We start from the raw sequence: 115,343 nt of genomic DNA, 5'->3' as shown, positions 1-115,343 counted from the left end.
CATGGTGGTTTGCCAAAATCTCAATGATAGCCGGTGTGATTACATCATCAGGTCCATCATCAAACGTTAGGGCCACCTGTTTTTTATCAGGGCCATTAATATAAACACTCTTTTGGTTTTTAGCAAAGAGGACGATATCTTTCCGCCATTTTTGCATCGAAGCCCAAGCTGATTCTGATAACTGATTGGAGCTTCCTTTTATATCAAGGATGTATTCGCTATTTGATGCTGTGATGGTAGATCTTTTTGGGTTAAAAACAGAAATATGATCTATCACATTACTACTTTTCGGAAAAATCAACTTAAGCTGAATTTCCTGCTTCAATTCATAAACATAAATATTTTCATTATTATTGTCTCGTATTTCCTTAGGCTGCCCGAATGATCTGACCACCATCTTGTCTGTAATTTCTTTGAGGTCCGCATCATAGGAACGAACGTCGAAAATTTCTCCTGCCTTGTTATAGCCTAAAACGATGTTTTTATTGTCATAGGTGGCATAGGTGCCAGAACCTGCCTGATCAACCTTGTCGGGTTCACCCCATTCAGAGTTAACTTGTTGGATTGTGCGATCAAGCGCATTAAATGGACAATCCTTCACCATTCCTTTTTGAGCCAAATCCTTAATATTATCAAGCTTTTTTAAATAGGATTGGTTTATTTCCTTAGGCTGTAGGCCATTTTGCTTTTGCTGTACATTATTACTTGGATGCAGCTGTTCCGAATCACAAGCAGTTAATAGGGTAGACAAAGAGAAAATGACCGTCAAGATAGGTGTTAACAACTTCATTAGGGGTTTCACCTCCCATAATTTATTTGATCTATACTTGATTTAATAATAGCAAAGACATTCAATTTTGGGAAAATTCAACTCATTCGCATGAAAAAAAAGACAAGCAATCAGCTTGTCCTAGATTTAACGTTTATTTTCAATTAAGCCTGTAGGAAAGATTGTAACATCCAGTTATGTTTATTGAGTTTGCCGATTAGGCCTAAAAACATATCACTGGTTACCTCGTCATTGTTTTGTTCAGCAACTTCCATCCCAGCTTTTAATTCATCAATGATTAAGGAAAAGTCATGGACGATTGTCTGAACCATTTCTTCAGCAGTTAATGTTTCAATGGTTTCTTCAATGGTTGCAAGTTGAAGATATTCTTTAAGGGTAGAAATGGGACTGCCGCCAATGGTTAATAATTGCTCAGCAAACTCATCAATTGTCGCTGCTGCTTCCTCATATAATTCTTCGAATTTGGCATGTAAGGTAAAGAAGTGAGGACCTTTCACATACCAGTGAAAACGATGTAATTTAGTATATAGTATATTCCAGTTTGCAATTTGTTGGTTGATTACTTGTTCAACGGTCATTTTAGCATTCCTCCTAATTTCTTATCTGAATTAATTATATCATATATTATTTAAAAGTAAATATTAAATAATAATAATTATAATTAAGGAAGGCGGAACATTTTATAAAAAATTAGTAACTAGGTAGAACTCTGGGTATCTTAATAATATTTACTTGCAAAGGATACCTTAATTTTAAGGGGGAACTGTCATGAGACTTACACACGAGCAGGCTATTGAGTTACACGGCTTTAATAACTTGACGAAATCGTTAAGCTTTAATATGTATGATATTTGTTTTACAAAAACGAGGGAAGAACGTGAAGCCTATCTGAAGTATATAGATGAACAATACAGTGCAGACAGGCTGCAAAAAATTTTAACCCATGTATCAGATATAATTGGTGCCCATGTGTTAAATGTGGCGAGTCAGGACTTTGAACCGGCCGGAGCAAGCGTGACTCTATTGGTATCTGAGGGTCCAGTTGCGAATGCGCCGTCTGAATCCTTTGAGGAATCTCCGGGACCGCTGCCGGAATCTGTGGTGATTCAGTTAGATAAGAGTCATATCACGGTTCATACATATCCGGAATTCCACCCTGATGAAGGAATAAGCACATTTCGGGCAGATATTGATGTTTCAACATGCGGGGAAATTTCGCCCCTTAAGGCCCTTCATTATTTAATCCGATCATTTGAAACAGATGTGATGACAATTGATTACCGGGTCCGCGGTTTTACAAGGGATAAGACAGGGCATAAGCTCTTTATTGACCATGAAATAAATTCAATTCAGAATTACATCCCTGATGATGTTGGCGAATTATTCGATATGATTGACGTTAATGTCTATCAGGAACATATTTTTCACACAAAATGCAAGCTGCGTGAATTCGACTTAAATAACTATTTGTTTGGATATACAAAAGATAAGCTTTCCCCTGATGAACATATTGAGATTACGGAGCGATTAAAGATTGAAATGGATGAAATCTTTTATGGGAAAAATATTATCCAATAGTAAATGAAGCCGAAGGAAAAGCCATTAAGGGATATACGTTACTGGAACAGAGTCATAATTATGAATAGGGTCACGTAGAAGGTGTCTACGTGCCCGAAACAGAGGTCTAACCAAGGATAGGGTAACGTAGGAAGTGTCTACGTGCCCGAAACAGGAGTCTAACCAAGGATAGGGTAACGTAGGAAGTGTCTACGTGCCCGAAACAGGGATCGAAGCAAGAATAGGGTCACGTAGAAGGTGTCAACGTGCTCGAAACAGGAGTCTAACCAAGGATAGGGTAACGTAGGAGGTATCAACGTGACTGGAACGAATGGTGATTGAGAAACCAGTCTTTCAAAGTCAAATTTTAATCATCTAACAGATGATGCAGCATTCTATTTTTATCATCAAAAAATTGTTTCATAATCCGATAATGATTCGTTTCCTCAAGTGTATTTTCAATAATTCCTTCTTCCGTAAATTCAAAGATTTTTGCATCAGGATAAGCCATGATGATTGGCGAATGGGTAGCAATAATAAATTGGGAGTTATCTTTCACCAAATCATGAATCCTTGTCAGCATCGACATCTGCCGCAGTGGGGAGAGGGCTGCTTCTGGTTCATCTAAAATGTATATCCCATTACCGCCAAACCGATGAAGAAACGTGGCAAAGAAGGCCTCACCATGCGACTGTTCATGCAGGGAAACACCTCCGAATGATTCAATGACCCTTCTCCCGCCGCCTCCTTTATCCAGTTCCTCAATATTAGAAGCAACATTATAAAAACTTTCAGCGCGCAGAAAAAATCCATCCTTAGGTTTTTCGATACCCTTTATTACTTTGAGATAGTCTGCAAGAGGAGAATGTGAATCATAGGTTGAAAAATTAAAATTAAAGGACCCTCCCTCTGGATTAAAACCAACTGCTACAGCAATCGCTTCAAGCAGGGTGGATTTACCCATGCCGTTTTCTCCAATCAGGAAAGTAACATTCGGATGAAAAGCTAGTTCGTCTAAGCCTCGCAAACTGGGCAGGTTAAAGGGATATTTATTAAAAGAAGGAATTTCATCTCTTTCCAGAATAATTCTTCGTAAATATTGAGTATTTATCATTTTTATTACCCCGATTTTTATTTTAATAGAGAAAGTTAGCAGACTGATTAATATTAAAAGTAGCATATTTTTACTGCTTATCCTATATATTGATTTTTAATAATTATGGGATGAAAGTATATTGAATGAAAATTACGGTGACTTTACTTAATGTGAAGTCACCGTTTTTCTTTAAAAAAAGAAATGCTTGACGTGCAACCAAATGGTGTTATATAGTCTTAATGTGAAACCAAATGGTTTCATAATGAAGTAATAATCGCAGCACAATTCGAGGAGGCAATTAAAATGGGAAATGAGTCACAGGCAACATTAGAAGATATAAAGTATACAGTCGTTTACAATGCTCCAATTGCTAAAGTATGGGATGCAGTAGCTACAGCAGAAGGTCTGGGTGCGTGGTTCATGCCTAATGACCTTCAACCAGTTGAAGGACATGAATTTCACTTAAATGCAGCGCAATTTGGCATGTCGCCATGTAAGGTAACACATGTCGATCCACCTAAAAAACTTTCATTTAATTGGGGAAAAGATTGGACACTAACATTTGAATTAAAGGAACTGGATGATAAAACAGAGTTAACTCTTATCCATGGTGGCTGGGACGCTAACAAAGTTACAGAATTCGGTGCTCCGCATACTCCGATCCGCGATAACATGAATCAGGGCTGGGCAGGTCTTGTGAAAAAATTGCAAGCATATGTTGAGGCATAAATGGCGGCTTCATCGGCAAAGCATGATGTTTTTCAAGCCATCGCTGATCCAACAAGGCGAAAGCTGTTAAAACTTCTTAGCAAGGAAGAGATGCCTGTCACGGCGATAAGTGAACACTTTCCGATAAGCCGAACCGCTGTGTCCAAGCATTTACGTGTATTAGCAGATGCCGGCCTAGTTAAGGAACGGAAAGCCGGCAGGGAAACAAGGTACAAGCTGGAGCCAGAGCCATTATATGAATTAAAAGATTGGCTCCAATATTTTGAGTTATTTTGGGAAAATAAGCTCTCAGCACTTCGGCTATTTGTTGAGTCGGATGTGAAGGAAATCAAACATCTCCATCCGGCAACTGAAAAGCCAGAAGACGAAAAAGATTAAAAAAGTGATACCCATGTAAATATTGGGTATCACTTCAGACTGTCGACAAATCCGAAAAACTTGGGTTTGCCGGCAGTCTTTTTTATGTCTTTGTTAAATTGTTTGTTGATTTGCGCTCCAGGCGCTTCGCTTTCCGCGGGCGTAGCGGGGAGCCTCCTCGGCGCTTAAGCGCCTGCGGGGTCTCCCCTGCTCCGTACTCCCGCAGGAGTCTTCGCGCCTTCCGCTCCAATCAACAAGTTTTAAAATCAATAATGACCTTTAAATCAGTCCTTTGTATAATTAAGATACAGACATATAGATGAGGTGGATGAAATGCTAACTAAAAATACACAGATGAATCGTGATCAAATAGAAATGATAGCTTTAGAACAAGTTGTACCCGCGAACCACTTGGTTCGTAAGATAGAAGCTGCTATTGATTTTTCATTTATCTATTCACTTGTTCAAGATATGTACTCATCTGAACGGGGACGTCCGAGTATTGACCCTGTGGTATTGATAAAGATGGCTTTCATTCAATATACCTTCGGTATTCGCTCTATGCGTCAAACCATTGCAGAAATCGAAACGAATATGGCATATCGTTGGTTTCTCGGCTTTGGTTTTTATGATAAGGTACCTCACTTTTCAACGTTTGGTAAAAACTACGAGCGACGCTTTAAGGATACTGATTTATTTGAACAGATATTCTATCGTATTTTAAAGGAAGCCTCAGAAAAGAAATTGATTAGTAGCGAGCACGTATTTATTGATTCTACACATGTTAAAGCTAGTGCAAATAAGCGTAAATTTGAAAAGAAAGTAGTTCGAAAGGAATCGAAGGTTTATGAAACACGTCTACAAGAAGAGATTAATAAAGACCGGGATGATCACGGAAAAAAGCCATTTCCTCCAGATAAATTTGAAAAAGAAGAATTAAAGGAAATTAAAGAAAGTACCACTGACCCAGAAAGTGGTTATTACGTAAAGGATGAGCGAACGAAACAGTTCGCATATTCATTTCATGCGGCTTCGGATCGAAATGGTTTTGTTTTGGGTGCAATTGTAACCCCGGGGAATATCCATGATAGCGTCATTTTCGAGCCACTACTTGAGAAGGTCATTGAAAAACACGGGAAACCTGAAGCTGTTGCTGCTGATGCTGGATACAAAACACCTGCTATTGCTCAATTCGTAATTGAAAATGATATGACTCCTGCATTACCATATACACGACCTCGTACGAAGGACGGTTATATGAAAAAACATGAGTATATTTATGATGAATACTACGATTGTTATATCTGTCCGCAAGGACAAATACTGAAATATGCAACGACGACGAAGAATGGAAAGCGTCAATACTTCTCTAATCCGTTTGAGTGCCAAAATTGTCCTTTACTTTCAGAATGCACGCAGAGTAAAGAACATAAAAAATTGATTGAGCGACATGTTTGGGAACATTACATAGAAGAAGCCGATCATCTTCGTCACACACAAGAAAATAAAAGCATTTACGCAAGACGTAAAGAAACGATTGAACGGGTCTTTGCGGATGCTAAGGAAAAGCATGGTATGCGTTGGACAACCTTAAGAGGCTTAAAAAAATTGTCCATGCAAGCGATGCTTACTTTTGCTGCCATGAACTTGAAAAAGATGGCCAGCTGGACGTGGAAAGGTCCAGAATTGGCGTAATAATAGTCAAAGGTAGGTCTAAATTTTGCTCTTATGAGCAAAAATCCAATAAAAAGGCATCCGAATGGGCTCATTCGAATGCCTTTTGTCTACAATCTGAAGTGATACCCATGTAAATATTGGGTATCACTTTTTTAGTTTTTAATGAGAGGTCTCCACGGCAGTCTTGGAATGTTGCAGATGACTTGTCACCCATCCAATTCCCCCCGATATTACTAGGTAGAAAAGTAAGATTAGTATTTGCTGTTGTAGTTGGGCCCAATCCCCTAGGGAGATAACATCTTGGAAGCTCCGTAATGAATGGGCCATTGGTAAAGCATTACCGATCTTGCTTAGGATAGGATTACTCAATTCACCCGGGAATGTTCCACCACATGTAGCTAATTGTAAAACCAATAGTGTGACAGCCATAAATTTCCCTGCAACACCAAACAATGTCACTAACATAAGGATGACCGTCATGAAGGTTAAGGAGACAATGACACTGGATACAATAAACAAGGGAACACTTACCACATGTACTTTGAATCCGAAAAGGACTACCAAATCAACAAATAACACTTGTATTAATGCGATTGAGTACTTAAGTCCGAGTTTATTAATAAAATGCTCTGTTCCATTAACCTTAAGATCTTGTCTGCGCCCTAATGGAAGGATGTTAGCTGCCATTATTCCACCTACATAAAATGCTAAAGATAGAAAATAGGGGGTAATTCCAGTCCCATAATTCGGAACCTCGGATAAATCCGATTCTACTAATTTGACTGGTTCTGAGAACATCGAGGTTAATTGGTTATTATTATGGATACTAGACGTTTGCATAGCAGCATCATTTAATTTTGTGGCTAACTCGTCTGAACCAACGCTCAATTGATCCAAACCATCTACTAACTGATTGGTGCCGTTATCTAAGTTACTTCCACCGTTTGCTAAATCAACTATTCCATTATTTAAAGAGGAAAAACCATTTTTCCATTGAACGAAACCATTGGAAAATTGTACGGTTCCCTCAGATAATTTGTTTGCCCCGGTGGCAGCATCATCCATTTTATCGCCAAGCTTTGTCATACCATCTTGGACTTTTGTTTGTCCTTGAACTAATTTGTTTGCCCCTTGAGCAAGTTGGACTTGACCACTTCTCAATGAATCAGCTGCTTTTGATAGGCCGGTTGACATGGCAGCAATTTGTTGGAAGGTAGGATCATTTTTCATATCAGGGTGATTTTGTAAAAATAGTTCTACTGCTTTCGATAATTCATCTGTCGTGTTTTTCACCCCTGCTTGACCTTGAGATAACCTTTCACTATTCAAAGCCAAAGATTGCATGCCTTCCGTTAATTGTTCCATCCCAACTTCTACACTTGCATGACCTTCAGAAAGCTTTTCCATGCCATTAGAAAGTGCTAGTGAGCCCTCTTTTAAACCGGCAAGCCCATGAGTCAATTTTTGTTGACCGTTTGAAAGCCGCTGACTCCCATCCTCTAACTTTTTTGCACCATCATTTAAGCGGTCGACACCATCTGACAGCTGGATCATTCCATTCTTAGCATCGATTGTTCCTTGATTAATTTTTGACGCACCATCGCCGGCATCACGTAAGCCGTCTGCTAATTCAACAAACTTTGAAAATACGCCATCTGCGTAGGATTTCGTGATGCTAGCTGCTATTTTTGTCTTCATTTCTTCCGTTGCGGTCGTACTAATTTGTGAGGCAACAAAGTTTTTTCCTGGATTTATTTCAAAATTTAGTTTTGCCTGCTCGGGATGTTCATCCATTAATGTACTAACTTTTTGTGAAAAATCTTTTGGAATCGTCAGAACCATATAATATTTCCCGTCTTTCAAACCTTGGTTTGCGGTCTTTGCAGAGAGGAAATAGAATTTGAGATCCTTGTTTTCTTTTAAGTTTTTGACAAATTCCTGACCAGCCTCAATCGACTTGTTATCCATTATCGATCCATGATCTAGATTGACGACAGCGACAGGAAGTTGATCTAACCGTCCATAGGGATTCCAGTAACCAGCAAGAAAGAAACCAGAATAAATTAACGGAACGATTAATAGGAACACTAAGGCGATCCTTCCGTGCTTATGATGCCACATCATCTTTAAATCCCTAAATACTAAGTGAATTCCTTTCATAATGACCCCTTTACATTTAAGTTTTTTACATAACCACAATGATAAATACTTTTACGTATATTGTATAATATATAATTAGTTATCATTTAGTAGCTTTCAAGCTATTGATAAGGGGGCATAATTGATGGAGTTTTTACAATTACAGTATTTTCAAACAGTTGCCAGACTTGAGCATATGACCAAAGCCGCAGAAGAACTTCAAATTGCCCAACCCTCTTTAAGTAAAACCATAGCACGATTAGAGGAAGATTTGGGTGTTCCATTATTTGATCGGAAAAATCGACAGCTCCGGTTAAACGACTACGGAAAACTGTTTTTAGATCGAGTGAATCGGATATTTTTAGAATTAAATGAAGGGAAAAGAGAAATTGCTGAAAGAGCTCATCAAAAGCAAACGCAAATTACTTTAGCGGTCAGTATTCCAAGGGTCCTTCCTGAGTTATTGAGTTCTTTTTTAAAGCTTTTTCCCGAAATTAAATTTCAACAAGTCCTAGAGTCAACCTCCTCAATGAAAAGCCGGCTGGAAAAGGCGGAGATTGATTTTGGTATTTCATCCGTGCCTATTGAGGGGACGGATATCGTCTGGGAACCGCTAATGACTGAAGAAATCTACTTAATTGTTCCCCCAGAACATCGTTTATCGAGGAGAGAAGAAATATTTCTTAATGAAGTAAAGGACGAGCCTATTATCGGTATGAATACTGGTTTCGGATTTAGAAACTTAACAGATGAATTTTGTCGTAAGGCAGGATTTGTTCCAAACATTGCTTTTGAAGGAGATGAGCCGGGGGTGATAGGGGATTTAGTTAAACAAGGTTTAGGGATTGCTTTTATTCCAGAAATTTCGTGGCTCCATCATACGAATCCCTTTCCAAACAAACTGAGAATCATTGAACCAAAATGCCAAAGGACCATTGGGTTAGGCTGGTCAAAGAGGCGTTATTTATCTGAGGCGGGACAAGAATTTCGTCAGTATGTGATCAAGTACTTTTCAAAGCCTTCTCTTTGAAATAGCAAAAAAGGCCAACAAGTAAATTGAGGGCCTTTTCTGTATCTATTAAGCGGTAATTTCATTCAAACCATTTTTTCTAACAAGAAATGAGAGGATGATTAACAAGCCAATCGTTACCAAGCTAACGGTTGTACCAATTAGATTATTTGGATTAAACACAAATCCAATAAAGATAATACTTAAAGATACAATGGCGAAGATGGTCGTATATGGAAACCATTTTACGTTAAATACCGGTTGACTTTTGTAAAGTGGTCTTAGTTTTAACTGTGCTGCACAAATACTAATCCAGAGTAGCATGACTGTAAACCCTGGAATGGTCATGAGATAGCCGATTACCTGACTAGGTGTTAGATAGGCTAGGTAAACACCTGCTAGTATACATATACTTGTAAGCATTATTCCTGTTATTGGAATTCCCTTTGCAGAGAGTTTTGCTAACCCCCTAGGTGCAACGCCACTTTGTGCCATGGAAAACAGCGTTCTGGATGTCGCATAAATACCTGAATTTGCAGCGGACAGCACGGCTGTCAGCAGGACAAAATTCATAATATGTGCTGCTCCAGGCAACCCTGTTGTACTGAAGACCTGAACGAAGGGACTGTCTGCGCCCGTAACCTTATCCCAAGGCATGAGTCCACAAATGATTAGTATTGGTAATATATAAAAAATAATAACACGCCAAACTGCCCCTTTAATAATCTTTGGTAATACTCGTTCAGCATCCTTTGTCTCGGTTACAGCGATCCCAATTAACTCCGCACCACCATACGAAAACATGACCACTAAAAAGGCGCTGAAAGTTCCACCTATTCCGTTCGGGAAAAATCCGCCGTGTGCTGTGTAGTTAGCGAGCGGATCCTGGATCGAGCTTGGAATAATTCCTAATAGGAGTGAAAAGCCTAAAATGATAAACGCTATCAGCGCTATGATTTTAATTCCAGCAAACCAAAATTCAAGTTCCCCATAATTTTTTACTTGAGTAAAATTAATTCCTACGATTATAACTGCGCAAAGGAAACTTAACACCCATAATGGTATTGTAGGAAACCAAAATTGTAGGAAACTTCCCGCTGCTAATAATTCAACAACCGTAACAAGAATCCAGTTGATCCAGTAAAGCCATCCCACGATATACGAAACTTGGAATCCAAATGCTTTGTTTACTAAATGCTGTACATTTAAATTTGGAAAAGCAAGCGCCATTTCCCCTAAGGCAGCCATTATGATAAATAGTAAAAGGCCGCCAATTAAATAGGCAATTACAACACTCGGTCCTGCAATCGCCAAGGTGTCGGAACTCCCTTTAAAAATCCCCGTACCAATCATACCAGCTAAGGCTATAAACTGGACATGCCTCGGTAATAATCCTTTTTGTAAGTTCTGATGATTATTTTTCATGTTATTCCTACCCACTTATCTTTTTTGCTTAGACGCTTTTAAGCGCTAAAGTATTTTTTGATATTAATATACTACCATACTATTGAAAACTGTCAATTAGTGTTGAAGATTTTAGATCAACCCATATTACTGTTTCCACACAAATATAGTGGCTCAGCTCCTTCCCAGCGTGTTCTTGCTATGGGGTTAAAATATTATCCATAAGAATTTTTTTTGGTTGAAGGAAACATTGTTTGAAATGGCGAATATAATTAATTAAGGCAGGAGATGATTAATATGTTCGTAACCCCTCGATTGCAACGGAGGATTTTCATTTATTCCTATGTTTTTAGAAAACTAGGGATCCTAAGTGAACAGGAATATCAAAAAATCACGAACCAAGTACATGAGCACCATTGATTTTAGACAAACAAAAAGCACGCGAGATGGGCTCGCGTGCTTTTTTATGAAATTATGCTAATTTATTTTTTTATTAAGAAGACATTTTTACTCTCTTTTGTGTTGTCGTCCATTTTCCGCGGCTTGGGCTAATTACCAAGTCATTATAGGCTAAGACATTTAAATCTCGTTGTATGGTGCGAGGAGTGATACCAAATTCCTCTACAAGTTCTTGCGTAGAAACAGTGCCGTTATTGCGGATAAACATGTAGATACATTTGATGCGGTTTAACATCCGGTTAGTTGAAGGTTTCAAAGAACCACTCCCTATCCTTTTTTCAAACCCATGGCAATACCCTGCTACCGACAGCCTATTTGAAGATTCCTCTTCAAGAATATGTAGTTTTCTTTTCCGCGCAGACATCTCCTTTTCGTGGATGATTACTGTGGATACTTAGATGTCTTACATCTAACTTTATTGTACCCACAAAATCAGAAAATTTCCACCAATATACTTAAATTTACAAAATAAACATCTAAAATTTACAAAAATTGTTCGGATTTTCGCCCTCCCTTACCATACTCTTACTATAGGTTATGGGCGATAATGTATGGATTATGACTAATTATTTGAATTTTTAGTTAAATTGGTTGATTTATTTTTTGCATAATAAAAAAACAACGTTTATTGAAGCAAAATTGATAAAATATTTACAATAATGATATTGTTATGGTGGAAGTGAATTCATCAACGATAGGGGGATTTACATCTGACGAAGATTGATTGGATGAGTGAAGTTGAAAAAAGAAAACAGTCCCTGATTACGGACACACAGGATTTACTTTGAATTGGCCATGAATGAATAATAAATAAAAAGGGGATATAGGAGAATGAAATTTGCAATCTTGAATGGGGAAATTATTGAGCGTTCAGAAGCAAAGGTTGATGTGGAAGATCGCGGCTATCAATTTGGTGATGGTGTATACGAAGTTATCCGTGTCTACAACGGAAAAATGTTCACAGGAACGGAACACATGAATCGTTTTGTGAAAAGCTTGGGTAGTATTGGGATTGAACTCCCGTATACTATGGAGCATTTAATGAATTTGCTAGAAGAGCTTGTTGCAAAAAATAATCTTCAGTTAGGGACCATTTATATGCAAATTACGAGAGGAGTCGCCCCCCGTAATCATGCGTTTCCGGCGGAAAATATACCTCCCAGCCTTGTAGCTTATACAAAGGAAGCGCTCAGACCTTTGGAAAGTTTGAGGGATGGAGTAAAAACAATCGTAACAGAAGATATTCGTTGGCTGCGTTGTGACATAAAAAGTTTGAATTTGCTAGGCAATCTATTAGCGAAACAAAAAGCGGCTGTTGAAGGTTGCTTTGAGGCGATCCAACATCGCAGCAGCAATGTTACCGAAGGAAGTTCGTCGAATATTTATATTGTCAAAAATGGTGTTGTTATCACGCATCCGTCGGATAACTTAATTTTAAAAGGGATTACAAAGGATGTAATATTGCAGATTTGTACTAGCAATAATATTGTGGTGGAAGAACGAATATTTACACTTGATGAATTGGCCTCTGCTGATGAAGTGTTCCTATCAAGTACTACTTCAGAGGTAATGCCGATTATTGAAGTGGATGGGAAAGAAGTTGCTGAGGGTATACCAGGCCCTGTTACACGAAGGCTGCAAGAAGCATTTGAGCAAGAAATTGAAAAACAATGCGGGGCACTTAAAGATAAAACCCTTAATTAATTAAAAAAGACGTGAACACAAGTAAAGTGTCCACGTCTTTTTTAATTAATATTGAAACAGATCACTGGATAAATATCGTTCCCCCGTATCACAAGCAATACAAACGACCACATCATCTGGAGTTAATCGTTTGGCAACTTCTAATGCGGCGAAGCAAGCACCGCCAGAGGATGGTCCGACTAGAATTCCTTCTTCGACAGCCAACCGACGTGCGATATCATAGGCATCTTCATCATTAATTTGATGAATTTCATCATAGACATCTTGATTAAGAATAACTGGGATAAAACCTGGGCTTGTCCCAACTAGCTTGTGTTTACCTGGTTTTCCGCCGGATAAAACAGGTGAGCCTTTCGGTTCGACAACATGGACGGTTAAATTTTCATAATGCTCTTTTAATGTTTCCCCTGTGCCAGTGATGGTTCCTCCAGTTCCAGCTGTTGCGACAAAAGCTGCCAGCGGTTTACCGATTTCCTTCATCGCTTTGATAATTTCAACAGCAGTAGTGAATCGGTGCGCATCTGAATTTGCGGGATTTTCAAATTGCATGGGGACAAAACTATTTGGAATCTCACTTGCTAATTCAAGTGCTTTTTGGATAGCTCCGGGCATTTTTTCAGCCCCAGGTGTAAGGACAACCTCAGCCCCGTATGCCCTTAGGATGCTGATTCGTTCTTGTGTCATCGTATCGGGCATCACGATAATCGATTTATAGCCGCGAGCAGCAGCATTCATGGCAAGGCCAATCCCTGTATTTCCACTGGTCGGCTCAATAATCGTTGAACCTGCTATTAATTTTCCAGCCTTTTCTGCTTCGATAATCATATTAAAAGCTGCCCGGTCTTTAACGCTCTTGCTGGGATTAAAGTACTCCAGTTTTAAATAAACCGAGGCCCCGTCCTTTGGTGCTAAGCGATTTAGTTTCACTAATGGTGTATCTCCGATTAATTCAGCGATATTGTTGACTACTTTCATAGGGACCTTCCTTTCAATACCTTGAAGTAAGTTCTTAATTTATAGTTTCCTATCTAATAATAAATAAATTTATGCTCTATGTAAAAAATATCGGGTAATTGTCTGTTTGCTAATAGATACATTTAGGACAAAATAGACTAAAATTAACTAAAGAAAGGAAGATAACAATGGAACATCGATCCCATTTTTTCTTTGCCGTAAGAATACCAGAACAAACAAAGTTTACGATGCAAGAACATATGGAAAAAATAAAGGAACGAATACCATTTAGCCGCTGGGTTCATTATCAAGATTTGCATATAACCCTAGCATTTCTAGGCAGTGCTCCACCTGATAAACTTACACTTGCAGAAAATAATGTTAAGGATGCCCTTAAAGATGAGGCATTCAACCTGAAAATCAACAAACTTGGATTTTTCGGAAGTGCTGATTCTCCTCGTGTTTTTTGGGCCGATACCGAGGAAAGCAAACATTTACAAACCATCAGAAAAAAGGTGTTTTCTGCTTGTGAGAATGCAGGGTTTCAACTTGAAACCAGACCCTTTCGACCTCATATAACACTTGCTAGAAAGTGGGGCGGAGTCCATCCTTTCCAAAAGGAAATGCTTGATTTATGGGAAGAACTTCAGCCTAACCCTCTTTCATTTGAAGCAAGTGAAGTAGTATTATATCGGACAAACCTTAACAAAAAAATACCCAAGTATGAAGCCCTAAAAATATATCCTTTAAATTACACAAAAACATAAACTTAAAATAAAGGTTGGTAATATGAAACAAATTTACTTTATTATTAATCCAAAAGCTGGAAATGGCCACTGCTTTAAGATTTGGGAACGGGTGGAACAGCAACTCAAAGGTGAACAGGTGTCCTACCTTGCATTCTTTACCGAATATCCAGGCCATGCCGATATCCTTGCCAGCCAAATTGCGTTAAAGAACCCTGAGCAAAAGATGATCATCGCTGTTGGCGGAGATGGAACGATGCATGAAGTGGTAAATGGAGCAGTGAAGGATAATAATATTACACTGGGATTTATCCCTGGTGGGTCTGGAAATGATTTTTCCAGAGGATTTCAAATTCCTGTCGACCCCGTGGAAGCAATAGCAGTGATTCTCCGCCTCGCGAAACATAAGGGTCTGCCTATTGATATTGGGAAAATTACCATGGATGATTCGAATCAGCACTATTTTATTAACAATATGGGTGCTGGCTTTGATGCAATCATTTCTTATGAAGTTAATCACTCCCGGATGAAGGCTTTACTCAATAAACTTTCGTTGGGCAGGTTGGTTTATGTTTATTTTCTATTAAAAAAATTATTTACTTATAAAACCTCAACAATTGATTTATCAATTGACGGAGAAAAGCATATATTTGAACAAACATGGTTTGTAACGGTTTCCAATCAACCATATTATGGCGGTGGAATGAAAATTGCCCCTGTGGCCGAGCCTGATGATGGAATTTTTGATATAACCGTTGTTCAACGATTATCAAGGTGGAAGCTGTTACTCGTTTTTATCAGTGTGTTTTGGGGGAAGCACATCCATTTTAAAGAAGTGAAAACTTATAAAGGAAAGGATGTTTCTATCCAATCCCCTTCAGCCCTTTTTGTTCACGCAGATGGGGAGCATATTGGATTTACTCCTTTGAATATACATCTTCAAGCAAGAGCTTTGGAAGTGTTGTCGAGAATAAAACGTCCGGAAGAAGTGGAGTTGAAAGAGAGGGACTCGAATGATTGCTACTGACCGAAATTTCTTTGCCTATCTAGATGAGATGAAGATCATTACGATTCTTCTACCACTTTCCTATCATCACGGTTTGTCATCCTCTTTCTTGATTTCTAGTGATTTTCAAGAACATCCCTTGAAAATCATCGAGAAAAGACAAATAGATAATAATATGAAATATATTTGTGAATTTTCAAAAGATTATTCCTTTGAAAAACAATATGTGATTATTGATGAACATGGCGGGAAAACAGACCTGCATATTGGTGCAGTGATTCGAACGGACGCCTTTGACGAGAAATTCTATTATGACGGTAATGACCTTGGTGTTACCTTTCATGCTGGCCAAACCTGTTTTAAGCTATGGGCCCCAACCGCCACACAAGTTAAATTAAAGTTACGTCCTGCTAATAGCAGTTTTTCAGAAATTGTAAAAATGAAACGAGAGGATCGCGGCATATGGTCTGTTACTGTCAACCGTGAATTAGAATACTATCAATATAGTTTCCTCATCCTAGTTAATCAAGAATGGCGAGAGGCTACAGATCCTTATGCTAAGGCTGTGTCGGTCAATGGCGAGTTTGGAGTGATTGTGAGGCTTGAGAAAACACATAGGCCGCGTCCTAACTTACCCGCTATTGAAAATGCCGTAGATGCAATCATTTATGAAACACATATCAGAGACTTAACGATTCACCCTAAAAGTGGTGTAAAGAATAAAGGACTTTATCTAGGTGCGGGCGAGCTAAATACAAAAGGGATAGACGATGAACCTACAGGATTATCTTATATAAAAGACCTTGGTATTACCCATATAGAATTCCTCCCCTTCCATGATTTTGCTGGCGTCGATGAACTGCAACCAAATAATGAATATAATTGGGGATATAATCCTCTCCATTTCAATGCTCCCGAAGGAAGCTATTCAACGAATCCTGCCGATCCATATTCAAGAATCATGGAGTTAAAACAGTTAATTGATCAAGTTCATAGTCTTGGACTACGAGTGATTATGGATGTGGTTTATAATCATGTTTACATCCGTGAGAATTCCTCCTTTGAAAAGGTGGTCCCGGGTTATTATTTCCGTCATAACGAAATTGGACTCCCCTCCAATGGTACTGGGGTTGGGAATGACATTGCATCAGAACGAAAAATGGTCAGAAAATATATTGTTGATTCGATTCGTTATTGGCTGGAGGAATATCATATCGATGGTTTTCGCTTTGATTTGATGGGGATATTGGATGTAGAGACCATGAACGAGGTAAGGAAAGTGTGCGACAGCCTGTCAAAAGGAACAATCATCATCGGTGAAGGCTGGAGTCTCAACACACCTCTTCCAGTTGAGCAGAAAGCAACAATAGCAAATCAGGCAAAAATGCCACAAATAGCTCAATTCAATGATAAATATCGTGATTGTATAAAAGGTAGTTCATTTAACTTGTTTGATAAAGGCTTTGTCTTAGGAAATGAGCACTATGTTGAGGCCGCTAATGAGGTTATAACGGGCAGTATCGGTTTTACGAAACAGGGGTTGGCCCTTTTTAATGAACCTTTTCAATCTGTGAACTATGTGGAGTGCCATGATAATCATACAATGTGGGATAAACTTATTGCCTGTCTCCCCGATGCAGAGGATTCGTTACGAATGAAATATCATCGTCTCGCAACGAGTATTGTCTTATTATCACAAGGAATTCCATTTCTCCACGGCGGCCAAGAGTTTTTTCGAACAAAAAAGGGCGATGGAAATAGTTATCGTTCTCCTGATCCAATCAATCAACTGGATTGGGATAGAAAGATTATATATAAAGAAAACGTAAAATATATTAAAGGACTTATTCAAATCCGTAAATCTCTTTCTTTTTTCCGAATGAGAACTTCTGCTGAAATCCGTGCAAATATACGCCAATTACCATTAGCAGCACCGATGTTGGGGTATTTGTTTAATAGGGAAAATGATGTAATCTTATTAATTAATCCTTCGTTAAAGAAGCAAGCGATTTCGATACCAGAAGGGGACTGGGCTGTTTTAGCTGACCATGAACAAGCTGAAATTTCCTCCAAAAAGATTTTGCAAGGTGGCGAAGTTTTGATAGAGCCAGTTTCCATAAATGTTTTGCTGAAAAAATAGTTTCTTCAGATTTACTTGACGAAAAAAGGTAATCCGAGATAAAATTTATTAAGATGGCTATTGTGTGCAATGGTTTCAATAGCTTTTTTTTATTTCTTAAAAATAAAAAGCTGTTAATGAAACTGTGGTAATATAGGACCTTCCGGCAGCGCAGGTTTTACCTCTTAGAAATAAGGGGAATGAGCCCATTAGAACGGCATAAATTGAAGGTGAGCAATTTTGGATCATATACTAGGACAAGAATGGGAAATTACCCCTGCTGGAGGCAAAACAGGTGAAGCCTTTTATGCGAAACATAAAGACCAAAGGCTTTTTTTAAAGCGGAATTCTTCTCCGTTCCTTGCTGTACTCTCAGCAGAAGGCATCGTCCCAAAGCTTGTTTGGACAAAACGGTTGGAAAGTGGAGACGTCATAACTGCACAGCAGTGGCTTCCCGGCAGAGAGTTAAAGCCGTCTGAAATGAACCAAGAACTCGTGGCGAGACTGCTTAAGAAAATTCATTGCTCCGAGCCAATGCTAGGAATGTTAAGTCGATTAGAGAGCTCTCCAATGCATCCTGAACCGTTATTGCAAAGAGTTGCAAACGAGTTAGATGAAGAGGTACTCCTAATGCCTGAATCGCAAAAAGCAATGAACTTTTTAAAAAAAGAAGCTTTAAATGTTTATTGCGATGAAAAGGTGGTTTGTCATGGTGATGTCAACCATAACAACTGGCTGCTTGCAGAAGACAACCAGTTGTACTTGATTGATTGGGACGGGGCAATGATTGCCGATCCCGCCATTGACTTAGGGCTGCTCCTTTATTGGTATATTCCAGAAGAAAATTGGCAGGATTGGCTTAAGCTTTACGGAAAAAAGCTGACAGACAACCTAAGACTGCGCATGAAATGGTATGTGACCATTCAAACGCTTTCTTCTATCCAATGGTATAAAAATAAAAATCGCTTGGAAGAAATGAACATATGGATAAAGTTCTTAGATGGAATTCTCTAGTTAAGAAAACTGACCAATATCGCTAACCCAATTGGATAAATTTTCTTGGTTTGATAAGATGTGTTGATCTAAATCTGCTGTGCCAACCCCATGTTGGCTGTACTGATATACTTCCTGTAAGATATTTTTAACATTTTGATCAACCTGTGTATTAACCATTAGGGATTTCACTAAGCGTTCCAGTTGTTCACATTCTGAAACGGACCCGCAGCAATCTGTTTGATGATTGTTTAATATATCTTTTAATAATGTAACTTGGTCACCATGACTTAATGGCATGAATGTACACCCTCTCAAGTGTTATTTAAAAAAAAGAACTCACACTGTTAGGTTGTGAATTCTTTTTTTGTTTATGCATCATCTTATTTCCATATAGTTAAACTTGTAAGGACAAATGGTGCATGATATGTAGTAAACAATATTATTTTTAGGAGTGTCATAAATGAGAGTCAGACATAAACCTTGGGCAAAGGAAAAAATAGAGCAGCATCCCCAATATATAGTTGCCAATCCAGAACAATATAAAGGAAAATGGCATGAAGTATTTGAAAACGATCATCCACTTCATATTGAAGTGGGCACAGGAAAAGGTCAATTTATTACGGAAATGGCGAAAGCAAATCCGGGGATTAATTATATTGGGATTGAAATATACGACAGTGTCATCATTACAGCTTTGGACCGCTTAATTGAAGCCGATTTACCGAACCTCAGGCTTCTTAACGTAGATGCAAATGATTTAGCAAAATACTTTACAAAGAATGATGTGGACCAAGTCTATTTAAACTTTTCTGACCCATGGCCAAAATATCGTCATAGAAAAAGAAGATTAACATATAAGGATTTCTTGAAGCTTTATGAGGATATTATGGTTAATGGTGGAGAAATCCATTTCAAAACCGACAACCAAGGGTTATTTGAAAATTCTTTAATGAGCTTTTCGGAGTACGGTTTATTATTAAAGTACATTAGTCTAGATCTTCATAAAAGTGATTATGAAGGTAACATCATGACAGAGTATGAAGAGAAATTTTCAGAAAAAGGAAGTCGCATTTATCGTTGTGAAGTAAAGTATCAAAACTAAATTTTAGGGACAGTTCAATTTTGAACTGTCCTTTTTCGTTTCTCTAAATAGTTAGTCAATGTTAATATATAGAAAAAGGCACAAAGGGGGATGGAAAGTTGGAAACATTAAAAATAGGCGGCGTAACATTAACTTGGTTATCTGGAGGGGTAACCAATTTAGATGGTGGTGCCATGTTTGGGGTTGTTCCAAAAGGGTTATGGTCCAAGAAATATCCACCCAATGAGAAAAATCAAATTGAATTGCCAACAGATCCCATGTTACTTCAAATGGATGGAAAGAATTTCTTAGTAGAAACCGGTATCGGAAAAGGAAAGTTAACGGAAAAGCAATTAAGAAATTTTGGAGTCACCAAGGAATCGGAGCTTGATGAATCATTAATAAAATTAGGGTTAAAAGCAGAGGAGATCGATTACATCCTGATGACCCATATGCACTTTGACCATGCAGGCGGCCTAACCAAGTTTGAAAATGAACAATATGTTTCTGCATTTCCCAATGCACAAATTATTACCTCACAAGTAGAATGGGACGAAATGCGTAACCCCAACATTCGTTCGAAAAATACATACTGGACAGAAAACTGGGAAGCCATTGAATCACAGGTGGTTCCTTTCAAGGAAAACTGGAATTTAGGGGCGATTACAATGGTCCATACGGGCGGGCATAGTGATGGACATTCCATCCTTATCGTAGAGGACGAGGGAGAAATGTTAATTCATATGGCAGATCTGATGGCAACACATGCCCACCAACCAGTATTATGGGTAATGGCCTATGATGATTACCCTATGACCTCAATAACGGCAAAGGAAAAATGGTTGCCATACGGCTTTAAAAAAAATGCATGGTACAGCTTTTATCATGATGCCTATTACCGGGCAGTGAAATGGGACGCTGAAGGAACGCAAATAGTGGAGAGCTTAAAAAGGGAAAGATAAAGAAAAATAGCCGTATCCCTTTTAAGGAACGGCTATTTTGACTAAGAAACACTAGATAAATTACGCACGTCTAAAAGTGTTCCTGTTTGGGCATCAGCAATGAATTCAAATTGTTCGTTTGTGCCATTGTTGTTTTTAGAAATACCACCTTTGTAAACACGATAATTGATTTGCTGCTTTTCATACGGCTCTGCTTCCATATGTATCCATGACCCGCTAATCGGCCCATTCTGATTAAATTGTTTTTTGACTTGTTCTAATACTTTTTCAGGTGAAACATTGGTCTTACAGTTAATCATTTCTTTAGCAGCAAATCCACCGATAATACCAACTGCTGCACCGAGGAAAAACGACTTCCAATTCATAACAGGACCTCCAAAAAAATAAATTTGGAAAAGATTACTATCAAGAATTCTCTTCTTTAGTATATCGTATTTGCCATGTGGAACATAATATGACAAATATTAAATTCAATTGTTGGAAAGAGAAATCGAAGTTCTGTAATATAAAAATATCTACATAAACTACCAAAGAAATCCAAAGGAGCCTCAAAAAAAATGAATGAACAAACCTTAAAGCTTTTTCAAACGTTAACAGAGCTTCCAGGTGCCTCTGGAAATGAACACTTAGTAAGAAAATTCATGAGAGAACAACTGTCACAATACTCAGATGAAATTGTTCAAGACAATCTTGGCAGCATCTTTGGTGTGAAAAGAGGTACGGAGACTGGTCCAACCGTAATGGTAGCCGGTCATATGGATGAAGTGGGCTTCATGGTGACTGCAATAACGGATAATGGAATGCTTCGTTTTCAGCCGCTTGGCGGATGGTGGAGTCAGGTTATTCTTGCCCAGCGGGTTCAAGTAATGACAAATAATGGTCCTGTGATTGGTGTCGTTGGTTCCATTCCACCACATCTATTAGACGATGCAAGACGCAACAAACCAATGGAAATTAAAAACATGCTGATTGATATCGGCGCAGATGACCGTGAAGATGCAAAACGAATTGGGATTAAGCCAGGTCAGGCGATTTTGCCTATTTGTCCATTTACTCCAATGGCTAATCCGAAAAAAATATTAGCTAAAGCATGGGATAATCGCTACGGCTGTGGTTTAGCGATTGAATTGCTTCAAGAACTTAAAGATGAAACCTTGCCAAATACTCTCTATTCAGGTGCAACGGTGCAAGAAGAAGTAGGCTTACGTGGTGCCCAAACTGCCGCCAATATGATTAAACCTGACCTCTTTTTTGCACTGGATGCAAGTCCTGCCAACGATATGACAGGAGATAAACAAGAGTTTGGCCAATTAGGCAAAGGGGCCTTGCTCCGGATCCTTGACCGGTCAATGGTTACTCATCGCGGGATGAGAGAGTTTGTACTAGATACAGCGGAAACACATAATATCCGTTACCAATATTTTGTTTCACAGGGTGGAACAGATGCAGGTCGTGTCCATCAATCGAATGAGGGCGTTCCAAGTGCTGTCGTTGGTATTTGTTCTCGGTATATTCATACGCATGCCTCCATTGTTCATGTTGATGATTATGCAGCGGCTAAAGAGTTAATTGTTAAACTAGTCAAGGCTTGTGACCAAACAACGGTCGATTCCATTAAAGCCAACAGCTAATTTTAATGGGGGGCATTTTACATTATGCCTCCTTTTACTATGTCTAAAGGAGTTACTATAATGAAAATTATCATTGGATCAAAGAACCCTGCTAAAATTACTGCAGTAAAAAACTGCTTTTCTCATGAAGATGAGTTTGTTTCCTTAGATATCCCATCGGGTGTCAGCGAGCAGCCTTTTTCCGACGAAGAAACGATAAGAGGAGCCATTAATCGAGCAGCAACTGCCTTAAAGCAGGGAAATGGAGATATTGGGATTGGACTTGAGGGAGGCGTCCAGGAAACGAGTTACGGTTTGCTTATTTGTAACTGGGGGGCTCTTGTATCAATTGGGAGGGAGCCGATTATTGCAGGTGGAGCAAGACTCCCTCTGCCTGAAGAAATAGCCATTCGATTAAGGGCAGGTGAAGAACTCGGACCGGTTATGGAAGATTATGCGAAAAAGGAAAATGTAAGGAAACAAGAAGGAGCAGTCGGGATTTTTACAAATGGAATGGTGAATCGTTCTGAAATGTTTACTCATGTTATGAACCTTTTAGTGGGACAATATCAAAGGAGCAAATAATTGGACTGAAATGCAGCAGGGCTGATATGATTTGTGAAGATGTTAGGAAAAAGGTCATATATTCAAATGGAGGCGTTGAATTTGAAGAATTTAGAATCAGTAGAGCAATTTGAACAGCTGCGCGATCATGGGAAAACGATCTTCATGTTTTCTGCAGGCTGGTGCCCCGATTGTCGCGTGATCGAGCCGGTTCTACCAGAAGTAGAATCCAAATTTAATGAGTATACATTCGTTCATGTAGACCGTGATCAGTTTATTGAAATATGTCAGCAATTAGACGTCTTTGGGATCCCGAGCTTTATTGCCTTTGAAAATGGGAAAGAGCTGGGTCGATTCGTAAGTAAGGACCGAAAAACGCAAGAAGAAATTGAAGGTTTTATTTCGGGTTTGAAATAAAAAAGTCCGAAACCCTCCATCACCTTTTGAGATGGAGGGTTTTTATTGTAAAATAAGCAGTGTAGCTCCTAAAATGGAGGGATTAAAAGGTGAAAATGGATAGCAGAAAAATGAAAAGTGAATTAGAACAGCGCTTGGCAAGAAAAAATCGTTTAATAACTTATGACCGTGAGAAAGACCAACTTCGATTTGAAAGTAAAGAGACCGGTAAAGGTATAACAGTAGCATTACCTGGGATTATTGCCAAATGGCATAGTGAAAAGGAAAAAGCCATTGATGAAGTCGTTTATTATATCGAAGAAGGCCTCCGTGCCATGGAAGACGACATTCAATTAACCAATCATGAGAAAAAAATCTTTCCCGTTATCCGCTCCACTTCTTTCCCATCAGAAGCAGAAGAGGGTGTGCCATTCTTAATTGACGACCACACAGCGGAAACAAAAATTTATTATGCGTATGATCAAGGCAGTACGTATCGGCTAATTGACTCACGTATCATGGCTAAAGAGGGCTGGAAAGCTAAAAGGATTAAGGAAATTGCCTTATTTAATGTAAGATCCCTGTCGACTCCTTTAAAAGAAGACCAAGTGGCTGGCAATAGTTTTTACTTCCTCAATACCAATGATGGATACGATGCAAGCAGGATCTTAAATAAGGGATTCATAAATGAAATGGAGAAGCAATTTACTGGTACGATGGTACTTGCTGTTCCACATCAGGATGTATTAATTATCGCTGATATTCGTAATGACAGAGGCTATGATGTGCTAGCGCAAATGGCAATGAGCTTTTTCGCAAACGGTCATGTACCAATCACTGCCCTTTCATTTTTATATGAAAATGGTGAATTAGAACCTATTTTTATTTTAGGGAAAAATAAATAATCAAAATAGAAAAAGGATCACATCAAGAAAGGTGATCTTTTTTCATTGCACGATATTTAGTCTGCATGTATTTTGACTCATTTCAAAGAATTATGTCGAAAAAATATGAAAAACTGATAAAATAGAGTGATAGTGAAAGTTGAAAGTAGAAAGAGTGATAGTTTTGAGCTGGTTCCAAAACTTTTTTCAAAGATTAAAAAAAGAGGAAGATGATGAAGAATTTGACAGTTACATTTTACATAAACATGAAGGTCCGCCGTTACTAAACAAATATGAAAATCTAAAGGATTTGGATACAAAAATATCCTATCAATACCCAAAGGGAAGCAATCGTTCTTCTTATACACCCATTCCTAAGAAAACTCAGAAAGTGAAGGAAGAAACATTGCGTCAAAAACGAACAGAGCGGCTTCCGGAAAAAGTCAAAATGACGGAAAAGTCTGTGGTTCAAACAGTCAAAAAGGAAGTCCCTAAAAGCAAACAAGAGCCGCTGCCTAAAAAGAAGGGTCCCTTCCAACCAACAGAAATTCCTTCGCCTGTTTTTGGATTTAATCAGCGGCCTAAGAATACGGATATCATAGTCGAGCATGAATTAAGCCATTTCTTAAACGATGTTGTTGAAAATCGGTTTGATAGTTTAGTTGTTTCAAAAGAAACGATGACCGAAACGGAGAAAACTGTACCATTTGTTAACGATGAGGAACAGCTAGAGGTGGAAACAACTTGGTTAGAAATTAATCAAGAAGAACAAGTGGGCCTTATCGAAGAAAAGCCATCATCTGAACTGCTGGAACACACGATCGAAGAGATTGTTCCAATTCCAATGCCAGAAATTCAGATAGAATTGGTTGAAGTTGAAGAGGAAGTAACACAAGAAGAAGAAGCGACAGAGGAAGTAACACAGGAAGTAACACAGGAAGAAGATTCAATAGAGGAAGTAAAAGATTTAATTGCAGTTTCAACAGAATCCATCGAGGAAGCGGAAGTAGTTGAGGCTTTACCTGAACCGCCCGCACCGAAGCGATCTAATTTGCCATTTAATGTGATGATGTTAAAACAAGATAAACAGAAATGGGAAGAGCGAAAACGAAAAAGAGCGCTCGAACAGCCGTCTGAGGTCCCAACTGAGAATAAGCAGGCAGAGAAGGTTAGTCAAGTAATTGACCTGTTCCCAATCAAGGAAAAAGAGAGTCTGCCACCTACCGATGATGACTATTATGCATTCCCAACAGATAGTTTACTAAACCCTCCTGTTACTGTGGTGAATGATACCAAATGGTTACTAGAGCAAGAGGAGATTTTAAACGAAACCTTACAAAACTTTAATGTAGGTGCAAGTGTTGTTAATGTGACACAAGGTCCTTCCGTCACCCGCTTTGAGGTCCAACCAGAGCCAGGTGTGAAAGTAAATAAAATAACTAACTTAAGTGATGATATCAAGTTAAGTCTTGCCGCAAGAGATATTCGGATTGAAGCTCCTATTCCCGGAAAACATACCATTGGGATCGAAGTTCCAAACCAAAAGTCGCGACCTGTATTCATTAACGAAATTATTCAAAGCAGCATCTTTAAAGAATCTACGTCACCATTAACAGCGGTACTTGGCCTTGATATTGCCGGAAAACCGATTGTAACTGACTTAAAGAAGATGCCCCACGGCTTGATTGCAGGAGCGACCGGGTCAGGAAAGAGCGTTTGTATTAACACGATTTTAGTTAGCTTGCTATTTAAGGCTAGCCCAGAAGATTTAAAGCTATTGCTGATTGATCCAAAAATGGTGGAACTTGCTCCATACAACCGTATTCCACATCTTGTTAGTCCAGTTATAACGGATGTAAAGGCGGCAACAGCTGCATTAAAATGGGCTGTAGAGGAAATGGAAAGACGTTACGAATTATTCGCCCATACTGGCGTTCGTGACATTAACCGCTTTAATGAATTGGCTATAAAACATAAACAGTATTCAGATAAACTTCCATTCATTGTTATTGTCATTGATGAGTTAGCCGATTTAATGATGATGTCCCCAGCAGATGTGGAAGAAGCAATTTGCAGGATTGCTCAAAAGGCTAGAGCCTGTGGTATTCATCTCATCGTGGCAACACAAAGACCTTCGGTGGATGTGATAACTGGATTAATTAAAGCTAATATTCCGACACGAGTCGCCTTCTCCGTTTCTTCTCAGGTCGACTCGCGGACGATTATAGATATTAGCGGTGCAGAAAAGTTGCTAGGACGCGGCGATATGTTATTTTTAGAAAACGGCTCCTCTAAACCCGTTCGTCTTCAAGGAACGTTTGTATCGGATGAAGAGATTGATCTAGTGGTGGGTCATGTGAGGGAGCAGCGGGAGCCAGAGTACTTGTTCGAGCAAGAAGAACTATTAAAAAAAGCACAAGTAACCGAAAATGAAGATGAACTTTTTTATGAAGCCTGCGAATTTATTATTGACCAAGGCGGTGCTTCCACTTCAAGCCTGCAAAGGCGGTTTAAAATAGGATACAACCGAGCGGCAAGGTTAATGGATATGCTTGAGACCCATGGGTATATTACCAGCGCAAATGGAAGCAAGGCACGTGAAGTTTTAATTACCTTAGCCGATTTAGAGTCAATCCAAGATGCTAGTGCAAATAATTAATCTATAGTATTCTTTAATGACAGGAACAAATAATATATAGTGGACTGACTAGTGCGGCCGTAAAGATTTTAGATCCGCAAATAGTTTTTCAGGATGAATAATGTTATAATTATTAAATATGTTTTTACAAGTAAATGTTTTTTTAGGGTGCAATCGCACTCAGTTTTTCTTATTAGCAAATACAGACAGATGTCATATACTGTTATACAGATAGACGTTGTTGGAGGTTCTTCTATGACTATTTACCATTTTGTAGGTATAAAGGGGTCTGGAATGAGTGCACTCGCACAAGTTCTACATGATATGAAATTTAAAGTGCAAGGCTCCGATGTCGAAAAGCGCTTTTTTACACAACTGGCCCTTGAACAATCAGGGATAACGATCCTTCCCTTTCAAAAGGAGAATATCAAGCCAGGAATGACGATTATTGCAGGAAATGCTTTTCCAGATACCCATGAGGAAATTAAAGAGGCCATGAAGCTAGGTCTCCCTATTGTGCGATACCATCGGTTTTTGGGCGACTTTATGCAGAACTTTACTAGTGTTGCGGTCACCGGTGCGCACGGTAAGACGTCTACAACAGGTTTACTCGCCCATGTGATTGAAGGGGCTAAACCTACCTCGTTTTTAATTGGTGACGGAACAGGTAAAGGTAAAGAGGGCTCGGAATACTTTGTATTTGAAGCCTGTGAATACAGAAGGCACTTCTTGTCTTATTTTCCTGACTATGCGATTATGACAAATATCGATTTTGATCATCCCGATTACTTTGCGAATATTGATGATGTCTTTTCGGCATTTCAAGAGATGGCTATTCAGGTGAAAAAAGGAATCTTCGCTTATGGCGATGATGAACAGCTTCAAAAAATCCAAGCAAAGGTCCCTGTCTTGTTTTATGGTTTTGGCGAGGAGAATGACTATCAAGCCAAAAATATTGTGAAAACAACTAGTGGAACGAGCTTTGATGTATTTATTCGCAATACATTCTATGATACATTTTCCATCCCAACCTTTGGTGATCATAGTGTGTTAAACGCACTTGCCGTTATTGGATTGTGCCATTATGAAGAAACAAATGTAGAGATAGTCAAGGACCAATTAACTACCTTCCAAGGTGTAAAAAGAAGATTTTCCGAAAAAAGAATTGGGACACAGATTTTAATTGATGATTACGCCCATCACCCAACTGAAATTAAAGCAACTATCGATGCAGCTAAGCAAAAATATCCGGATCGGAAAATTGTGGCGGTCTTCCAGCCACATACTTTTTCACGCACTCAAGCGTTCTTAGAAGACTTTGCGAAAAGTTTACGTGAAGCGGACAAAGCCTATTTGTGTGAGATCTTCGGCTCTGCTCGTGAAAATCATGGGAAACTATCAATAAAGGATCTCCAGGACCGAATTGAAGGTTCTGAAATAATTACCGAAGAAAATACATCCGTACTAAATGAATACGAAAACAGCGTAATTATTTTCATGGGCGCTGGAGACATTCAAAAATTCCAAGAATCATACGAAAAACAACGTATAAAATAATGCTGTGATAAAGGTTATTTTTGATTTTATAGCCAAGTTGATTGGAGCGGAAGGCGCGAAGACTCCTGCGGGAGGACGGGGCCGAGGAGGCTCCCCGGACCGCCCGCGAACCGCACGCGCCTGGAGCGGAAATCAACAGCCAAGTTTAAAAAAGCCTAAATAAAAAGAAGGATGCCAGCGATTGTTGGCATCCTTCCTTTTATTTAAGGTTTTCAGGATTTAACACTTCTAATTCAGGAATAACGAACAGACCATCTTTGCGGATTAATACCTCATCAAAATACATCTCCCCACCGCCATACTCAGGACGTTGGATATTAACCATATCCCAGTGGATATTTGAATGGTTTCCATTAAAGGCATCATCATAGCATTGTCCAGGAGTAAAATGAAAGCTGCCAGCAATCTTTTCATCAAACAAGATATCTTGCATTGGATTGAGGATAAAAGGATTTACCCCAATAGCAAATTCCCCAATATAGCGGGCCCCTTCATCCGTATCAAAAATTTTATTGATCCGGCTAGAATCGTTAGACTCAGCTTCTACAATTTTCCCATCTTTAAAAGTCAGCTTCACATTTTCAAATGTAAAACCTTGATACGGAGATGGAGTGTTATAAGTGATAACCCCATTAACGGAGTCCTTAACAGGCGCAGTATAAACTTCACCATCAGGAATGTTTAACCGTCCTGCACATTTAATGGCTGGAATATCCTTAATGGAAAAGCTTAGATCCGTTCCTGGACCAGTAATTCGTACTTTGTCAGTACGATCCATAAGCTCTTTAAGACTATCCATTGCTTTATCCATTTTTCCATAATCAAGGTTACAAACATCAAAGTAAAAGTTTTCAAATGCTTCCGTACTCATCTTTGCTAATTGGGCCATGGACGAAGTTGGATATCTTAGAACAACCCATTTTGTCTTAGGAACACGGATGTCACGATGGACCTTTTTACCAATGGTATTTCCATGGACTTTCATTTTATCATCAGGAACATCTGATTGTTCACTGATGTTATCACCCGAACGAAGACCTATGTATGCATCCATTTTGCTCATCACATTTGCTTCAAATTCTGCCATCATGTTAAATTGCTCTTCCTGGGCACCTAATAAAAGAGAGCGATCCACTTGATGGTCCTTTAAGAGCACAAAAGGGTATCCCCCTGCTAGATAGGCTTCCTTCACGAGGGCAGTCACAAGTTCACGCTGAAGTCCAAAGTTTTCAATTAAAACTTTTTCTCCCTTTTGAAGCTGTACCGAGTAATTAATTAGATTTTTTGCCAGTTTCTCAATACGTGGATCTTTCATATTTTTACGCCTCCAACAGAATTAAGTAAGTACACACATATTGTAACCGAATAAAGGCGGAAAGTTGAAAAATAAAATTCTACTCCCAATCCGAGATGAAATTTTTATTAGAAGCGGCAGGAAATGAAGACAATTATATGGAAGTAGTATAAGATAATTAGCGAGGTTTATATCTATACTTGATGGGTAATACATATTGATAGGATTAAGGCGGAGGTGCACGATGCAAATTATTTTATACTTAAGCGTAGCCTTGATAGCGATTGCGTTTTTTGTACTTGTCATATTTTTATCGACAACACTTAAATCATTTCAGGTTACACTTACAAACGTTTCGAAGACATTATCTGGATTAGAAAAACAATTGGAGGGTGTTACAGCAGAAACCACGATTCTTTTACAAAAAACAAACGCTCTAGCTGACGATATTAAGCAGAAATCCGATAGTTTAAATAGTGTGGTTGGAGCCGTAAAAGACGTAGGTACAACCGTCACTAAATTCAATGGGACTTTACAAAACATTACTCAATCTGTAGATAAACAAGTAGAGGAAAGTAAAGAAAAAGTCTCGCAAATTGTTCAATGGAGTCATATCATTCTTGAATTAAAGGATAAGTGGCAAGCTAGGAAGCAACAAAAAAACAGGGTAAGCTTAGACGAGGGCAAGAAGGTTAGATCCCATTAGAATATAGAGGAGGAAATTAAATGCCTAATAAAGAATATGATTCAAGGGATACGAATCAAACTCGGATTGAGGAGTCTTCCAATAGCTTTTTGCTGGGAGCAATTATCGGAGGAGTGGTTGGTGCAGCTGCGGCACTGCTTTTGGCTCCCAAGTCCGGAAAAGATCTCCGCAATAAGTTTAATAACCAAGCTGGAACGATCCTCGATAAAACAGCTGCCATGCGTGAAAATGTAATGACAAAAAGCAATGAATTAGCGTCCAAAGGATCCAGCCTTTCCCAAGGAATTGTCCTACAATCCCAAGAACTATTGAACAAGGTAAAAGGAAAAATAACGAACCAAGACGAGTTGAAAGAAGAAGGAGAATTAAACTATATTCCTCTTCAAACTTCAAAAGAAAAGATAGAATCGAAGAGGTCAATCGAAATTGGACCCCTTGATAGCTCAGAAATAAGAAAAAAGCTGGAAGAAGCCGAAAAGGCCTTTGATGAGGAAGAAAATAAGGTTAAACTATAAAAATTAGTCGCAAGCTAAATCTGTTTATTTGTTATAAAAACGGTGGAGTGATAAAATTACTTCACCGTTTATTTATTTTCTGGAGGTATGTACCCATGTTAGAGAAAATTGATTCAATTGAACAATTTGATGAAGTATTAAAAAAGGAGAGTACGTTTTTTCTCTTAAAGCATAGCCTAACGTGTCCGATTAGCCATGCTGCATATAAGGAATATGAAAAATTTGCAAATGAAAATCAAGCTGTACCCACTTATTTCTTAGCTGTTCAGGATTCTCGTCCGTTGTCCAATGAAGTAGCAGAAAAATTTCAAATCAAACATGAATCGCCACAAACCATCTTGTTTTCAAACGGAGAGCCTTTATGGAATACTTCACACTGGAAAATAACAAGTCGTTCTTTGACAGGTGCTTTTGGTGAAAATCAAGCATAATATATCACAAACGCTTTAGTGCTTAAAAGCGTTTAATCATTAAAGAAAAAACAAGTGACAAACAAATATTTATCCGCTATAATAAGTCCTAATTATTAAATTGTTATAATATTTAAATTCTTAAACTTGAACCGATATTATAATGACAGATGAAAAAAAGGCATTCAGAGCTTTATTTTATAGAGTTCTGATTAGCAAAGGAAGGACGGGGACGAAGGATGGGCAAAAAAATTGAATTAGAACAATTGAGGTCGCGTGTCGATGAACTAAACTTAGAATTGTTGAGGTTAATTAATGAAAGAGCACAGCTCGTTCAGGATATAGGGCGGGTTAAAGAAAACCAAGGGGTATACCGTTACGATCCAGTCCGTGAAAGAAAAATGCTTGATATTATCAAAGAGCATAATGATGGGCCTTTTGAAGATTCGACCATTGATCATATTTTTAAAGAGATTTTTAAAGCTGGTCTTGACCTGCAACAGGATGACCATAGTAAAGCCTTACTTGTCTCAAGAAAAAAGCAGCCTGAAGACACGATTGTTACCTTAAAGGGTGAAAATATTGGCGATGGCAAACCACACTTCGTTTTTGGTCCATGTGCAGTCGAGTCATATGAGCAAGTGGCAACTGTAGCAAAAGCAATGAAAGAAAAAGGATTAAACCTATTACGTGGCGGAGCTTACAAACCTAGAACATCTCCTTACGATTTCCAAGGGCTAGGTGTTGAGGGATTAAAAATCTTGAAACGTGTTGCAACGGAATTTGATATGGCTGTTATTAGTGAAATTGTTAACCCTGCTGATCTTGAAATGGCTTGTGACTATATCGATGTCATTCAAATTGGGGCACGCAATATGCAGAACTTTGAACTGTTAAAAGCAGCAGGTTCCGTCAAAAAACCAGTTCTGTTAAAAAGAGGGATTGCGGCTACAATCGAAGAATTTATCAATGCTGCCGAGTACATTATGGCACAAGGGAATGGGCAAATCATCCTTTGTGAGCGTGGCATAAGGACTTACGAACGTGCTACAAGAAACACTCTAGATATTTCAGCAGTACCTATTTTAAAGCAAGAAACACATTTACCTGTATTAGTTGATGTAACGCATTCTACAGGTAGAAGAGATTTACTATTGCCATGTGCTAAGGCTGCGATTGCAATTGGTGCAGATGGTGTAATGGCTGAGGTTCATCCAGATCCAGCAGTGGCACTTTCGGATCAAAAGCAGCAAATGGATCTTAATCAATTTGATAAATTCTTCAATGAACTGCTTGCATCCAATTATGTTCGACTCTAATTTCAAGTAGATAGTTTTATGAAAAACCTTCTGCAACTCCTTTGCAGGAGGTTTTTTTGATAATATTTAGCTATTTAGCAAAAAATGTTGACAAATGCAATTGCGGCTTTAATCTTCTTGTCGTATCATTAAATACATATTAAAGATTGTTTACGTTCTCACAAACAAAAACAAAAACTAAATGTTTAAGTTTATACAAGCTGATGTAAAATAAAGAAAACGATGTTCGTTTTAGGAGAGTGTGTTAAGTGAATATTACTATTTATGATGTAGCAAGAGAAGCCAATGTTTCAATGGCAACCGTTTCCCGTGTGGTTAACGGAAATCCGAATGTAAAGCCAGTGACCCGCAAAAAGGTGTTAGAAGTTATTGACAGATTAGGCTACCGTCCAAATGCTGTCGCTAGAGGATTGGCAAGCAAAAAAACTACTACAGTTGGAGTTATTATTCCAGATATTTCAAATATCTTTTTTGCCGAATTAGCCCGTGGGATTGAAGATATTGCAACGATGTATAAGTACAATATCATTTTAAGTAATTCCGACCAAAACAAAGATAAAGAATTACATTTGCTTAATACGATGCTCGGTAAACAAGTGGATGGATTAGTCTTCATGGGTGGTAATATTACAGCCGAACATGTCGAGGAATTTGAAAAATCACCGGTACCGATTGTGTTGGCAGGATCGATTGAAGAATCAAACAAGATTCCATCTGTAAATATTGATTATGAAGAAGCGGTATATGACTCAATCAAGGAATTTATAGAAAAAGGTCATAAGAATATTGCCTTTGTAGTTGGACCACTTCATGAACCTAAAAATACGTTTAAGAAGTTGAGAGGGTATCAAAGGGCATTACAAGATTCCGGTATTCCTTATAATGAAGAACTTGTGGTTGAAGGAGATTATACGTACGATTCTGGGATTGAAGCGATAGAAAAATTACTTGAAGTGGCAGACCGACCTACAGCCATCTTAGTGGGTTCTGATGAGATGGCACTAGGCGTTGTCCATGGTGCAGAGGACAAAGGCTATAAGATCCCTGAAGATTTTGAGGTAATCACATCTGACAATACAAGGCTATCACTAATGGTGCGCCCGCAGCTAACAACCATTGTTCAGCCATTATATGATATTGGCGCGGTTGCAATGCGGCTCTTAACCAAATTAATGAACAAAGAACAGGTGTCAGATCAAATTGTGGTTCTCCCACATCGGATTGAACACCGACAATCAACAAAATAAAATAATGGGGTGGCCACATGTTGGCCACCCCACTTTTTTATACGGATTCGCTCTTTTGCTGACTTCGAATCGGATAAAGTGACTTTTCGAGGGTTAATAAATTCTTTTCGGTAATTTCTGCTTTTCTAGGGATGGGAGTATATAGGTTTTCTGGATCGTCCCATTCCGTTGGTAACGATACAGGAGATTCCTTCTGCCAGGAAGCTAACCACTCCTTAGGTAAACTGCCATAACAGTTTGAGTTTTCTGTCATTTCCAGCCAAATAAAGGACCATGCTCTTGGAACTACCCTCCAGATATCATAACCGCCGCCGCCGACAGCAATCCACTTCCCGTTACAATACTGATGGGCAATTTCATGTGCAAGCCTTGGTATCTCTCGATAGATTTTCATTGTTGAAGAAAGGTGTGTTAAAGGGTCCAAATAATGGGAGTCTGCACCATTTTGGGTTAGAATCACATCCGGTTTAAAAAACTCAGCCACTTCTCTAAACGCATGTGTGTAGGCCTGCAGCCACGATTCATCTTCGGTAAAGGCATCAACGGGGATGTTAAAGGAATAGCCATAGCCTAACCCTTGACCGCGCTCATTTACATTGCCTGTACCTGGAAATAAATATCTTCCTGTCTCATGGATCGACAGGGTACATACATTTGGATCATCATAAAAGGACCATTGAACCCCATCTCCATGATGTGCATCGGTGTCCACATATAAGACACGAGCATTATATTTTTCCTGAAGATATTTGATGGCGACCGAGCTATCATTATAAACACAAAATCCAGATGCTTTTCCTCTGAATCCGTGATGCAATCCTCCGCCAAGATGAAGAGCGTGAAGTGCCTTTCCAGTCATAACCTGATCGACGGCCGTTAATGTCCCCCCAACAAGTGAGGCGCTTGCTTCATGCATGTTAGGGAATATAGGAGTGTCTTCCGTCCCAAGACCATAGTTTTCTGCTATATCTTGTGACAATTGGCCATTTCCCGCCTTTTTCACTGCTTCTATGTAACTTAGGTCGTGTATTAAAGCTAACTCTTCCATGGATGCCATTCTGGGCGGGATGACATCGTCTGGATTAAGAGCATTAATCTTCTCTAATAGGTCTACTGTTAACTTAAGCCGGAATTGGTCAAAAGGATGCTGATTGCTAAATTTATATTTCAGCAGCTCGTCTGAAAAAATAAAGGAACACTTATCGCTCATATTGAAATCCCCGGAAGGTTTGGCCATAATACATGAAAGCCAGCCTGTTTAAGTTCTTGAATTAATATAGTGGGATTCATAGTTTGCAATCTTATCACAAGGATTTTATATTGCTCATCTGTTTTATCAGGGTAAACTAATACACTCAATATATTTGCTTTCCGGTTCTTAATAACAGCAGTGATTTCACTGAGTTTACCCGCAAGATTAGGGATCTTAATTTCAATTTGTGATCCTGGCTGATGGGCCCCTGTTAATTCAACCAATGTCCGCAGCAAATCTGTTTCGGTCAAAATTCCAACCAATTCCCGGTTATTTATGATCGGCAGACAACTGATTTTATGCTCATAGAAGAGACCTGCCACTTCCTCGACGAAATCAAGAGGATGGCCTGTAATGACATTCCGTTCCATAATCGCCTCAAGTGGCTTTTTCATATCCTCTGGATGCTCATTGGCATGAAAAATAGATGGAGTTGCCTCATGTATTTTCGAAACAGTGACAAGACCAACTAAATGTTTCTCATCATTAATTATAGGAATATGGCGGATTTTTCTTGACTCCATTAATTGGATTGCATCCGCAATGGTATCTGTTGGTAGAAGTACTGCAACATCTATTTTCATGATTTGTTCTACAATCATAAGAAAATCCTCCTTACCCAAATATCAGTAAAATGATTAATACATAAACCGGTTCATAAATCTGAGACGGTCAAATTTTTGGATGGTTTCCATATCGATTCTTTTTCCCATCCTAGCCATGAGACAATTAGCAGGGTGTGAACAAATTTCAGGATCATCGGTTGCATACCACTCAAGGCCGCCCGCATTCATCATTTTTTCCATGATCTTCCGATACTCCCACACATTTAGTTTGGTACCCTTTAAATCCCAGTGCCAATAGTACTCTGTTGTTATGGTAAGATAATCTTCCATCGCATCATCCATCATGGAGACAATTAATAGGCTTTTCCCGACTGCACATCCCCTAAATTGAGGAATCACCTCGATGGCACCTAATTCGATTAAATTATCCATTTTGCCTTCTGACCATCGTTCAAGCGGGTCAGGATATAGGAAAGTAACATATCCGACTATGGTGTTTCTGTCCCTTGCAATAATAATTCTACCTTCTGGAAGCTCTGCAATACCAATTAAAGCCTGATGCTGCTGTGCAGGAGGGCGGAAGGCAGTGAGGTCTTCGTGAAATTCATAGCCAGCAAGTTTATCTGAAGTAATAGGCCCTTCAACAATTATAGACCCGTGAGGTGTTTTTAATTGTTTGGCATTGTATGTCTTTTTGTGTTCCATACGGTCACCTACCCTGGAAAAATCTTTCTAATTATAATTCTATTATACATAAAATCTATTACAGAAAAGTGACTTCACAAAATTTTCTGTCTTATAGTAAAAAAATATTGACATTTTATGTATAAATATAAAAGAATAATAATATAGTACTTTTTTAAAAATTGTGAATAGTTATTATTTGTACTATAATAATTTTAAATAAAGTCAAAGGGGGAGATTGAATGAAAGTGGAAGCGTTGCCAGTTGTGCAAGGGGATCATAATCTAGGTAATTATCAAGAAATGTACAAGCATTTCGACTGGAAGGAAACAGAAAAGGAATTTACATGGAGTGAAACGGGGCTTGTCAATATGGCGTATGAGGCCATTGACCGTCACGCGAAAACCTTCCGGAAAAATAAAGTTGCACTATACTATCGTGATGGTTCAAGAAATGAGAAGTACACCTTTAAAGAAATGAAAGATCTATCAAACAAAGCGGGCAATGTGTTAAAAACTTACGGGGATGTAGAAAAAGGTGACCGTGTATTTATTTTTATGCCGCGCTCTCCAGAACTTTACTTTACCGTTTTGGGTGCAATCAAGCTTGGAGCTATTGTTGGTCCTTTATTTGAAGCATTCATGGAAGGGGCTGTCAGGGACCGTCTGCAAGACAGTGAAGCGAAAGTTTTAGTCACGACACCTGAATTGTTGGACCGGGTGCCTGTTCAAGACCTGCCTGCACTGAAGCATATTTTCCTTATCGGTAATAATGTTGATGAACAAGGCCGATATATTGACTTTTTGAAAAAATTTGAAGCCGCAAGCAAGGATCTTCGAATTGAATGGGTTGACAGAACGGACGGCTTGATCCTGCACTACACATCAGGCTCAACAGGAAAACCAAAAGGTGTATTGCATGTACATAATGCCATGCTTCAGCATTACCAAACAGCTAAATGGGTGCTCGATCTAAAAGAGGATGATGTTTATTGGTGTACTGCTGACCCAGGCTGGGTAACCGGTACTTCTTACGGTATCTTTGGGCCATGGTTAACAGGGTCTTCGAATGTGATTGTCGGAGGTCGATTTAGTCCAGAATCCTGGTATCAAATGATTGAGGACTTTGGTGTAACCGTTTGGTACAGTGCTCCTACGGCATTCCGAATGTTAATGGGTGCAGGTGATGAATTGGTTAAGAAATTTGACCTAAGCAGTCTACGCCATGTTCTAAGCGTCGGGGAACCATTAAACCCTGAAGTTGTTAAATGGGGGGCAAAGGTATTCAATAAGCGAATTCATGATAACTGGTGGATGACAGAAACTGGTGCGCAATTGATTAGTAACTATCCTTGTATGGAAATTAAACCCGGTTCAATGGGGAAACCGATTCCAGGTGTAGAAGCAGCGATTGTTGACAATCAAGGGAATGAACTTCCGCCGTATCGGATGGGGAACCTCGCGATTAAAAAAGGCTGGCCTTCCATGATGAATACAATTTGGAATAATCCAGAGAAATATGAATCATACTTTATGCCAGGCGATTGGTACGTTTCAGGCGATTCTGCTTACATGGATGAAGAGGGCTATTTCTGGTTCCAGGGCCGTGTCGATGACGTTATTATGACCTCAGGGGAGCGCGTAGGACCGTTTGAAGTAGAAAGCAAGCTAGTCGAGCATCCTGCCGTCGCTGAAGCCGGTGTCATCGGTAAACCAGACCCAGTTCGTGGTGAAATCATTAAAGCCTTCATTGCACTCAGAGACGGCTATGCTCCAACGGACGAACTAAAAGAAGAAATCAGGCAATTTGTGAAAAGAGGTCTTGCCGCTCATGCAGCACCAAGGGAAATTGATTTCCGTGATAAGCTGCCGAAAACAAGAAGCGGGAAAATCATGAGACGTGTGTTAAAGGCATGGGAACTAAACCTGCCAACAGGTGACCTTTCTACAATGGAAGATTAAAGACCGGATTTCCATTATGGGAAAAGAAAATGACTTGAGCCAGGCTAGATGCCTGGCTTTTTAGTGTTCTAAAAACAGAAAAAACCGCACCAACTATCGGTGCGGTTTTAAATATTTACGGTGTTTTTGTTGGCTCAGTCGGTTTAGTTGGAACATTAGGGCCATTCGGTACACCAGGTTTAGCAGGGCCATTCGGTACACCAGGTTTAGCAGGGCCATTCGGTACACCAGGTTTAGCAGGGTCTTTCGGTACTGCAGGTTTAGTTGGATCTACAGGTGGTGGTGTTACTATTACTCCAGCCTCAACCAGATTCGAGGGGGCAGACTCTCTACCAGCAATATCGACCGCCGTTACATAATAGGTACCAGTGCCAGCTTGAAATGATCGATTTGAGCCATTGATCACACTGCCTACTTTTGCTGAAACTAATCCACCTTGATAGACGCGGTAACCGACAACATCATTATCACCAGATGCTGACCATGTTAATGTATTTCCTTCTACTTTTAAGACGACACTGTCAGGGTTCTTCCCGTTATCGTACATTTTTGCACTTGATACGAGAATTTTCCCCCAGCGCTCCTTCTGTGGAATTAGTTGTCTATAATTATGGAAGTTACTTCCAACAATGCGTTTGATAAAATCAGGATTTAAAATGAGACCAAATTGGGCAAACTCTTTTGGTGTAGAATCCAAGGCCAAATATTTTTTGTCGCCAACCATAACAAATTTTCCTTCAATTAAGCTATCATCAACTCTTGTTGGTACATTATTGACATTAAAGTAATCTGTTTCGATTAATCCTGCTTTTGAACATGCCTCGGAAGGAAGCATTCCGGAAACTGCACAATAAGAACGTTGTACGATTCCTTTTGGCATTTTAAATGACGTCTTTGGAGCAATTAGATCAGGTTTAATTTTATAGGCAGCGTTCATTAACTGAGCCCATAAGTTATTGGTCCGTGAACTATAAGACATACCGGATGTCTGGAGCGATTTTGGTGTATCATACCCTCTCCACAGACCAAAGGTGACATTAGGGTTTGAAGCAACGAACCAAGAGTCAATATATTGATTTCCTGTCCCCGTTTTCCCAGCCCAGTCCGCACTGAAATTTAGTTTGCTTCTAACTCCTGCTGCCGTTCCCATCTTTACCACGTCACGCATCATATCAATCGTTAAATAGGCTGTTTGCGGCTTAAAGACATTAACAGGCTTCACTTCGTGCTGATAGATAACCTTGCCGTTTTTATCGACAATTTTATCAATCATATAGGCATCAATAAATTTTCCATCATTAGCAAAGGTACTAAATGCGTTCGTATTTTCTTCGATGGTTACCCCATTTGTCATCGATCCAATCGAAGTAGCTAGATTGGTATAATCATCTTTTCTTAAAGAAGTAAATCCCATTTTTTCAAGATACTTGGCGGGACGTTGATCAACGATACTCTTGTAAAGCTTAACCGCTGGTACGTTATAGGATTTCGCCAATGCATATCTTGCTGAAACCAGTCCACTGTACCGATAGTCATAGTTTTGCGGCCAAGGATCACTTCTGCCGGGAGCAAGACTTAACGCTACATTTGGCAGCGGTGTTCCCGGAGCTGCTTTTCCTAACTCAATCGCTGGTGCATAGACAAGAAGTGGTTTCATGGTAGAACCGTTTTGTCTGATGGCACTGGTTGCGTGATTAAGCTGTTGATCGTCATAATTCCTTCCAGCGACAAAACTGATAATTTTTCCAGTCTTGTTTTCGATCAGTTCCGCCCCAACCTCCGCAGGTTCCATAACTGTTTTTATTTCTCCTGTTTCAGGATCCTTTTTTTCTTGAGGCTTATCGGGTCCGTAATATTGATAATTATCCTTAACCTTTTGCATCGCATCGTATATGTTTTTGTCTATCGTCGAATGAATCTTGTATCCATTTTGACGCAAAGCATTTCGAGCTAATATTTGATATTTATAAGCAAGATTGTCATCGTTTTTTAACTCTTCCTCTGAAATCCCATCATTTTTTGCTAAGACAGTAGTCAGGACTTCAATCGAACGCTTTTCAATTTCGACTGTTAACCATGGGTATTTTTCCAGTGGGTTTGCGACCGGTTTGATAAAATCCTTTTTAATATCGTAGGCAGAGGCTTGCGCATATTCATGCTCGTTAATATAGCCACCGTCAAACATTCTCTTTAGGACGGTTTTCATCCGTGTGAGACCTGGTTCGAGATATTGCGGTTCTTTTATCGTCCCTTCCCGTGTAAAAGGGGTATATCCAAACGGGCTTTGAGGCAACCCTGCAATGAAAGCGGCTTGCGGAAGTGTTAAATCACTCGCCTTTTTACCAAAGATCCCTTTTGCCGCTGCTTGGACACCAGCAATGTTTCGTCCAGACGAATTTCTTCCTAAGGTAGACACATTAAGATAAGCTTCAAGAATTTCTTTTTTATCAAAAAATTTCTCTAAACGAAGAGCAAGTAAGATTTCATTGGCTTTCCTTTGAAACGAGACCTCATTTGTTAAGATTTGATTTTTTATTAATTGCTGTGTTAAGGTACTACCGCCGGATTGAACTGCAGAATTTGTCACTTCCTGAAAAACGGCCCGAAATACAGCTTTTGGGACAACACCTTTATGCTTGTAAAAGTATTCGTCTTCAGTTGCAACTACCGCATTGACTAAATCATTTGATACATCGTCCAATTTTACTTCTTCCCGTTCCAAGTCGGTGTGAAGTTTACCAAGATAAACATTATCCGAAAAATATAACTCAGAAGTTTCCGTATAGTTATAAATATCTTTTTTCATGCTGTCATACGATCGAACAGGTTCATCTTTTACAAGTGAAGCAAAATAACCAGCACCAACACCTGTGGCAAATGATCCGCCAAGAATGACGACTGTTAATACAAGGAGTAACAGATTCCAAACTACTTGATATGTGATTCGTGCACGTTTAACCGTTTTTCTATGGGTAAATATGTTCAGTAAGGATTTTGCTTTTTCTATCCATGCTTGTAATTTTTCAACCATCTATAGTATCACCTCATCTAAAATCAAGTACATTATAGCATACCAAAGGTTTAAAAACTGACAAACTTCTACATTTATCTGAAATTTCCAGTTGGGTTTGACAAGGAGCTTTATATATGGTAAAAAAAGCTATACATTAATTTTATAAAAAGCTGTGAAGGGAACCAACTGTAGTTCTTCTATCCCTGTTTTTAGAGAGTCAGCGGTGGTGCGAGCTGATACATATAGAAGAGTGAATTACTCCCCTGAGCTTTCTCTGTGAAACCTGATTTTTAGTAGCGGAGAACGGCCTAAACCGTTAATTTTTTGAGTTGGAGGAATTTTCCTCAAGCTGGGTGGTACCGCGTAAATTTACGTCCCTGCATTTTTGCAGGGGCGTTTTTATTTTTTTACCAAATGGGAGGGAATAGGATGGATTTATTACAGGATTTGGCATGGAGAGGAATTATCTATCAGCAGACGGATGCAGAAGGTTTAAAGGATACATTAGGCAAGGAGCAAATTTCTTTATATTGCGGTGTTGACCCAACCGCAGATAGTATGCATATCGGCCATTTGCTGCCATTTTTAACTCTTAGAAGATTTCAGCAGCATGGACATCGTCCGATTGTGTTAGTCGGAGGAGCGACAGGCTTGATTGGAGATCCAAGTGGTAAAAGTGAAGAACGAAAGCTGTTAACATTAGAAACAGTGCAGGATAATGTAGCAGGTATCAAAAAGCAACTTGAATCTATTTTCGAATTTGAAGGTGAAAACGGGGCGATCATGGTTAATAACTATGATTGGGCAGGCTCAATGGATGTCGTTACCTTCTTGCGTGATATCGGCAAGCATATCGGTGTCAATTACATGCTGGCGAAGGATACCATTGCATCAAGGCTTGAGACGGGTATTTCGTTTACAGAATTCACTTATACTATTTTACAAGCGATGGATTTCCTTCATTTATATGAGCATCACAACTGTAAATTACAAATTGGCGGAAGTGACCAGTGGGGGAACATAACTTCAGGATTGGAATTAATCCGCAAAGTTCAGCCAGAAAGCTCGAAGGCATATGGGTTAACCATTCCGCTTGTGACAAAAGCAGATGGTACAAAGTTTGGAAAAACGGAAAGCGGTGCCGTTTGGTTAGATCCTGAAAAAACTACCCCATACGAGTTCTACCAGTTCTGGATTAATACGGCTGATGCAGATGTGGTGAAATACTTAAAGATTTTCACATTCCTTTCGCACGAGGAAATTGAACAATTAGAAAAAGCTGTTCAGGAAGAGCCGCATCTTCGTAAGGCACAAAAGGTATTAGCTGAAGAACTGACTCGTTTGATTCACGGTGAAGATTCCTTGCAACAGGCCATCAAAATTTCCCAGGCGTTATTTAGCGGGGATGTAAGAAGTCTTTCAGGTGCGGAAATCGAGCAGGGCTTTAAAGATGTACCAGCTTATACTTCACAAAATGAGGAGAATTTGGTCGATCTTTTGGTTGCGGCGAAAATTTCCCCATCCAAGCGTCAAGCACGTGAAGACATCTCAAATGGTGCAGTTACTGTTAATGGTGAAAAAATTACGGACAACGCTTATATCTTAGCTGAATCCGATCGAATTGAAGGAAAGTTTACGATTATTAGAAGAGGTAAAAAGAAGTATACATTAATTAAATACTAATAAAAGAAGGGCTTTGGAAATCAAAGCCCTTTTTTTGCTATAAGGATATCCGTGTAACAACGGGTTAATTTATTTCGTCTAATATAAAAGGAACGAATATGGGGGTGAATGTATTGAAAATTTTATTACACGCCGTATTTATTATTCTCATCGCACTTGTTACATTTTTCGGACTTGGTCCTGTTTTATATGCAGACGGGGTATTACAAGAAAGATTATCGACTGCGGCTATCGTAGTTGTCATCTATATAATACTTGCCTTTTTATATCGGAAATCTATCAAATGGGTCAATCGAGGATAGAAAAAGCTCTCATACCAATGGGTATGAGGGCTATAACCTTATTAACGTGACTCATGTCCTCGTGACTTAGGTTCTTCGGATTCAGCTTTTTAATTTTTACTCCTATAACTAACATTATTAATGTAGAACATGGGAATGCGAACGAGTTCCTCATTAGCGACCAAATGAACAAAATCATCTTTTACCTCACAAAGTACCCCCTTAACCATTTCAGAACCCCCACGATTAATTTTTACCCAATGATATTTCAATGATTTAAGTAGGTCTTTGAATTTCTCAGCATTTTTAAAATTCTCAGGAATTTCAGCGTCGAATTCCCACTTCCCTTTCATATTTTCTGTAAAACTTTTAATGTGTTGAGTTTTGTAATAAACAACTCCATCTTCTTCTGTAAGAACGACGATATAATCGTCTCTTTCAGCCAATAACTTCCCAATTTTGGATTCCGATCCGTCTCGATTAACCTTGATTACTGTATCTTTAAAATATTTCATTAGGTTTTCACTCATATAAAAAATCTCCCCTTTAAGTTATTTAATTACATTTCATCATATGTATAACGGGAGGAACTTGTCCTAAGCAAATGGCCTGTCTTTAAATTGTTTGTCTTTTTCATTCTCTGTGGTGCAGCATGATTTTGTGCTGCAAGTCTCTTTATGTCTTATTAGTCAAAAAGAAGAAATAAAAAAAGAAGCGTTAGACGCTTCAATTAGAGGAAAGTGTGAAAATTGACACTCGCACTAAATATTATTAAAACTAAAACGGCTTGGGCAAAAACAAAATTTCATGAAGAAGTAACTTATTTAATGAGTGGATACTATCAAGCGTTTTTGTTGACAGTGTCCCTTCATTTTCAACTACTTGCGAACGACTATGAGTGAGAAACTTTAAAAATTTAATCTTCGTAAAATCTTTCTCAATGAGAATAATGAGAATAAAAGAGCTGACATATCAAGTTCATTTTCAATAGATGTTTTTTGCGAAGTTCCCTGAGGGCTATTATTGGTGTTATTGTTGTTATTTTCACTCTCAACGTTTGATTCTTGACGTAATATTTGGGAAGTTCCCTGAGGGCTACAATAGGTGTTATTGTTGTTATTTTCACTCTCAACGTTTGATTCTTGACGTAATATTTGGGAAATTCCCTGAGGGATACTATTGGTGTTATTGTTGTTATTTTCACTCTCAACGTTTGATTCTTGATGTAATATTTGGGAAGTTCCCTGATTGCTATTATTGGTGTTATTGTTGTTATTTTCACTCTCATCGTTTGAACCTTGATGTAATAATTGGGAAGTTCCCTGAGGGATACTATTGGTGTTATTGTTGTTATTTTCACTCTCAACGTTTGATTCTTGACGTAATATTTGGGAAGTTCCCTGAGCGCTACTATTGGTGTTATTGTTGTTATTTTCATTCTCATCGTTTGATTTTTGACTTAATTTTTCCGAAGTTCCCTGAGAGCTATTATTGGTGTTATTGTTGTTATTTTCACTCTCAACGTTTGATTCTTGACGTAATATTTGCGAAGTTCCCTGAAGACTATTATTGGTGTTATTGTTGTTATTTTCACTCTCAACGTTTGATTCTTGACGTAATATTTGCGAAGTTCCCTGAGGGCTATTATTGGTGTTATTGTTGTTATTTTCACTCTCAACGTTTGATTCTTGACGTAATATTTGGGAAGTTCCCTGAGGGCTACAATAGGTGTTATTGTTGTTATTTTCACTCTCAACGTTTGATTCTTGACATAATATTTGCGAAGTTACCTGAGGGCTACAATAGGTATTATTGTTGTTATTTTTACTCTTATCGTTTGATTTTTGACGTAATTTTTGTGAAGTTCTCTTAGGGCTGCTATTGGTGTTATTATTGTTATTTTTACTCTTATCGTTTGATTTTTGACGTGACTCATGTTTTTCCGATTTAGCCTTTTCAATTTTTACTCCATAACTAACATTTTTAATGTGGGACATGGCAATGCGAATGATTTCCCCATTATTGACCAAATGAACTAAATCATTTTTTACCTCACAGAGTACCCCCTCTACCGTCTCAGTACTGCCACGATTGATATTTACCCAACGATATACCAATGATTTAAGCAGGTCTTTGAAATTTTTAGCTTTTTTAAATTCGAAATCCTTCGGAACATCAACGTCGAATTTAAACTGCTCTTTCAGATTATCTGTAAAACTTTTAATATGTTGAGTTTTGTGGTAGACGAGCCCATCATCTTCCGTGAGAAGGCAGAGATAATCTTCACTTGCATCCATTAACATCCCAATTCTGGATTCTGGTCCGCCTCGATCAACCTTGATTATTCTATCTTGAAAATATTTCGTGAGGTTTTTGCCCATATAAAATATTCTCCCCTTTAAGTTATTAACTACACTGCATCGTATGTATAATGGGAGGAAGTTGTCCTAAGCAAATAGCCTGTCTTTTAATTGTTTGTCCTTTTCATTTTTTAACTAATAGGTGCTAAAGTTGAAGATCAGAGCTGTCATTTTGGCGGCTTCTTGTTGTGCTAACGGGGCAGGATAGTGAAATAAGGGTTCTATCATAAGGAGGTTTGTGGGGGATAATTCTGCGTTCAGGAATTATGGGTTTTCATCCAGCACCATCGGTTAATGAGAATAAATTCAAACAAATATGTTACTCTCTGTTCGGGTCAAAAGCATAGTAAAAATAAAAAAACCCTAGAAGTTGAGTAATATCAACATTTCTAGGGTTTTTATTATTGCTGGCTACGACACGTTATTATTAACGTGAGTAGAACTCGACGATAAGAGTTTCGTTGATTTCAGCAGGTAATTCAGAACGCTCTGGTAAGCGAGTGAAAGTACCTTCTAATTTGTCCGCATCAAATGTTAAGAAATCAGGAACGAAGTTATTAACTTCGACAGCTTCTTTCACAACATCAAGATTGCGAGATTTTTCGCGTAGGCTGATTGTTTGACCAGCTTTTAAGCGGTATGATGGGATATCTACACGAGCGCCATCAACTAAGATGTGGCCATGGTTTACTAATTGACGAGCTGCACGACGAGTGCGAGCAAGACCTAAACGGTAAACAACGTTGTCAAGACGTGATTCAAGAAGAATCATGAAGTTTTCACCGTGTACGCCGCTTAATTTGCCAGCTCTATCAAAAAGATTACGGAATTGACGCTCAGTTACGCCATACATATGACGAAGCTTTTGCTTCTCTTGTAATTGTAATCCGTATTCAGAAAGCTTTTTGCGTTGGTTTGGACCATGTTGTCCAGGAGCGTACGGACGCTTTTCTAATTCTTTACCTGTGCCGCTTAGAGAGATTCCAAGACGACGGGAAATTTTCCAGCTAGAGCCAGTATAACGAGCCATGAATGACTCCTCCTTAGTGTTTTTATTTTGGTAAAATAAAAACCGTTATGAGACGCTTTAAAGCCATTTTATTTTCATGCACCTTCGCCCTAGCAGCTAAGGGTTACAAGATACACCATCATTTAAAGGCAATCTACCTTTAAGAGGAATAAAATGAGACGAATAAAGTTTTCACATAGGCTGCAATATTTTACACAAGGACTATTATATAATTTTTATTCCTGTAAAGTCAAGAATATTTTTGGGGGATGATGATACAGGAGAAAATTATCGGAAAGATTATTTTAATAAAGTTAATAAATTATACAAATTAATGTCGCCAAAGTGTCTGAAAATTAACTATAATTAGGGTACTATGTATATATCTGGAATTAGATCGGGTGAAACCTATATGGAAATTCTCGAATGTGATTTACACATGCAAGTTAATAGATATAAACAATTACTACAAATTACAGAAAAACTTCATTCGTTCCTTGATGTTAATCTCATCTTGGGAGAATTATGCGTAGCCCTTAAGGAAGTGTTCCCTGACTATTCATTTTCCTTATTGCTTTCACAGGATACTCAAAGCCACAGTGACCTTCCGATTATTGAACTTGAATATGATAGTGAAAATATTGCTGCTATCAATGCATATGCAACCGGGGAGATTCAATTTGAATATTCCTCCCCTAATAAACATGCAATTATTTATGCCCCATTAAAAGGGAAGCAGGTAACCTATGGAGTCTTGCAGATAATTGCAGCGGATACGACTGAATTTATTGCATATGAGGTGGAGTTTCTTACATTATTGGCAGGTTCTGCGGGATGTTCTATGGAGAATGCCCACCTCTATCAGCAGTCAAAGAGGGAAATCTCAAACCTACAATTAATCAACGAAACTTCCCATTGTTTAAATTCTAACCTGCGCATGGTTGATACGATGACATATATGTCTGAACAAATCATCACTTCCATTGATGCACAAGAAGTTGGCTTTTTTTTATTCTCAAATGAACAAGCAAATGTAAAAATACTCCCAGGTTCCACTTCATACTTTTACACTAAACAGGCCCGACTCTACATTGATTATATAAAGGAAAAGATCGAAAAGGAAAAAAATCCTTTATTTATAGGAGATATCAATCTCCAAAACATAAAGAGTATGACAAGCTTTCATTCGATTCTTGCGATTCCGATGATTCAGAGCGAGAAATTAAAAGGTTTCTCCATTGTGATGCATCAAAAGCCTTATTTCTTTTCCTTTGACACATTTAAGCTCCTGCAGTCACTAGTTCATCATTCATCGCTAGCGCTTACCAATTCAATGCTCAGAGAAGAGTTAGAGCATATGGTAATTACAGACCACCTTACCAAGCTCCATTCCCGTAAATTTTTGGATGAAAAAATCCAGTGGTCAATGAAAGAGATTGAAGAAGGTACCTTTATTCTCCTCGATATTGATAATTTTAAAGAATTAAATGATACATACGGCCATCAGGTTGGAGATAAAGTTCTTGTTCAGGTTGCAAACCTTATTAAACGAAATATTCGCGGGCAAGATATAGGCGCCCGCTGGGGTGGGGAAGAACTGGCCCTTTATCTTCCTGGTGTCCCTTTAGACAGAGGGGCAGCCATCGCTGAAAGATTAGTTAAAAAGGTATCCGAATGCTCCGACCCGCATATTACAGTGTCTTGTGGTGTTTCTTATTGGAATAAGGAACGGCTCGATGCTTATCATTTCTTATTTAAACGAGCTGATGAAGCGTTGTATATTGCTAAAGGAACTGGGAAGAACAAAGTGGTCATTCAAGGAAACAATATAATGGTTAGTTAGGGCATTGATTTCTGAATGCCCTAACTATATTCCCCCAACCTACATAATATATTATAAATATGAAAACGTTTTCAAACAGGAGGAATCCAAAATGGGGAAAAAGAAATCACGGTTTGAAACGGAAGTTATTCATTCAGGCTACTGGCCAAACGAACATCAAGACAGTTTAGTTCCCCCGTTATATCAAACATCTACCTTTACATTTACCAGTGCGGAACAAGGGGAAAGAAGGTTTGCAGGGCAAGAAGAGGGATTTATTTATTCACGCTTGGGAAATCCGACGGTGAAAATACTGGAAGAACGGATGGCAGTCCTTGAACAAGGTGAGGCAGGCTTAGCTTTTTCGTCAGGAATGGCGGCCGTGAGTGCAGTGCTAGTAGCCTTAACAAAAACTGGTGACCATATCCTATGTTCACAAGGAGTATACGGATGTACCTTCGGATTGTTGGAACTATTAAAAGGGAAATATGGGATTGAACACGACTTTTCTTTAATGGAATCGGCAGAAGCATTAGATCAAGAAATCCTCCCTAATACGGCTTGTATCTATATTGAAACGCCAATAAACCCTACAATGAAGCTGGTAGATTTGGAATTGGTGGCGAGGGTGGCAAATAAAAAAGGGATTCCCGTTGTTGTGGATAACACATTTTGTTCCCCATATATACAAACCCCTCTTACCCTCGGATGCAATGTTGTCATTCATAGTGCAACAAAATATATCTGTGGACATGGCGATGTTATAGCGGGTCTTGTCATTGGGGAGAAGGAGTTTATTAGGCAGGTGTCACGGACGACCCAAAAAGATATTGGCGGGATTATCTCTCCTTTTGATGCATGGCTGTTGTTAAGGGGGATTAAAACACTGCCAGTGCGCATGGACCGCCATTGTGAAAATGCCCAGAGGTTATTTGAATTTATGAAAAGTCATCCGAAAATTAAATCAGTGTATTTCCCTGGGGATCCAGAACACCAAGATTATTCGATCGCGAAAAAACAAATGAAACAATCAGGCGGGCTCATATCATTCACGATAAAGGGATCCAAGGTATCGGCACAACAGTTTATGAATCAATTACAATTAATAAAAATTGCGGTAAGTCTGGGAGACGCCGAAACATTAATTCAGCATCCTGCAACGATGACCCATGCCGTGGTTCCAGAGGAAGAACGAAAAAAAATGGGAATTGAAGATAACTTGCTGCGTCTATCTGTTGGGCTCGAAGCATGGGAGGACATTCAAGAAGACCTGGATCAGGCACTGGAAAGGATCTAAAGAGAAAAAGCACAGAGAGAATTTCTCTGTGCTATTTTCTATATATGTTCAACTAAAATTTCAACAAATTCTTCCAACATTTTTTGATCAAGTGCATCAAAACGATTTTTTTCAGGTGAATCAATATCCAGAACTCCAATTAGCTGCTCATTTTTAATGAGAGGGATAACTATCTCGGATTGGGAGGCTGCATCACAAGCAATGTGGCCGGGAAACTGATGAACATCTGCCACAAGAACGGTTTCTTTTTTCAAAGCAGATGTCCCGCATACACCTTTACCCAAAGGAATTCGTACACAAGCAGGAAGACCTTGGAATGGTCCTAATACTAGTTGTTGATTCGTATCCATTAAATAAAATCCGACCCAATTAATTCGGTCAAGAAATTGGTTCAAAAGGGCACTGGCATTGCTGAGATTCGCAATCTGATTGTTCTCATCGTGAATAAGAGCATGCAGTTGTTTTTTAACAAGATTATAATTTTCCTCGCGGCTTGCAGTATACATTTCGAAGTTAAACATGGTATTTCCCCTTTGTTTCAACAATTTTATTTATTATTTTATCAAATTTACAAGAAAATGAGCAGACTTTGTCGATTTTTTCATAAAGGAATCTGTGTTATAACAAAGAATTATAATGTAAGGGGATTTTTGGGTATACCAGAAGGGGGACAAATTATGAAGAAAAATGCTAAAGAAGCGATTGTTAAGGCCGCTATAACATTGTTTAAGTCCAATGGATACTCTGGAACATCAATCCGGGATATCGCCCGACTGGCAAAAGTAAATACGGCAACGATTGCCTACCATTTCGAAAATAAACCAGGTCTGCTAGAATATTGCTTTACGCATTTTTTTGAACAGTATATTAGTAAAATGGAAGAAGCCTACGCATCGATAGACAAGGGAGCAAAGGAGTGTTTAAAGCGAATTGTCACAGATTTACTTCATTATCAATGTGAAAATAGTAAATTAGCCAGTCTTGTCTATCGGGAAATGTCCATGGATTCGCAAGTGGTTCGCGAAATCATGTCAACCTATTTACTTAAGGAAAAATACTATTTTCAATTAGTATTTGAGCGTGGTTTTGAATGGAATGAATTCCGCCCTCACTCGATTCCTTATTTAATTATTCAACTTAAAGGATTATTGATGATGCCATTTATGAATACACATTATATGAGGGAAGTCTTGTATGTCTTTCCAAATGAACCATTTTTTGAGCAGAAATATTTAAAGGATATTAATTTGTGGATTGATAAAACACTATGCTCGGATGTACCAATGAAAATGAGTGCAGTCATAAAATAGCGGCAATCGCTATTTTTTTTTAGTTAATAGGAAAGTATAAATTCAACTGCGCCTCATGAACCGTCCTATCAGACTCTGCAATTGGTGAGTTTTCATTTATTTTACAAAAAAATTGAAAATAATAGTCAAAAAATGTCGTTAACATGGTATCATAATAGCATTGAATCGAACATTAAGAGATTTTTTTATAATAGATGCATGAAAACTGGAATTTGAAAGAATGTTTTGGGAAATAGGGGGCTTACTTGTGAAATATTTCATTGGATTTTTTATCCTTTTACTAGCCTTATTTGTAATTGGGTATTTAATAAAGAAAAAGTACTTTAAGGAAATGGATCGATTGGAAGCATGGAAAATCGATTTAATGAATCGTCCAGTACTGGATGAAATGTCAAAAGTGAAGCTGCTTAATATGACAGGGCAAACTGAAGAACTATTCGAACGCTGGCGAAATCAATGGGACGATGTGGTAACGGTACAGCTGCCTGATTTAGAAGAATTGCTTTTTGATGCCGAAGAGTACATAGATAAGTACCGATTCAGTAAAGCGAAAGGTGTCCAGCAAGCTATTGGAGCAAAGTTACAAGAAACTGAGGATCAAATAAAAAGTATATTAGAAGAGTTACATGAATTGGTTGGCAGCGAGGAAAAGAACCGAGTTGAAATTGAAGAGCTTAAAGAGCAGTATCGGGAATCAAAAAAAATGCTGCTTGCCCATCGTCACAGCTTTGGCAGTTCAGAAAAGTGCTTAGAGGAACAACTCAACGGCGTTTCACTAAAATTTCAGGAATTTGATGAGAAAACTGAACATGGTAATTATCTTGAAGCCCGTGAAGTAGTTTTAATGATTCATAGTCAGCTTGGAATGATTAAAAAAGATATGGACTTGATTCCACAGCTGTTAATTGAATGTCAATCACTTCTGCCAAATCAGCTTTCAGATATTCTTGACGGATACCGTGAAATGTCTGATCAAGAATACTATTTAGAACATATTAATTTGGAAAATGAAATCAAACGCTTAGAAGAGAAACTGGCTGAGAATCTAGAACTTATAGAAGCAACGAAGATTGATGAGGCAGTAGAATGTATAAAAGAAATAAAGGAAAGAATTGATGTCCTTTTCGATTTATTGGAAAAAGAAGTACACGCCAAGCATTTTGTCATAAAAAATGAAAAAATAGCAAGTGAACTTCTTATTTCTGCCCAAGAGGAAAATAGTCATCTTTCAAATGAAGTCATTCATGTTCAAGAAATCTACCAGTTATCTGAAGGTGACTTTGAAACGCAGCGACAGCTGGAAAAAGAACTTTCCACTGTTTATAAACATTTTGAGATTCTGATTGAAAAAGTAAAGTTAAACGAAACAGCACAATCAGTGGTTAGTGAAGAGTTAGCTCAAGTAAAAGAACAGTTGGATATCATCCGAGAAGGGCAGCAAGATTTCGCTTTAAAACTTCAAGCCCTTAGGAAAGATGAATTTGAAGCAAGAGAAAAGCTTAAAGAACTTACCAAGAAAGTTGGAGAGACGGTTCGTCTCGTATCTAAGAGTAATGTTCCTGGCTTACCAGAAGATTATAAGTATTTATTTGAGGATACAAATGAAAGTATTCAAAATGTGAGATACCAGCTTGATGAAAAGCCACTTAACATTTCTGCTCTCAATCAATATTTAGAAATTGCTGTATTAACGGTGGAGAAACTTACCAATTCAACGATAGAACTGCTAGAAAATGTGATGTTAGCGGAAAAAGCCATTCAATATGGAAATCGTTATAAAAGCCAATATCCAAATGTAGCCAAAGGATTATTGGAAGCAGAAATGGCATTCAGACACTATGAATATCAAGTGGCTTTAGAACAAGCGGCTGCAACACTTGATGTTATTGACCCAGATGCATTGAAAAAAATAAAAGCCACATTTGCAACAGAATAATAAGAAAAGCGGAAGTACACTAGCCGCTGGGCGTTGGAGCTAGACAGATCGCTGACTTCAAAAAATTATACTCTTTTAACACATACAAAAAACCGATCAGTGCACTTTTAAGCTGAATCGGTTTTTTGTTATTCTTTTTTTTGTCTTTATGATAAGATTTATTTTTGTAAGAGTTCGGAGGAGAAAAAATGATTTATTTTGATAATAGTGCAACGACAAAACCGTTTAAAGACGTTATAGATTCGTTTGTTACGGTGTCTAGTGAATATTATGGGAACCCTTCCTCACTACACAGTATGGGGGGACAGGCAGAGAAGCTGCTATCCCAGGCGCGGGATCAAGTAAGCAAGCTCTTAACAGTAAAGCCATCTGAAATTTATTTTACTTCCGGGGGCACGGAAGGAAATAATATAGCGATAAAGGGATCTGCTTTATTACATAAAAATAAGGGTCGGCACCTGATTACATCAAGTGTTGAACATCCATCAGTTAGAGCCGCAATGGAACAGCTTGAACAGGAGGGTTTTGAGATAACTTACTTGCCTGTTGACAGGTTTGGAAGAATTAATGTTTCGGATCTTGAAAAAGCGATAAGAAAAGATACCATTTTAATATCCATTATGCAGGTGAATAATGAAGTGGGGACGGTTCAGCCAATTAAAGAAATTGGAGACCTATTAAAAAAACATCCAATGATTTTATTTCATGTTGATGCAGTCCAAGGAATAGGAAAGATTCCCCTTTCTTTCTATAAAAACAGAGTGGATCTTTGTTCGATATCCGGTCATAAATTTCATGGCTTAAAAGGCACCGGTGCCCTTTTTATCCGTGAGGGTGTGAGACTTGCTCCATTATTTTCTGGCGGCAATCAGGAACGGAAGATTCGAAGCGGTACAGAAAATGTGGCAGGCGCCGTTGCAATGGCAAAGGCACTTAGGATGACATTAATGAAAGGCGAAGCAGAGATGGAACGAATGAAGAATATCCACAGCCTGCTCAGGAAGGGGTTAGCAGAAATAGAAGGTGTTCAAATTCATACACCTACTGAAAATGCAGCACCCCATATTTTAAATTTCTCATTAAAGGAAATAAAATCAGAAGTATTCATTCATTCACTTGAGCGGAAAGGTATCTTTGTATCCACCACAAGTGCATGTTCCTCAAAAAAGAAATCACCAAGTAAAACGCTTCTCGCAATGGGCGTTCATGAAACGCAAGCTGAAAGTGCCATCCGGATTAGTCTCTCATTTGAGAATACCAGAGAAGAGGCAATGACAGCTCTAGTTGCTTTTAAAGAATCCGCAAACCAATTACGAAAGGTTATGAAATAGATGGAATATGATCGTATACTCATTCGCTACGGTGAAATATCGACAAAAGGAAGAAATCGCAATCAATTTGTAGAAAAATTAAGAAAAAGTGTTAGACTTGCTCTTGCTCCCTTCCCAAAAATTAAAGTAGAAGCAAGCCGTGATCGGATGTATGTCTTATTAAATAGTGAAAGCAGCGAAGCAATTATTGGAAAATTAAAGAATATATTTGGAATCCAATCCTTTAGTCCGGCCATCAAGCTGGAAAGAGATATTGAGGTATTAAAACAGACTTCACTTGATATGATGCGCTCCCTATACAAGAAGGGTCAAACCTTCAAAATTACTCCGAAAAGATCTGATAAAACATTTGAGTTGGATACGGACGGAATTAACCACACCCTTGGCGGCCATTTGTTGCAGCATATTTCTGGACTCAAAGTGGATGTGAAAAATCCGGATATTAATTTACGGATTGAAGTCAGAAAAGAAGCGATTTACCTATCATGCGAAACCATACAGGGGGCAGGTGGACTACCGATTGGATCAAGTGGAAAAGCCATGCTCATGCTTTCTGGTGGAATTGACAGCCCTGTTGCCGGCTATATGGCAATGAAGAGGGGACTAGAAATCGAAGCGGTTCATTTTTTCAGCCCCCCATTTACAAGTGAACGATCAAAGGAAAAGGTCATTGACCTTTCAAAAAAACTGGCTGAAATATATGGATCGATGACCTTGCACATCGTCCCGTTTACTGATATTCAGCAAACAATTCGCGAACAAGTACCTGAAAATTATTCGATGACATCTACGAGAAGGATGATGCTTCGAATCACGGATGAGATTAGGAAAAAACATGAAGGTCTTGCTATAATTACCGGTGAAAGCCTCGGGCAGGTTGCGAGCCAGACGCTTGAGAGTATGTACGCAATCAATGATGTAACAAATACGCCTCTTTTGCGTCCATTGATTACGATGGATAAAACGGATATCATTAAAATCGCACAGGAAATTGATACACTTGAAATTTCGAATCGGCCGTTTGAGGATTGCTGTACCATCTTTGTCCCAGCTTCTCCAAAAACAAAGCCAAAAAGGGAAAAGGTTCAGCATTATGAAAGCTTCTTTGATTTCGAACCACTCATTCATGAAGCGGTGCAAGAGACAGAGACACTTGTAATTAAACCTGATGACAAGCAGCACTCAGAATTTAGTGAATTATTTTAAAAAGGTAAAATTCGAATATTTTGTGAACAATTACCAATTGTAATATAGAATGAAGCTTTTAAGTTCTACACATTCTATACTCACAAGGAGGTGATATCACATGGCAAACAACAACAACTCAAATCAATTATTGGTTCCTGGTGTTGAACAAGCTCTAAGCCAAATGAAATATGAAATTGCTTCTGAATTTGGTGTAAATCTTGGAGCTGACACTACTTCACGTGCCAACGGATCTGTTGGTGGTGAAATCACAAAGCGTCTAGTAGCAATGGCTGAATCTCAATTAGGCGGCGGATTCTCTCGTTAATAAAAAATTAATACGATGGCTACAGAGAGCGAGGGGCTTCCCTTCGCTCTCTTTTTTATGCTCAAGATAGTGAAAAATATTTTTAATTGAATAACAATTTAAAATTTTTAAATAATTTTGTATAATTAATTTTGTGGGATAAATACGAAAAAGTTAAGGGGGAGAAGTATGAAGCGGGAAGATTTAATTGCACCAGAAAAGTATAATCTTGTTTCTGAAATGGAGCGTTTTGCCAAAGAACCGAACAGAGTCGCATTGAAGTGGGAGAATGAGACTGGAGAGACAAAACAAGTTACATATCAGCAATTAATGAAGAAGGTTAACCAAGCTGGGAATGTTTTCGCCAAGAATGGTTTAAACAGGGGCGATGTGGTCCTTGTAATCGTGCCCCGTCTGATTGAAGCATATGTTGTTTATTTAGCCGCATTAAAAGCTGGAATGGTTGTCATTCCAAGCTCTGAAATGTTAAAGGAAAAAGACTTGAAGTATCGTATTACACACGGTGATGTTAAGGGGATCATTAGTTATTATCCATTCGTTGACCAATTTGAAAATATAACGGCACCACAAGCTTTGGTTAAATTTACCATCGGGGGGCCTGAAGAAGGCTGGATTCATTTGGACGAAGAGATGAAAGATGCATCAGAAGAATTGGTGCTCGCAGATATGTTTAGAGACGATATGGCATTTTTGTCCTATACCTCCGGCACAACGGGGAATCCTAAAGGGGTTGTTCATACGCACGGCTGGGCCTATGCTCATTTAAAAACAGCTGCGCCAAAGTGGCTTTGTATTGAAGATGGTGATACGGTTTGGGCAACTGCAGGTCCAGGCTGGCAAAAATGGATTTGGAGTCCCTTCCTATCGGTACTTGGCTCGGGAGGAACAGGATTAGTCTACAACGGAAAATTTGATCCGAAAAAATATTTGAGCCTCCTTCAAAAATATGATGTCAATGTCCTTTGTTGTACACCTACCGAATATCGATTAATGGCGAAGGTAGATAATTTAGCTGATTATCAATTGCCAAATCTTCATAGTGCGGTTTCAGCCGGTGAACCTTTAAATAGAGAGGTTATTAATACGTTTAGAAAGCATTTTAATATTGATGTCCGTGACGGTTATGGACAAACTGAAAATACCTTGCTAGTAGGGGTTACAAAAGGGATGGAATTGAAGTCTGGATCTATGGGCAAGCCGACACCTGGAAATAGAGTTGAAATCATTAACGAAGAAGGCCAGGTTTGTGCTGTCGGAGAAGTGGGCGATATTGCTGTCCATGTAGAAACTCCAGCTCTTTTCAAAAATTATTATAAAGATCCAGAAAGGACAGCAATGCAGTTCCTAGGTGACTATTATGTAACAGGCGATAAAGCCAAAATGGATCAAGATGGCTACTTCTGGTTTGAAGGCCGCAGTGATGATATTATCATTAGCTCAGGCTATACAATTGGACCATTTGAAGTGGAGGATGCGCTCGTTAAACATCCATTTGTTAAGGAATGCGCCGTCGTGGCAAGCCCTGATGAAATTCGTGGCTTTATTGTCAAAGCATTTGTGGTCTTACAAGAGGATATTGATTCAACGGACCCAGAATTAACAAAGAACTTGCAGGAGCATGTCAAAATACTTACAGCTCCATATAAGTACCCTAGAAAAATAGAATATTTGAGTGAACTTCCAAAAACAACCTCAGGGAAAATCCGTCGAATTGAACTCCGCAAAAAGGAACTCGAGGCGGCTAAACAAGTTTAGTTTAATATTTCAAGGAAGCAGGCGGAATTCCGTCTGCTTTTTATTGGAAGCAAAAAATTCCCCCTTTCACAATGTTTCGAGTTATAATAGAAATTATTTCGAAACTAGAAAGAATAGGGGCTCGAAAACAGATGAAAAAGACTGAAACGCAAAAAGGAGTCATTTATGCCGGCTTTTCTTACTTGCTGTGGGGATTATTGCCGATTTATTGGAAACTTTTAGACAATGTTAATGCCAAGGAAATTTTAGCGAGCCGTGTTTTATGGTCGTTTATTTTTATGATCATCATTCTCTTCCTAACCAAAAAATTAGGGCTATTTCTTCAAACCATTAAAGGGTTCACTAAGAATAAAAAACAAATGTATGCCCTGACGCTTGCCTCCTTATTGATAAGTGTGAATTGGTTCATATATATTTGGGCGGTTAATAGTGGTCATATGATTGAAGCTAGCCTTGGATATTATATCAATCCATTAATTAGTATTTTATTAGGTATGATTGTTCTTAAGGAAAAATTAACTATTTATCAATACGTCTCTTTCATTTTAGCTGCAATAGGGGTATTGATTATTTCCATTTCGCATGGTCAGTTTCCGTGGATTGCCATTTCTTTGGCCCTATCCTTTGGATTGTATGGTTTAGCGAAAAAGTTAATAAACGTTGATTTTGCAGTCGGATTAACATTAGAAACACTTGTTGTTACACCTGTTGCCGCCATCTATATTGGTTACTTATTTATGAATGGATCCAATTCCTTTATAACATCAGGAATCCAAACCGATCTGCTTTTAATCGGTGCTGGAGTTGCAACAGCAGTGCCGCTTCTTTATTTTGCAAAAGGAGCACAAAAAATTCCCCTATCTTTATTAGGATTTCTCCAATATATTGCACCTACATTAACCTTATTATTAGGGGTATTTATCTATCATGAACATTTTTCAAAAATACAACTTCTGTCCTTTATGTTCATCTGGTCCGCGTTAACAATTTATTCCCTTTCAAAAACAAAACTATTGTCTCCACAATGGTTACATTTGCGAAAAGAAAAGAGCACGAGCATATAATGAAAAAACCTTATCGCTGACATAGGATAAGGTTTTTTTAGCTTTATAAAAAAGTCCGTTTCACTTTTTCCCAGAAGGAGTTGTCTTTTAGTTTGAGTGTTTTTAACTTTCTATCACTTATTCTTATGCTGATTTTCTCAACGTGTCGAATGCTTAATGCTTCATTATCCATCCCCATGGTTGGATGATCATTGCCTTCGGATATTACTTTGAGTGTAAGTGTCCTTTCATTTCCAACAATAAAGGAGGAACCTAATGTCCGGTAACTGTTTGTATTTAGGGATGCTACTTCACTAACCTGCATGCAGGGTAGAAGGGGGTCAACAATCGACCCGTTCACCGATTTGTTATAAGCAGTACTTCCAGTTGGTGTGGCAACAATTAGTCCATCCCCGCGGAAAGTTTCTAAATGGAGCTGGTTAATAAAGACATCTACCACTAGTGTCTTTATGATTGAAGAGCGGATGCTGAATTCGTTTAAGCAAGGAAAAGTACCTTGCCCATCAACAGAAACCTCAATTAGCGGATACCGACGGACTTTTATATTTTCATTTGTAATAATAACTTCAATCATTTTTGAAATATCATTAATTCGGAAATCACAATACATATTCAAACTATCATTGGTTGAAATCCCCATATAAAGGCAATCATCACGGAAGCCTGTTTTCCTAACAGCTTGTAGAAATGTGCCGTCATCACCTACACTGGCAATAATATTAGCGTTTCGGTAATCGCTGACAATCGTAAAACCATACCGGTTTGCAACTTCCACTAGAGGCGCTACCTTTGAAAGCATGTCAGCATCCCGTTTGTGATAAAAGTAAATATTACGTCTGTTTGCCATTTTATGTACCCCCTGTAAAAAGATAGATAATTGTAACATGATTATCCAACCCATAAATAATCTTTGGTAAAATAATGTTAGTCTGAAATTAGTTTAGCATTTTATAGAAACAATATAAAAGCAGGACATAAATTTTAGACAAAAGAAAAAGGGGGACTTACATTTCTATGAATGGAAAACGGTGGGCCGCTTTAGGGATTGCGGCAGCGTTATTTTTTGTTTCTGTGGTAATTAATTTTTTATCTGCTACTGCTTTTAAAGGAATACAAACTGATTTTACCGACTTTATGGCATCAGCTGAGCAGCCTTTTACGGAAGAGGTTGTCAAAGAAGGCAACCAATTAAAGAAAATAGTGATTCTCGATGTAAATGGTGTCATTCAGGACACAGGGGAATCAGCTTCTTTGCTTGGAAGTTCAGGCTATAATCATCAGGATTTTATGAAAAAGTTAAACTACATAAACGAAGATGATTCTGTAAAAGGGATAATAGTAAAGGTCAACTCACCGGGCGGCGGCGTGGTTGAAAGTGCAGAGATTCACGATAAGCTAGTTGAAATTCAAAGAAACAGTAAAAAACCAGTCTATATATCAATGGGTTCAATGGCAGCGTCAGGAGGATATTATATTTCAACTGCTGCAAAAAAGATTTATGCAAGTCCTGAGACGATGACGGGCAGCCTAGGGGTTATTATGGAAGGCGTCAATTATGAAGGTCTTGCTGATAAGTATGGGGTTGATTTTGTCACCATAAAAAGCGGCAAGCATAAGGACATAATGAGCCCAACAAGAAAAATGACAGATGAAGAACGGCAAATATTACAGTCGATGATTAATAATTCCTATGAAGGATTTGTTAAAGTGATTTCTGAAGGGCGTAACTTGCCAGTCGCCCAGGTGAAAAAAATTGCTGACGGCCGTGTTTACGATGGACGACAAGCAAAGAATTTACACCTAATTGATGGATTTGGCTACTTAGACGATGTAGTGAAGCTTATGAAAAAACAAGAAAAGCTCAAAGGTGCGCAGGTGGTCCGTTATTCAGATTCTCTTGGTTTGGGTTCCTTATTTACTATGCAGGCAAAGAAATTAATGGGTGAAAACGTTGAAATGGCTGGATTAATGCAAATACTTTCGAAGCCGAATTCTCCACGTCTCATGTATCTGTATGCAGAATAGGGGGTCTAATTAATGGAAATAAATGAATATCAAGAAACCACGACTGACGGAAAGGAAAATTATACAGTTCGTTATGCGGGCTTCTGGATGCGCTTTTGGGCGTATCTGCTTGATTTAGTGGTCGTAGGAAGCATTGTACGGCTGCTAATTAAACCTATATTTCGATTATTGGATATTCCTTTATCAGAAACCAATATGTTTGCGCCAGTATCCATTTCATCGGCGGTCATCTTTTATTTATATTTCGTCTTGATGACAAAATATTTTAATCAAACCCTTGGGAAAATGGTGTTTGGATTGAAGGTAGTCGATTTAAAAAATAATCAATTGACTTGGGGAACCATTCTCTTTCGTGAATGGATTGGCCGATTTATATCGGCAACGATTATCTTCGGATATATCATTGTCGCTTTTTTACCAAAAAAACAGGGCTTGCATGATCTCTTCACTGACACGACAGTTATCCATGTGGAACGGTGAAAATAAACCTATCAACAATTGTTGGTAGGTTTATTTTTTTGTATAAAAGCAAATACTACCCGCTGAAAGGTTGTGATTGAAATTGTTTTGGGTGCTCCTGGTTTTGTCCATTCTATTGCTCTTATTCATTCTCATTCTTTTTACTAAATTAACGATCCTTATTAATTATTATCATCATAATGACAACGACGAGCTAAAGATAAAATTAAAGATATGGTTCGGGTTAATAAAATATACAATTAATGTTCCGTTAATAAAAGTGGATGATAATTCTCCTAGCATAGTTGTAGAAAGTAATACTAAAATGGGCGATTCCGCAGGAGAATCAACTAAAAAAGGCTCGAATCAAATCACAACTGAAGATGTGGAGACTAATTTATCAAATGCCAAAAAATTACTTAATCATGTGTTCGGATTACATCGTATTGTCAGGAAATTTTTTCGGAAGGTCACAATGAAAGGCTTAGAATGGAATACGCTGATTGGTCTAGGAGATGCGGCGCACACAGGGACAATTACCGGAGCAATATGGGCCTTTAAGGGGAGCATCATAGGGCTTCTCAGTCAGTATTTCAAACTTAAAGAAATGCCCAAAATAACGGTTACCCCACACTTTCAAGCAGCCGTAATTCAAACAAGATTTACATGTATTATTCAGTTTCGTATCGGGTATGCTATTCTAGCAGGATTAAAACTGTTTAGATTCTGGAAGGGCGGACTTCCGCACTTTAAAAAGAAAACTAATTTTGCAAATGATAAAACAAAATCCGTTTGAAAAAGGAGGAAACAGCCATGTCTGACCACCCAATTCAAGGTTTGATGACAACTGCAATGGAAAGTTTGAAAGAAATGATTGACGTTAATACGATTATAGGGGACCCAGTTGAGACCCCAGACGGCAGTGTTATTTTGACAGTATCGAAAGTAGGCTTTGGATTTGCTGCAGGTGGTAGTGAATTTAAGCTCGAAGGATCTCAAAGTCAAGGTCAAGGACAAGGACAAGGAAAAGAACAAGGTCAAGGACAAAGTAAAGGTTCATCCCATCCATTTGGGGGAGGGAGCGGGGGCGGTGTTTCTATTACCCCAATTGCTTTTTTAATTGTCAACTCTCATGGAGTTAAAATGCTTCACCTAGATGAAAGCACCCATTTGTATGAGAAAATACTTGAACTTGCTCCATCAGCGATTGATAAAATTCAGCAAATGTTCTCAAAAAAGGACCAAGGCCAACAGCAAAATAGTTCGCAAGGGTCTAAAAACGAGCATAAACCAAAAGAAGAGCTTGAATTATAGTTGGAAAGGTTAATCTTCCAGAGGATTAGGAAGGTTAACTTTTTTCATGTAGCTAAACAGACGCTTATGATTTTCGATTAAGTCTAAATAATTGCAAAATAGATTTTGAAAAGATATATTTACACTGTACATATTTGAAGTGAAGTGGTTTACAACAATCGCTTGAACTTGGATACGACAAAGGAGGATGTATTATGGCAAATGTAACATTTAAAGGAAACCCAATTACTCTATTAGGCAATGAAGTAAAGGTAGGGGACAAAGCGCCTAACTTCACAGTCCTAGCGAATGACTTATCAGCAGTAACATTAGAGAATACAAAGGGTCAAGTGCGTTTAATTACTTCCGTCCCATCTTTGGATACGGGTGTGTGTGATGCAGAAACACGCCGGTTTAATGAAGAAGCAAACAGCTTAGGCAACGTGAAAATTTTAACTGTAAGCATGGACTTACCATTTGCACAAAAGCGCTGGTGTGCTGCAAGCGGAATAGAAAATGTTCAAACGTTATCTGATCACCGTGACCTATCATTTGGAGAAGCATATGGGGTTGCTATCCAAGAATTAAGACTACTGGCTCGTGCTGTATTTGTTGTTGATTCAAATGATACAGTGACATATGTTGAGTATGTTAGTGAAGCAACAAACCACCCTAACTACGAAGCAGCAATTGAAGCTGCAAAGGCTGCAAAATAGTAAAGCAGAAGGCCTCGGTATTGAGAGGCCTTTTTGTTTGGTTAAAACTTGTATAAAATAGCTATACTCGATTAAAATGGATAAGGAATTTAAAGAGGGAGGGGAAAAGATGAACGTTTCTCCAGTAGAACAACTTTTTACGCTATTTAATGAAACAGCACTTCTTTTACAGGAAGAACTTAATTGTACATATTTAGAGGCACTTGCAGAAACTGGCGAGAATTTATTTCATGGCTCTATCCTTCAGGCTGAGGTCAGCGAACTAACAGAAAAAAGGATTAAGAAACAATATGAACAGATCAATTTAAACAAATTTTCAAACGAGGAACTTCGAAAGGCATATCAGCTTGTCATTTTAAAAGGGATGAAAGAAAGTGTTCAGCCTAACCATCAAATGACACCTGATACAGTGGGGATACTTGTCGGTTATTTAGTAAATAGATTTATGAAACAGTCAACATTCCGCTTGCTTGACCCAGCTGTAGGAACCGGTAATTTGTTAACAACTGTATTAAATCACCTGCAAAAAAAAGTAGATTCTGTCGGTGTGGAGATTGATGACCTGTTAATTAAGCTTGCCTATGTTAATGCAAATTTACAAGAGCACCCTATTCAACTCTTCAATCAAGACAGCCTTGAGCCACTGCTTATCGACCCCGTAGATGCGGTCATCGGTGATTTACCTGTTGGATATTATCCGAATGATGTCAGAGCAGCGGAGTATCAAGTTAAGGCAGATGAGGGACATACCTATTCCCATCATTTATTCATTGAGCAAAGTGTCATGTATACAGCACCTGGTGGGTATTTATTCTTTATTATTCCTAATGGTTTATTTGAAAGTGAACAAGCCTCTCAACTAAGTGAATTCTTTAAAGAGCATGTCATTGTGCAAGGATTGTTACAATTACCTACGAGCATGTTTAATAATAAAAACACAGCTAAGAGTATCATCATCCTTCAAAAAAAGGGTTTAGGCGTGCTACCGCCAAAGCAGGCATTACTTGTCGATTTGCCTAGCCTTTCGAATGCAGTAGAAATGGATAAAATAATATCTAAAATGGAAAAATGGTTCCAAGAGAACAAAGGATGAACAGGGTTTAAACCTTGCTCATCCTTTGTTTCTGAGTGTTATAAATCTTATAAAATTACCGAAATATGTGAATATATTAACATTCGTAATGTAAACGCTGCCATGTGAATTATACCTTGAAATATAATATACACAATGATTAAATGAGTAAGGAAATAATCAAGAGCGGTTTGAGCAAAATAATGTTGAACTAACAAAAATAACTCCAAACCAGTGTTGTTATATAAAAGGAGCGGTAACAAAAATGGCAAAAATTATTGCAATTAATGCAGGAAGCTCTTCCTTGAAGTTTCAATTGTTTGAAATGCCAAGCGAAGATGTTATTACAAAAGGATTAATTGAAAGAATCGGTTTGAAGGATTCGATTTTTAATATTACAGTAAATGGAGAAAAAGTCCAAGAAATCAGTGATATTCCTGATCATGAAGTCGCGGTTAAAATGCTTTTGGATAAACTAACCACCTTAGGGATTATCAAATCACTTGATGAGATTGTCGGAATGGGACACCGAGTAGTCCATGGTGGTGAAACATTTAATGACTCAGTGCTTATCACAGATGAAGTATTAAAGAAAATTGATGAATTATCAGAACTTGCACCTTTGCATAACCCAGCAAATCTTACAGGAATTAAAGCTTTCATGAGTGTGCTCCCAAATGTTCCTGCAGTAGCTGTTTTTGATACGGCTTTCCACCAAACGATGCCAGATAGTTCTTACCTGTATAGCCTGCCAATGGAGTATTACGAAAAGTATGGCATTCGTAAGTATGGCTTTCATGGAACATCACATAAATATGTTTCACAACGTGCTGCAGAGTTACTAGGTCGACCCGTTGAACAACTTCGCCTTATTTCGTGTCATTTAGGGAATGGAGCAAGTATTGCTGCGATTGAAAGTGGTATGTCGATTGATACATCTATGGGCTTCACACCACTTGCAGGGGTAACGATGGGAACTCGCTCAGGTAATATTGACCCTGCACTCATTCCTTATATTATGGAAAAAACAAATAAAACAGCGGATGAAGTACTTGATGTTTTGAATAAAAAGAGTGGTATGCTCGCTATGTCAGGCTTCTCTAGTGATTTAAGGGATATTGAAATCGAAGCTAAAAAGGGTAATGACCGCGCTCAACTTGCTCTAGATGTATTTGCAAACCGTATCCATAAATACATCGGTTCCTATGCTTCAAGAATGAATGGTGTAGATGCAATTATTTTCACAGCTGGTATCGGTGAAAATAGTGATACGATTAGGGAGAAGATCTTAAGAGGCCTTGAATTTATGGGTGTTTATTGGGACCCTGCTTTGAACAAAGTGAGAGGCGAAGAAACATTCATAAACTATCCACACTCACCAGTTAAAGTATTAATTATACCGACTAATGAAGAAGTAATGATTGCTAGAGACGTCGTTCGATTAGCAAATACTCATTAATAAACAGAAGGCAAAAGCTAATTTAATGGCTTTTGCCTTTTGCCTTTTTATCCTTTTATTTCATTGTGATATACTGGAAATAGAAAGCCTTGCTGTGGAGGGGAATCGATCATGCCATTAACAGACCGTGAAGCAAAGGTCTTGAATGAAATACAGAATTGGGAAAGAAATTTACGTGATTTTGAGCCCAATGATTTCCAATTAACTTATGAAAAATATCTGCAACAATCATTCTTATTATTACCTGAAAAGGTTCAACGGCAATTCTTTACTGTTATTGATAGTTGGCTGTTTCATTTACATAATATGATACAAGGCTCGCAGCTTCAGATGGATGCAAAGGAGAGAATTCTTTCTGCGGGTAGGATATTCCATAAAGACTTAGATAAAGTAGAAGACTTACGCCAATTAAAAATTGAGCAATTACAATACATTGCAGAGCAGCAAATTGCGAGGCATCGTCTTTACTCTTTTGCTCAAGGTGGTTTAGCTGGGACTGGTGGTCCACTTCTTCTAAGCACAGACATACCAGCAATAGCCGTTATTAATTTAAGGGCTGTTCAATTAATTGCAATGACCTATGGGATTGAGGTTAATACCCCGTTTGAAATGATGACCTCTCTGAAGGTGTTTCATACGGCAACATTGCCGCCAAGGCTTCAACTAGAGGGATGGACCTCGTTGATGGATGAATTGGAGAATCGGGATGACTATTATTTTTATAAAGGAAATGAAGAAATTATAGATATTACATGGATTGAACAGCCAGTGCAGCAACTATTGAAAGCGTTGGTTATTACATTGTTTCGAAAAAAGATGATACAAGGTATCCCGCTTGTCAGTATGGCGATTGGTGCTGGCTCTAATTATCAGTTAACGAGAAAGGTAACTGATTTAGCCCATAAATATTACCAACTTCGCTACCTAAAAGAAAAAGAGGAGTTTGTTGGATGAGTACTCAAGAACATAAAAAGGAATCCCCAAGGACGGTTAATTGTAAAGTAATCACAGTTAGTGATACCAGAAATAGCGAAACAGACAAAAGTGGTAAACTGATGATGGACCTGCTTGAACAAGCTGGTCACAAAATTATAGATTACGTAATTGTAAAAGATGAGGCCGCACCAATTCATGATGAAATAGTAAAGGGCTGTTCAAAAGAAGTAATTGATGTCATTTTAACAAATGGCGGCACAGGGATTGCTAAGCGAGACGTAACGATAGAAACCGTACAAAATCTACTAGATAAAGAAATTGTTGGATTTGGAGAATTGTTCAGGATGTTGAGCTATCAAGACGATATTGGCAGCGCTGCAATTCTTTCAAGGGCCATTGCGGGTGTGATAAAAAATAAAGCCGTATTCTCCACTCCAGGCTCAACTGGTGCAGTGAAACTAGCGATGAATAAATTAATTTTACCTGAACTTGGCCATGTAGTGAGAGAAATACAAAAAGACCTTTAATAGAGAAAACTCCCTTTTTCGATGGAGAAAGGGAGTTTTTTATTGATGGACTTTTGTTGAAAGAACTTCGTTTGCTCGGTACCATAGCCATAAATCATTAATAATCGAAGCTAGTTCCGCAATTTCGGTGTTCAGTTGACAGGAGCGAGGGAAATTACTTTCATTCGAAAGAAGTGCTTGTTTCTGATTAATTTGGATTTCTAGTTCTCCAATCCGGTCCGGGATAGAGCCGCGAACTTGTTCCCAATATAAGAGAATCTCTTCCTGTGTTTCTATGCTGTAATCAGCCAATTCCATTGTTAAATCGGGGAGCTCGATACCAAGACGATCATCAAATGAAAAATATTCTTTCATATAGTTGCCTCCAATCTGTTTATTAGTATTTTATTATACTATACATATATAAACCATTCTCTACAAACCTATTTTTAAGGTAAATTTAGTGTATAAAAAAGCACGAAGCATCATTGCTGCGTGCTTTTGAAAACTTCATATTTATTCGGAATCTTTGTCTGTGCGTACGACGAGAACGTCACAAGCTGCATATCGGGTGATATGTTCAGAAACACTGCCGATAAAGAACCTTTCCACTACATTTAATCCAGTAGCACCGCAGAGAATTAAATCAACATTGTGTTTCTTAGCCAGATCTCTAGGAATTCTTATTTTAGGAGAGCCGTAGTCTATTTCATATTGCACTTTTGTTAATCCTGCATCCTCCGCTTGTTTTAGATAATTTTCAAGCATATCTTTTGCAAGCTTTTCTGCCCGATCACCAATAACTGTATCGTAAGCCTCAATTAATGTAAACGTCCTAGTGTCAATAACATGGACTAATAATAGGGTGGCATCATTTCTTTTGGCAATTTCAATTCCCTTTTTAAAAGCCCAATCTGCTTCTTTTGACCCATCAATAGCGACTAAAATATTCTGATATTGAAGTCCCATGATTTATCATCTCCTTACTTAAATTATACATTATTTAACAAGGAATAACTGTTGCAATTTTTCGAACAATATAAAGGTAGTTTACAAAGGAAAGGAGATTGTCGGATGGTAAACCATGACCAGAATAAAAAGTATTTGTTTGAGTTTGACGAAAAGGGTACGATTGAAGTAAGCCAACAAATTATGAATTCGTATAATAGTGGTTTTATTGGCGAAGGAACAGCACTTGCTGAAAGTAATGATTTTGCTGGTACTGAGAGTTAAATGGTGTAGTAATGTGGGACTGTCCTAAATAAGGGACAGTTTTTTTTATTGAATTAGAAGGCACTTGTGCCTCTTGTTCTTGGACAAATGTCTTGGAATTTTTGTAAATACGGGCAAATACCCAAGAATATGTTTTTGTATATGCATATTCTTTAGTGTGTCATTTAATTAGAATGAGGAGGAGAATTATGAGTACAGAAATGTATGGAATGCCTAATAACATTGATTTGCACTATGATGTGAATCCTGCAGATGAAAGGATTCATGGTGGATTCGGTCACGGAGGTTTCGGACACTTTGGTGGATTTGGCCGTCCAGGATTTGGATTTGGTGGATTCGGCCGTCCAGGATTTGGATTTGGTGGATTTGGTCGTCCAGGATTTGGATTTGGTGGTTTCGGTCGTCCAGGATTTGGATTTGGTGGATTCGGCAGACCATTTGGATTTGGCTTTGGCAGACCATTTGGATTTGGATTCGGGTTCCCATTCTTAACTGGGTTAGCTGCAGGTGCCTTATTATCTCCAGGCTACGGATATGGTTACGGATATCCTTACTATCCGCCATACCCATACCCATACCCTTATTATCCTTATTATTAATGAATCATAAAAACATAGGCTTTGCCATAATCGGCAAAGCTTTTGCTATATTTTTTTGTGGAAATCAAATGACTATTTGTTATCATCAACTAGGATGAAAAAGGTTATAATAAAATTGGCATGGTCTATTTTTCTATGAATAATAATACTTGGAGGGAAACACATGCGGATCGGAGTACCTACGGAAATCAAAAATAATGAAAACCGTGTAGCCATGACACCTGCTGGAGTGGTCAATTTGGTGAAATTTGGTCATGAGGTTTTTATTGAAAAAGGAGCAGGGCTAGGCTCAGGTTTTTTAAATGAGGATTATGAAACTGCTGGTGCGAAATTAGTAGATACAGCAGAAGAAGCATGGTCCATGGAAATGGTGATGAAGGTTAAAGAACCGCTTCCTAGCGAATATAAATACTTCCGAGAAGGCTTAATATTATTTACATACTTACATCTTGCACCTGAACCAGAATTAACCAAAGCATTGATTGATAAAAAAGTAGTGGGTATAGCCTATGAAACGGTTCAGTTACCTAATAGAAGTTTACCATTATTAACACCGATGAGTGAGGTCGCTGGAAGAATGGCTGCTCAAATTGGTGCTCAATTCCTTGAGAAGGTTCATGGAGGGATGGGTATTCTTCTATCCGGAGTCCCAGGAGTCCAAAGAGGAACAGTAACTATTATTGGCGGCGGTGTGGCTGGAACGAATGCGGCTAAAATGGCGATTGGTTTAGGCGCAAAAGTGACCATTATTGATTTAAATCCAGATCGACTTCGTCAATTAGATGATATTTTTGGATCCGATGTGACAACCTTAATGTCCAATCCTTATAATATTGCCGAAGCTGTAAGGGAGTCGGATTTGGTCATTGGTGCTGTTCTTATTCCAGGGGCGAAAGCACCGAAACTTGTAACGGAAGCGATGATTCAATCCATGAAACCTGGCAGTGTCGTTGTCGATATTGCAATCGACCAAGGTGGAATTTTTGAAACAACTGATCGGATTACTACTCATGATAATCCAACTTATGTGAAGCATGATGTTGTCCATTATGCTGTTGCCAATATGCCTGGTGCAGTACCAAGAACATCAACCATTGCGCTAACAAACGTAACCGTACCATATGCGGTTCAAATTGCCAACAAGGGGTACAAACAAGCATGTCTCAGCAATGAAGCATTATTGAAGGGTATCAACACACTAGGCGGGTATGTGACTTATGAAGCAGTCGCAGACGCACACGGGCTTGGATTTTTAGATACCAAAACATTGTTGGAAAAATAATGATTAACTAGCAAGGAGGAGGGACGGATATGTCCCTCCTCCTTTTTATAAAGGGTGATTCTACGTGCCCGAAAAGAGCCAGTACCAGAGAAAAGGGTAACGTAGAGAGGTTCTACGTGACTGAAAAGAGCCAGGAACTTTGAAATTGGGCACATTTGGCGTAAAAAGTCTAAAATTATTAACAAAGCATTTAATAAAAATAAAACCAGCTCCTAAAAAGGAACTGGTTTTATAAAACTAAATATGTAGCCGCATTTGCCGTATTAATATAAGAAAGTTTTAAACCACCACTCCTCAAAGTGGGTGTTCTCAGAAACTTTTCTGCATGTCCTCCAGGTCTTATAGACAGAGGCTTGTCATTCGAGCTCCAATGGTTAAACTCCCTTTTACAGCTTAAAGGTTAAAACTTTATTATGACTACGAACAACGCAGCTTGTATTTATATAATATATCAACTCTTCACAGATTTCAATGTAAAAAAAGTCCAAAAGAAATTATTTAATGATCTGTAACTCTTTTGGGAATTTTGTTAGGACCTTTGCCCCGTCTGCGGTAATAAACAAATCGTCTTCAATGCGAACACCAGCCACATTTGGTACATAGATACCTGGTTCAATCGTGTATACCATACCTTCTTCAATAATAAGGTCATTTGTCTCGGTTAGAGATGGGTATTCATGCACGCTTATCCCGAGGCCATGCCCAAGGCGGTGTGGAAAATACTCTCCGAATCCGGCTTCAGCAATGATTCGACGGGCAGTTAAGTCCACTTCGGCTGCACGAACCCCTGGTTTGCTTGCTTCAATGGCAGCAAGCTGGGCTTTTAATACGGTGTCATAGATTTCCTTTTGCTTGTCATTAATGTCCCCATAAGCAACCGTTCTAGTGATATCAGAACAATACCTGTCAACGACCACTCCCAAATCAAATAAAACAAGATCGCCTTTTTGAATTTTTGTTTCTCCAGGGTTTCCATGAGGGGAAGCTGCATTTGCCCCAGTAAGCACCATTGTCGAAAACGACATTTCGGTCACACCCTTTTGTTTTAGGGCGTATTCTAAGGCATTAAGTATTTCCAACTCCGTTTTGCCTTCCTTGATTTCACTAGCACCGAATTCAACTGCGTAATCGGCAAGGGCACAGGCCTCTTCAATAATTTTTAATTCCTTGGCATCTTTAATCATGCGAAGTATTTGTAACTTTTCTTCTGCAGAAACAAATGATGCCTGCGGGAATAACTTTGAGAGTTGTTCATAACGTTCCACATTCATATGCTCTTTTTCAATAGCTGCTTTTGCCACATGGTTTATTCTTTTATTGATGGAATTTAGAATCATTTCCCATGGATTGTCAATGTCGCTATAGCCGAGAATTTCATAGTCCCAGCCAGAACGTTTGGCATCATGGACTTCCATTCCAGGGCAGACAAGGAATGGCTCGTGCGTCTGAAAAACAGCCAGTGCAAGCAAGCGTTCATGTGGATTGGTGTAATATCCGCTTAAATAAAATACATTCTCTGATGAGGTTAGGAAGCTAACTTCAATATCGTTTTCTCTCATCCATGTTTGAAGCTTAGTTAATCGCTGATTCATTTTACTCCCCCTATGTAATTCATGTCCTATGATGAGATTATCAATTAAAACTTGAAATGTAAACTAACTGACCACCTTTTACTTCTCCTTGCTTAAAATCAATATATTAGGATTAAACTAGAGATATGGAAGGAATTACAGTTATTGTATGGAAGTATATACTATATGAAAACCGAGAGGAGCAAGTCTAATGAAAATTTCGTATCATGGACATTCAGTTGTACAAATTCAAACAAACGGGAAAACCATCTTAATTGACCCCTTCATAAATGGTAATCAATTGACGGACTTGAAAGTGGAGGAACTAAGACCAGATGTCATTATTTTATCGCATGGTCACAATGACCATGTCGGGGATACGGTCGAGCTGGCAAAGAAAAATAACTCCCTTGTCGTTGCTAACCACGAAATATCTACCTACTTAAGCTGGCAGGGAGTTAATACCCATGGCATGCACATTGGTGGTGCCCATCAATTTGAGTTTGGCAAAGTTAAACTAACTCAGGCCTTTCATGGATCAAGCTTTACAACAGAAAATAATGAACTCATCTATTGCGGCATGCCTGCTGGAATCTTATTTATGAATGAAGGAAAGACGATTTATCATGCTGGTGATACGGGGTTATTTTCAGATATGAAGTTGATTGGTGAGCGCCATCCGATTGAAGTAGCCTTCCTGCCCATAGGTGATAATTTTACAATGGGGCCTGAAGATGCAGCATACGCAGCCATGCTGTTAAAAGCTAAAACAGTTGTGCCGATCCACTACAATACCTTCCCGCCAATCAAACAAGACCCGTTCAAGTTTATTGAGTTGCTGGAAGATAAAAATGGTAAAGTACTCCAACCAGGCGAAGCCATCGAAATTTAATTGATCTTGGGTGATTTACATACTTTTTTCCCTCCACTATGCATAAATATGGAACAAGCAGTCTTTTAGGGGGAGGAAATAAAATTGAAAAAGAACAGATATTTACTTTGCCTGTTACTCTGTGGCATCTTGCTTTATTATGGAGCACCAAGATTATCGATTTATGCTGATGGGGCTCAAGGGATATTTTCATTAGCCTGGCTCTCATTTGCCTTAATCGTTATCGCTGGAAATCTTACTGGCCTTCTTTATAGCCCCAAAAAGCAAGGACATAAACTTCAATCGGAGCGACGATCTAGGAAGAAATCTAGGTTCTATCATTGAGAATTAAGAGTAATGTGAGAATCCACATTGAATCAAGGCTTTCAACACTCTATAATAAAAATTATATGTAATCCGGGTTATTCTAAATAGAATAATTGGAATTTGACTATAAAGGGTGAAGGTCTTGGCCACTAAGCATGAACAAATATTACAATATATTGATCGTCTCCCTATTGGAGAAAAGATATCTGTCAGACAAATTGCCAAGGCGATGTCTGTCAGTGAAGGTACAGCCTACCGTGCGATTAAAGAAGCGGAAAACAAAGGATATGTAAGTACCATCGAACGAGTTGGAACGATTAGAATAGAACGGAAAAAGAAAGAGAATATTGAAAAACTTACTTTTGCTGAGGTAGTAAATATTGTTGATGGTCAGGTATTGGGCGGAAGAACGGGCTTGCATAAAACCCTAAATAAATTTGTTATTGGTGCCATGAAATTAGAAGCCATGATGCGCTATACTGAGGCTGGTAACCTATTAATAGTCGGGAACCGGACTCAGGCGCATGAACTTGCTTTAAAAGCTGGAGCCGCTGTGCTCATAACCGGTGGATTTGATGCTGACGATCATATCAAAAAGCTAGCAGATAAACTAGAAATACCGGTCATTTCAACGAGCTATGATACGTTTACGGTCGCAACCATGATTAACCGGGCGATTTATGACCAATTAATCAAAAAAGAAATTATTTTAGTCGAAGATATTTTAACCCCTCTTGCTGATACTTTTTATCTAAAAACGTCGGATAGGGTGTCAAAATGGCATGAATTTAATCAAGAAACTGCACACAGCCGCTACCCAGTTGTTGACCAAAACATGAAGATTCAAGGGATGGTGACAAGTAAGGACATTTTAGGTCAGGATTTAGAAGCATCCATCGATAAAATTATGACCAAGCACCCCATGTCGGTAAATGGGAAGACAAGTGTGGCTTCAACTGCACATACCATGGTCTGGGAAGGAATTGAAGTACTTCCTGTTACAGATGACTCAAACCGTTTGGAAGGTATTATTAGCAGGCAGGATGTTTTAAAAGCATTACAAATGAACCAGCGGCAGCCACAGGTCGGGGAAACTCTCGACGATATCGTTACAAATCAAATGGTATTAATGCAGGGAAAAGCAAAAGGAGAAGAGGTTTACTCTTGCGAAGTAACCCCACAAATGACCAACCAACTTGGAACAATCTCTTACGGTGTGTTTACAACGATTGTCTCTGATGCAGCAAACCGGGTATTACGGAGCTATAAAAAAGGCGATCTTGTCGTTGAAAATATGACTATATACTTTATTAAACCTGTTCAAATGGAGAGTGTATTAGAAATTTATCCGAAAGTACTTGAAGTTGGACGTAAATTTGGAAAAGTGGATGTAGAAGTTTTCAATGAAGGAATATTAGTTGGAAAAGCAATGATGATGTGTCAATTGCTTGATAGGAACTAGAAAAGCGGAAGCGCCTGTTTAGCGAAGTACACTAGCCGCTGGGCGCTGGAGCTGGACAATTATCAAAGTTATATACTTTAAAAAAGCCGCTTCACCAATGGAGAAGCGGCTTCTATATTTATTTTTGCAGTTCAAAATTTTTTGCTTCCTCGATTGCGAATGGAAGGTAATGTTTATATTTTTTGAAACCGATCCAGCTAAATAGTGCTCCATAAACAATAAATACTGCGGCAACTATATACATAACCGTTGTTTCGGAAATAAATAGCATGTGATTAACTCCAAATAAAAAGACAAAAAGCCCTAAGGCAATATTTGATTTAGCAGCAAGCCATTTCTTTTCTACTAAACGGTTGCTTCTGAAGTATTTTGTTTTATAAAATAGATAGAAAGCAAATAGTATAGCAATTAATACAACCAGTACAAACATATTATTTCCTCCAAGTATAGAAAATCTTCTATTATTGTAACTGTAAAAACAAAAAAATACCACATTTGGTTTATTAGTTGGTAAAGGAGCATTGCACATGATTGAGCAGATTTTAGCAGAGATTGAACAATTTGAAACCATCATTATTCATCGTCACGTCCGTCCAGATCCTGATGCCTACGGTTCACAAGGTGGATTGGCAGCGATTCTTCAAGAATCCTACCCGAATAAAAAGATTTATGCCGTTGGTCTAGAGGAACCAACCCTTCATTACATGCGCAGGCTTGATGTGATTGAAGATGAAGTATATAAGGGTGCATTAGTGATCGTTTGTGATACCGCAAATGCTGAAAGGATTTGTGACAAGCGTTATTCTCTGGGTGAAAAGTTAATAAAAATTGATCATCATCCAAATGAGGACCCGTATGGTGATTTATTATGGGTGGATACAAGCGCTAGCTCGTGCAGCGAAATGATTTATGAATTTTATTTAAACGGAAAAGACAAAGGGCTAAAAATGAATGATGCAGCAGCGAGATTGTTATACGCTGGAATTGTCGGTGATACTGGAAGATTTCTTTTTCCGAGTACGACGGAAAAAACACTGGGGTATGCTGGGGAATTAATTCATTACAATTTTTCACGGACTGAGCTATTTGACAAGATGTATGAATTGGATACCAATATCATTAAATTAAACGGTTTTATACTCCAAAATTTTGAGTTACAGAATAACGGTGTTGCCTCCGTTAAGCTAACAAAAGAACTATTACAAGAATACAATGCAAAACCCGCAGAGGCATCCCTCTTAGTTGGAACATTAGGAAATGTAAAAGGAATAAAGGCGTGGGTTTTCTTCATCGAGGAAGCCGAACAGATAAGGGTACGTCTGCGTTCAAAGGGTCCTGTCATCAATGGAGTCGCAAGGAAGTTCAAAGGCGGGGGGCATCCACTTGCATCAGGAGCATCCATCTATTCTTGGAACGAAGTGGACGATGTATTGAAAGCACTTGACGAAGTATGTGAAAATTATTCTTTTAAAAAATAGGATGAGTTAAAGTCATTGTTGATTTTATAGCCAAGTTGATTGGAGCGGAAGGCGCGAAGACTCCCCGGACCCGCCCGCGAACCGCAAAACCCTGGAGCGGAAATCAACAGCTAAGTTTAACTGAGCCAACAAATAGAAAAATCGGCCCTCGTGAGAGTGAGGGTCGATTTTTTATTATTCAAACTGAATCTCTAATTGGATCGATAGGTTTGTATAAAAAACCATTTCTTTAACCTTTAGTTTATACCTTTTATCATTGATTTTAATTGGTTTATTTTCAATAATTTTTTTCAAAAGGTCCTTACTTTTGTAGACTGTTTCGATATCTTTTGCAATCATCATGCTAATATCATCTCTAACCGAGTCTTCTGTCTCCAATACACTTAAAGAATCAAGTTTATATTTTTCCCAGTTTGTAATTCTAATGTTGATTTTCTGGACTGTAAGCTGTTCAATATTTCGCTTATTAATTTCTTTATATTCTTCCTGCCAAATTTTTTTCTCTCCGTTTAAGTCAATAATTTCCTTCGCTTGTGTCCGAATTAATTCGGTGTTCTTTTCCTGCCAAACCCCATAAATATATAAAAAAATACACCAGCTAATCACACCACCTACGGCCATTCCTCCAAAAAAACGCTGCCAGGAAGGTCTTCGATATAATGGCGGGATTCTCATGATGAGATATGCTCCTGGGTTAACCAATTAATCAGGAGGGCACCAGTCTGGGCCCCGCCTAAGGCAGAGAGTATTAATAAAAATTGTTTGAAAAGATCCTTTGTATTCGCATCAAACAAACCTCTTTCAAACGTATAAACCGCGTCAAATGTCCCGCCAATCGCAGAAACAATCGCCCAAATTCGAAGCGCTGATGATAAGCGGTAAACGGTCGTTAGCGGTGGCTGTCCGGTTAGAAATGAGGCTATACCACCAATAAGCGAACCACCAAGCACCACACCTAAGGCAATAAAGTAGCTTTCTATAAAAGCAGGAAAAAAACCAATTTCTTTCATCTCGTCAACCGCCCTTATCCATAATCAATCCCAATACTCATTTATATGGACAAACAATTACAAATATGTTTTTAAAAATAGGCAGAGTTAAAGGTCATTGTTGATTTTATAGCCAGTTGATTGGAGCGAAGCACCTAGAGCGGAAATCAACAGCCAAGTTTAATAACGCCTAAAAATAAGAACATATTTTCCTTTTTTCAAATTAAGTTCTATAATAAAGGGAGAGATTATGGAATTAAGGGTGTGACAATATGTCTTTTATTCACCTACATGTATATAGTGCATATAGTTTATTAACAAGTACGGCATCTGTCCCGGATTTAATTGAAAATGCACAAAAAAAAGGCTTTTCTGCGATCGCCTTAACCGACAGAAACGTCATGTACGGAACGATTGAATTTTATAAGTTGTGTAAGAAAAATAATCTTAAACCCATCATCGGGTTAACAGTGGATGTAGAAAGTGAAAACAACAATAACGAGTCCTATCCATTGGTCTTACTCGCAGAAAATGATCATGGATATAAAAATCTATTAAAGATATCTAGTACGGTTCAAACAAAAAGTGATCATGGGATTCCGCTCAGATGGTTGAAACATTATTCGGAAGGGCTTATAGCTATCACACCTGGACTAGAAGGAGAAATTGAGCAGTCCATCTTAAATGGTGAAGAAGAAATTGCCAGAAATATAATAAGAAAACTAGATACCATCTTCGGCAGAAACTGCTTTTTTCTAGGGATTCAAAATCATCAACTCGAACAAGAAATAACAATCAGAAATCAGTTTAACTTGATTTCAAAAGAAATGAATGTCCCGCTGGTAGCGACAAATCAGGTCTATTATTTAGAAAAAGAAGATATGTTTGCCCAAGAGTGTTTGTTAGCCATAAAAAATGGCGATAAATTGCAGGACGATCACAGAGAAAAGTTGGAAAACGATCAGTTCTATTTAAAAACTGCTAGTGAAATGGTGGATCGCTTTTCTGATGTACCGGATGCATTAGAAAATACACACAGGATTGCAAACAGATGCGACTTTAACATTGAACTGAATAAGACCTATCTGCCAACATTCCCAACGGAGAATGGAATTCCAGCTGAGGAGTACCTTGAAGTGTTGTGCAATCAGGGATTAAGCGAACGTTTTTCTGCCCCATCTCAGGAATATTATGATCGTTTGTCCTATGAACTATCGGTCATTAAGCGAATGGAATTTAGCAACTACTTTTTAATTGTTTGGGATTTTATGAGATATGCCCGCGCGCAGGGAATTCTAACAGGTCCAGGAAGGGGCTCGGCAGCAGGTTCGCTTGTTGCTTATGTTTTATACATAACTGATGTTGACCCATTAAAGCATAATCTATTATTTGAACGATTTCTAAATCCTGAGCGGATTTCGATGCCTGATATTGATATTGATTTTCCAGATCATCGGCGCGATGAGGTGATTAATTACGTTGCGGCGAAATACGGTGAACTACATGTCGCGCAAATCGTAACTTTTGGAACCCTCGCAGCAAAAGCTGCATTAAGGGATGTCGGTAAGGTTTTCGGGTTAAATTCAAAGGAACTGGAACATTTATCAAGGACGATTCCGTCGCGATTAGGAATAAACCTGCAAGGAGCCTATAAAGAATCGGAACCACTTAGAAAATTTATTAAGGAAAGCCCGATGAATCAACGGCTTTTTGAAACGGCTTTAAAACTAGAAGGTCTACCGCGCCACACTTCCACCCATGCAGCTGGTGTGGTCATAAGTGAGAAACAGCTAATTGATTTAATCCCCATTCAACGCGGGTCTAACCATGTATATTTAACGCAATTTTCAATGGAACATCTCGAAGAAATCGGGCTCTTGAAAATGGACTTTCTAGGCTTACGGAACCTTACATTAATCGATTCAATTTTATCTTCTATCTATCGGAAAACTGGTAAGAAAATAAACATCAACTCGATTCCATTAGAGGACACTGTGACCTTCAACCTGTTAGCGGGCGGAGAAACGACAGGTATATTTCAGCTGGAATCTGAAGGGATGCGCAAAGTTCTAACCCGCTTAAAACCTTCCCGATTTGAAGATATTGTGGCAGTCAATGCCTTGTACCGTCCAGGACCAATGGAAAATATCCCACTCTTTATTGATCGAAAACACCGCGTAAAGAAAGTCGAATATCCACACCCTGATTTGCAGCCTATCCTTGAGAATACATATGGCGTCATTGTTTACCAAGAGCAAATTATGCAAATTGCTTCGAAAATGGCTGGTTTTTCACTTGGTGAAGCCGACCTTTTAAGAAGAGCGGTCGGAAAAAAGAAAAAGGATATTCTTGATAAAGAGCGGAGTCATTTTGTCCAGGGAGCGCTAAGAAAAGGGTATGATCAAACACTAGCCAACGACATTTACGATTTAATTGTTCGTTTTGCTAATTATGGCTTTAACCGAAGTCACGCTGTTGCCTATAGTATGATTGCTTACCAGTTAGCTTTTTTAAAAGCAAATTACCCGGTTTATTTTATGGCCGGCCTGCTTACATCGGCAATCGGAAATGATACGAAAATAGCACAATACATCATGGAAACAAAACAAAAGGAAATCAAGATCCTGCCTCCATCCATCAATAATAGTGGTTACTCCTTTCAAGTTGAACATGAAGGAATACGTTACAGCTTAGCAGCCATTAAAAGCGTAGGGGCTGCCGCCTTAAAAGAGATCTTTCAGGCAAGGAAAAAGAAAAGATTTGTAGACTTATTTGATTTTTGTATTCGGGTTTCCTCAAAAGCCATCAATCGAAAAACGCTTGAGTTCCTGGTCCATTCTGGCTGCTTTGATGAATTTGGTGAGGATCGTGCCGTTCTGCTCGCCAGTTTAGATGTAGCGATGGAGCATGCACAAATATTTAAGCCGTCTGAAAATAATCAATTTGATTTATTTGAAGAAGAATTCATACCAAAGCCTAACTATATGCAAGTCGATCCCATTAGTCTGGAGAATAAGCTGACATTTGAAAAAGAAGCACTTGGCTTTTATCTTTCGGACCATCCGGTCTCTATTTATGAAGAGCAACTCAAACATGCAGGGGCACATGCTCTGTTTGGGATCAAAAATCAAACCCAAAGGATTTCATCAGGCGTTTATATCACCTCTATGAAATCCATTCGTACCAGGAAAGGCGATTCAATGGCCTTTTTAACGGTAAGTGATGCAAGCGGCGAAATGGAAGCAGTGGCATTCCCGAATGTTTACAAAAAATATTCGCATCTATTAGGGCATGGGAAATTTTTATTGATTGAAGGGAAAATAGAGGAACGTGAAGGGAAGCAGCAATTTATCATTCAACAAGTTTCAAACTTAGAGGAGTGGTTACAAACTAAAACGGTTATACAGTCAGTTTTATATTTGAAAATAGTTGAGGATAAACAGGATGAATCTTCCCTCCAGCAATTAAATCAGCTGCTAAAAGAAAATCAAGGAACTGCAGCAGTGATCTTACACTATGAAAAAAACCGGAAAACAATTAGACTGGGGTCAGAAAATAATATCAATCCTACCCCCGAATTACTGCAATTATTAAGAAATGTGCTAGGTCCAAAAAATGTTGTCCTGAAGGAATAATTCTTTACAACTTTCGAAGATATGTTATAGTGATAATGAGACAAGTGTGGTCTGACCACCACAAAATCGAACTACATATAGCGGGATGTTAAATAATCTTTTGTAAAAATTTGAGGGGTGAACTATCTTGACATTACGGGAAGAAGCATTACATATGCATCGAATTAATAAGGGAAAGTTAGAGTCGAAATCAAAAGTTTTAGTCCGAAATGCACATGATTTAAGTTTAGCTTATTCACCAGGTGTTGCAGAGCCATGCAAAGATATTTATGAGAAACCAGAATTGGTTTACGAATATACCATGAAAGGGAACATGGTTGCAGTTGTATCTGATGGCACCGCTGTTCTTGGACTTGGTAATATTGGACCTGAGGCAGCTCTCCCTGTTATGGAAGGTAAAGCAGTACTATTTAAAAGCTTTGCTGGTGTTGATGCTTTTCCCATCTGTTTGAACACAACTGATGTTGACAAAATTGTTGAAACTGTAAAATTACTTGAACCTACTTTTGGAGGCGTAAATCTTGAAGATATTGCTGCTCCAAATTGTTTCGTAATTGAGGAAAGATTAAAAAAGGAAGCAAATATTCCAATCTTTCATGATGATCAGCATGGGACAGCAATTGTTACGGTTGCAGGTCTTGTCAACGCACTTAAGCTTATCGGCAAAAAAATGACAGAAATTAAAGTGGTCGCAAACGGTGCTGGTGCAGCGGGGATTGCCATTATTAAATTGTTATATAGTTACGGTGTTAGGGACATAATTATGTGTGATACAAAAGGCGCCATCTACGAAGGGCGTCCACAGGGTATGAATGCAGTTAAAGCTGAAGTAGCGAAATATACAAACCGAGATAACCTTACAGGCAGCCTTGCAGATGTAATTAAAGGTGCGGATGTTTTTATCGGAGTTTCGGTTGCAGGTGCACTTACAAAAGAAATGGTAGCATCAATGAATCCAGATTCTATTATTTTTGCTATGGCCAATCCTGACCCTGAAATTATGCCTGATGTGGCAAAAGCAGCAGGAGCAAAAGTGGTCGGAACAGGCCGTTCAGATTTTCCAAACCAAGTTAACAATGTTCTTGCATTCCCGGGAATTTTCCGTGGGGCACTCGATGTTCGTGCCACCCATATAAATGAAAAAATGAAAGTCGCGGCAGTAGAAGCTATTGCCAATCTAATCAGTCCAGATGAGCTGAATTCCGACTATGTCATTCCCGGACCTTTTGATCCGAGAGTTGCTCCAGATGTTGCAGCAGCAGTCGCAAAAGCAGCAATGGAAACCGGGGTTGCCCGCATTAAGGTTGATCCTGAAGAAATAAAGGAAAAAACAAAGAGGCTCGCTATTATTGGCAAAAGTGAGTGATACGTTAGTGGGAAACAAGACTAAGGTATATTTAGAGATTGTTAAGCAGTTACGAGAAATGATAACAATCGATGGATTACAATCCGGAGATAAGATCCCATCTGAACGAGAATTGTCGGAGCGCCTGAATTTCGGGCGCTCTTCCGTTAGAGAGGCACTTAGGGCATTAGAATTGCTTGGGTTAATTGAAACACGGAGGGGCGAAGGGACGTTTATTCGCGACTTTCGGGGCAATCATCTTGTCCAGCTTCTTAGTACATTTATTTTACAGGATGAAAAAGCGAAACGTGATGTTTTTGAGACAAAGTGTTATATTGAGATGGACTGTCTAAGATTAGCCTTGCAAAAAATAGATAACAAAAATATAGTGAATTTGAAAGAATGGGCAAATCAAGATAACAGCGTAAATGATGATGAGTTTTTTTATCAAATTATTGAAATTGCTGATAACCACCTTTTCTCTAGAATTTGGTCTATTTTAAAAGAGTATTACCATTCGCTTGATTCAAAAAAAATTGTCAATCCTCGTCAAGACTATCTATTACTAATTGAGGCCCTGTCTGAAAAGAAGGAAGCCAAAACACTATCTGCTTATTACAATCTACGTAATTTGTCTGTTTTTAACGACAAATACTAACAGATTTTTAACTCATTTTAATTTATAGTGTAGGTTAACCAAGCCCTAAGATAGGGTATTTTTATTTCAATGGTGGTCTGACCACTATGGATGTATGAAGTTTAGCATGAATAGAAAAACTTCTTAATAGTAATAATTGGAGAAACTTGCCAGAGTTATCGTAACACAAGGGAGGTTTAATTTTTGGCGCTAAAAGATCTTTTTTCAAAAAATCATACAAAAAAGAAGAAATATGCTCAAATACCGACGGAAACTGCAAAAAATGATGTTCCTGAAGGAATTATGTCAAAGTGTCCTTCATGTAAGAAGATTATGTATACAAAAGAATTAATGAAAAATTTAAAAATATGTTTGCATTGCGGTCATCATTTTCCAATGAACTCAAAAGAACGGATTGACACTTTCATTGATGAAGGAAGTTTCATGGAAATGAATGATAATATGATTTCAAAAAATCCATTAAACTTTCCTGACTACCTTGAAAAGCTTGAAAAAGACCGACAAAAGAGTAAATTGAACGAGGCTGTTGTCACTGGAATAGGAACAGTTAACGGTCATAAAATTGTTCTCGCCATTATGGATGCCACGTTCCGAATGGGAAGCATGGGATCGGTTGTTGGCGAAAAAATTACACTAGCAATTGAAAAAGCGGATGAGTTAAATGTTCCGTTTATTATTTTTACCGCATCAGGTGGAGCGAGAATGCAAGAGGGTGCCTTAAGTTTAATGCAAATGGCAAAAACAAGTGTTGCCTTAAAAAGGTTTAGTAATAATGGTGGATTAATCATTTCGATAATGACGCACCCGACAACTGGTGGTGTATCTGCGAGCTTCGCATCATTGGGAGATTTCAACCTTGCTGAACCAGGCGCGCTCATCGCATTTGCCGGACGGAGAGTTATTGAACAATCCATCCGCGAAGAATTGCCTGAGGATTTTCAAACGTCAGAGTTTCTGTTAAAACACGGTCAGTTGGATGCAATCATCGTTCGAAATGACCTAGTTGAGAAAGTCACAAACATTCTAGAAATCCATCAACCTGGAGGTGTGCTCAGATGGTAGGAGAATTAGAATTTGAACGCCCGGTCATCGAGTTGAGAAAGAAAATCACTGATTTAAAAGAGTTCACCAAAACCGCGGATGTTGACTTAAGTTCAGAAATTAGCAAATTAGAGACTAGGCTTGAAAAGCTTGAGCAGAGTATCTATGAAAACATTAAGCCTTGGGATCGGGTACAAATTGCTCGTCTTCCAAACAGGCCGACAACGCTAGATTATATTCCCTATCTGTTTGAGAATTTCTTTGAATGTCATGGCGACCGAACCTTTGCTGATGATGAGGCAATAGTGGGCGGAATTGCTAAATATAAAGGATTACCTGTAACAGTGATTGGCCACCAGCGCGGAAGAGACACGAAAGAGAATATTCGCAGAAACTTTGGAATGCCACATCCAGAAGGCTACAGAAAAGCACTTCGATTAATGAAACAAGCAGATAAATTTAATCGACCGATTATTTGTTTCATTGATACAAAGGGTGCCTATCCTGGAAAGGCAGCAGAAGAACGCGGGCAAAGTGAAGCAATTGCTCGCAATTTGTTCGAAATGGCTGGTCTTAGGGTTCCAGTGGTGTGTATAGTGATTGGTGAAGGCGGGAGTGGCGGCGCTCTTGCACTTGGAGTTGGTAATCGTATCTATATGCTGGAGAATTCAACCTACTCGGTTATTTCACCGGAGGGTGCTGCGGCAATATTATGGAAAGATGCAGCTCTGGCTAAAAATGCAGCCGAAACAATGAAAATAACCGCACCGGACTTAAAAGTACTAGGCGTCATTGATGGGATCATTCCCGAAATTAAGGGCGGTGCCCAAAGAGATGCAATCAAGCAAGCAGAAGAAATTGATAATGTACTTAAGACGGCGTTGCAGCAGCTGCTAAAGCTTTCAGAAGATGAATTAATTGCTGATCGTTACAACCGTTTCAGGACTATCGGTGAATTTGCAATTGTCAATGATTACATCGGGGTTAATTAATATAACGTGCTCATAACGATGGGCACTTTTTTTTATTCTCTGAATCCAGCTCCAGCGCCCAACTGCTAGTGGACTTCGCTCTCAGCCCTACGATAAGTCAAGCACGAATGCGCTAACCCTCTCCGTGTTGTCTAGCTCCAGCGCCTGGGGGCTCGGGGTCATAAGCCAATCCGTCCTGAAGGTTAAAAAGCAACCTTCAAGCCGGCTCGTCTTATGCCTGTCGCCCCTGGACAAGGCGCTTCCGCTTTTCAATTTTCATTTATCTCAGTTGGAGCGCTCCAGTCCATACGCAACTAAACGGGCGCTTCCGCTTTTTTAAAATTCACAAAATGTTCACCAGAAATCCATAAAAAGTTTGTTGATGACGCTTACAAGAGTGAATAAAGCGTTTCCAGTTAATAGATTATTCTGCCTATTATAATTACTAATACCATAAGGTTGTTATAGTTATTTCTTCATGTTATTTTATAAATATTCGAGGGTTTTATGTAAATAATAAAAGAAGTAATTTTTATAGGATCGTAGCTTTATTTTCTATTTCAAATGAGGATATACATATTTTTTTAAATTAAAAATTGAGGTGGTAACCATGAAAAAAATAGGAGTACTTACAAGTGGTGGAGATTCCCCAGGGATGAATCCAGCAATTCGTGCTGTGGTTCGGAAAGCAATTTATCACAATCTTGAGGTTTATGGTATCTATGGTGGTTATACGGGATTAATTTCTGGAAATATTAAAAAGCTTGAACTTGGTTCTGTTGGAGATATTATTCAGCGCGGCGGGACAATGCTCCAATCGGCACGCTGCCCAGAATTTAAAACAAAAGAAGGACAGCAAAAAGGGATCGAGCAGCTAAAAGCACATGGAATTGAAGGCCTAGTGGTTATCGGTGGAGATGGTTCTTACCGTGGGGCAAAAGCGTTAACAGAACATGGCTATCCGTGTGTTGGGGTTCCGGGTACGATTGATAATGATATTCCTGGGACAGAACTTACGATTGGGTTTGACACAGCATTAAATACAGTTATCGATTCATTAGATAAAATTCGTGACACTGCGACTTCTCATGAAAGAACTTTTATTATTGAAGTAATGGGGCGAAACGCTGGGGACATTGCTCTTTGGGCAGGACTTGCTGGCGGTGCAGAAACGATTTTAATACCTGAAGAAGGCTATGACATGAATGATATCGTTGAAAAACTTCGAAAAGGGCAGGAACGCGGTAAAAAGCATAGTATTATTGTTGTTGCTGAAGGTGTGTGCAGTGGTGTTGAGCTTGGGCAGCAAGTTCAGGAGGCAACAAACTTTGATACGAGAGTTTCTGTCTTAGGTCATATTCAACGCGGTGGCTCACCAACTGCAGCTGACAGAGTTCTTGCAAGCAGATTAGGAGCAAGAGCAGTTGAGCTTCTTATTGAAGGGAAAGGCGGCCGAGCAGTAGGGATTGAAAAGAATCAGCTTGTAGATTATGACATCATTGAAGCACTTGGCCGACAACATACTTTAGATCGTGATCTTTACAAACTTTCTATGGAATTATCGATTTAAGGATTTATGAATTTAAGAAATGGCAAAATTGCTTTTCTAATACGGGAGGAAAAATAAGAATGTTACGAAAAACAAAAATCGTTTGTACGATTGGTCCAGCTAGTGAAAGCGTTGAAAAATTAACACAATTAATCAATTCGGGTATGAACGTAGCTCGATTAAATTTTTCACATGGAGATTTTGCAGAACATGGTGCACGAATCCAAAATATTCGCGAAGCATCCAGACAAACTGGCAAAATCGTTGCCATCCTATTAGATACAAAAGGTCCTGAAATTCGGACAAACAACATGGAAAACGGTGCACTTGAGCTAACGGCTGGAGAAAATATTATCGTTTCCATGACCGAAGTAGAAGGAACTCTTCAAAAGTTTTCAGTTACATATCCAGGGCTAATTGAAGATGTCCATGTAGGCTCAAAGATTCTTTTAGATGATGGCTTAATTGGCTTAGAAGTAACGAATGTGGATAAATCGGCGAATGAAATCCATACCAAAATTTTAAATAGCGGTACATTGAAAAATAAAAAAGGCGTTAACGTTCCAGGTGTATCAGTGAACCTGCCTGGAATTACAGAAAAAGATACTCAAGATATTCTTTTCGGAATTGAACAAGGTGTTGATTTTATTGCTGCCTCTTTCGTTCGACGTGCAAAGGATGTTTTAGAAATCCGTCAGTTATTAGAAGGAAATAATGCTACACATATCCACATTATTCCTAAGATTGAAAACCAGGAAGGCGTCGATAACATTGACGAAATCTTAGAAATTTCTGATGGCTTAATGGTTGCTCGTGGAGATCTTGGCGTAGAAATCCCTGCTGAAGAGGTTCCACTTGTCCAAAAGATGTTAATTAAGAAATGTAATGCGCAGGGCAAACCAGTTATTACTGCGACTCAAATGCTTGATTCCATGCAGAGAAATCCTAGACCAACTCGTGCAGAAGCTAGTGATGTAGCGAATGCGATATTTGATGGAACTGACGCAATCATGCTTTCTGGTGAAACTGCTGCAGGACAATATCCTGTGGAAGCAGTCCAAACGATGCACAATATTGCTTCCAGAGCAGAATCAGCTTTAGATCATAAAGAAATACTTTCAAGCCGCAGTAAAGATGCAGAACATAATCTTACAGATGCGATTGGACAATCTGTCGCACATACTGCTTTAAATCTTGATGTAAAATCGATTATTACCCCAACTGAAAGCGGTCATACTGCTAGAATGATTTCTAAATATCGTCCGAAAGCAGCGATTGTTGCGGTAACTTCCGTTGAACATGTATGCCGGCGTCTATCCCTTGTTTGGGGTGTTTACACGCAGTTTGGAAGGGTTGCAACCACAACAGACGAAATGCTGGATATTGCCGTTGAAGAAAGCTTAAATAGTGGTATCGTTAAGCGTGGTGATTTAGTTGTTATTACTGCTGGTGTGCCAGTAGGTGAAGCCGGTACAACAAACCTAATGAAAATCCATGTTGTCGGCGATATTATTACAAAAGCACAAGGAATTGGCCGTAGAACAGCCTTTGGTAAAGTGGTAGTTGCCCATGATGCGAAAGAAGCTTTAGAAAAAGTAAAGCAAGGTTCGATTCTTGTGACAATTGGTACGGATCGCGATATGGTGCCAGCACTTGAAAAATGTGCGGCTGTTATTACCCAAGAGGGCGGATTAACAAGCCATGCAGCAGTGGTTGGACTAAACCTTAGCATCCCAGTGGTTGTTGGGGTAGATAATGCCTTAGAATTGTTTAAAGATGGCCAAGAAATAACCGTAGATGCTACTAGTGGAGTTATCTACAACGGACATGCTAGTGTCTTATAAGAGCAGATAAGGGAAAAAGAAGGGGAAACCCCTTCTTTTTTTTAATAACCACAAAATCATCCCCATTGGTAATATAATAAGAATAAGCATTTGAAAGGGGACCATCTATGCGTTATTTATTTTTGTTGATCATTGTAATTCCTGCTATGGATATTGGTGTTTTACTTTTTTCAGGTAAAGCTATCGGTGTTTGGCCAACCATTGCTCTAATTTTATTAACAGGAATCATTGGGGCTTATTTAGCCAAAAGAGAGGGACTCCAGACAATCAGAAGGGTGCAGGAACAACTAAGCTCCGGTCAGATTCCAGGCGAAGCTCTTTTAGATGGAATTTGCATCTTAATTGGCGGAACACTTTTACTAACGCCAGGATTTATCACTGATGTTACCGGGTTCCTATTTCTTTTCCCTCCAACAAGAAAGCCGATAAAATTTCTAATCATCAAAGCGTGGCGAAGACGGATTAATAAAGGAAATATTAAAATCATAAAATAAGAAAAGTCAGCATCCAATTTGGGGCTGACTTTTCTTATTAAGAAGTCTCAAACCTCTTTTCCTTTTATAAAAACCCATAAATCATGAAAAACATTAGCACGATACAAGGTGCTAATAATGACAAGGGTGACGGGGCCAACAATTAATCCTAAAAGACCAATCAATTTAAAACCGACAAATAACGCAATCAGTGTGGCTAATGGATCAAGTCCAATATTAGAAGAAAGGATTTTGGGCTCCATGACTTGCCGTTGAACGATGACAACAATATAAAGAACCCCTAAGCCAATGGCAAGACCCGTATTGCCTCCAATCGCCACATAAATAATCCATGGGACAAAAACAGCACCCGTACCCAGGTAAGGAATAACATCCACTATTCCGGTTATTAAAGCGATAGTTATCGCGTAATCAACACGAAGAATAAGTAGGCCAATTAGAATAATAACCGTGGTAATCGATATCAGTGTTAACTGGGCTTTTATAAAACCAAACAGCGCCTTTTTTAAATCAACAAAAACAGACCGGCTGCTTGTTATTGCTTTCTCAGGTAAGAGTCTGCCGCCCAATGTCGATAAACGGTACCAATCTTTACTAATAAAAAAAGTAGCCAATAAGGAAAAGATTAAAACGGTAGCTGCATTTGGAAGCCAAGCGATGATATTTGGGATAATCCCAAATAGATTCTGAATAAAATTGCCAACGGTTGAGCCAATTCTCGTCCCAACATTCTGTATATTACCAATAATCGTATCCTGCTGCCCTGATTCAAGTTTATTAAACACACTTGTTAATTGATCATATATCGGAAGAATTTGAGCAGTAAAATATTTCTCTATATATTCAATTAACGTATCTAGATGATCTGGGACTACCGTTGACAAATAAGTAGCACCAGAGACAATCTCGGCAATTAGCAGTGTAATTAAACCTGCAAATAAGGCAAAAATAATAATAAGTGCAATAAAAACAGCTAATACACGAGGCATTCTAGCCTTTTTTTCAAAAATATCTACAAGTGGATTAATCATAAACGCAATAATTAGTCCAATTAAAAATGGATAGGTCACTTTTGACAGAAAATAAAAAGAGTAAAGCGCCAAAACAATAACACCTATTACAATTAAGAATCGTATTGTCCGGTATAAGTACTTAAGATTCAAAGACAAACCTCCTTTAACCTTTTATATGTATGTTTGGTAGTTCTAGTTTAACATTTTATGAAATAAACTGCATAACTTTTCCAGATAAATATAATAGGCTTAAAAATATTACGAACATTTTATTTTAAGAATTCGCAAGGAGATAGAACAGAAACTTATTGCAATCATTAATTTCATGCTTATGCAGGTATTATGTTACGATAATTTGAATAGGAGGTGGTGAGAACATGCTAAATGAGTCATTTTTATTTTTACTGTTATTGCTCGTCATTGGTTTTATTGCGAAAAACAGTTCCTTACTGGTTGCCATTGCAGTGCTCATTACCTTAAAGGTTGTAGGATTGGATACAAAGGCATTCTCATTTATACAGTCCAAAGGTATTAATTGGGGTGTCACAATTATTACAATTGCGGTATTAGTCCCGATTGCAAGTGGAGAAATTGGTTTTAAAGACTTAACAGGAGCATTTAAATCATCATATGCTTGGATTGCCCTGATCTCGGGCATGATTGTCGCTATGCTGGCAAAAGGAGGGGTTAAGTTACTAGCAGATGATCCGCAGATTACAACTGCATTAGTTCTTGGCACGATATTATCTGTGTCTATTTTTAAAGGGGTCGCAGTTGGACCTTTAATTGGAGCTGGGATTGCCTATACAGCAATGAAAATTTTTAATTTTTTCACCTAGATATTTTGTAAAATAATATTTTTTTGTACTTTTCGGTTCCTTTTCGTTCACAAAAGTCTGATAATTGTTTATAATAGGCTTGTAAGCGTATCCTTTTTTATATAAACCACATATATATATGCTGATTTGATTGTTAATCAATTTATTTCTCTAAATGAAATAGGTATTTTTTTGTTTGCTTTTTACCTGAGCAATCGCTCAGTCAATTTAAAGGATGAAATAAGGGGAGTAATTTTTACTTAAAAGTATGGGGAAATTTATAATGTGAAGGAGAGATTTACTATGACAGTAACACGCGGTCTAGAAGGGGTAGTGGCAACAACATCCTCAATCAGTTCAATTATTGATGACACGCTAACCTATGTTGGCTATGACATTGATGATTTAGCTGTGAATGCAAGTTTCGAAGAGGTAATTTATTTATTATGGCACTTAAAGCTTCCAAATTCAGAGCAGTTAGCAGAATTGAAAAAACAACTTTCTGAGAATGCAGCACTTCCACAGGAAGTAATTGAACACTTTAAGCTATTTCCAATTCAAGAAGTACATCCAATGGCAGCACTTCGTACAGCGGTTTCTCTTTTAGGCATTTATGATGATGAAGCTGATTTAATGGATTCAGACTCAAATTATAAAAAAGCGATTCGTCTTCAGGCAAAAATGCCTGCTATTGTAGCAACTTTTGCGCGTATTAGAAAAGGTCTTGAACCAATCGCTCCTAAACAGGATTTAAGCTTTGCAGCGAATTTCTTATACATGTTAACTGGCAAGGAACCAGCACCAATTGCTGAAGAAGCAATAAATAAAGCGCTCGTATTACATGCAGACCATGAATTGAATGCATCTACATTCACAGCACGTGTTTGTGTAGCTACGTTATCAGATGTTTATTCTGGAGTAACTGCCGCAATCGGAGCTCTAAAGGGACCACTTCACGGTGGGGCAAATGAAGCTGTAATGAAAATGCTAAAAGAAATTGGCACCCTTGAAAATGTAGATCCATACATCCGTGGTAAACTTGAGAAGAAAGAAAAAATCATGGGCTTTGGCCACCGTGTATATCGACAAGGTGACCCACGTGCCAAGCACCTAAGAGCAATGTCTAAAAAGTTAACTGAACTAACGGGCGAACCTCACTGGTATGATATGTCTGAAAAAATTGAAAGCATTGTCACAGGTGAAAAGAATTTGCCACCTAACGTGGATTTCTATTCAGCCTCTGTTTATCACAGTTTAGGGATTGATCATGATTTAATGACACCAATCTTTGCTGTCAGCAGGGTATCAGGATGGCTTGCACATATTCTTGAACAATATGAGAACAACCGGTTAATCCGACCGCGTGCTGATTATATTGGTCCTGGAAAGCAAAAATATGTTGCAATCGACCAACGAGGTTAATATTTTACTTTTGTTAGAATAATTGGTCTAATAGATATGTATGAAAAGGTTAGAGACTCACCTCTCTAACCTTTGATAAGACAAAGGGTGTAAGTTTTTTAGTTTTTCTTTTACATAATAGGAGGGAGTATCAACTATGTCAGGCGAAAAAATCACGGTTACAAACGGAGTATTAAATGTACCAAATAATCCAATCATCCCATTTATTGAAGGTGACGGTATCGGTCCAGATATTTGGGCAGCCTCCGAGCGAGTTTTAAATGCAGCAGTTGAAAAAGCCTATAAAGGCGAGCGTAAATTGATTTGGAAAGAAGTTTTAGCGGGAGAAAAGGCATTTAACCAAACAGGTGAATGGCTTCCAAGTGAAACGCTTGACGTGATCAGAGAGTATTTAATTGCCATTAAAGGTCCATTAACAACTCCTGTTGGCGGAGGAATTCGTTCATTAAATGTGGCTCTTAGACAAGAATTAGATTTGTTTGTCTGCTTACGTCCAGTTAGATGGTTCGAAGGTGTTCCTTCCCCAGTTAAGCGCCCACAAGATACGGATATGGTTATTTTCCGTGAAAACACTGAAGATATTTATGCGGGTATTGAATATGAAAAAGGTACTGAAGCAGTTAAAAAGGTTATTGACTTCCTACAAAACGAAATGGGTGTTAAGAAAATCAGATTCCCTGAAACTTCAGGGATCGGTATTAAACCAGTTTCGGAAGAAGGAACAAGCCGTCTAGTACGTGCAGCGATCAATTATGCTATTAAAGAGGGCCGTAAATCCGTTACACTCGTGCATAAAGGAAACATCATGAAATTCACTGAAGGCGCGTTTAAAAACTGGGGTTATGAGCTTGCTGAGAAGGAATTCGGCGATAAAGTATTTACATGGTTACAGTATGACCGCATTAAAGCGGAACAGGGTTCTGAAGCTGCTAATAAGGCTCAAACTGATGCAGAAGCTTCAGGCAAAATCATCGTAAAAGATGCTATTGCAGATATCTTCTTACAGCAAATCCTTACACGTCCACGTGAGTTTGATGTGGTTGCAACAATGAACTTGAACGGAGATTTCATTTCTGATGCACTTGCAGCGCAAGTAGGTGGTATTGGTATTGCACCAGGCGCTAACATCAACTATGAAACAGGACATGCCATTTTTGAAGCAACACACGGTACTGCACCTAAGTATGCGGGTCTTGATAAAGTAAACCCTTCTTCTGTCATTTTATCAGGTGTGTTATTACTTGAGCACTTAGGCTGGAATGAAGCGGCTACAATGGTTATTAAATCTGTTGAAAAAACAATTGCTTCTAAAGTTGTAACTTATGATTTTGCTCGTTTAATGGACGGAGCAACTGAAGTAAAAACTTCTGAATTCGGTGACGAGCTAATTAAGAACATGGAATAAGAAGGGAAAGTGAAGAGCAGATGCGGGCTGTAAATAAAAATAGCCCCTTCTGCCTTTTCTAGATTCAAGTGAAACATTAAAAAGTTCAAAGGGGAGAATTAAAATGTCATTAAAACGTAAAAAGGTATCTGTTATCGGCGGCGGATTTACAGGAGCAACCACTGCATTTTTACTGGCACAAAAGGAACTTGGCGATGTAGTTCTAGTTGATATCCCACAAATGGAAAACCCAACAAAAGGTAAAGCGTTAGATATGCTTGAAGCGAGTCCAGTACAAGGCTTTGATTCTAATATTACAGGTACTTCAAATTATGAAGATACTCGTGATTCTGATATTGTGGTTATCACTGCTGGTATTGCCCGCAAACCTGGAATGAGCCGCGATGATTTAGTCCAGACAAACCAAAAGGTAATGAGAAGTGTTACACAGGAGATTGTAAAGTATTCTCCAAACTGTACGATTCTTGTTCTAACCAACCCAGTAGATGCAATGACATATACTGTATTTAAAGAATCAGGATTCCCTAAAAACCGTGTAATTGGTCAATCTGGAGTTCTAGATAGTGCTCGTTTCCGCACATTTGTTGCTCAAGAATTAAATCTTTCCGTTAAAGACATTACGGGATTTGTATTGGGTGGACACGGAGATGACATGGTTCCGCTTGTACGCTACTCCTATGCTGGTGGTATTCCATTAGAAACTTTAATTCCTAAAGATCGTCTAGAAGCAATTGTAGAACGCACAAGAAAAGGCGGCGGTGAAATTGTAAACCTTCTAGGTAATGGAAGTGCTTATTATGCGCCTGCAGCTTCTTTAGTAGAAATGTGTGAAGCAATCCTTAAAGATCAACGTCGAGTGATTCCTTCCATTGCTTATCTTGAAGGCGAATTTGGTTACGATGGCATTTACCTCGGAGTACCAACGATCCTTGGTGCAAATGGTATTGAAAAAGTAATTGAGCTTGAGTTAACTGCTGACGAAAAAGCTGCATTAGATAAATCAGCAGAATCCGTTCGCAATGTAATGCAAGTGTTAGCATAAAAAATTAAAATTGAGAAATTCGGGGCTGCAAGGGTTTCCCCGAATTTCTTTGCATACAAATGAAATCGCTTACAACGGAGGTGGAGTTATATGCTTTTAGGTAAGAAAAGAAAGTTAGGCAGAAGGATTGAAGAAATTACTGTCGGTGAAAAATTGTCTATGACTGAAAAGATAGAAGACAAGGATATCCTCCTTTATTTAGGTTTAACAGACGATGTAAACCCTCTCTATATTCAACATGATTATGCTTCACAGACGCCTTTTGAAAAACCAATCGTTCCTAGTATTATGCTTACAGGAATGATAACCTCTGCCATCTCAAAATATTTACCCGGACCAGGGAGCCATATCTTAAGCCAAGATATTGAGTTTCCTAAGCCCGTATATCATTATGGAACCGTCGAGTTTTTGTTTGAAGTGATCGAGGTTGTAAGAGATGAACATACCATTGTGATCAGTGTCATAGGAATGAATGAAAAAAATGAGACTGTCATACTGGGAAGGGTTAAAGTTTGTCCTCCACATCGTTTGGAGGAAATACATGGTAGGGCGCTGGATAATTTTTAATAAAGATGTAAAAAAGGAATGTGTAGACGTTCCTTTTTGCGTTAAAAAGAAAATGTACGGTTCATAAAGCCTAAAAAGGTTGAGGGGCCCACGTGTTGGTCGATAAGACCGGTTCATAAAGCCTAAAAAGGTTGAGGCGCCCACGTGTTGGTCGATAAAACCGGTTCATAAAGCCTAAAAAGGTTGAGGCGCCCACGTGTTAGTCGATAAGACCGGTTCATAAAGCCTAAAAAGGTTGAGGCGCCCACGTGTTGGTCGATAAGACCGGTTCATAAAGTCTAAAAGAGTTGAGGCCCCCACGTGTAGGTCGATAAGAACAGTTCATTCAGGAAATGGCTTAATAAGATTGTCAAATCATATATAATAGGTATATTTTTTCTTCCCATTAGAACGATAATTTTTCATTAAAAATTTTTTTATGGTTTTTTTAGACCCCACAACTCCACACCATTCGAAAACCAAATTAGTAGTAATTTTTTTATCCGGAAATAATAGCTTTATTTCTTCCACATTGCGCAGTACGGCTGATTCAAAACCCTCTTCACATCCACAATCATCACATACAACTTTCCTTGCCCCTGTGGGAACAGTTATCTTAAATGAATTACACGTAATACATGTCATCCCTTTTCGCATTTGAGTATACTTATATGGTGGTAGCCTCCTATAGGGTGATTCAATTTGATGAAGGGAAACAAGCTTGTCAGCCAGCTTTTTATGCCGGCTAGTTAGTTTGGAGAGGGCTGCATATCTAATTTTTTCATGAATCGATTTAGTTGTGAATGATAAACAAGGGGGTCGTTTAGGGGCGCTTGATATAATGTAAACTCGGGGTTAATAAACACAACGGTTCCCTCAATGGGGATATTATATCCTAGATTTTGCAGTAACTGGCGTAGCATGAATTTGGTGCGTTTCAATTGGTCTAGTGGATTTTTATAATCTTTACCGGAAATCCTCTCAAGCCTGTCAGGTTTGAAAATGAAGTAGCCTTCATAATTTTTTATCTCACAAGGGTAAATCGTTTCTTGAAAAATAATAGTGGTATCAATTTGGAATTTAGAATTGTTAACCTCAAGCAGCAGATCGTTTAATATAAAGCACTCACATTGAAGCTTCTCTGTTAATAAATCGAACTCAACTTCACCTTCAAAGCCTTTTTCCTTGTTTTTATAATGTAGCTGCTCTTCAGTTGTTAAATTCATTCGTTTATTCAAAATTCTTAGGATCAATAATTCACCTGTTTCAACACGTGGTTTGTAAGCCATATTTCACTCCCTTTCATAGTTAATTTTATAAAAAATTATGGCGAAATTTGACACCAAAAGTGGATATTTTGTTAATAATTTTAAAAAATTCAAACTCATTTCGATGCCCCTGTCCACATTCCTTTTATGTTAAAGTTTTGTAAAACTAGATTATATGTAATTTTTATTATTATAATGGAGGTAACTTATTTTAGTGGGGGATATTATGAAAAATAAAATACTTGTTGTCGATGATGAACAGTCAATTGTAACTTTGCTTAAATATAATTTGGAGCAGGCCGGGTATGAAGTGATCACTGCAATGGATGGTGAAGAGGGGAAACATCTTGCAGAGACACAAGGCCCTGATATCATTGTATTAGACCTCATGTTACCGAAGTTGGATGGAATGGAAGTATGTAAGCAGCTTCGTCAAAAGAGTATAATGACCCCAATTTTAATGTTAACTGCAAAAGATGATGAGCTCGATAAAATATTAGGTTTAGAGCTTGGTGCAGATGATTATATGGTAAAGCCTTTTAGTCCTAGAGAAGTGATCGCCCGCGTGAAAGCAATTCTTAGGAGGACACAAGTCCAAGCGGAGGCAATTGACGTAAGTGAAAAAGAGACGGGGCAACTAGTGATCGCTAATTTAAGAATCGATCCCGAAAAGTATGAGGCTTATTTTAACGACCAACTTTTGGAGTTAACCTTAAAGGAATTTGAATTACTTCTTTATCTCGCGCAAAATAAAGGCCGCGTCTTGACGCGTGATCAATTACTTAGTGCTGTTTGGAATTATGACTTTGCTGGCGATACTAGAATTGTGGATGTACATATATCACATTTAAGAGAGAAAGTTGAAGTGGATACGAAAAAGCCGGCCTATATTAAAACGTTACGGGGCTTGGGCTATAAATTGGAGGAGCCGAAAGGAGAATGACCAAATACCGAAAAGGGCTGCTAATTACACTAATCTTATTAATTATGGCGGTTTTAGTTGGATTAGGAATATTACTTGGCCAATTGTTTAAAAGCTATTACTTAGAGTCTCTAAATGAACATTTTAAAGTTGAAATCTTATGGGTCCTTTCCATCTGTCTAGGGATTGCAATAATAATAATTATTTTTCTATCCATTAGAATTACCTCAAAGTATACAAAACCAATTGAAGCTGCCACAAATGTAGCGATTGAACTGGCAAACGGAAACTACCGGGCACGAACAAAAGTAGATCGACTGGATGAAACCGGCATGCTTGGGTCATCGATCAATATGCTGGCCGAAAACCTCCAAGAACTTGTTAAAGCACAAGAAATGCAACAGGACCGGTTAAGTGCTTTAATTGAAAATATGGGAGCAGGATTAGTCTTAATAGATAGTCGCGGGTACATTAATCTCATTAATAAAGGGTTTATTGATATTTTTCAGGTGAATCCAACTGATTATTTAAATAAACTCTACTATGAAGTGATTGAATATGAAGAAATTTGTCATTTAGTAGCAGAGGTTTTTCGGACTGAAAAGAAGGTAAGTGAACAATTACTTGTGCCTTTTTTGATCGAACGAAGGTATTTTGTTGTGTATGGTGTCCCGATAATTGGAACAAATAATGTTTGGAAAGGTGTACTGATTGTTTTACATGATATAACCGAAATAAAAAAACTCGAGCAAATGCGGAAGGATTTTGTCGCCAATGTTTCGCATGAATTAAAAACCCCTGTAACTTCTATTAAAGGATTTACTGAAACATTGCTGGACGGTGCCATGAACAATAAAGAAACATTAGAAGCGTTTCTTTCGATCATTTTAAAAGAGAGTGATCGCCTGCAAACACTTATACAAGACCTGTTAGAGCTTTCAAAAATAGAGCAGCAAGGCTTCAGACTAAACATTCAAGAAATAGATTTACATATGTTATTAAAAGAAGTAATCACGATTCTTACAGGAAAAGCAGAAGCAAAGAATATCAAGCTTGAACTTTACTGCAAGCAAAATCAAGTGTTAATCAATGGCGATTCGGACCGTTTAAAACAAGTATTTATCAATTTAATCGGCAACGCAATTAACTATACCCCGCCAGAAGGGGACGTAAAAATTATCCTTCTCGAACATGGTGAGAACGTACGGGTCCATGTGAAAGACTCAGGGGTAGGAATTAGTAAAGAAGAGATTCCACGTATTTTTGAACGATTTTACCGAGTGGACCGTGCCAGAAGTCGTAACTCGGGTGGGACAGGCCTTGGATTAGCAATCGTAAAACACTTAATAGAAGCGCATCATGGTAACATAAGTGTCAGAAGTAATTTGGGTGAAGGAAGCGACTTTATTATTGAACTACATAAATATTCGATATGATTTTTGGAAGGTGGATATAAATGGAAAAAAGGAAACTTGTCCTGATTGACGGTAATAGTATTGCTTACCGAGCATTTTTTGCATTACCCCTGCTTAATAACGATAAAGGAATCCACACGAATGCGGTATATGGCTTTACGATGATGTTGATGAAAATTCTTGAAGATGAAAAGCCAACACATATACTTGTCGCATTTGATGCTGGAAAAACTACTTTTCGCCATAAAACCTTTAGTGAGTATAAAGGTGGAAGGCAAAAAACCCCACCTGAACTATCCGAACAATTTCCGTTTATCCGTGATCTTCTTGATGCTTATGGGATTTCCAGGTATGAGCTCGAAAATTATGAGGCCGATGATATCATTGGTACCCTTTCATTAACTGCAGAAAAGGATGGGTACGAAGTAAGAGTCATTTCAGGAGACAAAGATTTAACCCAACTCTCTTCCGCCACTACAACCGTCGGAATTACTCGAAAGGGTATTACGGATATTGAAGAATATACTCCTGAACATGTAGCCGAAAAATATGGACTTACACCAGAACAAATCATTGATATGAAAGGGTTAATGGGTGACCCTTCCGATAATATACCTGGTGTTCCTGGGGTAGGTGAAAAGACAGCGATCAAATTGTTGAAGGAGTTTTCAACCCTCGAAAATTTATTAAACTCAGTTGAACAAGTAACTGGGAACAAGCTGAAAGAGAAGCTTGAAGAATTTAAGAACCAAGCATTAATGAGTAAAGAACTTGCTACGATTGAAAGACAAGCACCTGTCGAAGTGGATTTAGAAAACGTCGCATACGAGGGCTTTACGCGCGAAAAATTAGTAGCCTTATTTAAAGAATTAGGCTTTCATTCATTATTGGGCAAGCTTGGAGAAGGTCCAGACACTATTGAAGAGCAGGAACTTGAAGATATTGATTTTCAAATTCCAACTGAAATAACAGAAGAACTGTTTGCAGACACTAATTATTTTTATGTTGAAATGCTGGATGATAATTATCATTATGCAGAGATTATCGGTTTCTCTCTTGTCAATGAAATAGGACATTTCTATTTGCCAACTGACCTGGCATTACAGTCAGAAGCTTTTAAAAAATGGGCGGAAGATGAGAGTAAAAAGAAAACAGTTTATGATGCCAAACGATCCGAAGTTTCATTAAGAAGGCATGATATTCATTTAAAAGGGGTCGATTTTGATATTCTAATGGCTTCCTATATCATAAATCCTTCAGATAACATTGAAGACCTCGCAGCGATAACGAAAAGATTTGATTTACATAATATCCAATCGGATGAATCGTTTTATGGGAAAGGTGCGAAACGAAAAGTCCCTGAAGTGTCAAAGCTCGGAGAACATCTTGTTCGGAAAAGTCTTGCAATGTCTGATATAAAAGAAAAACTAGAAGATGAATTAAGAAAAAATGAACAGTATGAATTATTTACCGAGCTCGAAATGCCTTTATCCCTGATTTTGGCTGATATGGAATCGTGCGGGATCAAGGTGGAACAGGAACGCCTTCAGACAATGGGTAAGGAGCTAAATGATAGACTCGTCGAGATTGAAGAGAAAATTTGTGAATTAGCAGGCGAAAAGTTTAATATCAACTCACCGAAACAACTTGGCGTAATTTTATTTGAAAAATTAAACCTTCCTTCGTTTAAGAAAACGAAAACAGGTCATTCAACTTCAGCAGATGTATTGGAAAAATTAGCAGAAGATCATGAAATCATCGAGCATATTCTTCTATACAGACAATTAGGTAAGCTTCAATCCACCTATATAGAAGGATTACTGAAGGTTATTAATCCTAAAACGGGAAAAGTCCATACCAGGTATCAACAAACTTTAACTGCGACTGGCAGATTAAGTTCAATTGATCCTAATTTGCAAAATATACCGATTCGCCTTGAAGAGGGACGTAAAATCCGCCAAGCCTTTGTTCCATCAGAGGAAGGCTGGATCATTTTTGCAGCCGACTATTCACAGATCGAACTGCGTGTCCTTGCTGATATTGCTGGTGATGAAAAGCTGATTCAGGCCTTCAAAGAGGACATGGATATTCATACAAAAACAGCAATGGAAGTTTTTCATGTCAATAAGGATGAGGTAACCTCCAATATGAGGCGTCAGGCCAAGGCTGTTAACTTTGGAATTGTTTATGGAATCAGTGATTATGGTCTGTCCCAATCCTTAGGAATTACAAGGAAAGAAGCTGGACAATTCATTAATCGTTATCTGGATACCTATCCAGGTGTCAAAGAATACATGGATGATATTATTCACTCGGCAAAACAAAAGGGCTATGTCTCCACTTTGATGCAGCGAAGAAGATACCTTCCTGAAATAACAGCTCGTAATTTTAACATAAGAAGCTTTGCAGAAAGGACAGCCATGAATACTCCAATTCAGGGCAGTGCCGCAGATATCATAAAAAAAGCAATGATTGATATGGACGATGCTTTAAAGGACAAGGGCTTAAAGACGCGCCTCTTACTTCAAGTCCACGATGAATTGATATTTGAAGCACCTGAGGACGAATTGGAAATTTTAAAGAAGTTAGTCCCAGACGTGATGGAAAATGCCCTCGAATTGAAGGTGCCGTTGAAAGTGGACTATGCCTATGGACCAACTTGGTTTGACGCCAAATAAAAGGGGGACCCCTCAGCAATGCCGGAGCTTCCAGAAGTAGAAACCGTAAGGAAAACGTTAAAAAAATTAGTTGTCAATAAAACCATCAAAGATATCTCCGTCTTTTGGCCAAAAATCATTAAAAGCCCACTTGAAGTGGAACAATTTGTCGATGCTTTAGTAGGGGAGACCATTGTTGATGTAGGCAGAAGAGGGAAATTTTTAATCATTTATACGGATCATTTCGCGTTAGTATCGCATTTGAGAATGGAAGGAAAGTACGGGCTTTATCCTAAGGAAGAACCCTTTGATAAACATACACATGTACTCTTTCACTTTACAGATGGAACAGAATTAAGGTATAGGGACGTTCGGAAATTTGGAACGATGCACTTATACAAAAAAGGGGACGAATTCTTAACGGAACCGCTCATAGGGCTTGGCCCTGAACCTTTTTCAGAGGAATTTACGGTAGAGTACTTGACTAAGAAGGTTGAAAAAACGAATCGAAAAATTAAAACAGCACTATTGGACCAAAAACTTTTTGTGGGGCTCGGTAATATCTATGTGGATGAGGCTCTTTTTCGGGCAGGTATACATCCAGAACGTATTGCTAACACATTAAATAAAAATGAACTTGCCGTTCTTCACCGTGAAATTGTTGCGACCTTAAGCGAAGCCGTCAAAAAGGGCGGAAGTACGATCCGCTCATATGTTAACTCCCAAGGGGAAATAGGTATGTTTCAGCTTGAATTATACGCATATGGTCGTAAAGGGGAAGAGTGTAAACGATGTGGAACACCTTTAGAAAAAACGACCGTAGGGGGCAGAGGGACCCATTACTGCCCGCAGTGCCAAAAGATTTAAGTGGGATACAAAAGTAGAAAAAGTGAGAATTGAAAATATTAACCTTTGATAGGCTCCTGCCATATACTATCGTAATGATTTTGGAGGAAGGAGCCCTAGACATCATGGTTCAGTTGTTCTCACTTCTCATACTTGCTTTTGCTCTCAGCCTTGATAGCTTTAGCGTGGGTTTTACCTATGGACTAAGGAAAATGGTCATGCCGATCCGATCAGTGATTATTATTGCAAGTTGCTCGGCTATTTCTTTAATGATTGCCGTGTCAATTGGGCATGGACTTGAAAAAGTTCTATCTCCAAGGATTACGTCAAGCCTAGGGGGAATCATTCTAATTGCTCTTGGTGCATGGGTTTTGTTTCAATTTTTCAAACCAGAAAAAGAAAAAGACGTACTAGAACATGAAAAAACAATCGTAAATTTTGAAATTAAATCCCTAGGATTAGCCATCAACATCTTGAAAAAGCCGATGTCCGCTGACTTTGACCAATCGGGTACGATTACGGGGATCGAAGCTTTAATGTTAGGCTTTGCCTTGTCTCTGGATGCCTTTGGAGCCGGGATTGGTGCAGCGATGCTTGGTTTCTCTCCCTTTTATTTAGCATTTACTGTCGCGATTATGAGCTCGTTATTTGTTCTATTAGGGATAAAAAGCGGAACTTTTTTTCATAAGTTTGATTGGATCCAAAAGTTCACGTTTTTGCCAGGGATTTTATTAATCATAATTGGAATATGGAAGTTATGAATCTAGAAAGGAAAAGACCATGTCATTAGTTATCGGTTTAACTGGCGGAATCGCCAGTGGAAAAAGCACAGTCTCAAACTTTTTCAAAGAAATGGATATCACTGTTGTCGATGCAGATATAGAATCACGCCTAGCGGTAATGAAAGGTGAATCCGCTTATTTTAGGATTATTGAAGAGTTTGGCCGTGATATTTTATTGGAAGATGGTGAAATTGACAGGCAAAAGCTTGGCGCAATTATTTTCCATCACGCTGAAAAACGGCAAACTTTAAACGAAATCGTCCACCCTGAGGTTAGAAAAAGAATGAGGGACCAAGTCGAACAGGCAATAAAAAACAGTGAAGAAGTGGCTGTTCTTGATATTCCTTTATTATTTGAAAGTAAACTTACGTATATGGTGGATAAAACGTTACTTGTTTATGTTGACGATGAAACACAATTAAAAAGATTAATCGAGAGAAATAATCTATCAGTTGAGGATGCCGAAGCAAGGATTCGTTCTCAGATGCCCCTTTCTGAAAAAATAAGGCTCGCGGATGCTGTAATTGATAATAATGGTTCGATCGCAGATACAAAAAAACAACTTCTTGAAATTTTAGTCCAGTTTGGCATCGATATAAATAATAATCTTAAGTAATGGGAGAGAAGGGCAACCTTCTCTTTTTTTCTGTTTCTAAGTTGCCTAAATTGTAAAACATTTTAAAAATCCGCAATTTATTCATCACAATTAAACCTAAATATGTTATACTAATTACAACAATACAAGTATTAAGTATGACATTAATACAAAAAAGGGGATGTAAAATGAAGACGAGAGTTGCAATAAACGGTTTTGGGAGAATTGGCAGGATGGTTTTTAGAAAAGCGATCCTTGAAAATAAGCTTGAGGTTGTTGCCATAAATGCAAGCTATCCAGCGGAAACATTAGCACATTTACTTAAATATGATACAAATCATGGACCATTTCAGGGAGAAGTTATCCCTTTAGATGATGAGTTAATCGTCAATGGCAAAAGAATTAAACTATTAAGCAGTCGTAATCCAGAGGAGCTTCCCTGGAGAGAGTTTGGCATTGATATTGTTATAGAGGCGACAGGAAAGTTTAATGCTCGTGAAGCGGCGGCACTGCACTTAGAAGCAGGAGCCAGGAAAGTGATCTTAACTGCACCAGGGAAAAATGAGGATGTAACAATTGTAATGGGTGTTAATGAAGAAATGCTTGATATCAAGCATCATGACATTATCTCTAATGCATCATGTACCACCAACTGCCTTGCACCTGTTGCAAAGGTGTTAGATGAAAAGTTTGGCATTGAATGCGGATTAATGACAACGATTCATGCCTATACAAATGATCAAAAAAATATCGATAACCCTCACAAAGATTTACGAAGGGCTCGTGCATGTGGACAATCTATCATTCCAACAACAACAGGAGCGGCCAAGGCAATTTCACTTGTGTTACCACACTTAAAAGGTAAATTACATGGGATGTCACTTCGTGTGCCAACACCAAACGTTTCACTTGTTGACTTAGTAGTTGATCTTAAGCAAGATGTGACCCTAGATGATGTCAATAACGCATTTATTGAAGCGGCAAATGGCCCATTAAAAGGCATTTTGGATTTGACGATGGAACCATTAGTATCCGTTGACTTTAATACCAATGAACATTCTGCCATCATTGATGGTCTTTCCACAATGGTGATGGGAACAAGAAAAGTAAAGGTTTTAGCATGGTATGATAATGAGTGGGGGTATTCTTCACGTGTCGTGGATCTCACCATGTATGTTGCAGAGGAAATAGCAAAATCATCACAAATAAAGGTCGGATAAAATGCTGTCGATAGACAGCATTTCAGACTGTCGACAAATCCGAAAAACTTGGGTTTGCCGGCAGTCTTTTTTATGTCTTTGTTAAATTGTTTGTTGATTTGCGCTCCAGGCGCTTCGCTTTCCGCGGGCGTAGCGGGGAGCCTCCTCGGCGCTTAAGCGCCTGCGGGGTCTCCCCTGCTCCGTACTCCCGCAGGAGTCTTCGCGCCTTCCGCTCCAATCAACAAGTTTTAAAATCAATAATGACCTTTAAATCAGTCCTTTGTATAATTAAGATACAGACATATAGATGAGGTGGATGAAATGCTAACTAAAAATACACAGATGAATCGTGATCAAATAGAAATGATAGCTTTAGAACAAGTTGTACCCGCGAACCACTTGGTTCGTAAGATAGAAGCTGCTATTGATTTTTCATTTATCTATTCACTTGTTCAAGATATGTACTCATCTGAACGGGGACGTCCGAGTATTGACCCTGTGGTATTGATAAAGATGGCTTTCATTCAATATACCTTCGGTATTCGCTCTATGCGTCAAACCATTGCAGAAATCGAAACGAATATGGCATATCGTTGGTTTCTCGGCTTTGGTTTTTATGATAAGGTACCTCACTTTTCAACGTTTGGTAAAAACTACGAGCGACGCTTTAAGGATACTGATTTATTTGAACAGATATTCTATCGTATTTTAAAGGAAGCCTCAGAAAAGAAATTGATTAGTAGCGAGCACGTATTTATTGATTCTACACATGTTAAAGCTAGTGCAAATAAGCGTAAATTTGAAAAGAAAGTAGTTCGAAAGGAATCGAAGGCTTATGAAACACGTCTACAAGAAGAGATTAATAAAGACCGGGATGATCACGGAAAAAAGCCATTTCCTCCAGATAAATTTGAAAAAGAAGAATTAAAGGAAATTAAAGAAAGTACCACTGACCCAGAAAGTGGTTATTACGTAAAGGATGAGCGAACGAAACAGTTCGCATATTCATTTCATGCGGCTTCGGATCGAAATGGTTTTGTTTTGGGTGCAATTGTAACCCCGGGGAATATCCATGATAGCGTCATTTTCGAGCCACTACTTGAGAAGGTCATTGAAAAACACGGGAAACCTGAAGCTGTTGCTGCTGATGCTGGATACAAAACACCTGCTATTGCTCAATTCGTAATTGAAAATGATATGACTCCTGCATTACCATATACACGACCTCGTACGAAGGACGGTTATATGAAAAAACATGAGTATATTTATGATGAATACTACGATTGTTATATCTGTCCGCAAGGACAAATACTGAAATATGCAACGACGACGAAGAATGGAAAGCGTCAATACTTCTCTAATCCGTTTGAGTGCCAAAATTGTCCTTTACTTTCAGAATGCACGCAGAGTAAAGAACATAAAAAATTGATTGAGCGACATGTTTGGGAACATTACATAGAAGAAGCCGATCATCTTCGTCACACACAAGAAAATAAAAGCATTTACGCAAGACGTAAAGAAACGATTGAACGGGTCTTTGCGGATGCTAAGGAAAAGCATGGTATGCGTTGGACAACCTTAAGAGGCTTAAAAAAATTGTCCATGCAAGCGATGCTTACTTTTGCTGCCATGAACTTGAAAAAGATGGCCAGCTGGACGTGGAAAGGTCCAGAATTGGCGTAATAATAGTCAAAGGTAGGTCTAAATTTTGCTCTTATGAGCAAAAATCCAATAAAAAGGCATCCGAATGGGCTCATTCGAATGCCTTTTGTCTACAATCTGAAATGCTGTCGATAGACAGCATTTTTTTTGCCTTGCTTGAGTCATCTGGGTGTTTTTTGCATAAAATAGCTTTGATTTCGTGTGTTTTTATCGAATGAAAAATGGAACATGCCCATTAACCTTGTTACAAAATAAACATATAAAGTTTTTTAAATTGATAGGTTGCAAAAAAAATATAAACAAAGTATACTAGTCATCGTGAACTTCTTGAAATCAGGTAGCTATTAATTACTTAAAGGGTTAGGACCTCTCTGGACTAACTTTCCCCCGTGGTAGTTACTCGGATACCGTCAATAACAGGATTTCAAGAAAGAACATAAAAGGTTAAAGGGGGAAAAATGAATATGGAAACAATGGGACGTCACGTAATCTCTGAGCTTTGGGGATGCGACTTTGAAAAATTAAATGATATGAATTTTATTGAAACAACTTTTGTTGAAGCAGCTCTTAGATCAGGTGCGGAAATCCGTGAAGTAGCATTTCATAAATTTGCCCCACAAGGTGTAAGTGGTGTGGTTATTATCTCTGAATCACATCTTACCATTCACAGCTTCCCTGAACATGGATATGCCAGCATAGATGTATACACTTGCGGCGATTTGAATCCTAATGTTGCGGCCGATTATATTGCTGAGGCATTAAATGCACAAACACGTGAAAATATTGAAATTCCGCGTGGCATGGGTCCTGTTCATGTAAAACAGGCAAAAGTTTTATAGTCACTATAAAAACAATTAACTTAGAGGTGTATTTATACATACACCTCTTTTTATATTTTCTAGACTAATGTTGTACAATAAGAACAAAGCTACATCATGGGAGGAATAGTATGGCTATGTTAGGTAACCTATTTGTTCGTTTTAAAAAGCAAATTGAGACTTCAGATCAGATTAAGGATGATTCCTTAAAAACGCATTATTATAAGGCGATGTTTAATCAATTATTTGCATCTGTTGAAAAGTTATTCCATGAAGATGCTGATTGCCGGGTCACTACGGTTTCTAAAGAACATGGAGAAATTGCTGTTGAAATCAGTAAACCAATCCCCTGCTTTCTAATTGTTACAATTGTGGGAGTAAAGCCAATGGAAACAGCAGTAGACTTTAATATTTCATCTGAAAAATTTTCCTTACTCGGCACCTATCCCGATTTAAAAAAGCGGATTAATTATTATTACGAGCGGATTAATCAATTACATACCTTTATAGGAATAAAAAACTCCTAGTACTACTACTTGTATAAAGATAGTCTTTTTTATAAGATGAAAGTAAGCGTTTTTGTTCGGGAGTAAAGTGTAGATTTGGAGTTGATTACAATGAAATGCCCATCTTGTCAAAATTATGGTACACGCGTCCTCGACTCTCGCCCAGTTGATGAAGGTCGAGCAACACGGAGGAGACGCGAATGTGAAGAATGTGGGTATCGTTTTACTACGTTTGAGAAGATTGAAGAGATACCGCTGATTGTAGTCAAGAAAGAAGGTACCCGAGAAGAGTTTAGCCGTGATAAAATATTACGTGGCTTGATTAAGGCATGTGAGAAGCGGCCGGTGGCCTTAAAGGAATTAGAAGATATAACGCATGGTGTTGAAAAGGATCTGAGGAGTCAGGGTATTTCTGAAATAAAAAGTGACGCAATCGGTGAAATGGTCATGGACAGGCTGGCACATGTGGACGAAGTCGCCTATGTACGGTTTGCATCTGTTTACCGTCAGTTTAAAGATATTAATGTTTTTATTGATGAATTAAAAGAATTAATCAAAAAAGAAAAATCTTAAGAGCTAAAGAGTTTTTGGCTCTTTTTGATTTTATAACAAGAAAGGTTGGAGTGATATGGCGCAGCATTGGCAGGAAATTCTCCCTATCGACCGTTATATAGTTGCGGCTGATGGGCTGCTGCATGAGTATGACCGTAAAGTGCTGACGTTTTTATATCAGCCATTGATTGGGTCAACTTGCTTTAGTTTATATATGACGCTCTGGGCGGAGTTAGAGGAAAATCGGCTCTGGTCTGAGTCTTCCACTCATCATTTATTGATGAATCTCTTAGAGATGAACTTAAAGGATATTTACGAAGCCAGATTGAAGCTTGAAGGCATTGGTTTATTAAAGACGCGTGTCAAAACAGATGAAGGGGGACGGTCCTTCATCTATGAACTGCATCCACCTTTAAGTCCTGAGCAATTCTTTTTAGATGGGATGTTAAATATTTATCTTTATCGAAAAATTGGAAAAAACCATTTCTCTCGTCTGAAGCGCTTTTTTAGTGATCAACAAAAGCCAAGGGAAGAAGAGTATGTAGATGTTACAAGAGCCTTTCAGGACGTGTTTGCATCAGGGGCCCCTGGCAGTATGCAATATATTCAAGCCCTTTCCGAAGAATTACAAGAGGAAGAAAATCAACAGTTTATTGGTCGGAATGAGCCGAGTCCGATCCAAATTGGTGTGGACACGTTTGATTTTGATTTGTTAACAGCAGGGCTGAATGAATCACTTGTTCCCAAAAAATCGCTAACACCAAAAGTAAAAAGTGTAATTAGTAATCTTGCATTTCTGTATCAAATTGATGCAATCGAAATGAAAAATTTCATCTTGGGTGCTATTAACGAGCATGAAGAAATTGATATTGAGGACTTGAGAAAGGGGGCTCGTGATTGGTATCAATTTGTCAATTACGATCAACTTCCGAGTCTTATTAACCGAACACAACCAATCGTTCATCAAACTCAAATAACCGAACCTAAAACACAGGAAGAAAAATTAATTCGCTCTTATGAGACGACCCCGCCACTCATCGTTTTTAAAGAAATCTCAGGCGGTGTTGAACCTTCGAATGCCAATTTGAAAACCTTAGAAGAGATCATGATTAAATATAAACTTCCCCCAGGTGTGGTAAATGTCCTAATTGAAGTGGTTATGAGAAAAACGGACATGAAATTTACAAAGGGTTTTGTCGAGTCAATCGCTAGTCATTGGGCAAGGAAACAAGTGAAAACGGTGAAAGAAGCGATGGAGCTCGCGAAGAATGAGGAACATAAGGTAACAGAAAGCAAAAAAACTACAAGGTCGTCTAATAAAAAACCAATTCGGACAGAGTTAATTCCTGACTGGTTTGATGAAAGTACGAAAGATGCAGACAAAGATCCCGCGCAAGGAAACAACAGTGAAGTTGAAGCGAAAAAGCGTGCGATTGAAGAAAAGTTAAAAGCGTTTCGCAAATAGGGGGTGACCAAAATTGGAAAAAATCAATCGAACATTGAAAAGATTAGCTTCTAATGAAAGCTTTCAAAAACGATATGAACAACAACGCAGGCAAGTTCTTGAAAATCCGGATATTCAAGCTTTTTTAGCAGAACATCAAAATGAGATTGATCAATCCATGATTGATAAAAGCATGAGTAAACTGTACGAGTATACGAACCAAAGCAAGGAATGCCACAAATGTGAAAGTCTGGATAACTGCATCAATTTCATGAAGGGATATCACCCAGAATTGGTATTATCTCGAAACTCTATTGATGTTGTTTATAAACGCTGTCCTCGAAAAATCATGGCAGATGAAAAAAAGAAAAATGAAAAACTAATCAAAAGTCTATATGTGCCAAGAGACATACTTGAGGCCACCTTTGAAGACTTTGAAGGAGACTCAGGCAGGCTGGATGCCGGAGATAAGGCTGCAACCTTTTTAATGAATTATGAGGCAGGTAAAAAACCAAAGGGCCTCTTTCTTTACGGGAAATTCGGTGTCGGGAAGTCCTATCTATTAGGGGCAATCGCCAATGAATTGGCAAAAAAACAGATTTCTTCGATGATTGTCTATGTCCCTGAACTATTAAGGGAAATGAAAAGTTCGATTGCGGATTCGACTTTGAATGAGAAAATTGAAGCGTTAAAAAGAGAACCGATTCTAATGCTTGATGATATTGGTGCGGAAGCTGTCTCGAGTTGGACAAGGGATGAAGTTTTAGGGCCAATTTTACAGTTCCGTATGCTTGAAAGTCTGCCGACATTTTTTACCTCAAACTTTAATTTTGGGGAGCTGGAGCATCATCTAACCTACAGCCAGCGGGGCGAAGAAGAGAAAATGAAAGCCCGACGAATCATGGAGAGAATCCGCTCCCTGAGTGTGCCAGTGATGGTCGATGGTCCAAATAGACGGGAATAAAACGTGTTTTCCGGATTGCTGAAACAGGTCAGCAGTCTTTTTTTTTGTATTTTTTTCTGTAAATAACAAAAGCAACTGTTAGCTAACTTCTATTTTAGCCAAGTCCCCCATATATATTAACAAAGATTGGCTTAAAGGGGGGATTTGGTTGGCGGAAATCATCTTCCAAAGCAAGCTGGATGCTCAAAAGTTTTATTACCACTTGCTGGAGTACTTACCAAATAATTATGATAAAGAAACTATTCTTCTAATAGAAGATCAACATATAGTAAAATTTTTAGGTAGCTTCTTATCCATTGAAATTTCTACTATGGTTAAAAATGCATTTTACGAATTTATTACGAACATAAAACGTGACGATTGGTTCAGGGAAATTTTAAAAAACCGTTATTTTTATGAGGATCTAGAAGTACAACAACAGATAATGGAAATTATCTATTCTATTCTTGAAGGTCAAAGAGAAGACCTGATTGTCTTTTTGAAGGATTCAAATGAAGAGCCTAATATTAAAGCAGCCATCGAGTATATCTTTCAGGATGATATTTCTTTTTCGTTTGACTCCTTTCATAAATTTCGTTTGCGGCCATACCTCCAGTTACTTGAAGGTTATGTTGAGATTGCTATTGATGAATATAAAATGGAGCAGGAGTATCAAATGTTTGTGCAAATGCTCAGGGACTTTTTACTGAACAGGGAACCAAAAATGGATGTTCTTCATTTATTGTTTGACGAGGAAATTACTTTTTATAACGACCAGTTTGTAGAGATGAAAAGAGCTGAATTAATTAGATTGATTGACCGGAAGTTACTTGTTAATCATCCTGTTTATGTCGATTCTGCTTCCATTGCACCACTTTTATCGCTTGCACCTACAACTATTTTTCTGTATACAAAAGACCCAGAAGAACCCTTAGTTCGAACAATCAAAAACATCTTTGAAGAAAGAGTAACTGTGAAATCGTTTGCGTCCCTCCGTGAAGTTAAGAAATGGGCGGCAGATAATAATTCTTCTGAACACCATGCTTGAGATACAGGAATTTTTGTAATAATTTGTTTTTGTAGGTTGATGTCCCTTGATTTTTAGGGAATTAGTCATTATAATAACGTACATAGAATATTCATAGCAAAAGTAATGATAAGGATAACAGTATTTTTTACGGTTTCTAGAGAGGGAGGACAGGGCTGAAAGCCTCCTAACACGAAAATAATACTTACCACCTTTAAACTTCAGCAGTGAACACTTCATGTTTCCGTGAAGTCAGTAATTGTTGACGGCCACAGCCGTTAACTGACCAAAGTCATTTTCAATGTGTATCATTCGAAAATGAAAAATTGGGTGGAACCACGTGTTTATCAAAACTCGTCCCTATTCCAGGGACGGGTTTTTTTATTTTTCAACAAAACTAGGAAAAATGTCTAGCTGCAGCGCCTAGGGGCACTATGGTCTACAGCCAATCCGTCGAGAAGGTTAAAGAACAACCTTCCCGCCGGCTCGTCATATGCTTGGCTACAGAAAGCTACCGCTTTCTGTACGCATTAAGGGAGACTAAGTCGCTGGCGGCACTTCGCATGCCAGTGACAAATCTCCCTATATCGCCCCTGACCAAGGCGCTTCAGCTTTTCTAATTACAAAGGAGGAATTACCATGTCAGACGTTGTTAAGATTTCGTTTCCAGATGGGGCAGTAAAGGAGTTCCCACGTGGAACAACAACGGAAGATATCGCTGCTTCCATCAGCCCCGGCCTAAAGAAAAAAGCGATTGCCGGTAAATGGAACGGTCAACTTTATGATCTTCGCCGTCCAATTAATGAAGACGGTTCAATAGAAATCGTCGTCCCTGATTCCGTAGACGCATTAGAGATTTTACGGCACAGTACAGCACACTTAATGGCACAGGCTGTTAAAAGGCTTTATCCTGGTGTGAATTTAGGAGTAGGTCCTGTTATTGAGGGTGGTTTTTATTATGATATGGACCTTGAGGAATCATTAACTCCAGAAGATCTGCCAAGGATTGAAAAGGAAATGGCGAAAATCGTCAATGAAAATATTGAAGTTGTTCGCAAGGAAGTAAGTCGTGCGGATGCTGTTCAGCTATTTAAAGAAGCGGGTGACCCTTACAAGCTGGAACTAATCGAGGCGATTCCTGATGAGGAAACAGTGACACTCTATGAGCAAGGTGACTTTTTTGACCTTTGCCGTGGTGTCCATGTTCCATCGACAGGAAAAATCAAAGAATTTAAATTGTTAAGCATTGCGGGTGCCTATTGGCGCGGTGACAGCAAAAATAAAATGTTACAGCGTATTTACGGAACTGCCTTCTTTAAGAAAGAGGATCTAGCTGAGCATCTTCGTTTGCTTGAAGAAGCGAAAGAACGTGACCACCGTAAAATTGGTAAAGAGTTAAACCTTTTCACTAGTAACCAATTGGTAGGACAGGGATTACCGTTATGGCTTCCGAAAGGCGCAACAATTCGTCGTGTGGTTGAACGATACATTGTTGATAAAGAACAACGTCTGGGTTATGACCATGTGTACACTCCGGTCATGGGCAGTGTTGATTTATATAAGACTTCAGGTCACTGGGATCATTACCAGGAAGATATGTTCCCGATCATGGAAATGGACAATGAACAATTGGTTCTTCGTCCAATGAACTGTCCACATCATATGATGGTGTACAAGAACAGCATTCACAGCTATCGTGAACTTCCAATCCGAATTGCCGAACTTGGAACAATGCATCGCTATGAAATGTCTGGTGCCCTTTCAGGACTACAGCGGGTTCGTGGAATGACTTTAAATGATGCACATATTTTTGTTCGTCCTGACCAAATTAAAGATGAATTCAAACGGGTTGTTAACCTAATCTTAGCGGTCTATAAAGACTTTGATATTAATGACTATTCCTTCCGTTTATCATACCGTGACCCGCAAGATACTGAAAAGTATTTTGACGATGACGCGATGTGGGAAAAAGCACAATCGATGCTGAAGGATGCCATGGATGATCTTGGTCTTAACTACTATGAGGCAGAAGGAGAAGCTGCATTCTACGGTCCTAAGCTTGACGTTCAAGTTAAGACAGCTCTAGGGAAAGAAGAAACACTTTCCACTGTTCAATTAGACTTCTTATTACCGGAACGTTTTGATTTAACATATGTTGGCGAGGACGGCAAGCAGCATCGTCCAGTCGTTATCCACCGTGGAGTTGTGTCAACAATGGAACGATTTGTTGCCTTCTTAATTGAAGAATACAAAGGCGCTTTCCCTACTTGGCTGGCTCCAGTACAGGTACAGGTTATTCCAGTATCTCCTGGTGCGCATTATGATTATGCTAAGCAAGTTCAGGAGCAACTTCAAAATGAAGGCTTACGTGTCGAATTGGATGGCCGTGATGAAAAAATCGGCTATAAAATTCGCGAAGCTCAAATGCAAAAAATACCATATATGCTGGTTGTTGGTGATAAAGAAGTCGAGGACCAAGCTGTCAATGTCCGTAAATATGGTGAACAAAACTCAGAAACAAAGCCATTTTCAGAGTTTTTAGCAGCAATCGTTGCTGAAGTGAAAAGAGGATAATTTTTATTCGGAAGAGGGAGCAATCTCTCTTTCTTTTTTTAAAATAAAAAAATATATTGAATAATTTTCAGTTTCTTGCTAAAATAAATTTCGTTGTCAAAGGAAATAGTTTGTTTGACATTACGTCTTTGCTTATGTTATATTAACTAAGGTGAAAAATTGAATACTTGTTTTTGGGAAAAGAAGAAGCACCCGCTTCTCACCTGATTGACGCAATTGGCAGTTGGCAGGTTTTACGTGAACTTTTTGGTTTTATTACTTATGTTCTGTAAAGTGTGGGTGCATTCATCCGCACTTTTTTGTTTGTTCACTTAATAGCACTGCTAAAAAGCTTTACTACCTGTTGATTCAATAGGGTGTCAGACGTTTAGGTTGAAAAGGGTTCCTTATGATTTTCTTGACCAAAACGTTGTATTCGTGATAAAACCTTGGAGGTGGCTAATTATTAGCAAAGACATGTTGTTAAATGAGGGCATTCGCGCTCGCGAAATCCGCCTAATTGATCAAAATGGCGAACAGTTAGGGATTAAAACCAAAACTGAAGCCTTAGAGATTGCCGGAAGAGTGAATCTTGATTTGGTACTAGTAGCACCAAATGCAAAGCCTCCAGTCGGCAGAATTATGGACTATGGCAAGTTTAAATTCGAGCAGCAAAAGAAAGAAAAAGAAGCTCGGAAGAATCAAAAAATCATTACTACTAAAGAAGTTCGTCTCAGCCCAACGATTGATGAGCATGACTTTAATACAAAGTTACGTAATGCGATTAAGTTCTTGGAAAAAGGCGACAAGGTAAAAGCTTCAATCCGTTTCAAGGGCCGGGCGATTACCCATAAAGAAATTGGTCAACGTGTGTTAGACCGTTTTTCAGAAGCGTGCAAGGAAGTTGCAACGATCGAATCCCATCCTAAAATGGATGGCCGGAGCATGTTCCTGGTTTTAGCACCTAAAATCGACAAGTAATAAGGAGGATATCCCAAATGCCAAAAATGAAAACTCACCGTGGCGCTGCAAAGCGTTTCAAGAAAACTGGTTCAGGTCAACTTAAACGTGACCACGCTTATACAAGCCACTTATTTGCTAACAAATCTACTAAAGCAAAGCGTAAGCTTCGCAAAGCATCCCTTGTTTCTAAAGGTGATTTCAAACGCATTCGTCAAATGTTAACTTACATGAAGTAAAAATTTAGTGATCGATTTATATATTGGAGGGAAATTACATGCCACGTGTAAAAGGCGGTACAGTTACGCGCAAGCGTCGTAAAAAAGTTCTTAAATTAGCAAAAGGTTATTACGGTTCAAAACATACATTAT

At 38.5% G+C, this 115,343-nt stretch carries 109 protein-coding genes, 1 other RNA gene and 2 other annotated features (2 of these 112 running past the window's edge); of the genes, 82 read left to right on the top strand and 28 right to left on the bottom strand.

The genetic code is table 11. The features are described 5' to 3' along the window. Together CCK98_RS26300 and CCK98_RS26295 are read right to left on the bottom strand one after the other, a co-directional pair. Positions 1-790 carry the 5' portion of a DUF4309 domain-containing protein gene (locus CCK98_RS26300; RefSeq protein WP_088089304.1) on the bottom strand. The gene continues 497 nt to the left of window position 1, outside the view, so 790 of the gene's 1,287 nt are visible here — the first part of the coding sequence; the start codon lies at positions 788-790; the stop codon falls past the left edge of the window. 143 nt (positions 791-933) lie between these two features. Next, positions 934-1,368, bottom strand: coding sequence for a DNA starvation/stationary phase protection protein (locus tag CCK98_RS26295; RefSeq protein ID WP_088089303.1), 435 nt, complete (start codon positions 1,366-1,368; stop codon positions 934-936). A gap of 190 nt (positions 1,369-1,558) precedes the next feature. Between CCK98_RS26295 and speD (CCK98_RS26290) the strand changes: the two genes are divergently transcribed. Further along, positions 1,559-2,368 (top strand): adenosylmethionine decarboxylase, encoded by an 810-nt coding sequence (gene speD / locus CCK98_RS26290; protein WP_088089302.1) that lies wholly within the window; start codon positions 1,559-1,561, stop codon positions 2,366-2,368. Positions 2,369-2,714: 346 nt separating this feature from the next. On the opposite strand, the gene CCK98_RS26285 is transcribed toward speD (CCK98_RS26290), so the two are convergent. Continuing rightward, positions 2,715-3,461, bottom strand: a complete 747-nt coding sequence (locus CCK98_RS26285; protein WP_179195931.1) for an AAA family ATPase — start codon at positions 3,459-3,461, stop codon at positions 2,715-2,717. Between the two features lie 285 nt (positions 3,462-3,746). On the opposite strand from CCK98_RS26285, the gene CCK98_RS26280 reads away from it, so the two are divergent. The 3 genes from CCK98_RS26280 (at position 3,747) to CCK98_RS26270 (ending at position 6,224) form a co-directional block, all read left to right on the top strand. After that, complete coding sequence (locus CCK98_RS26280; RefSeq protein WP_088089301.1) at positions 3,747-4,172, top strand: SRPBCC domain-containing protein; 426 nt, start codon at positions 3,747-3,749, stop codon at positions 4,170-4,172. Further along, positions 4,173-4,550, top strand: a complete 378-nt coding sequence (locus CCK98_RS26275; protein ID WP_088089300.1) for a helix-turn-helix transcriptional regulator — start codon at positions 4,173-4,175, stop codon at positions 4,548-4,550. It begins immediately after the preceding gene. Between the two features lie 312 nt (positions 4,551-4,862). Further along, positions 4,863-6,224 carry an IS1182 family transposase gene (locus CCK98_RS26270; RefSeq protein ID WP_088085959.1) on the top strand — a complete coding sequence of 454 codons (1,362 nt, stop codon included), beginning with the start codon at positions 4,863-4,865 and terminating at the stop codon, positions 6,222-6,224. A 141-nt stretch (positions 6,225-6,365) separates the two neighbouring features. Here the strand turns inward: CCK98_RS26270 and CCK98_RS26265 are convergent, their stop codons facing one another. Beyond that, a complete protein-coding gene (locus CCK98_RS26265; protein ID WP_088089299.1) occupies positions 6,366-8,366 on the bottom strand; it encodes a YhgE/Pip domain-containing protein in 2,001 nt (666 codons plus the stop codon). 124 nt (positions 8,367-8,490) lie between these two features. On the opposite strand from CCK98_RS26265, the gene CCK98_RS26260 reads away from it, so the two are divergent. Continuing rightward, positions 8,491-9,375: a LysR family transcriptional regulator gene (locus tag CCK98_RS26260; RefSeq protein ID WP_088089298.1), complete on the top strand. Its 885-nt coding sequence runs from the start codon at positions 8,491-8,493 to the stop codon at positions 9,373-9,375. Between the two features lie 48 nt (positions 9,376-9,423). Here the strand turns inward: CCK98_RS26260 and CCK98_RS26255 are convergent, their stop codons facing one another. Together CCK98_RS26255 and CCK98_RS26250 are read right to left on the bottom strand one after the other, a co-directional pair. Continuing rightward, positions 9,424-10,779 (bottom strand): amino acid permease, encoded by a 1,356-nt coding sequence (locus tag CCK98_RS26255; protein ID WP_088089297.1) that lies wholly within the window; start codon positions 10,777-10,779, stop codon positions 9,424-9,426. Positions 10,780-11,251: 472 nt separating this feature from the next. Further along, positions 11,252-11,473: a DeoR family transcriptional regulator gene (locus CCK98_RS26250; protein WP_066260326.1), complete on the bottom strand. Its 222-nt coding sequence runs from the start codon at positions 11,471-11,473 to the stop codon at positions 11,252-11,254. 575 nt (positions 11,474-12,048) lie between these two features. Between CCK98_RS26250 and dat the strand changes: the two genes are divergently transcribed. Beyond that, positions 12,049-12,921: a D-amino-acid transaminase gene (gene dat / locus CCK98_RS26245; RefSeq protein ID WP_088089296.1), complete on the top strand. Its 873-nt coding sequence runs from the start codon at positions 12,049-12,051 to the stop codon at positions 12,919-12,921. Positions 12,922-12,966: 45 nt separating this feature from the next. Here the strand turns inward: dat and cysK are convergent, their stop codons facing one another. After that, positions 12,967-13,896 carry a cysteine synthase A gene (gene cysK / locus CCK98_RS26240; RefSeq protein ID WP_088089295.1) on the bottom strand — a complete coding sequence of 310 codons (930 nt, stop codon included), beginning with the start codon at positions 13,894-13,896 and terminating at the stop codon, positions 12,967-12,969. A 167-nt stretch (positions 13,897-14,063) separates the two neighbouring features. On the opposite strand from cysK, the gene thpR reads away from it, so the two are divergent. From thpR to CCK98_RS26220, 4 genes are all read left to right on the top strand, one after another. Next, entirely contained in the window at positions 14,064-14,642 is a 579-nt protein-coding gene (gene thpR / locus CCK98_RS26235; RefSeq protein ID WP_088089294.1) for an RNA 2',3'-cyclic phosphodiesterase, read from the top strand. Positions 14,643-14,664: 22 nt separating this feature from the next. Beyond that, positions 14,665-15,648, top strand: a complete 984-nt coding sequence (locus CCK98_RS26230) for a diacylglycerol kinase family protein (RefSeq protein WP_088089293.1) — start codon at positions 14,665-14,667, stop codon at positions 15,646-15,648. Beyond that, positions 15,635-17,767, top strand: a complete 2,133-nt coding sequence (gene pulA / locus CCK98_RS26225) for a type I pullulanase (RefSeq protein WP_088089292.1) — start codon at positions 15,635-15,637, stop codon at positions 17,765-17,767. The genes CCK98_RS26230 and pulA overlap by 14 nt, the downstream gene beginning before the upstream one ends. A gap of 219 nt (positions 17,768-17,986) precedes the next feature. Continuing rightward, the gene (locus CCK98_RS26220) at positions 17,987-18,760 is read left to right on the top strand and encodes a phosphotransferase family protein (protein WP_088089291.1); all 774 of its coding nucleotides are present in this window, start codon (positions 17,987-17,989) and stop codon (positions 18,758-18,760) included. Here the strand turns inward: CCK98_RS26220 and CCK98_RS26215 are convergent, their stop codons facing one another. After that, a complete protein-coding gene (locus CCK98_RS26215; RefSeq protein WP_088089290.1) occupies positions 18,761-19,039 on the bottom strand; it encodes a YtzH-like family protein in 279 nt (92 codons plus the stop codon). Between the two features lie 163 nt (positions 19,040-19,202). Here CCK98_RS26215 and trmB point away from each other — a divergent pair, with 163 nt between their 5' ends. Together trmB and CCK98_RS26205 are read left to right on the top strand one after the other, a co-directional pair. Then, positions 19,203-19,844 (top strand): tRNA (guanosine(46)-N7)-methyltransferase TrmB, encoded by a 642-nt coding sequence (gene trmB, locus CCK98_RS26210; RefSeq protein ID WP_088089289.1) that lies wholly within the window; start codon positions 19,203-19,205, stop codon positions 19,842-19,844. A gap of 98 nt (positions 19,845-19,942) precedes the next feature. After that, positions 19,943-20,785 carry an MBL fold metallo-hydrolase gene (locus CCK98_RS26205; RefSeq protein ID WP_088089288.1) on the top strand — a complete coding sequence of 281 codons (843 nt, stop codon included), beginning with the start codon at positions 19,943-19,945 and terminating at the stop codon, positions 20,783-20,785. 41 nt (positions 20,786-20,826) lie between these two features. Here CCK98_RS26205 and CCK98_RS26200 read toward each other — a convergent pair whose 3' ends face one another. Continuing rightward, positions 20,827-21,150 carry a PepSY domain-containing protein gene (locus CCK98_RS26200; protein ID WP_088089287.1) on the bottom strand — a complete coding sequence of 108 codons (324 nt, stop codon included), beginning with the start codon at positions 21,148-21,150 and terminating at the stop codon, positions 20,827-20,829. A gap of 192 nt (positions 21,151-21,342) precedes the next feature. Between CCK98_RS26200 and CCK98_RS26195 the strand changes: the two genes are divergently transcribed. The 6 genes from CCK98_RS26195 to murC all read left to right on the top strand — a co-directional run bounded on the left by CCK98_RS26195 (position 21,343) and on the right by murC (position 28,434). Continuing rightward, positions 21,343-22,416, top strand: a complete 1,074-nt coding sequence (locus CCK98_RS26195) for a M42 family metallopeptidase (RefSeq protein ID WP_088089286.1) — start codon at positions 21,343-21,345, stop codon at positions 22,414-22,416. Positions 22,417-22,476: 60 nt separating this feature from the next. Further along, positions 22,477-22,980 carry a DUF84 family protein gene (locus CCK98_RS26190; protein WP_088089285.1) on the top strand — a complete coding sequence of 168 codons (504 nt, stop codon included), beginning with the start codon at positions 22,477-22,479 and terminating at the stop codon, positions 22,978-22,980. An 81-nt stretch (positions 22,981-23,061) separates the two neighbouring features. After that, positions 23,062-23,376, top strand: coding sequence for a thioredoxin family protein (locus CCK98_RS26185; RefSeq protein ID WP_088089284.1), 315 nt, complete (start codon positions 23,062-23,064; stop codon positions 23,374-23,376). A gap of 95 nt (positions 23,377-23,471) precedes the next feature. Next, positions 23,472-24,260, top strand: a complete 789-nt coding sequence (locus CCK98_RS26180) for a DUF1444 domain-containing protein (RefSeq protein ID WP_088090547.1) — start codon at positions 23,472-23,474, stop codon at positions 24,258-24,260. Positions 24,261-24,423: 163 nt separating this feature from the next. Further along, positions 24,424-26,898 carry a DNA translocase FtsK gene (locus CCK98_RS26175; protein ID WP_088089283.1) on the top strand — a complete coding sequence of 825 codons (2,475 nt, stop codon included), beginning with the start codon at positions 24,424-24,426 and terminating at the stop codon, positions 26,896-26,898. Positions 26,899-27,132: 234 nt separating this feature from the next. After that, positions 27,133-28,434 carry a UDP-N-acetylmuramate--L-alanine ligase gene (murC, locus tag CCK98_RS26170; protein WP_088089282.1) on the top strand — a complete coding sequence of 434 codons (1,302 nt, stop codon included), beginning with the start codon at positions 27,133-27,135 and terminating at the stop codon, positions 28,432-28,434. A gap of 199 nt (positions 28,435-28,633) precedes the next feature. Here murC and CCK98_RS26165 read toward each other — a convergent pair whose 3' ends face one another. Beyond that, positions 28,634-29,749: an aminopeptidase gene (locus CCK98_RS26165; RefSeq protein WP_088089281.1), complete on the bottom strand. Its 1,116-nt coding sequence runs from the start codon at positions 29,747-29,749 to the stop codon at positions 28,634-28,636. Positions 29,750-29,972: 223 nt separating this feature from the next. On the opposite strand from CCK98_RS26165, the gene CCK98_RS26160 reads away from it, so the two are divergent. The 5 genes from CCK98_RS26160 to ccpA all read left to right on the top strand — a co-directional run bounded on the left by CCK98_RS26160 (position 29,973) and on the right by ccpA (position 33,925). Continuing rightward, entirely contained in the window at positions 29,973-30,434 is a 462-nt protein-coding gene (locus CCK98_RS26160; protein ID WP_088089280.1) for a DUF948 domain-containing protein, read from the top strand. 20 nt (positions 30,435-30,454) lie between these two features. Next, positions 30,455-30,949, top strand: a complete 495-nt coding sequence (locus CCK98_RS26155) for a YtxH domain-containing protein (RefSeq protein ID WP_088089279.1) — start codon at positions 30,455-30,457, stop codon at positions 30,947-30,949. A 95-nt stretch (positions 30,950-31,044) separates the two neighbouring features. Beyond that, a complete protein-coding gene (gene ytxJ, locus CCK98_RS26150) occupies positions 31,045-31,380 on the top strand; it encodes a bacillithiol system redox-active protein YtxJ (RefSeq protein WP_088089278.1) in 336 nt (111 codons plus the stop codon). Between the two features lie 218 nt (positions 31,381-31,598). Then, positions 31,599-32,678: a bifunctional 3-deoxy-7-phosphoheptulonate synthase/chorismate mutase gene (locus CCK98_RS26145; protein ID WP_088089277.1), complete on the top strand. Its 1,080-nt coding sequence runs from the start codon at positions 31,599-31,601 to the stop codon at positions 32,676-32,678. 248 nt (positions 32,679-32,926) lie between these two features. Beyond that, positions 32,927-33,925: a catabolite control protein A gene (gene ccpA, locus CCK98_RS26140; protein ID WP_088089276.1), complete on the top strand. Its 999-nt coding sequence runs from the start codon at positions 32,927-32,929 to the stop codon at positions 33,923-33,925. A 37-nt stretch (positions 33,926-33,962) separates the two neighbouring features. Here ccpA and CCK98_RS26135 read toward each other — a convergent pair whose 3' ends face one another. Genes CCK98_RS26135 through CCK98_RS26125 form a run of 3 tightly spaced genes read right to left on the bottom strand, consistent with a single transcriptional unit; the run spans position 33,963 to position 36,448 of the window. Then, a complete protein-coding gene (locus CCK98_RS26135; RefSeq protein WP_088089275.1) occupies positions 33,963-35,135 on the bottom strand; it encodes an acetoin utilization protein AcuC in 1,173 nt (390 codons plus the stop codon). Further along, on the bottom strand, positions 35,132-35,779 hold the full coding sequence (locus tag CCK98_RS26130; RefSeq protein WP_088089274.1) for an acetoin utilization AcuB family protein: 648 nt from the start codon (positions 35,777-35,779) through the stop codon (positions 35,132-35,134). Before CCK98_RS26130 ends, CCK98_RS26135 begins: the two co-directional genes overlap by 4 nt. A gap of 36 nt (positions 35,780-35,815) precedes the next feature. Further along, positions 35,816-36,448 carry a GNAT family N-acetyltransferase gene (locus CCK98_RS26125; RefSeq protein ID WP_088089273.1) on the bottom strand — a complete coding sequence of 211 codons (633 nt, stop codon included), beginning with the start codon at positions 36,446-36,448 and terminating at the stop codon, positions 35,816-35,818. A 221-nt stretch (positions 36,449-36,669) separates the two neighbouring features. On the opposite strand from CCK98_RS26125, the gene acsA reads away from it, so the two are divergent. Continuing rightward, positions 36,670-38,388 carry an acetate--CoA ligase gene (acsA, locus tag CCK98_RS26120; protein WP_088089272.1) on the top strand — a complete coding sequence of 573 codons (1,719 nt, stop codon included), beginning with the start codon at positions 36,670-36,672 and terminating at the stop codon, positions 38,386-38,388. A gap of 115 nt (positions 38,389-38,503) precedes the next feature. On the opposite strand, the gene CCK98_RS26115 is transcribed toward acsA, so the two are convergent. Continuing rightward, the gene (locus CCK98_RS26115; protein WP_088089271.1) at positions 38,504-41,419 is read right to left on the bottom strand and encodes a transglycosylase domain-containing protein; all 2,916 of its coding nucleotides are present in this window, start codon (positions 41,417-41,419) and stop codon (positions 38,504-38,506) included. A 145-nt stretch (positions 41,420-41,564) separates the two neighbouring features. Then, positions 41,565-41,783 (top strand) — a binding site (T-box leader). Positions 41,784-41,830: 47 nt separating this feature from the next. Between CCK98_RS26115 and tyrS the strand changes: the two genes are divergently transcribed. Beyond that, positions 41,831-43,084 (top strand): tyrosine--tRNA ligase, encoded by a 1,254-nt coding sequence (gene tyrS / locus CCK98_RS26110; RefSeq protein ID WP_088089270.1) that lies wholly within the window; start codon positions 41,831-41,833, stop codon positions 43,082-43,084. Positions 43,085-43,197: 113 nt separating this feature from the next. Next, positions 43,198-43,386, top strand: a complete 189-nt coding sequence (locus tag CCK98_RS26105; protein WP_088089269.1) for a hypothetical protein — start codon at positions 43,198-43,200, stop codon at positions 43,384-43,386. Between the two features lie 89 nt (positions 43,387-43,475). On the opposite strand, the gene CCK98_RS26100 is transcribed toward CCK98_RS26105, so the two are convergent. From CCK98_RS26100 to rpsD, 3 genes are all read right to left on the bottom strand, one after another. Beyond that, complete coding sequence (locus CCK98_RS26100; protein ID WP_088089268.1) at positions 43,476-43,895, bottom strand: hypothetical protein; 420 nt, start codon at positions 43,893-43,895, stop codon at positions 43,476-43,478. 378 nt (positions 43,896-44,273) lie between these two features. Continuing rightward, a complete protein-coding gene (locus CCK98_RS35635; protein WP_179195930.1) occupies positions 44,274-45,746 on the bottom strand; it encodes a hypothetical protein in 1,473 nt (490 codons plus the stop codon). Between the two features lie 406 nt (positions 45,747-46,152). After that, complete coding sequence (rpsD, locus tag CCK98_RS26090) at positions 46,153-46,755, bottom strand: 30S ribosomal protein S4 (RefSeq protein WP_088089267.1); 603 nt, start codon at positions 46,753-46,755, stop codon at positions 46,153-46,155. Between the two features lie 391 nt (positions 46,756-47,146). Here rpsD and CCK98_RS26085 point away from each other — a divergent pair, with 391 nt between their 5' ends. Beyond that, the gene (locus tag CCK98_RS26085; RefSeq protein ID WP_256942465.1) at positions 47,147-48,577 is read left to right on the top strand and encodes a sensor domain-containing diguanylate cyclase; all 1,431 of its coding nucleotides are present in this window, start codon (positions 47,147-47,149) and stop codon (positions 48,575-48,577) included. Positions 48,578-48,668: 91 nt separating this feature from the next. Further along, positions 48,669-49,853 (top strand): methionine gamma-lyase, encoded by a 1,185-nt coding sequence (gene megL, locus CCK98_RS26080; RefSeq protein ID WP_088089265.1) that lies wholly within the window; start codon positions 48,669-48,671, stop codon positions 49,851-49,853. A gap of 38 nt (positions 49,854-49,891) precedes the next feature. Here the strand turns inward: megL and CCK98_RS26075 are convergent, their stop codons facing one another. Continuing rightward, entirely contained in the window at positions 49,892-50,374 is a 483-nt protein-coding gene (locus tag CCK98_RS26075) for a GAF domain-containing protein (protein WP_088089264.1), read from the bottom strand. A 156-nt stretch (positions 50,375-50,530) separates the two neighbouring features. Between CCK98_RS26075 and refZ the strand changes: the two genes are divergently transcribed. The 7 genes from refZ (at position 50,531) to rarD (ending at position 58,762) form a co-directional block, all read left to right on the top strand. Then, entirely contained in the window at positions 50,531-51,163 is a 633-nt protein-coding gene (gene refZ / locus CCK98_RS26070) for a forespore capture DNA-binding protein RefZ (RefSeq protein WP_088089263.1), read from the top strand. Positions 51,164-51,410: 247 nt separating this feature from the next. Then, the gene (gene ezrA, locus CCK98_RS26065) at positions 51,411-53,099 is read left to right on the top strand and encodes a septation ring formation regulator EzrA (protein WP_088089262.1); all 1,689 of its coding nucleotides are present in this window, start codon (positions 51,411-51,413) and stop codon (positions 53,097-53,099) included. 188 nt (positions 53,100-53,287) lie between these two features. Beyond that, positions 53,288-54,430, top strand: coding sequence for a cysteine desulfurase family protein (locus CCK98_RS26060; RefSeq protein WP_088089261.1), 1,143 nt, complete (start codon positions 53,288-53,290; stop codon positions 54,428-54,430). Beyond that, complete coding sequence (gene thiI / locus CCK98_RS26055) at positions 54,431-55,636, top strand: tRNA uracil 4-sulfurtransferase ThiI (protein ID WP_088089260.1); 1,206 nt, start codon at positions 54,431-54,433, stop codon at positions 55,634-55,636. A 100-nt stretch (positions 55,637-55,736) separates the two neighbouring features. Beyond that, positions 55,737-55,943, top strand: a complete 207-nt coding sequence (locus CCK98_RS26050) for an alpha/beta-type small acid-soluble spore protein (protein WP_088089259.1) — start codon at positions 55,737-55,739, stop codon at positions 55,941-55,943. 168 nt (positions 55,944-56,111) lie between these two features. Next, complete coding sequence (gene mbcS / locus CCK98_RS26045; RefSeq protein ID WP_088089258.1) at positions 56,112-57,698, top strand: acyl-CoA synthetase MbcS; 1,587 nt, start codon at positions 56,112-56,114, stop codon at positions 57,696-57,698. A gap of 131 nt (positions 57,699-57,829) precedes the next feature. Continuing rightward, positions 57,830-58,762, top strand: a complete 933-nt coding sequence (gene rarD, locus CCK98_RS26040) for an EamA family transporter RarD (RefSeq protein ID WP_088089257.1) — start codon at positions 57,830-57,832, stop codon at positions 58,760-58,762. A 43-nt stretch (positions 58,763-58,805) separates the two neighbouring features. Here rarD and CCK98_RS26035 read toward each other — a convergent pair whose 3' ends face one another. Continuing rightward, positions 58,806-59,609, bottom strand: a complete 804-nt coding sequence (locus CCK98_RS26035; RefSeq protein ID WP_088089256.1) for an NAD kinase — start codon at positions 59,607-59,609, stop codon at positions 58,806-58,808. A gap of 167 nt (positions 59,610-59,776) precedes the next feature. Between CCK98_RS26035 and sppA the strand changes: the two genes are divergently transcribed. From sppA to CCK98_RS25990, 9 genes are all read left to right on the top strand, one after another. Then, positions 59,777-60,787 carry a signal peptide peptidase SppA gene (gene sppA / locus CCK98_RS26030; RefSeq protein ID WP_088089255.1) on the top strand — a complete coding sequence of 337 codons (1,011 nt, stop codon included), beginning with the start codon at positions 59,777-59,779 and terminating at the stop codon, positions 60,785-60,787. Positions 60,788-60,799: 12 nt separating this feature from the next. Then, positions 60,800-61,267 carry an RDD family protein gene (locus CCK98_RS26025; protein WP_088089254.1) on the top strand — a complete coding sequence of 156 codons (468 nt, stop codon included), beginning with the start codon at positions 60,800-60,802 and terminating at the stop codon, positions 61,265-61,267. A 103-nt stretch (positions 61,268-61,370) separates the two neighbouring features. Next, a complete protein-coding gene (locus tag CCK98_RS26020; protein WP_256942464.1) occupies positions 61,371-62,042 on the top strand; it encodes a DUF2953 domain-containing protein in 672 nt (223 codons plus the stop codon). Between the two features lie 17 nt (positions 62,043-62,059). After that, entirely contained in the window at positions 62,060-62,560 is a 501-nt protein-coding gene (ytfJ, locus tag CCK98_RS26015) for a GerW family sporulation protein (protein WP_088089252.1), read from the top strand. Positions 62,561-62,754: 194 nt separating this feature from the next. Then, entirely contained in the window at positions 62,755-63,255 is a 501-nt protein-coding gene (tpx, locus tag CCK98_RS26010; RefSeq protein ID WP_088089251.1) for a thiol peroxidase, read from the top strand. A 109-nt stretch (positions 63,256-63,364) separates the two neighbouring features. Further along, positions 63,365-64,348: a class I SAM-dependent methyltransferase gene (locus CCK98_RS26005; protein WP_088089250.1), complete on the top strand. Its 984-nt coding sequence runs from the start codon at positions 63,365-63,367 to the stop codon at positions 64,346-64,348. A 244-nt stretch (positions 64,349-64,592) separates the two neighbouring features. Then, the gene (locus tag CCK98_RS26000) at positions 64,593-65,786 is read left to right on the top strand and encodes an acetate kinase (RefSeq protein WP_088089249.1); all 1,194 of its coding nucleotides are present in this window, start codon (positions 64,593-64,595) and stop codon (positions 65,784-65,786) included. Between the two features lie 111 nt (positions 65,787-65,897). Further along, on the top strand, positions 65,898-66,740 hold the full coding sequence (locus CCK98_RS25995; protein ID WP_088089248.1) for an EcsC family protein: 843 nt from the start codon (positions 65,898-65,900) through the stop codon (positions 66,738-66,740). Then, on the top strand, positions 66,737-67,249 hold the full coding sequence (locus CCK98_RS25990; protein WP_088089247.1) for a molybdenum cofactor biosynthesis protein B: 513 nt from the start codon (positions 66,737-66,739) through the stop codon (positions 67,247-67,249). The genes CCK98_RS25995 and CCK98_RS25990 overlap by 4 nt, the downstream gene beginning before the upstream one ends. Before the next feature lie 39 nt (positions 67,250-67,288). On the opposite strand, the gene CCK98_RS25985 is transcribed toward CCK98_RS25990, so the two are convergent. Both CCK98_RS25985 and CCK98_RS25980 read right to left on the bottom strand, forming a co-directional pair. Next, on the bottom strand, positions 67,289-67,603 hold the full coding sequence (locus tag CCK98_RS25985; protein ID WP_088089246.1) for a hypothetical protein: 315 nt from the start codon (positions 67,601-67,603) through the stop codon (positions 67,289-67,291). Positions 67,604-67,744: 141 nt separating this feature from the next. Next, positions 67,745-68,197 carry a universal stress protein gene (locus CCK98_RS25980; protein ID WP_088089245.1) on the bottom strand — a complete coding sequence of 151 codons (453 nt, stop codon included), beginning with the start codon at positions 68,195-68,197 and terminating at the stop codon, positions 67,745-67,747. A 105-nt stretch (positions 68,198-68,302) separates the two neighbouring features. Here CCK98_RS25980 and CCK98_RS35630 point away from each other — a divergent pair, with 105 nt between their 5' ends. The 3 genes from CCK98_RS35630 (at position 68,303) to ald (ending at position 70,342) form a co-directional block, all read left to right on the top strand. After that, the gene (locus tag CCK98_RS35630; RefSeq protein WP_179195929.1) at positions 68,303-68,461 is read left to right on the top strand and encodes a hypothetical protein; all 159 of its coding nucleotides are present in this window, start codon (positions 68,303-68,305) and stop codon (positions 68,459-68,461) included. Between the two features lie 188 nt (positions 68,462-68,649). After that, positions 68,650-69,060, top strand: a complete 411-nt coding sequence (locus tag CCK98_RS25975; RefSeq protein WP_179195928.1) for a hypothetical protein — start codon at positions 68,650-68,652, stop codon at positions 69,058-69,060. A 163-nt stretch (positions 69,061-69,223) separates the two neighbouring features. Then, entirely contained in the window at positions 69,224-70,342 is a 1,119-nt protein-coding gene (ald, locus tag CCK98_RS25970) for an alanine dehydrogenase (RefSeq protein ID WP_088089244.1), read from the top strand. Between the two features lie 242 nt (positions 70,343-70,584). Here ald and ssrS read toward each other — a convergent pair. Together ssrS and CCK98_RS25960 are read right to left on the bottom strand one after the other, a co-directional pair. Then, a non-coding RNA gene (gene ssrS, locus CCK98_RS25965) (6S RNA) lies at positions 70,585-70,780 on the bottom strand. A gap of 56 nt (positions 70,781-70,836) precedes the next feature. Then, positions 70,837-71,934, bottom strand: coding sequence for a Xaa-Pro peptidase family protein (locus tag CCK98_RS25960; RefSeq protein ID WP_088089243.1), 1,098 nt, complete (start codon positions 71,932-71,934; stop codon positions 70,837-70,839). 190 nt (positions 71,935-72,124) lie between these two features. On the opposite strand from CCK98_RS25960, the gene CCK98_RS25955 reads away from it, so the two are divergent. The 3 genes from CCK98_RS25955 to CCK98_RS25945 all read left to right on the top strand — a co-directional run bounded on the left by CCK98_RS25955 (position 72,125) and on the right by CCK98_RS25945 (position 74,573). Then, the gene (locus tag CCK98_RS25955) at positions 72,125-72,805 is read left to right on the top strand and encodes a metal-dependent hydrolase (protein ID WP_088089242.1); all 681 of its coding nucleotides are present in this window, start codon (positions 72,125-72,127) and stop codon (positions 72,803-72,805) included. A gap of 84 nt (positions 72,806-72,889) precedes the next feature. Next, positions 72,890-73,129 (top strand): hypothetical protein, encoded by a 240-nt coding sequence (locus CCK98_RS25950; protein ID WP_088089241.1) that lies wholly within the window; start codon positions 72,890-72,892, stop codon positions 73,127-73,129. A gap of 124 nt (positions 73,130-73,253) precedes the next feature. Continuing rightward, on the top strand, positions 73,254-74,573 hold the full coding sequence (locus CCK98_RS25945; protein WP_088089240.1) for a CBS domain-containing protein: 1,320 nt from the start codon (positions 73,254-73,256) through the stop codon (positions 74,571-74,573). A gap of 118 nt (positions 74,574-74,691) precedes the next feature. Here CCK98_RS25945 and CCK98_RS25940 read toward each other — a convergent pair whose 3' ends face one another. Next, on the bottom strand, positions 74,692-75,003 hold the full coding sequence (locus CCK98_RS25940) for a YtpI family protein (protein WP_088089239.1): 312 nt from the start codon (positions 75,001-75,003) through the stop codon (positions 74,692-74,694). A 97-nt stretch (positions 75,004-75,100) separates the two neighbouring features. Between CCK98_RS25940 and CCK98_RS25935 the strand changes: the two genes are divergently transcribed. Continuing rightward, positions 75,101-76,051, top strand: coding sequence for a bifunctional oligoribonuclease/PAP phosphatase NrnA (locus CCK98_RS25935; RefSeq protein ID WP_088089238.1), 951 nt, complete (start codon positions 75,101-75,103; stop codon positions 76,049-76,051). A gap of 174 nt (positions 76,052-76,225) precedes the next feature. Here the strand turns inward: CCK98_RS25935 and ytrI are convergent, their stop codons facing one another. Together ytrI and CCK98_RS25925 are read right to left on the bottom strand one after the other, a co-directional pair. Then, positions 76,226-76,726, bottom strand: coding sequence for a sporulation membrane protein YtrI (gene ytrI / locus CCK98_RS25930; protein WP_088089237.1), 501 nt, complete (start codon positions 76,724-76,726; stop codon positions 76,226-76,228). Further along, a complete protein-coding gene (locus CCK98_RS25925) occupies positions 76,723-77,061 on the bottom strand; it encodes a YtrH family sporulation protein (RefSeq protein ID WP_088089236.1) in 339 nt (112 codons plus the stop codon). The genes ytrI and CCK98_RS25925 overlap by 4 nt, the downstream gene beginning before the upstream one ends. A 251-nt stretch (positions 77,062-77,312) precedes the next feature. Here CCK98_RS25925 and dnaE point away from each other — a divergent pair, with 251 nt between their 5' ends. The 8 genes from dnaE (at position 77,313) to CCK98_RS25885 (ending at position 88,577) form a co-directional block, all read left to right on the top strand. After that, complete coding sequence (gene dnaE / locus CCK98_RS25920; protein WP_088089235.1) at positions 77,313-80,675, top strand: DNA polymerase III subunit alpha; 3,363 nt, start codon at positions 77,313-77,315, stop codon at positions 80,673-80,675. A gap of 127 nt (positions 80,676-80,802) precedes the next feature. After that, positions 80,803-82,041, top strand: a complete 1,239-nt coding sequence (locus CCK98_RS25915) for an NADP-dependent malic enzyme (RefSeq protein WP_088089234.1) — start codon at positions 80,803-80,805, stop codon at positions 82,039-82,041. Then, complete coding sequence (locus tag CCK98_RS25910; RefSeq protein WP_256942463.1) at positions 82,025-82,678, top strand: FadR/GntR family transcriptional regulator; 654 nt, start codon at positions 82,025-82,027, stop codon at positions 82,676-82,678. The genes CCK98_RS25915 and CCK98_RS25910 overlap by 17 nt, the downstream gene beginning before the upstream one ends. Before the next feature lie 183 nt (positions 82,679-82,861). Continuing rightward, positions 82,862-83,740: an acetyl-CoA carboxylase, carboxyltransferase subunit beta gene (gene accD, locus CCK98_RS25905; RefSeq protein WP_088089233.1), complete on the top strand. Its 879-nt coding sequence runs from the start codon at positions 82,862-82,864 to the stop codon at positions 83,738-83,740. Then, positions 83,734-84,711: an acetyl-CoA carboxylase carboxyl transferase subunit alpha gene (accA, locus tag CCK98_RS25900; RefSeq protein ID WP_088089232.1), complete on the top strand. Its 978-nt coding sequence runs from the start codon at positions 83,734-83,736 to the stop codon at positions 84,709-84,711. The genes accD and accA overlap by 7 nt, the downstream gene beginning before the upstream one ends. Before the next feature lie 589 nt (positions 84,712-85,300). Continuing rightward, a complete protein-coding gene (pfkA, locus tag CCK98_RS25895) occupies positions 85,301-86,260 on the top strand; it encodes a 6-phosphofructokinase (protein ID WP_088089231.1) in 960 nt (319 codons plus the stop codon). Positions 86,261-86,319: 59 nt separating this feature from the next. Next, positions 86,320-88,083, top strand: coding sequence for a pyruvate kinase (gene pyk, locus CCK98_RS25890; RefSeq protein ID WP_088089230.1), 1,764 nt, complete (start codon positions 86,320-86,322; stop codon positions 88,081-88,083). A gap of 107 nt (positions 88,084-88,190) precedes the next feature. Beyond that, on the top strand, positions 88,191-88,577 hold the full coding sequence (locus CCK98_RS25885) for an FxsA family protein (protein ID WP_088089229.1): 387 nt from the start codon (positions 88,191-88,193) through the stop codon (positions 88,575-88,577). A 47-nt stretch (positions 88,578-88,624) separates the two neighbouring features. On the opposite strand, the gene ytvI is transcribed toward CCK98_RS25885, so the two are convergent. Next, a complete protein-coding gene (gene ytvI, locus CCK98_RS25880) occupies positions 88,625-89,740 on the bottom strand; it encodes a sporulation integral membrane protein YtvI (protein WP_088089228.1) in 1,116 nt (371 codons plus the stop codon). Positions 89,741-89,967: 227 nt separating this feature from the next. Between ytvI and CCK98_RS25875 the strand changes: the two genes are divergently transcribed. The 5 genes from CCK98_RS25875 (at position 89,968) to CCK98_RS25855 (ending at position 94,844) form a co-directional block, all read left to right on the top strand. Further along, positions 89,968-90,429, top strand: coding sequence for a DUF441 domain-containing protein (locus tag CCK98_RS25875; protein WP_088089227.1), 462 nt, complete (start codon positions 89,968-89,970; stop codon positions 90,427-90,429). Between the two features lie 282 nt (positions 90,430-90,711). Continuing rightward, positions 90,712-91,830: a citrate synthase gene (gene citZ / locus CCK98_RS25870; RefSeq protein WP_088089226.1), complete on the top strand. Its 1,119-nt coding sequence runs from the start codon at positions 90,712-90,714 to the stop codon at positions 91,828-91,830. 136 nt (positions 91,831-91,966) lie between these two features. Next, a complete protein-coding gene (icd, locus tag CCK98_RS25865; protein ID WP_088089225.1) occupies positions 91,967-93,235 on the top strand; it encodes an NADP-dependent isocitrate dehydrogenase in 1,269 nt (422 codons plus the stop codon). Between the two features lie 103 nt (positions 93,236-93,338). Next, positions 93,339-94,277: a malate dehydrogenase gene (mdh, locus tag CCK98_RS25860; RefSeq protein ID WP_088089224.1), complete on the top strand. Its 939-nt coding sequence runs from the start codon at positions 93,339-93,341 to the stop codon at positions 94,275-94,277. A 90-nt stretch (positions 94,278-94,367) separates the two neighbouring features. Next, positions 94,368-94,844 (top strand): MaoC/PaaZ C-terminal domain-containing protein, encoded by a 477-nt coding sequence (locus tag CCK98_RS25855; protein WP_088089223.1) that lies wholly within the window; start codon positions 94,368-94,370, stop codon positions 94,842-94,844. A 728-nt stretch (positions 94,845-95,572) separates the two neighbouring features. Here CCK98_RS25855 and CCK98_RS36865 read toward each other — a convergent pair. Beyond that, positions 95,573-96,112, bottom strand: a complete 540-nt coding sequence (locus CCK98_RS36865) for a nuclease-related domain-containing protein (RefSeq protein WP_306298968.1) — start codon at positions 96,110-96,112, stop codon at positions 95,573-95,575. Positions 96,113-96,317: 205 nt separating this feature from the next. Between CCK98_RS36865 and CCK98_RS25845 the strand changes: the two genes are divergently transcribed. From CCK98_RS25845 to rplT, 18 genes are all read left to right on the top strand, one after another. After that, the gene (locus CCK98_RS25845; RefSeq protein ID WP_088089222.1) at positions 96,318-97,034 is read left to right on the top strand and encodes a response regulator transcription factor; all 717 of its coding nucleotides are present in this window, start codon (positions 96,318-96,320) and stop codon (positions 97,032-97,034) included. Further along, positions 97,031-98,449 carry a two-component system histidine kinase PnpS gene (gene pnpS, locus CCK98_RS25840; RefSeq protein WP_088089221.1) on the top strand — a complete coding sequence of 473 codons (1,419 nt, stop codon included), beginning with the start codon at positions 97,031-97,033 and terminating at the stop codon, positions 98,447-98,449. Before CCK98_RS25845 ends, pnpS begins: the two co-directional genes overlap by 4 nt. Positions 98,450-98,469: 20 nt before the next feature. Next, positions 98,470-101,106, top strand: coding sequence for a DNA polymerase I (gene polA, locus CCK98_RS25835; RefSeq protein ID WP_088089220.1), 2,637 nt, complete (start codon positions 98,470-98,472; stop codon positions 101,104-101,106). A gap of 18 nt (positions 101,107-101,124) precedes the next feature. After that, on the top strand, positions 101,125-101,952 hold the full coding sequence (gene mutM / locus CCK98_RS25830) for a DNA-formamidopyrimidine glycosylase (RefSeq protein WP_088089219.1): 828 nt from the start codon (positions 101,125-101,127) through the stop codon (positions 101,950-101,952). A 104-nt stretch (positions 101,953-102,056) separates the two neighbouring features. Then, positions 102,057-102,692 carry a sporulation membrane protein YtaF gene (ytaF, locus tag CCK98_RS25825; RefSeq protein ID WP_088089218.1) on the top strand — a complete coding sequence of 212 codons (636 nt, stop codon included), beginning with the start codon at positions 102,057-102,059 and terminating at the stop codon, positions 102,690-102,692. Positions 102,693-102,711: 19 nt separating this feature from the next. Beyond that, complete coding sequence (coaE, locus tag CCK98_RS25820; RefSeq protein WP_088089217.1) at positions 102,712-103,329, top strand: dephospho-CoA kinase; 618 nt, start codon at positions 102,712-102,714, stop codon at positions 103,327-103,329. A 167-nt stretch (positions 103,330-103,496) separates the two neighbouring features. Continuing rightward, positions 103,497-104,528 carry a glyceraldehyde-3-phosphate dehydrogenase gene (locus tag CCK98_RS25815; RefSeq protein WP_088089216.1) on the top strand — a complete coding sequence of 344 codons (1,032 nt, stop codon included), beginning with the start codon at positions 103,497-103,499 and terminating at the stop codon, positions 104,526-104,528. Positions 104,529-104,828: 300 nt separating this feature from the next. Beyond that, positions 104,829-106,190 carry an IS1182 family transposase gene (locus CCK98_RS25810; protein WP_088088840.1) on the top strand — a complete coding sequence of 454 codons (1,362 nt, stop codon included), beginning with the start codon at positions 104,829-104,831 and terminating at the stop codon, positions 106,188-106,190. Between the two features lie 443 nt (positions 106,191-106,633). Then, a complete protein-coding gene (gene speD, locus CCK98_RS25805) occupies positions 106,634-107,008 on the top strand; it encodes an adenosylmethionine decarboxylase (protein ID WP_088089215.1) in 375 nt (124 codons plus the stop codon). 110 nt (positions 107,009-107,118) lie between these two features. Next, complete coding sequence (locus CCK98_RS25800) at positions 107,119-107,514, top strand: hypothetical protein (RefSeq protein WP_088089214.1); 396 nt, start codon at positions 107,119-107,121, stop codon at positions 107,512-107,514. Positions 107,515-107,604: 90 nt separating this feature from the next. Beyond that, on the top strand, positions 107,605-108,066 hold the full coding sequence (gene nrdR, locus CCK98_RS25795) for a transcriptional regulator NrdR (protein ID WP_088089213.1): 462 nt from the start codon (positions 107,605-107,607) through the stop codon (positions 108,064-108,066). Between the two features lie 55 nt (positions 108,067-108,121). Beyond that, complete coding sequence (locus CCK98_RS25790; RefSeq protein WP_088089212.1) at positions 108,122-109,510, top strand: replication initiation and membrane attachment family protein; 1,389 nt, start codon at positions 108,122-108,124, stop codon at positions 109,508-109,510. Positions 109,511-109,523: 13 nt separating this feature from the next. Next, positions 109,524-110,453 carry a primosomal protein DnaI gene (gene dnaI, locus CCK98_RS25785; protein ID WP_088089211.1) on the top strand — a complete coding sequence of 310 codons (930 nt, stop codon included), beginning with the start codon at positions 109,524-109,526 and terminating at the stop codon, positions 110,451-110,453. Between the two features lie 148 nt (positions 110,454-110,601). Further along, positions 110,602-111,480, top strand: coding sequence for a sporulation protein YtxC (gene ytxC, locus CCK98_RS25780; protein ID WP_088089210.1), 879 nt, complete (start codon positions 110,602-110,604; stop codon positions 111,478-111,480). A gap of 618 nt (positions 111,481-112,098) precedes the next feature. Next, on the top strand, positions 112,099-114,033 hold the full coding sequence (thrS, locus tag CCK98_RS25775) for a threonine--tRNA ligase (protein WP_088089209.1): 1,935 nt from the start codon (positions 112,099-112,101) through the stop codon (positions 114,031-114,033). A gap of 174 nt (positions 114,034-114,207) precedes the next feature. Beyond that, positions 114,208-114,340, top strand: a sequence feature (ribosomal protein L20 leader region). Positions 114,341-114,474: 134 nt separating this feature from the next. Continuing rightward, positions 114,475-114,993: a translation initiation factor IF-3 gene (gene infC / locus CCK98_RS25770; RefSeq protein WP_168246258.1), complete on the top strand. Its 519-nt coding sequence runs from the start codon at positions 114,475-114,477 to the stop codon at positions 114,991-114,993. A 17-nt stretch (positions 114,994-115,010) separates the two neighbouring features. Continuing rightward, positions 115,011-115,211: a 50S ribosomal protein L35 gene (gene rpmI / locus CCK98_RS25765; RefSeq protein WP_066258063.1), complete on the top strand. Its 201-nt coding sequence runs from the start codon at positions 115,011-115,013 to the stop codon at positions 115,209-115,211. Positions 115,212-115,249: 38 nt separating this feature from the next. Beyond that, positions 115,250-115,343, top strand: partial view of a 50S ribosomal protein L20 gene (gene rplT / locus CCK98_RS25760; protein WP_066258061.1) — the 5' portion only. It continues 266 nt past the right edge of the window; only the first 94 of its 360 coding nucleotides appear in the window; it begins with the start codon at positions 115,250-115,252; its stop codon lies beyond the right edge, outside the window.

This window comes from Bacillus sp. OV166 (genome assembly GCF_900177675.1).
Lineage (GTDB): Bacteria > Bacillota > Bacilli > Bacillales > Cytobacillaceae > Neobacillus.
Note: the sequence above shows the minus strand (reverse complement) of the source record. Positions and strands in the feature narration are given on the sequence as shown.

Excerpts from the sequence above, each read along its gene's own strand:
- CCK98_RS26295 (WP_088089303.1), bottom strand. The coding sequence starts at position 1,368 with ATGACCGTTGAACAAGTAATCAACCAACAAATTGCAAACTGGAATATA.
- speD (WP_088089302.1), top strand. The coding sequence starts at position 1,559 with ATGAGACTTACACACGAGCAGGCTATTGAGTTACACGGCTTTAATAAC.
- CCK98_RS26285 (WP_179195931.1), bottom strand. The coding sequence starts at position 3,461 with ATGATAAATACTCAATATTTACGAAGAATTATTCTGGAAAGAGATGAA.
- CCK98_RS26280 (WP_088089301.1), top strand. The coding sequence starts at position 3,747 with ATGGGAAATGAGTCACAGGCAACATTAGAAGATATAAAGTATACAGTC.
- CCK98_RS26275 (WP_088089300.1), top strand. The coding sequence starts at position 4,173 with ATGGCGGCTTCATCGGCAAAGCATGATGTTTTTCAAGCCATCGCTGAT.
- CCK98_RS26270 (WP_088085959.1), top strand. The coding sequence starts at position 4,863 with ATGCTAACTAAAAATACACAGATGAATCGTGATCAAATAGAAATGATA.
- CCK98_RS26265 (WP_088089299.1), bottom strand. The coding sequence starts at position 8,366 with ATGAAAGGAATTCACTTAGTATTTAGGGATTTAAAGATGATGTGGCAT.
- CCK98_RS26260 (WP_088089298.1), top strand. The coding sequence starts at position 8,491 with ATGGAGTTTTTACAATTACAGTATTTTCAAACAGTTGCCAGACTTGAG.
- CCK98_RS26255 (WP_088089297.1), bottom strand. The coding sequence starts at position 10,779 with ATGAAAAATAATCATCAGAACTTACAAAAAGGATTATTACCGAGGCAT.
- dat (WP_088089296.1), top strand. The coding sequence starts at position 12,049 with ATGAAATTTGCAATCTTGAATGGGGAAATTATTGAGCGTTCAGAAGCA.
- cysK (WP_088089295.1), bottom strand. The coding sequence starts at position 13,896 with ATGAAAGTAGTCAACAATATCGCTGAATTAATCGGAGATACACCATTA.
- thpR (WP_088089294.1), top strand. The coding sequence starts at position 14,064 with ATGGAACATCGATCCCATTTTTTCTTTGCCGTAAGAATACCAGAACAA.
- CCK98_RS26230 (WP_088089293.1), top strand. The coding sequence starts at position 14,665 with ATGAAACAAATTTACTTTATTATTAATCCAAAAGCTGGAAATGGCCAC.
- pulA (WP_088089292.1), top strand. The coding sequence starts at position 15,635 with ATGATTGCTACTGACCGAAATTTCTTTGCCTATCTAGATGAGATGAAG.
- CCK98_RS26215 (WP_088089290.1), bottom strand. The coding sequence starts at position 19,039 with ATGCCATTAAGTCATGGTGACCAAGTTACATTATTAAAAGATATATTA.
- trmB (WP_088089289.1), top strand. The coding sequence starts at position 19,203 with ATGAGAGTCAGACATAAACCTTGGGCAAAGGAAAAAATAGAGCAGCAT.
- CCK98_RS26200 (WP_088089287.1), bottom strand. The coding sequence starts at position 21,150 with ATGAATTGGAAGTCGTTTTTCCTCGGTGCAGCAGTTGGTATTATCGGT.
- CCK98_RS26195 (WP_088089286.1), top strand. The coding sequence starts at position 21,343 with ATGAATGAACAAACCTTAAAGCTTTTTCAAACGTTAACAGAGCTTCCA.
- CCK98_RS26190 (WP_088089285.1), top strand. The coding sequence starts at position 22,477 with ATGAAAATTATCATTGGATCAAAGAACCCTGCTAAAATTACTGCAGTA.
- CCK98_RS26180 (WP_088090547.1), top strand. The coding sequence starts at position 23,472 with ATGGATAGCAGAAAAATGAAAAGTGAATTAGAACAGCGCTTGGCAAGA.
- murC (WP_088089282.1), top strand. The coding sequence starts at position 27,133 with ATGACTATTTACCATTTTGTAGGTATAAAGGGGTCTGGAATGAGTGCA.
- CCK98_RS26165 (WP_088089281.1), bottom strand. The coding sequence starts at position 29,749 with ATGAAAGATCCACGTATTGAGAAACTGGCAAAAAATCTAATTAATTAC.
- CCK98_RS26160 (WP_088089280.1), top strand. The coding sequence starts at position 29,973 with ATGCAAATTATTTTATACTTAAGCGTAGCCTTGATAGCGATTGCGTTT.
- CCK98_RS26155 (WP_088089279.1), top strand. The coding sequence starts at position 30,455 with ATGCCTAATAAAGAATATGATTCAAGGGATACGAATCAAACTCGGATT.
- ytxJ (WP_088089278.1), top strand. The coding sequence starts at position 31,045 with ATGTTAGAGAAAATTGATTCAATTGAACAATTTGATGAAGTATTAAAA.
- CCK98_RS26145 (WP_088089277.1), top strand. The coding sequence starts at position 31,599 with ATGGGCAAAAAAATTGAATTAGAACAATTGAGGTCGCGTGTCGATGAA.
- CCK98_RS26135 (WP_088089275.1), bottom strand. The coding sequence starts at position 35,135 with ATGAGCGATAAGTGTTCCTTTATTTTTTCAGACGAGCTGCTGAAATAT.
- CCK98_RS26130 (WP_088089274.1), bottom strand. The coding sequence starts at position 35,779 with ATGATTGTAGAACAAATCATGAAAATAGATGTTGCAGTACTTCTACCA.
- CCK98_RS26125 (WP_088089273.1), bottom strand. The coding sequence starts at position 36,448 with ATGGAACACAAAAAGACATACAATGCCAAACAATTAAAAACACCTCAC.
- acsA (WP_088089272.1), top strand. The coding sequence starts at position 36,670 with ATGAAAGTGGAAGCGTTGCCAGTTGTGCAAGGGGATCATAATCTAGGT.
- CCK98_RS26115 (WP_088089271.1), bottom strand. The coding sequence starts at position 41,419 with ATGGTTGAAAAATTACAAGCATGGATAGAAAAAGCAAAATCCTTACTG.
- tyrS (WP_088089270.1), top strand. The coding sequence starts at position 41,831 with ATGGATTTATTACAGGATTTGGCATGGAGAGGAATTATCTATCAGCAG.
- CCK98_RS26100 (WP_088089268.1), bottom strand. The coding sequence starts at position 43,895 with ATGAGTGAAAACCTAATGAAATATTTTAAAGATACAGTAATCAAGGTT.
- CCK98_RS35635 (WP_179195930.1), bottom strand. The coding sequence starts at position 45,746 with ATGGGCAAAAACCTCACGAAATATTTTCAAGATAGAATAATCAAGGTT.
- rpsD (WP_088089267.1), bottom strand. The coding sequence starts at position 46,755 with ATGGCTCGTTATACTGGCTCTAGCTGGAAAATTTCCCGTCGTCTTGGA.
- CCK98_RS26085 (WP_256942465.1), top strand. The coding sequence starts at position 47,147 with ATGGAAATTCTCGAATGTGATTTACACATGCAAGTTAATAGATATAAA.
- megL (WP_088089265.1), top strand. The coding sequence starts at position 48,669 with ATGGGGAAAAAGAAATCACGGTTTGAAACGGAAGTTATTCATTCAGGC.
- CCK98_RS26075 (WP_088089264.1), bottom strand. The coding sequence starts at position 50,374 with ATGTTTAACTTCGAAATGTATACTGCAAGCCGCGAGGAAAATTATAAT.
- refZ (WP_088089263.1), top strand. The coding sequence starts at position 50,531 with ATGAAGAAAAATGCTAAAGAAGCGATTGTTAAGGCCGCTATAACATTG.
- CCK98_RS26060 (WP_088089261.1), top strand. The coding sequence starts at position 53,288 with ATGATTTATTTTGATAATAGTGCAACGACAAAACCGTTTAAAGACGTT.
- thiI (WP_088089260.1), top strand. The coding sequence starts at position 54,431 with ATGGAATATGATCGTATACTCATTCGCTACGGTGAAATATCGACAAAA.
- CCK98_RS26050 (WP_088089259.1), top strand. The coding sequence starts at position 55,737 with ATGGCAAACAACAACAACTCAAATCAATTATTGGTTCCTGGTGTTGAA.
- mbcS (WP_088089258.1), top strand. The coding sequence starts at position 56,112 with ATGAAGCGGGAAGATTTAATTGCACCAGAAAAGTATAATCTTGTTTCT.
- rarD (WP_088089257.1), top strand. The coding sequence starts at position 57,830 with ATGAAAAAGACTGAAACGCAAAAAGGAGTCATTTATGCCGGCTTTTCT.
- CCK98_RS26035 (WP_088089256.1), bottom strand. The coding sequence starts at position 59,609 with ATGGCAAACAGACGTAATATTTACTTTTATCACAAACGGGATGCTGAC.
- sppA (WP_088089255.1), top strand. The coding sequence starts at position 59,777 with ATGAATGGAAAACGGTGGGCCGCTTTAGGGATTGCGGCAGCGTTATTT.
- CCK98_RS26025 (WP_088089254.1), top strand. The coding sequence starts at position 60,800 with ATGGAAATAAATGAATATCAAGAAACCACGACTGACGGAAAGGAAAAT.
- ytfJ (WP_088089252.1), top strand. The coding sequence starts at position 62,060 with ATGTCTGACCACCCAATTCAAGGTTTGATGACAACTGCAATGGAAAGT.
- tpx (WP_088089251.1), top strand. The coding sequence starts at position 62,755 with ATGGCAAATGTAACATTTAAAGGAAACCCAATTACTCTATTAGGCAAT.
- CCK98_RS26005 (WP_088089250.1), top strand. The coding sequence starts at position 63,365 with ATGAACGTTTCTCCAGTAGAACAACTTTTTACGCTATTTAATGAAACA.
- CCK98_RS26000 (WP_088089249.1), top strand. The coding sequence starts at position 64,593 with ATGGCAAAAATTATTGCAATTAATGCAGGAAGCTCTTCCTTGAAGTTT.
- CCK98_RS25995 (WP_088089248.1), top strand. The coding sequence starts at position 65,898 with ATGCCATTAACAGACCGTGAAGCAAAGGTCTTGAATGAAATACAGAAT.
- CCK98_RS25990 (WP_088089247.1), top strand. The coding sequence starts at position 66,737 with ATGAGTACTCAAGAACATAAAAAGGAATCCCCAAGGACGGTTAATTGT.
- CCK98_RS25985 (WP_088089246.1), bottom strand. The coding sequence starts at position 67,603 with ATGAAAGAATATTTTTCATTTGATGATCGTCTTGGTATCGAGCTCCCC.
- CCK98_RS25980 (WP_088089245.1), bottom strand. The coding sequence starts at position 68,197 with ATGGGACTTCAATATCAGAATATTTTAGTCGCTATTGATGGGTCAAAA.
- CCK98_RS35630 (WP_179195929.1), top strand. The coding sequence starts at position 68,303 with ATGGTAAACCATGACCAGAATAAAAAGTATTTGTTTGAGTTTGACGAA.
- CCK98_RS25975 (WP_179195928.1), top strand. The coding sequence starts at position 68,650 with ATGAGTACAGAAATGTATGGAATGCCTAATAACATTGATTTGCACTAT.
- ald (WP_088089244.1), top strand. The coding sequence starts at position 69,224 with ATGCGGATCGGAGTACCTACGGAAATCAAAAATAATGAAAACCGTGTA.
- CCK98_RS25960 (WP_088089243.1), bottom strand. The coding sequence starts at position 71,934 with ATGAATCAGCGATTAACTAAGCTTCAAACATGGATGAGAGAAAACGAT.
- CCK98_RS25955 (WP_088089242.1), top strand. The coding sequence starts at position 72,125 with ATGAAAATTTCGTATCATGGACATTCAGTTGTACAAATTCAAACAAAC.
- CCK98_RS25940 (WP_088089239.1), bottom strand. The coding sequence starts at position 75,003 with ATGTTTGTACTGGTTGTATTAATTGCTATACTATTTGCTTTCTATCTA.
- CCK98_RS25935 (WP_088089238.1), top strand. The coding sequence starts at position 75,101 with ATGATTGAGCAGATTTTAGCAGAGATTGAACAATTTGAAACCATCATT.
- ytrI (WP_088089237.1), bottom strand. The coding sequence starts at position 76,726 with ATGAGAATCCCGCCATTATATCGAAGACCTTCCTGGCAGCGTTTTTTT.
- CCK98_RS25925 (WP_088089236.1), bottom strand. The coding sequence starts at position 77,061 with ATGAAAGAAATTGGTTTTTTTCCTGCTTTTATAGAAAGCTACTTTATT.
- dnaE (WP_088089235.1), top strand. The coding sequence starts at position 77,313 with ATGTCTTTTATTCACCTACATGTATATAGTGCATATAGTTTATTAACA.
- accA (WP_088089232.1), top strand. The coding sequence starts at position 83,734 with ATGGTAGGAGAATTAGAATTTGAACGCCCGGTCATCGAGTTGAGAAAG.
- pfkA (WP_088089231.1), top strand. The coding sequence starts at position 85,301 with ATGAAAAAAATAGGAGTACTTACAAGTGGTGGAGATTCCCCAGGGATG.
- pyk (WP_088089230.1), top strand. The coding sequence starts at position 86,320 with ATGTTACGAAAAACAAAAATCGTTTGTACGATTGGTCCAGCTAGTGAA.
- CCK98_RS25885 (WP_088089229.1), top strand. The coding sequence starts at position 88,191 with ATGCGTTATTTATTTTTGTTGATCATTGTAATTCCTGCTATGGATATT.
- CCK98_RS25875 (WP_088089227.1), top strand. The coding sequence starts at position 89,968 with ATGCTAAATGAGTCATTTTTATTTTTACTGTTATTGCTCGTCATTGGT.
- citZ (WP_088089226.1), top strand. The coding sequence starts at position 90,712 with ATGACAGTAACACGCGGTCTAGAAGGGGTAGTGGCAACAACATCCTCA.
- icd (WP_088089225.1), top strand. The coding sequence starts at position 91,967 with ATGTCAGGCGAAAAAATCACGGTTACAAACGGAGTATTAAATGTACCA.
- mdh (WP_088089224.1), top strand. The coding sequence starts at position 93,339 with ATGTCATTAAAACGTAAAAAGGTATCTGTTATCGGCGGCGGATTTACA.
- CCK98_RS25855 (WP_088089223.1), top strand. The coding sequence starts at position 94,368 with ATGCTTTTAGGTAAGAAAAGAAAGTTAGGCAGAAGGATTGAAGAAATT.
- CCK98_RS36865 (WP_306298968.1), bottom strand. The coding sequence starts at position 96,112 with ATGGCTTACAAACCACGTGTTGAAACAGGTGAATTATTGATCCTAAGA.
- CCK98_RS25845 (WP_088089222.1), top strand. The coding sequence starts at position 96,318 with ATGAAAAATAAAATACTTGTTGTCGATGATGAACAGTCAATTGTAACT.
- pnpS (WP_088089221.1), top strand. The coding sequence starts at position 97,031 with ATGACCAAATACCGAAAAGGGCTGCTAATTACACTAATCTTATTAATT.
- polA (WP_088089220.1), top strand. The coding sequence starts at position 98,470 with ATGGAAAAAAGGAAACTTGTCCTGATTGACGGTAATAGTATTGCTTAC.
- mutM (WP_088089219.1), top strand. The coding sequence starts at position 101,125 with ATGCCGGAGCTTCCAGAAGTAGAAACCGTAAGGAAAACGTTAAAAAAA.
- ytaF (WP_088089218.1), top strand. The coding sequence starts at position 102,057 with ATGGTTCAGTTGTTCTCACTTCTCATACTTGCTTTTGCTCTCAGCCTT.
- coaE (WP_088089217.1), top strand. The coding sequence starts at position 102,712 with ATGTCATTAGTTATCGGTTTAACTGGCGGAATCGCCAGTGGAAAAAGC.
- CCK98_RS25815 (WP_088089216.1), top strand. The coding sequence starts at position 103,497 with ATGAAGACGAGAGTTGCAATAAACGGTTTTGGGAGAATTGGCAGGATG.
- CCK98_RS25810 (WP_088088840.1), top strand. The coding sequence starts at position 104,829 with ATGCTAACTAAAAATACACAGATGAATCGTGATCAAATAGAAATGATA.
- speD (WP_088089215.1), top strand. The coding sequence starts at position 106,634 with ATGGAAACAATGGGACGTCACGTAATCTCTGAGCTTTGGGGATGCGAC.
- CCK98_RS25800 (WP_088089214.1), top strand. The coding sequence starts at position 107,119 with ATGGCTATGTTAGGTAACCTATTTGTTCGTTTTAAAAAGCAAATTGAG.
- nrdR (WP_088089213.1), top strand. The coding sequence starts at position 107,605 with ATGAAATGCCCATCTTGTCAAAATTATGGTACACGCGTCCTCGACTCT.
- CCK98_RS25790 (WP_088089212.1), top strand. The coding sequence starts at position 108,122 with ATGGCGCAGCATTGGCAGGAAATTCTCCCTATCGACCGTTATATAGTT.
- thrS (WP_088089209.1), top strand. The coding sequence starts at position 112,099 with ATGTCAGACGTTGTTAAGATTTCGTTTCCAGATGGGGCAGTAAAGGAG.
- rpmI (WP_066258063.1), top strand. The coding sequence starts at position 115,011 with ATGCCAAAAATGAAAACTCACCGTGGCGCTGCAAAGCGTTTCAAGAAA.